96 protein-coding genes and 7 pseudogenes (2 of these 103 running past the window's edge) are annotated in these 114,408 nt (G+C 69.3%); 58 read left to right on the top strand and 45 right to left on the bottom strand.

Annotation, left to right across the window (positions count from 1 at the left end):
- A protein-coding gene (locus ACWD04_RS06060) for a tetratricopeptide repeat protein (protein ID WP_451128589.1) crosses the window boundary here: on the top strand, positions 1–1,761 show its 3' portion. It extends 483 nt beyond the left edge of the window; the window shows 1,761 of its 2,244 coding nt (coding positions 484–2,244); the start codon falls outside the window, past its left edge; the stop codon is at positions 1,759–1,761.
- 378 nt (positions 1,762–2,139) lie between these two features.
- Complete coding sequence (locus tag ACWD04_RS06055) at positions 2,140–3,714, top strand: phytoene desaturase family protein (protein ID WP_451128587.1); 1,575 nt, start codon at positions 2,140–2,142, stop codon at positions 3,712–3,714.
- Between the two features lie 198 nt (positions 3,715–3,912).
- Here ACWD04_RS06055 and ACWD04_RS06050 read toward each other — a convergent pair.
- From ACWD04_RS06050 to ACWD04_RS06040, 3 genes and pseudogenes are all read right to left on the bottom strand, one after another.
- A pseudogene (locus tag ACWD04_RS06050) lies at positions 3,913–4,107 on the bottom strand (cation transporter); the annotation flags it as partial.
- A gap of 145 nt (positions 4,108–4,252) precedes the next feature.
- Positions 4,253–4,447 (bottom strand): annotated as a pseudogene (locus tag ACWD04_RS06045) (endo-1,4-beta-xylanase); the annotation flags it as partial.
- A 232-nt stretch (positions 4,448–4,679) separates the two neighbouring features.
- Positions 4,680–6,545 carry a serine hydrolase gene (locus tag ACWD04_RS06040; protein ID WP_451128585.1) on the bottom strand — a complete coding sequence of 622 codons (1,866 nt, stop codon included), beginning with the start codon at positions 6,543–6,545 and terminating at the stop codon, positions 4,680–4,682.
- A 253-nt stretch (positions 6,546–6,798) separates the two neighbouring features.
- Here ACWD04_RS06040 and ACWD04_RS06035 point away from each other — a divergent pair, with 253 nt between their 5' ends.
- On the top strand, positions 6,799–8,298 hold the full coding sequence (locus ACWD04_RS06035; protein WP_451128583.1) for an acyl-CoA synthetase: 1,500 nt from the start codon (positions 6,799–6,801) through the stop codon (positions 8,296–8,298).
- 459 nt (positions 8,299–8,757) lie between these two features.
- On the opposite strand, the gene paaK is transcribed toward ACWD04_RS06035, so the two are convergent.
- On the bottom strand, positions 8,758–10,047 hold the full coding sequence (paaK, locus tag ACWD04_RS06030; protein WP_451128581.1) for a phenylacetate--CoA ligase PaaK: 1,290 nt from the start codon (positions 10,045–10,047) through the stop codon (positions 8,758–8,760).
- Between the two features lie 456 nt (positions 10,048–10,503).
- On the opposite strand from paaK, the gene ACWD04_RS06025 reads away from it, so the two are divergent.
- On the top strand, positions 10,504–12,027 hold the full coding sequence (locus ACWD04_RS06025; RefSeq protein WP_451129220.1) for an alpha/beta fold hydrolase: 1,524 nt from the start codon (positions 10,504–10,506) through the stop codon (positions 12,025–12,027).
- A 43-nt stretch (positions 12,028–12,070) separates the two neighbouring features.
- Here ACWD04_RS06025 and ACWD04_RS06020 read toward each other — a convergent pair whose 3' ends face one another.
- A complete protein-coding gene (locus ACWD04_RS06020) occupies positions 12,071–13,705 on the bottom strand; it encodes an FAD-dependent oxidoreductase (RefSeq protein WP_451128579.1) in 1,635 nt (544 codons plus the stop codon).
- A 273-nt stretch (positions 13,706–13,978) separates the two neighbouring features.
- Between ACWD04_RS06020 and ACWD04_RS06015 the strand changes: the two genes are divergently transcribed.
- The 7 genes from ACWD04_RS06015 (at position 13,979) to ACWD04_RS05985 (ending at position 19,231) form a co-directional block, all read left to right on the top strand.
- Positions 13,979–15,097 (top strand): TcmI family type II polyketide cyclase, encoded by a 1,119-nt coding sequence (locus tag ACWD04_RS06015; RefSeq protein ID WP_451128577.1) that lies wholly within the window; start codon positions 13,979–13,981, stop codon positions 15,095–15,097.
- 69 nt (positions 15,098–15,166) lie between these two features.
- Positions 15,167–15,610 carry a cupin domain-containing protein gene (locus tag ACWD04_RS06010; protein WP_451128575.1) on the top strand — a complete coding sequence of 148 codons (444 nt, stop codon included), beginning with the start codon at positions 15,167–15,169 and terminating at the stop codon, positions 15,608–15,610.
- Positions 15,610–16,878: a beta-ketoacyl-[acyl-carrier-protein] synthase family protein gene (locus tag ACWD04_RS06005; RefSeq protein WP_451129218.1), complete on the top strand. Its 1,269-nt coding sequence runs from the start codon at positions 15,610–15,612 to the stop codon at positions 16,876–16,878. Before ACWD04_RS06010 ends, ACWD04_RS06005 begins: the two co-directional genes overlap by 1 nt.
- Positions 16,875–18,125 carry a ketosynthase chain-length factor gene (locus tag ACWD04_RS06000; protein WP_451128573.1) on the top strand — a complete coding sequence of 417 codons (1,251 nt, stop codon included), beginning with the start codon at positions 16,875–16,877 and terminating at the stop codon, positions 18,123–18,125. Before ACWD04_RS06005 ends, ACWD04_RS06000 begins: the two co-directional genes overlap by 4 nt.
- A gap of 15 nt (positions 18,126–18,140) precedes the next feature.
- Positions 18,141–18,398, top strand: a complete 258-nt coding sequence (locus ACWD04_RS05995; RefSeq protein ID WP_451128571.1) for an acyl carrier protein — start codon at positions 18,141–18,143, stop codon at positions 18,396–18,398.
- Position 18,399: 1 nt separating this feature from the next.
- Complete coding sequence (locus ACWD04_RS05990) at positions 18,400–18,879, top strand: SRPBCC family protein (RefSeq protein WP_451128569.1); 480 nt, start codon at positions 18,400–18,402, stop codon at positions 18,877–18,879.
- A gap of 19 nt (positions 18,880–18,898) precedes the next feature.
- Complete coding sequence (locus ACWD04_RS05985; protein ID WP_451128567.1) at positions 18,899–19,231, top strand: TcmI family type II polyketide cyclase; 333 nt, start codon at positions 18,899–18,901, stop codon at positions 19,229–19,231.
- Between the two features lie 73 nt (positions 19,232–19,304).
- On the opposite strand, the gene ACWD04_RS05980 is transcribed toward ACWD04_RS05985, so the two are convergent.
- Entirely contained in the window at positions 19,305–20,390 is a 1,086-nt protein-coding gene (locus ACWD04_RS05980; protein ID WP_451128565.1) for a methyltransferase, read from the bottom strand.
- A 34-nt stretch (positions 20,391–20,424) separates the two neighbouring features.
- Positions 20,425–21,495, bottom strand: a complete 1,071-nt coding sequence (locus ACWD04_RS05975) for a right-handed parallel beta-helix repeat-containing protein (protein ID WP_451128563.1) — start codon at positions 21,493–21,495, stop codon at positions 20,425–20,427.
- A gap of 138 nt (positions 21,496–21,633) precedes the next feature.
- Here ACWD04_RS05975 and ACWD04_RS05970 point away from each other — a divergent pair, with 138 nt between their 5' ends.
- Positions 21,634–22,035: an ACT domain-containing protein gene (locus tag ACWD04_RS05970; RefSeq protein ID WP_451128561.1), complete on the top strand. Its 402-nt coding sequence runs from the start codon at positions 21,634–21,636 to the stop codon at positions 22,033–22,035.
- A gap of 46 nt (positions 22,036–22,081) precedes the next feature.
- A complete protein-coding gene (locus ACWD04_RS05965) occupies positions 22,082–22,582 on the top strand; it encodes a hypothetical protein (protein ID WP_031095964.1) in 501 nt (166 codons plus the stop codon).
- On the opposite strand, the gene ACWD04_RS05960 is transcribed toward ACWD04_RS05965, so the two are convergent.
- Positions 22,521–24,785 carry a terpene synthase family protein gene (locus ACWD04_RS05960; protein WP_451128559.1) on the bottom strand — a complete coding sequence of 755 codons (2,265 nt, stop codon included), beginning with the start codon at positions 24,783–24,785 and terminating at the stop codon, positions 22,521–22,523. The two genes, ACWD04_RS05965 and ACWD04_RS05960, sit on opposite strands and share 62 nt — an antisense overlap.
- Positions 24,786–25,023: 238 nt before the next feature.
- Between ACWD04_RS05960 and ACWD04_RS05955 the strand changes: the two genes are divergently transcribed.
- On the top strand, positions 25,024–26,355 hold the full coding sequence (locus ACWD04_RS05955; protein WP_451128557.1) for an N-acetylmuramoyl-L-alanine amidase: 1,332 nt from the start codon (positions 25,024–25,026) through the stop codon (positions 26,353–26,355).
- A gap of 104 nt (positions 26,356–26,459) precedes the next feature.
- On the opposite strand, the gene ACWD04_RS05950 is transcribed toward ACWD04_RS05955, so the two are convergent.
- The gene (locus ACWD04_RS05950) at positions 26,460–27,596 is read right to left on the bottom strand and encodes an aminoglycoside phosphotransferase family protein (RefSeq protein ID WP_451128555.1); all 1,137 of its coding nucleotides are present in this window, start codon (positions 27,594–27,596) and stop codon (positions 26,460–26,462) included.
- Between the two features lie 231 nt (positions 27,597–27,827).
- Between ACWD04_RS05950 and ACWD04_RS05945 the strand changes: the two genes are divergently transcribed.
- Positions 27,828–29,324 carry a DNA-binding protein NsdB gene (locus ACWD04_RS05945; protein ID WP_451128553.1) on the top strand — a complete coding sequence of 499 codons (1,497 nt, stop codon included), beginning with the start codon at positions 27,828–27,830 and terminating at the stop codon, positions 29,322–29,324.
- 102 nt (positions 29,325–29,426) lie between these two features.
- On the opposite strand, the gene ACWD04_RS05940 is transcribed toward ACWD04_RS05945, so the two are convergent.
- Positions 29,427–30,860, bottom strand: coding sequence for a PP2C family protein-serine/threonine phosphatase (locus ACWD04_RS05940; protein ID WP_451128551.1), 1,434 nt, complete (start codon positions 30,858–30,860; stop codon positions 29,427–29,429).
- Positions 30,861–31,324: 464 nt separating this feature from the next.
- Between ACWD04_RS05940 and rpmG the strand changes: the two genes are divergently transcribed.
- Positions 31,325–31,489 (top strand): 50S ribosomal protein L33, encoded by a 165-nt coding sequence (rpmG, locus tag ACWD04_RS05935; protein WP_451128549.1) that lies wholly within the window; start codon positions 31,325–31,327, stop codon positions 31,487–31,489.
- A 298-nt stretch (positions 31,490–31,787) separates the two neighbouring features.
- Here the strand turns inward: rpmG and ACWD04_RS05930 are convergent, their stop codons facing one another.
- Positions 31,788–32,288: a tetratricopeptide repeat protein gene (locus ACWD04_RS05930; protein WP_451128547.1), complete on the bottom strand. Its 501-nt coding sequence runs from the start codon at positions 32,286–32,288 to the stop codon at positions 31,788–31,790.
- A gap of 62 nt (positions 32,289–32,350) precedes the next feature.
- Here ACWD04_RS05930 and ACWD04_RS05925 point away from each other — a divergent pair, with 62 nt between their 5' ends.
- Complete coding sequence (locus tag ACWD04_RS05925; RefSeq protein WP_451128545.1) at positions 32,351–33,061, top strand: VanZ family protein; 711 nt, start codon at positions 32,351–32,353, stop codon at positions 33,059–33,061.
- Here ACWD04_RS05925 and ACWD04_RS05920 read toward each other — a convergent pair.
- Positions 33,058–34,800 (bottom strand): glycoside hydrolase family 6 protein, encoded by a 1,743-nt coding sequence (locus ACWD04_RS05920; RefSeq protein ID WP_451128543.1) that lies wholly within the window; start codon positions 34,798–34,800, stop codon positions 33,058–33,060. The genes ACWD04_RS05925 and ACWD04_RS05920 overlap by 4 nt on opposite strands.
- 759 nt (positions 34,801–35,559) lie before the next feature.
- On the opposite strand from ACWD04_RS05920, the gene ACWD04_RS05915 reads away from it, so the two are divergent.
- From ACWD04_RS05915 to ACWD04_RS05895, 5 genes are all read left to right on the top strand, one after another.
- A complete protein-coding gene (locus tag ACWD04_RS05915; protein WP_451128541.1) occupies positions 35,560–38,439 on the top strand; it encodes a glycoside hydrolase family 48 protein in 2,880 nt (959 codons plus the stop codon).
- A 194-nt stretch (positions 38,440–38,633) separates the two neighbouring features.
- The gene (locus tag ACWD04_RS05910; protein WP_451128539.1) at positions 38,634–39,149 is read left to right on the top strand and encodes a DinB family protein; all 516 of its coding nucleotides are present in this window, start codon (positions 38,634–38,636) and stop codon (positions 39,147–39,149) included.
- 80 nt (positions 39,150–39,229) lie between these two features.
- On the top strand, positions 39,230–39,946 hold the full coding sequence (locus ACWD04_RS05905; RefSeq protein WP_451128537.1) for a DUF4230 domain-containing protein: 717 nt from the start codon (positions 39,230–39,232) through the stop codon (positions 39,944–39,946).
- 564 nt (positions 39,947–40,510) lie between these two features.
- Entirely contained in the window at positions 40,511–41,512 is a 1,002-nt protein-coding gene (locus ACWD04_RS05900; RefSeq protein WP_451128535.1) for an alpha/beta fold hydrolase, read from the top strand.
- Positions 41,513–41,564: 52 nt separating this feature from the next.
- Positions 41,565–42,077, top strand: a complete 513-nt coding sequence (locus ACWD04_RS05895; RefSeq protein WP_451128533.1) for a mycothiol transferase — start codon at positions 41,565–41,567, stop codon at positions 42,075–42,077.
- Here the strand turns inward: ACWD04_RS05895 and ACWD04_RS05890 are convergent.
- A complete protein-coding gene (locus ACWD04_RS05890; RefSeq protein WP_451128531.1) occupies positions 42,071–42,874 on the bottom strand; it encodes an AraC family transcriptional regulator in 804 nt (267 codons plus the stop codon). The two genes, ACWD04_RS05895 and ACWD04_RS05890, sit on opposite strands and share 7 nt — an antisense overlap.
- Before the next feature lie 88 nt (positions 42,875–42,962).
- Between ACWD04_RS05890 and ACWD04_RS05885 the strand changes: the two genes are divergently transcribed.
- Positions 42,963–43,394, top strand: a complete 432-nt coding sequence (locus ACWD04_RS05885; protein ID WP_451128529.1) for a DUF2000 family protein — start codon at positions 42,963–42,965, stop codon at positions 43,392–43,394.
- A 123-nt stretch (positions 43,395–43,517) separates the two neighbouring features.
- Positions 43,518–43,805, top strand: coding sequence for a hypothetical protein (locus ACWD04_RS05880; RefSeq protein ID WP_451128528.1), 288 nt, complete (start codon positions 43,518–43,520; stop codon positions 43,803–43,805).
- A gap of 21 nt (positions 43,806–43,826) precedes the next feature.
- Here the strand turns inward: ACWD04_RS05880 and ACWD04_RS05875 are convergent, their stop codons facing one another.
- The 6 genes from ACWD04_RS05875 to ACWD04_RS05850 form a co-directional block, all read right to left on the bottom strand.
- A complete protein-coding gene (locus ACWD04_RS05875; protein ID WP_451128527.1) occupies positions 43,827–44,261 on the bottom strand; it encodes a phosphatase domain-containing protein in 435 nt (144 codons plus the stop codon).
- A 2-nt stretch (positions 44,262–44,263) separates the two neighbouring features.
- Complete coding sequence (locus ACWD04_RS05870) at positions 44,264–44,536, bottom strand: HPr family phosphocarrier protein (protein WP_451128525.1); 273 nt, start codon at positions 44,534–44,536, stop codon at positions 44,264–44,266.
- Between the two features lie 76 nt (positions 44,537–44,612).
- Positions 44,613–46,577, bottom strand: coding sequence for a PTS fructose transporter subunit IIABC (locus ACWD04_RS05865; RefSeq protein WP_451128523.1), 1,965 nt, complete (start codon positions 46,575–46,577; stop codon positions 44,613–44,615).
- 82 nt (positions 46,578–46,659) lie between these two features.
- Positions 46,660–47,607, bottom strand: coding sequence for a 1-phosphofructokinase (gene pfkB / locus ACWD04_RS05860; protein WP_451128521.1), 948 nt, complete (start codon positions 47,605–47,607; stop codon positions 46,660–46,662).
- Positions 47,604–48,365 (bottom strand): DeoR/GlpR family DNA-binding transcription regulator, encoded by a 762-nt coding sequence (locus ACWD04_RS05855; RefSeq protein ID WP_451128519.1) that lies wholly within the window; start codon positions 48,363–48,365, stop codon positions 47,604–47,606. Before ACWD04_RS05855 ends, pfkB begins: the two co-directional genes overlap by 4 nt.
- Before the next feature lie 140 nt (positions 48,366–48,505).
- Positions 48,506–48,760 carry a DUF6296 family protein gene (locus ACWD04_RS05850; RefSeq protein WP_451128517.1) on the bottom strand — a complete coding sequence of 85 codons (255 nt, stop codon included), beginning with the start codon at positions 48,758–48,760 and terminating at the stop codon, positions 48,506–48,508.
- Positions 48,761–48,899: 139 nt separating this feature from the next.
- On the opposite strand from ACWD04_RS05850, the gene ACWD04_RS05845 reads away from it, so the two are divergent.
- Positions 48,900–49,349, top strand: coding sequence for a DUF5133 domain-containing protein (locus ACWD04_RS05845; RefSeq protein ID WP_451129216.1), 450 nt, complete (start codon positions 48,900–48,902; stop codon positions 49,347–49,349).
- Between the two features lie 53 nt (positions 49,350–49,402).
- Positions 49,403–50,242 carry a PepSY domain-containing protein gene (locus tag ACWD04_RS05840; protein WP_451128515.1) on the top strand — a complete coding sequence of 280 codons (840 nt, stop codon included), beginning with the start codon at positions 49,403–49,405 and terminating at the stop codon, positions 50,240–50,242.
- Between the two features lie 92 nt (positions 50,243–50,334).
- Here the strand turns inward: ACWD04_RS05840 and ACWD04_RS05835 are convergent, their stop codons facing one another.
- Together ACWD04_RS05835 and ACWD04_RS05830 are read right to left on the bottom strand one after the other, a co-directional pair.
- Complete coding sequence (locus ACWD04_RS05835) at positions 50,335–50,829, bottom strand: GNAT family N-acetyltransferase (protein ID WP_451128513.1); 495 nt, start codon at positions 50,827–50,829, stop codon at positions 50,335–50,337.
- A 104-nt stretch (positions 50,830–50,933) separates the two neighbouring features.
- Complete coding sequence (locus ACWD04_RS05830) at positions 50,934–52,412, bottom strand: hypothetical protein (RefSeq protein WP_451128511.1); 1,479 nt, start codon at positions 52,410–52,412, stop codon at positions 50,934–50,936.
- A gap of 136 nt (positions 52,413–52,548) precedes the next feature.
- Here ACWD04_RS05830 and ACWD04_RS05825 point away from each other — a divergent pair, with 136 nt between their 5' ends.
- Both ACWD04_RS05825 and ACWD04_RS05820 read left to right on the top strand, forming a co-directional pair.
- Complete coding sequence (locus ACWD04_RS05825) at positions 52,549–53,688, top strand: hypothetical protein (RefSeq protein ID WP_451128510.1); 1,140 nt, start codon at positions 52,549–52,551, stop codon at positions 53,686–53,688.
- Between the two features lie 229 nt (positions 53,689–53,917).
- Positions 53,918–54,685, top strand: a complete 768-nt coding sequence (locus ACWD04_RS05820) for an NPP1 family protein (RefSeq protein ID WP_451128508.1) — start codon at positions 53,918–53,920, stop codon at positions 54,683–54,685.
- Between the two features lie 50 nt (positions 54,686–54,735).
- Here the strand turns inward: ACWD04_RS05820 and ACWD04_RS05815 are convergent, their stop codons facing one another.
- Both ACWD04_RS05815 and ACWD04_RS05810 read right to left on the bottom strand, forming a co-directional pair.
- Positions 54,736–55,167 (bottom strand): VOC family protein, encoded by a 432-nt coding sequence (locus ACWD04_RS05815; protein WP_451128506.1) that lies wholly within the window; start codon positions 55,165–55,167, stop codon positions 54,736–54,738.
- Between the two features lie 121 nt (positions 55,168–55,288).
- A complete protein-coding gene (locus ACWD04_RS05810; RefSeq protein ID WP_451128504.1) occupies positions 55,289–55,711 on the bottom strand; it encodes a PPOX class F420-dependent oxidoreductase in 423 nt (140 codons plus the stop codon).
- Positions 55,712–55,897: 186 nt separating this feature from the next.
- Here ACWD04_RS05810 and ACWD04_RS05805 point away from each other — a divergent pair, with 186 nt between their 5' ends.
- From ACWD04_RS05805 to ACWD04_RS05790, 4 genes and pseudogenes are all read left to right on the top strand, one after another.
- Positions 55,898–56,164 carry a hypothetical protein gene (locus ACWD04_RS05805; protein WP_451128502.1) on the top strand — a complete coding sequence of 89 codons (267 nt, stop codon included), beginning with the start codon at positions 55,898–55,900 and terminating at the stop codon, positions 56,162–56,164.
- Positions 56,165–56,288: 124 nt separating this feature from the next.
- A pseudogene (locus tag ACWD04_RS05800) lies at positions 56,289–56,836 on the top strand (oxidoreductase); the annotation flags it as partial.
- Between the two features lie 226 nt (positions 56,837–57,062).
- Complete coding sequence (locus ACWD04_RS05795) at positions 57,063–57,914, top strand: poly(ethylene terephthalate) hydrolase family protein (RefSeq protein WP_451128500.1); 852 nt, start codon at positions 57,063–57,065, stop codon at positions 57,912–57,914.
- The gene (locus ACWD04_RS05790; RefSeq protein WP_451128498.1) at positions 57,884–58,006 is read left to right on the top strand and encodes a hypothetical protein; all 123 of its coding nucleotides are present in this window, start codon (positions 57,884–57,886) and stop codon (positions 58,004–58,006) included. The genes ACWD04_RS05795 and ACWD04_RS05790 overlap by 31 nt, the downstream gene beginning before the upstream one ends.
- Before the next feature lie 439 nt (positions 58,007–58,445).
- Here the strand turns inward: ACWD04_RS05790 and ACWD04_RS05785 are convergent, their stop codons facing one another.
- A complete protein-coding gene (locus ACWD04_RS05785; protein ID WP_451128496.1) occupies positions 58,446–59,336 on the bottom strand; it encodes a TIGR03620 family F420-dependent LLM class oxidoreductase in 891 nt (296 codons plus the stop codon).
- 272 nt (positions 59,337–59,608) lie between these two features.
- Between ACWD04_RS05785 and ACWD04_RS05780 the strand changes: the two genes are divergently transcribed.
- The gene (locus tag ACWD04_RS05780) at positions 59,609–60,682 is read left to right on the top strand and encodes a glycerophosphodiester phosphodiesterase family protein (RefSeq protein ID WP_451128494.1); all 1,074 of its coding nucleotides are present in this window, start codon (positions 59,609–59,611) and stop codon (positions 60,680–60,682) included.
- Between the two features lie 560 nt (positions 60,683–61,242).
- On the opposite strand, the gene ACWD04_RS05775 is transcribed toward ACWD04_RS05780, so the two are convergent.
- The gene (locus ACWD04_RS05775; protein ID WP_451128492.1) at positions 61,243–61,851 is read right to left on the bottom strand and encodes a hypothetical protein; all 609 of its coding nucleotides are present in this window, start codon (positions 61,849–61,851) and stop codon (positions 61,243–61,245) included.
- Between the two features lie 533 nt (positions 61,852–62,384).
- On the opposite strand from ACWD04_RS05775, the gene ACWD04_RS05770 reads away from it, so the two are divergent.
- Together ACWD04_RS05770 and ACWD04_RS05765 are read left to right on the top strand one after the other, a co-directional pair.
- Complete coding sequence (locus ACWD04_RS05770; RefSeq protein ID WP_014158060.1) at positions 62,385–62,588, top strand: cold-shock protein; 204 nt, start codon at positions 62,385–62,387, stop codon at positions 62,586–62,588.
- A gap of 287 nt (positions 62,589–62,875) precedes the next feature.
- Entirely contained in the window at positions 62,876–64,198 is a 1,323-nt protein-coding gene (locus ACWD04_RS05765; protein ID WP_451128490.1) for a geranylgeranyl reductase family protein, read from the top strand.
- A 435-nt stretch (positions 64,199–64,633) separates the two neighbouring features.
- Here the strand turns inward: ACWD04_RS05765 and ACWD04_RS05760 are convergent.
- Positions 64,634–65,024 (bottom strand): annotated as a pseudogene (locus tag ACWD04_RS05760) (hypothetical protein); the annotation flags it as partial.
- A 128-nt stretch (positions 65,025–65,152) separates the two neighbouring features.
- On the opposite strand from ACWD04_RS05760, the gene ACWD04_RS05755 reads away from it, so the two are divergent.
- Both ACWD04_RS05755 and ACWD04_RS05750 read left to right on the top strand, forming a co-directional pair.
- Positions 65,153–66,139 carry an ornithine cyclodeaminase family protein gene (locus tag ACWD04_RS05755; protein ID WP_451128488.1) on the top strand — a complete coding sequence of 329 codons (987 nt, stop codon included), beginning with the start codon at positions 65,153–65,155 and terminating at the stop codon, positions 66,137–66,139.
- A gap of 490 nt (positions 66,140–66,629) precedes the next feature.
- A complete protein-coding gene (locus ACWD04_RS05750; RefSeq protein WP_451128486.1) occupies positions 66,630–66,767 on the top strand; it encodes a hypothetical protein in 138 nt (45 codons plus the stop codon).
- 28 nt (positions 66,768–66,795) lie between these two features.
- Here the strand turns inward: ACWD04_RS05750 and ACWD04_RS05745 are convergent, their stop codons facing one another.
- The 4 genes from ACWD04_RS05745 to ACWD04_RS05730 form a co-directional block, all read right to left on the bottom strand.
- Positions 66,796–67,005 (bottom strand): hypothetical protein, encoded by a 210-nt coding sequence (locus tag ACWD04_RS05745; RefSeq protein ID WP_451128484.1) that lies wholly within the window; start codon positions 67,003–67,005, stop codon positions 66,796–66,798.
- A 65-nt stretch (positions 67,006–67,070) separates the two neighbouring features.
- Complete coding sequence (locus ACWD04_RS05740) at positions 67,071–67,382, bottom strand: hypothetical protein (protein ID WP_451128482.1); 312 nt, start codon at positions 67,380–67,382, stop codon at positions 67,071–67,073.
- Positions 67,383–67,449: 67 nt separating this feature from the next.
- Positions 67,450–67,656 carry a hypothetical protein gene (locus tag ACWD04_RS05735; RefSeq protein ID WP_451128480.1) on the bottom strand — a complete coding sequence of 69 codons (207 nt, stop codon included), beginning with the start codon at positions 67,654–67,656 and terminating at the stop codon, positions 67,450–67,452.
- Between the two features lie 61 nt (positions 67,657–67,717).
- Positions 67,718–68,560: a putative RNA methyltransferase gene (locus ACWD04_RS05730; RefSeq protein ID WP_451128478.1), complete on the bottom strand. Its 843-nt coding sequence runs from the start codon at positions 68,558–68,560 to the stop codon at positions 67,718–67,720.
- A gap of 116 nt (positions 68,561–68,676) precedes the next feature.
- On the opposite strand from ACWD04_RS05730, the gene ACWD04_RS05725 reads away from it, so the two are divergent.
- The 4 genes and pseudogenes from ACWD04_RS05725 (at position 68,677) to ACWD04_RS05710 (ending at position 70,536) form a co-directional block, all read left to right on the top strand.
- Positions 68,677–68,907 (top strand): erythromycin esterase family protein, encoded by a 231-nt coding sequence (locus ACWD04_RS05725; protein WP_451128476.1) that lies wholly within the window; start codon positions 68,677–68,679, stop codon positions 68,905–68,907.
- Entirely contained in the window at positions 68,904–69,320 is a 417-nt protein-coding gene (locus ACWD04_RS05720) for a hypothetical protein (RefSeq protein ID WP_451128474.1), read from the top strand. Before ACWD04_RS05725 ends, ACWD04_RS05720 begins: the two co-directional genes overlap by 4 nt.
- A 96-nt stretch (positions 69,321–69,416) precedes the next feature.
- Positions 69,417–70,023 (top strand): annotated as a pseudogene (locus tag ACWD04_RS05715) (hypothetical protein); the annotation flags it as partial.
- 216 nt (positions 70,024–70,239) lie between these two features.
- On the top strand, positions 70,240–70,536 hold the full coding sequence (locus tag ACWD04_RS05710) for a transposase (RefSeq protein WP_451129214.1): 297 nt from the start codon (positions 70,240–70,242) through the stop codon (positions 70,534–70,536).
- A 34-nt stretch (positions 70,537–70,570) separates the two neighbouring features.
- Here the strand turns inward: ACWD04_RS05710 and ACWD04_RS05705 are convergent, their stop codons facing one another.
- The 7 genes and pseudogenes from ACWD04_RS05705 to ACWD04_RS05675 form a co-directional block, all read right to left on the bottom strand.
- A complete protein-coding gene (locus tag ACWD04_RS05705; protein WP_451128472.1) occupies positions 70,571–71,179 on the bottom strand; it encodes a TMEM175 family protein in 609 nt (202 codons plus the stop codon).
- Between the two features lie 690 nt (positions 71,180–71,869).
- Positions 71,870–71,971: pseudogene (locus ACWD04_RS05700) on the bottom strand (hypothetical protein); the annotation flags it as partial.
- A 192-nt stretch (positions 71,972–72,163) separates the two neighbouring features.
- Positions 72,164–72,760, bottom strand: a complete 597-nt coding sequence (locus tag ACWD04_RS05695) for an exonuclease domain-containing protein (protein ID WP_451128470.1) — start codon at positions 72,758–72,760, stop codon at positions 72,164–72,166.
- Between the two features lie 144 nt (positions 72,761–72,904).
- Entirely contained in the window at positions 72,905–76,165 is a 3,261-nt protein-coding gene (locus tag ACWD04_RS05690) for a type I restriction endonuclease subunit R (protein ID WP_451128468.1), read from the bottom strand.
- Positions 76,162–77,298, bottom strand: a complete 1,137-nt coding sequence (locus ACWD04_RS05685; protein ID WP_451128466.1) for a restriction endonuclease subunit S — start codon at positions 77,296–77,298, stop codon at positions 76,162–76,164. Before ACWD04_RS05685 ends, ACWD04_RS05690 begins: the two co-directional genes overlap by 4 nt.
- Positions 77,291–78,913, bottom strand: coding sequence for a class I SAM-dependent DNA methyltransferase (locus ACWD04_RS05680; protein ID WP_451128464.1), 1,623 nt, complete (start codon positions 78,911–78,913; stop codon positions 77,291–77,293). Before ACWD04_RS05680 ends, ACWD04_RS05685 begins: the two co-directional genes overlap by 8 nt.
- A gap of 17 nt (positions 78,914–78,930) precedes the next feature.
- The gene (locus ACWD04_RS05675) at positions 78,931–81,084 is read right to left on the bottom strand and encodes a hypothetical protein (RefSeq protein ID WP_451128462.1); all 2,154 of its coding nucleotides are present in this window, start codon (positions 81,082–81,084) and stop codon (positions 78,931–78,933) included.
- 1,247 nt (positions 81,085–82,331) lie between these two features.
- On the opposite strand from ACWD04_RS05675, the gene ACWD04_RS05670 reads away from it, so the two are divergent.
- The 16 genes and pseudogenes from ACWD04_RS05670 (at position 82,332) to ACWD04_RS05595 (ending at position 102,314) form a co-directional block, all read left to right on the top strand.
- Positions 82,332–82,730, top strand: a complete 399-nt coding sequence (locus ACWD04_RS05670; RefSeq protein WP_451128460.1) for an STAS domain-containing protein — start codon at positions 82,332–82,334, stop codon at positions 82,728–82,730.
- A 32-nt stretch (positions 82,731–82,762) separates the two neighbouring features.
- Complete coding sequence (locus ACWD04_RS05665) at positions 82,763–83,419, top strand: response regulator transcription factor (protein WP_451128458.1); 657 nt, start codon at positions 82,763–82,765, stop codon at positions 83,417–83,419.
- Positions 83,420–83,466: 47 nt separating this feature from the next.
- The gene (locus ACWD04_RS05660; protein WP_451128456.1) at positions 83,467–84,525 is read left to right on the top strand and encodes a PAS domain-containing sensor histidine kinase; all 1,059 of its coding nucleotides are present in this window, start codon (positions 83,467–83,469) and stop codon (positions 84,523–84,525) included.
- Entirely contained in the window at positions 84,522–84,923 is a 402-nt protein-coding gene (locus tag ACWD04_RS05655) for a response regulator (RefSeq protein ID WP_451128454.1), read from the top strand. Before ACWD04_RS05660 ends, ACWD04_RS05655 begins: the two co-directional genes overlap by 4 nt.
- Before the next feature lie 121 nt (positions 84,924–85,044).
- The gene (locus ACWD04_RS05650) at positions 85,045–85,281 is read left to right on the top strand and encodes a LuxR C-terminal-related transcriptional regulator (RefSeq protein WP_451128452.1); all 237 of its coding nucleotides are present in this window, start codon (positions 85,045–85,047) and stop codon (positions 85,279–85,281) included.
- A gap of 558 nt (positions 85,282–85,839) precedes the next feature.
- A complete protein-coding gene (locus ACWD04_RS05645) occupies positions 85,840–86,673 on the top strand; it encodes a PIG-L family deacetylase (protein ID WP_451128450.1) in 834 nt (277 codons plus the stop codon).
- Positions 86,674–87,385: 712 nt separating this feature from the next.
- Positions 87,386–87,682 (top strand): annotated as a pseudogene (locus ACWD04_RS05640) (ISAzo13 family transposase); the annotation flags it as partial.
- 1,043 nt (positions 87,683–88,725) lie between these two features.
- Positions 88,726–89,517 carry a hypothetical protein gene (locus ACWD04_RS05635; RefSeq protein ID WP_451128448.1) on the top strand — a complete coding sequence of 264 codons (792 nt, stop codon included), beginning with the start codon at positions 88,726–88,728 and terminating at the stop codon, positions 89,515–89,517.
- Complete coding sequence (locus tag ACWD04_RS05630; protein ID WP_451128446.1) at positions 89,514–92,636, top strand: non-ribosomal peptide synthetase; 3,123 nt, start codon at positions 89,514–89,516, stop codon at positions 92,634–92,636. Before ACWD04_RS05635 ends, ACWD04_RS05630 begins: the two co-directional genes overlap by 4 nt.
- A 21-nt stretch (positions 92,637–92,657) precedes the next feature.
- Entirely contained in the window at positions 92,658–93,659 is a 1,002-nt protein-coding gene (locus ACWD04_RS05625) for a methyltransferase (protein WP_451128444.1), read from the top strand.
- The gene (fabD, locus tag ACWD04_RS05620; RefSeq protein WP_451128442.1) at positions 93,659–96,949 is read left to right on the top strand and encodes an ACP S-malonyltransferase; all 3,291 of its coding nucleotides are present in this window, start codon (positions 93,659–93,661) and stop codon (positions 96,947–96,949) included. Before ACWD04_RS05625 ends, fabD begins: the two co-directional genes overlap by 1 nt.
- 42 nt (positions 96,950–96,991) lie before the next feature.
- On the top strand, positions 96,992–98,254 hold the full coding sequence (locus ACWD04_RS05615) for a cytochrome P450 family protein (protein WP_451128440.1): 1,263 nt from the start codon (positions 96,992–96,994) through the stop codon (positions 98,252–98,254).
- Positions 98,251–99,456, top strand: coding sequence for a cytochrome P450 (locus tag ACWD04_RS05610; protein ID WP_451128438.1), 1,206 nt, complete (start codon positions 98,251–98,253; stop codon positions 99,454–99,456). Before ACWD04_RS05615 ends, ACWD04_RS05610 begins: the two co-directional genes overlap by 4 nt.
- A gap of 14 nt (positions 99,457–99,470) precedes the next feature.
- Positions 99,471–99,887 (top strand): aspartate 1-decarboxylase, encoded by a 417-nt coding sequence (gene panD / locus ACWD04_RS05605; RefSeq protein WP_451129212.1) that lies wholly within the window; start codon positions 99,471–99,473, stop codon positions 99,885–99,887.
- Between the two features lie 29 nt (positions 99,888–99,916).
- A complete protein-coding gene (locus ACWD04_RS05600; protein ID WP_451128436.1) occupies positions 99,917–100,876 on the top strand; it encodes a class I SAM-dependent methyltransferase in 960 nt (319 codons plus the stop codon).
- Positions 100,877–100,910: 34 nt separating this feature from the next.
- Positions 100,911–102,314 carry an acyltransferase domain-containing protein gene (locus ACWD04_RS05595; RefSeq protein ID WP_451128434.1) on the top strand — a complete coding sequence of 468 codons (1,404 nt, stop codon included), beginning with the start codon at positions 100,911–100,913 and terminating at the stop codon, positions 102,312–102,314.
- Here ACWD04_RS05595 and ACWD04_RS05590 read toward each other — a convergent pair.
- From ACWD04_RS05590 to ACWD04_RS05555, 8 genes are all read right to left on the bottom strand, one after another.
- Positions 102,301–102,855, bottom strand: a complete 555-nt coding sequence (locus tag ACWD04_RS05590) for a DUF2087 domain-containing protein (protein WP_451128432.1) — start codon at positions 102,853–102,855, stop codon at positions 102,301–102,303. The genes ACWD04_RS05595 and ACWD04_RS05590 overlap by 14 nt on opposite strands.
- A 72-nt stretch (positions 102,856–102,927) precedes the next feature.
- Positions 102,928–103,263, bottom strand: coding sequence for a DUF6204 family protein (locus ACWD04_RS05585; RefSeq protein ID WP_451128430.1), 336 nt, complete (start codon positions 103,261–103,263; stop codon positions 102,928–102,930).
- A 63-nt stretch (positions 103,264–103,326) separates the two neighbouring features.
- A complete protein-coding gene (locus ACWD04_RS05580; protein ID WP_451128428.1) occupies positions 103,327–105,003 on the bottom strand; it encodes an MFS transporter in 1,677 nt (558 codons plus the stop codon).
- Entirely contained in the window at positions 105,000–105,683 is a 684-nt protein-coding gene (locus ACWD04_RS05575) for a TetR/AcrR family transcriptional regulator (RefSeq protein ID WP_451129210.1), read from the bottom strand. Before ACWD04_RS05575 ends, ACWD04_RS05580 begins: the two co-directional genes overlap by 4 nt.
- A gap of 165 nt (positions 105,684–105,848) precedes the next feature.
- On the bottom strand, positions 105,849–107,201 hold the full coding sequence (ccrA, locus tag ACWD04_RS05570; protein ID WP_451128426.1) for a crotonyl-CoA carboxylase/reductase: 1,353 nt from the start codon (positions 107,199–107,201) through the stop codon (positions 105,849–105,851).
- A gap of 47 nt (positions 107,202–107,248) precedes the next feature.
- Positions 107,249–107,644, bottom strand: coding sequence for a DUF3037 domain-containing protein (locus ACWD04_RS05565; protein WP_451128424.1), 396 nt, complete (start codon positions 107,642–107,644; stop codon positions 107,249–107,251).
- Positions 107,641–108,390 (bottom strand): HipA family kinase, encoded by a 750-nt coding sequence (locus tag ACWD04_RS05560; RefSeq protein WP_451128422.1) that lies wholly within the window; start codon positions 108,388–108,390, stop codon positions 107,641–107,643. Before ACWD04_RS05560 ends, ACWD04_RS05565 begins: the two co-directional genes overlap by 4 nt.
- 225 nt (positions 108,391–108,615) lie before the next feature.
- Entirely contained in the window at positions 108,616–109,401 is a 786-nt protein-coding gene (locus ACWD04_RS05555; RefSeq protein ID WP_451128420.1) for a 4'-phosphopantetheinyl transferase family protein, read from the bottom strand.
- Positions 109,402–109,658: 257 nt separating this feature from the next.
- Here ACWD04_RS05555 and ACWD04_RS05550 point away from each other — a divergent pair, with 257 nt between their 5' ends.
- A protein-coding gene (locus ACWD04_RS05550; RefSeq protein WP_451128418.1) for a beta-ketoacyl synthase N-terminal-like domain-containing protein crosses the window boundary here: on the top strand, positions 109,659–114,408 show its 5' portion. It continues 1,244 nt past the right edge of the window; 4,750 of the gene's 5,994 nt are visible here — the first part of the coding sequence; the start codon lies at positions 109,659–109,661; its stop codon lies beyond the right edge, outside the window.

Raw genomic sequence — 114,408 nt, 5'->3', positions numbered from 1 at the left:
ATAGCCAGGCTCGGCCACGACATCGGCTTCACCTCCCGCCTCACCGGCACCGGCATCGCGATGGGCACCCCGCACTACATGTCGCCCGAGCAGATCAGCGGCGGGGAGGTCGACCACCGCAGCGATCTCTACTCCCTGGGCTGTGTGCTGTACGAAATCGCCACGGGCGTGCCGCCGTTCGACATGGACGACGCCTGGGCCGTGCTCGTCGGACATCGCGACACCGCTCCCGAGCCGCCGCGCACCCACCGCGCCGAACTCCCGAGGTTCTTCGACAAGGTCGTCCTGGACCTGCTGGCCAAGACGCCGGGCGAGCGGCCGGCCGACGCCGGTGCTCTGCGACAGCGCATCGCACTCGGCCGTACCGGTGAGCAGCAGGCGGCAGGGCATATCCGGCTCGCTCCGCCCGTCCCGGTCCCCCATCCGGCCGGCCCGGCGCAACTGCCCTCCTGGACCCGCAACATGACCACCGGTCACAAGGCGAGCGGCGCGACGTACCCCCGTACGGCCGCCATCGACCACGCCGCCGCGCTGACCGGGGCATGGACCACGGGGGCCGGTCACGTCCTCACCGGTGGCTTCCTGCCCGCGGGCCCGGCCCGTCCCACCCCGTCACCCGAACTGCTCGCGACTCTGGCCGGCCGGCACAGCGCCGGACTCAACCTGGGACGCCTGGGCCACTGGGAGGAGGCCGGCGACGTACACCGCGCGGTCGCCGCCGAGCGCGAACAGGCGCTCGGCCCCGATCACCCCGACACCCTCTCCAGCAGGTACGAGGTCGGATGCACCCTCAGCCGAACCGGACGCACCGCGGAGGCGCTGCGCGAGTTCGGCCGGGCCGCCGACGGCCGGGAACGGACTCTGGGTCCCGACCACCCCGAGACCCTCACGGCGCGGCAGGAGACGGCGTACGTCCTCGGGCAGCTGGGCCGCCACTTCGAGGCCCACCAGGTCTACGCCGCGGTGCTCGCCTCGCGGGAGCGCTCCATGGGGCCGGACCACCCCGACACCCTGCGCTGCCGCCACAACCTCGCTTTCAACCTCAGCAGACTGGGCCGTCCGGAGGACTCCTACCGCATGGCCCGCGAGGTGGCGGACGCGCGTGGCCGCCTGCTCGGCGCCACGCACCCGGACACCCTGGTCACGCTGTACGAAGTGGCGTACACACTCGGCCGACTGGACCGCTGGTCCGAAGCCCTGCAGACCTACGGCGACGTGGCGCTGGCACGCGCCGCCGTGCTCGGCGCCGACCACCCCGACACGCTGTCCGCGCGCTACGAGGTGGGCATCAGCCTCGGCAGGCTGGGCCGCAGCGCCGAGGCCCTGGAGCTCTACCGCACCCTGGTCGAGGACCGTACCCGTGTCGGCGGGCCCGCCGACGCCGAGACGCTGCGCGCCCGGCACGGCCTCGGCGTCAACCTGGGGCGGATGGCCCGCTGGGAGGAGGCGCTCGCCGAGTCACGCGAGGTCTGCGCGATCCGGGATCGCACCCTGGGGCCCGACCACCCCGACACGCTCGTGAGCCGCCGCGAGATGGCCGTCGGGCTGGGCTGGCTCGGCCGCTGGGCCGAAGCGCTCACCGACTACCGTACGGTCGCCGAGACCCGCGAACGGGTCCTGGGCGCCGACCACCCCGACACCCTCGCGAGCCGCAACGACGAGGCGCACTGCCTGGAACAGCTCGGCCGAAGCGCGGAGGCGGTGGACCTCTACCGGCGGGTTGCCGACCTGCGCCGGCAGGGCGGGACGCCGACGCACTGACCGTCAGACCACGGTGCACTCCGCGCGGTGGGAGTCACGCACAGTGCGATCTCGCTGCTGCACCACGGGGCTGTCAGGGTCGCTGCCGTGCGGATACGTGCTGTGTATCCGACCGTGTCGAGCGCGAAGTCGCCGACGGACGGGCCCAGGGGCCCGGTCGGCGAGCCGCTCGCGTGCCCAGCCGAACCGTCCGGGCAACGGGCTGAGGCGGTACAGGTGTGTCCCTGGACTCTGCTCGGACGTGCGGGCAGGGAAGCGGTCGGAGCGAGCGACCTGCCACAGCCGGCCGGCCTCCCACCTGTTTTCGGCGTGGCCGGACACCGTCCGCCACGGCCCGCGCCTCTGTCCAGGGACGATCAGCGCGTGCTACGAAGGAACATGGCCGCAGACGAGACGTCCTCACCCGGCACCCCCGCGCACGCCGCCTATGACGCGGTGATCGTCGGCGGCGGCCACAATGGTCTGGTGGCCGCCGCCTACCTAGCCCGCGCCGGACAGGCCGTACTCGTCCTGGAACGTCTCGGCAGCACCGGAGGAGCGGCGGTGTCCACCCGTCCCTTCGAGGGGATCGACGCCCGGCTCTCCCGCTACTCCTACCTCGTCTCCCTCCTCCCGCGGAAGATCGTGCGCGATCTCGGCCTCGACTTCGCGGTACGCAAGCGCACCGTCTCCTCGTACACGCCTGCCGTGCGCGGCGGCCGGCCCACCGGGCTGCTCGTCGGCGGTGACGGCACCCGGGAGTCCTTCGCCGCACTCACCGGCGACGACCGGGAGTTCCAGGCCTGGCAGCGCTTCTACGGGATGACGGGCCGGGTCGCCGAGCGGGTGTTCCCGACCCTCACCGAACCCTTGCCGGCCCGCGACGACCTGCGGGCGCGCGTCGACGACGCGGACGCCTGGCGCATGCTGTTCGAGGAGCCCATCGGCGTCGCCGTGGAGGATAACTTCGCCGACGACCTCGTACGCGGAGTCGTGCTGACCGACGCGCTGATCGGTACCTTCGCCGACGCCCACGACCCGTCCCTGCTCCAGAACCGCTGCTTCCTCTACCACGTGATCGGCAACTCCACGGGAGACTGGGACGTCCCGGTCGGCGGCATGGGCGCGCTCACCGATGCCCTGGCGGACGCCGCCCGGGCGGCGGGAGCCGAGATCCGTGTGCTGCACGAGGCGACCCGAATCGAGACCGACGGCACCCGCGCCGAGGTGACGGTCCGCTCGCCCGACGGGGAACGTGTCGTCGGCGCGCGCCGGGTTCTGGTCAACGCGTCGCCGCAGGCGCTGGCCGCGCTCCTCGGCGAGGACCCGCCCGCACCGGCCGAGGGAGCCCAATTGAAGGTGAACATGCTGCTCACCCGGCTGCCGAGGCTCCGTGACCGCTCCGTCGACCCGCGCCGGGCGTTCGCGGGAACGTTCCATATCGCCGAGGGGTACGAGCAACTGGCCGCCGCCTACCGCGAGGCGGCGGCCGGACGCCTGCCCGGCGCTCCGCCGTCCGAGATCTACTGCCACTCGCTGACCGACCCGTCGATCCTCGGTCCCGATCTCGCTGCCCGGGGCTATCAGACCCTCACCGTGTTCGGCCTGCACACCCCCGCCCGGCTGTTCACGGAGGACAACGAGGCAACGCGCAACGCCCTGCTCGAAGCCACTCTGGCCGAACTCGACGCCCATCTCGAGGAGCCGATCGCCGGATGCCTCGCCCTCGAAGCCGCCGGCAGGCCGTGCATCGAGGCGAAGACTCCCCTCGACCTGGAGCGCGATCTGAGGCTTCCCGGCGGCCATATCTTCCACCGGGACCTCTCCTTTCCGTACGCCACAGGGGGGGCGGGCCGCTGGGGCGTGGAGACCAGCCGTGCCAACGTCCTGCTGTGCGGGGCGGGTGCGGTGCGCGGCGGCGGGGTCAGCGGGGTGCCCGGCCACAACGCCGCCATGGCGGCGCTGGGCCGGTGACCGTGCCTGCACGGGGCCTCGCCGACGTGGAGATGCTTGTGGAGGCGGATCGGCAAGTCCAGCCAGCCCGGCAGTGCCGGCCCGGGGCCGCAGGATCTCCGCCCCTGCTCCTGAACCGGCGTGTCGCAGGGCGCGATCCCGACGAAACGGTGTTGTTCTCCGAGCGGCCGGCCGCTGTGTTTTCGTGTTGCTTCGGACTCAGGCGCAGCAGTCGCATCCGGTGCGGCAGCCGCACGCGTCAGCTTCGGCGCCGGCGGGTGGCCTCGCCGCAGTTGTCGGTGTGCAGCAGCCCTTGCCCTGCCAGGCGTCGCGGCCTGCCTTGATCGCGAGGGCTGCGATGACGAGGGCGGCGATCGGGTCGGCCCAGGGCAAGCCGAAGGTGGCGTTGAGGACCCGTGACATCGGTGGTGGCCACCCTCAGGAGGTGGTCGGGTTCGCCGAACGGGCGCTGGACCTGGAGCGCGGTGGCCGCCTCTTCGGAGGCGGTGACGGGGGACGGGGTTCTCCCAGCGCGGGGCGGGCACGGGTGAGGGAAAGTTCCCGCCCCGGCCGGGAGCCCTCCTCGTGGGCCTCCGCTCGACCCGCCGAGCGCGGCGAGCACCGCGTCGTAGGCCGGCTTCCTGTTGTAGTCGCCGTCAAAGAGCGGCGGAGTGCCGCTGCCGCGTCACGACTACTTGTCCGTGACACCCCACACGGTGATGCCGGTACACCGCGTGACGGCGAGGCAGGCGTCACCACCTTGGTGGCCGAACGAACGAAGGAGCGCGGCCCCCTCCGGGGAGTCCGCCCTCCTTCGTCGCGCCGTGGCGCGCTGGGCGGCCTTCTCCCGCGCTACGGCCACGGCCGTGGTGCGCACACAGAAGCAACAGTTCGCGGTATCCACGCTCGCCGCTCCCGACACTCCCCACGGGGCGTCTATGGACTGGGGTTCCATTCATGCTGATCATCCGACCAGCGGGCCCCTCTCAGTCGGAGGAAACGGCCCACCCCGTCGCCTCGATGCGCCCGGCGTCGCCGGACCTGTTCCCGTCGAAGAGCGTACGGTCGCTGTCCTCGACCCGAACCTCGTCCACGTAGACACCGCGCCCGACGTACATCTGATCGGTGACGTACTGCCAGCGGAGCTGCAGTTCCGTGCCTTGCCAGGCTGTCAGGTCTGCCTCCAGCCGGTTCCAGACGCGCCCCGACCAGCCGGAGACCGAACCGTCCGGGTGCGGCCGGGGCTCCCGGGGCCGATTCTCCTGAGCCGGCACGGTGGTGAACGGCACCGGATGCCATGTCGCCCCGGAGTCCGACGAGGCTTCCAGGCGGAGGACGTCCGAAGCCGGCTCGGTGTCCCACCACAAGGCGCACGACAGCACCGGACGCGAGGAGACCGGGCGCAGCACGGGCAGCGCCAGCGTCGCGATGGAGGCGCTCGCCATCCCGGAGAACCAGGCGGTACGGCCTCGGGCCGGGTGTACGGGCACCGCGCGCGCCATCCGGTTGGCCGCAGCGACCCGCGGGGCGCTGCCCGAGCGCCAGGTGCGCACCGGATGGACGGAGTTGCCCAGGACGATCAGGAACGAGTCCGTCGTCGGATCGAGGACCAGACTCGTGCCGGTGAAACCCGTGTGTCCAGCCGTGCGCGGAGTGGCCATCGCCCCCATGTACCAGTGCTGGTAGAGCTCGAAACCGAGGCCGTGCTCATCGCCGGGGAACGCGGTGTTGAAGTCGGTGAACAGCAGGTCCACGGACCGCTCGGACAGGATACGGGATCGGCCGTAGATCCCACCGTTGAGCAGGGTGCGGGCCAGCACGGCCAGATCCCAGGCACACGAGAAGACGCCCGCATGGCCGGCGATCCCGCCCAGGCTGTACGCGTTCTCGTCGTGGACCTCGCCCCAGACCAGCCCGCGATCAAGCCCCGACCAGGGCAGCCGGGCGTCCTCGGTGGCCGCGATCTTCGGCCTCCAGGAGGCAGGCGGGTTGTACCGGGTGCGGTGCATGCCGAGCGGAGCGGTGATCTCCTCACGGAGCAGCACGTCCTGGGTGCGGCCGGTGATCTTCTCCAGGATCAGCTGCAGCGAGATCAGATTGAGGTCGGAGTAGAGATACTTCGTACCGGGAGCCGAGGCCGGAACCTCCTCCCAGAGCAGGCGCATCTTTCCCTCGTAGGTCGGCTCCTTGTAGAGCGGGACCCAGGCCCGGAAGCCGGACGTGTGCGTCAGCAGCTGACGGACCGTGATGTCCTGCTTGCCGCCGCGGGCGAAATCGGGGAGGTAGGACGCGGCCGTCGCCTCGAGTTCCAGCGCACCCCGTTCGATCTGCTGCACGGCGAGGATCGAGGTGAACAGTTTGGACACCGATGCCAGGTCGAAGACCGTGTCCTCTGCCATCGCGATCTGCTGGTCCGGCGGAAACTCCACCCCGGTGTCGGTCGTCTCGTCGTACGCCGCATAGCGCACCGCGCGGCCGATCGGCCGGTGCAGGGCCACGGTGCCGCCCCGGCCGGCGAGCAGGACGGCCCCCGCGTACCAGGGGTGCGCGGGGGAGCCGGTGAGGTACTTCTCGGCGTCGGTGACGAGCAGGTCGAGCTGGTCCGGCAGCAGCCCGGCACGCGCGGCCGACCCGCGGCGCAGTGTCCTACCGCCCCGCCCTGATCCCATACCCGTCCCGTTTCCCGACGCTGCGCCCGGAGCCTCGCCGCCCAGCGGTCCCGTGCCCCGCTCGGCACCGGCAGCCGACCCGGCGAAGGGAATCGGAGCGAGGGCGAACGCTCCGCCCAGCGCCAGTATCCCGCCGCCCACCCTCCGGCGGCTCATTCCCCGTCCCGACACGTTTCCGGCCATCCGGAACCCCTTCCCTTCATGTCGAAGGCACCCGCGCGAAAGTAACTTTCGAAAAGTCATGCGATGATGAAACTTCCTGGCGGAGCAGAGATTACTGTCACTGTCGCCACCCGTGGGGCCTCTCGGAGGCAAAGAATCTGACGTACCGTCCGGCGGTCGGCCTGTCCTTTCGGCGCGGCCGCGGGGGCGGGGCAGTCCGACACGGGAGCCCCGGACTCTTGACCCCCGGCGACCCGCCGCTCAGGATCACGCCATGACAGGTGTACGCAGCAACACGGTGGACGGCGTCCTTACGCGCAGCGCTCGGCGCACCCCCGGGCGCACCGCCGTACGGTACGCCGAGAGGTCCTGGACCTACGCCGCCCTGGACGAGGCGGTGAGCACGGCGGCCGCCGTACTGACCGCCGCATACGGGCTGCGCCCCGGTGACCGCGTGGCGTCCTACGCCCACAATTCGGACGCGTACCTGATTGCCTATCTGGCTTGCGCCAGGGCTGGGCTGGTCCATGTGCCGGTCAATCAGAACCTCACCGGCGAGGACCTGGCGTACATCCTCCGCCAGTCCGGCAGCGCACTCGTCCTCACCGACCCGGGCCTCGATCCGCGCGTCCCGGCCGGCTTCGACGTACGGCCGCTGCGCGACTCGCCGGACTCCCTCCTCGATGAGCTGGACACCCCGCGCCCCTTCACCCCCGTACGCGAGCCCGACGCCGACGATCTGGTCCAGCTGCTCTACACCTCCGGCACGACCGCCCAGCCCAAGGGCGCGATGATGACGCACGGTGCGCTGGTCCACGAGTACGTCAGCGCCGTCACAGCACTGGATCTGCGCGCCACCGACCGTCCGGTGCACTCGCTGCCCCTGTACCACTCCGCGCAGATGCACGTGTTCCTGCTGCCGTACCTCGCTGTGGGCGCCGAGAACACCATCCTGGACGTCCCCGACGCCGACCGGATCTTCGACCTGGTCGAGGCCGGCCAGGCGGACAGCCTCTTCGCGCCGCCGACCGTCTGGATCGGACTCGCCAACCATCCGGAGTTCGCCACCCGCGAGCTCGGGTTGCTGCGCAAGGCGTACTACGGCGCTTCGATCATGCCTGTGCCCGTCCTGGAACGTCTGCGCGAGCACTTGCCGGAGCTGGCGTTCTACAACTGTTTCGGCCAGAGCGAGATCGGCCCCCTCGCCACCGTCCTCGGCCCCGACGAGCACGAAGGGCGGATGGACTCCTGCGGGCGGCCCGTGCTCTTCGTCGAGGCGAAGGTGGTCGACGAGCACGGCAAGGAGGTGCCCGACGGCACAGCGGGCGAAGTGGTATACCGCTCCCCTCAGCTGTGCCAGGGCTACTGGGACAAGCCGGAGGAGAGCGCGGAGGCCTTCCGCGACGGCTGGTTCCACTCCGGTGACCTCGCCGTGCGCGACTCCGAGGGCTATTTCACGGTCGTCGACCGGGTGAAGGACGTCATCAACTCGGGAGGTGTACTCGTCGCCTCCCGGCAGGTCGAGGACGCCCTCTACACCCACCCGGCGGTGGCCGAGGCAGCAGTGGTGGGGCTGCCCGACGAACGTTGGATCGAGGCCGTCACCGCGATCGTGGTGCTCCGCGGGAAGGCGACGGAGGCTGAACTGATCGCGCACGTCCGAGATGTACTCGCCCACTTCAAGGCGCCGAAGAAGGTCCTGTTCGTCGGTGAACTGCCACGCAACGCAAGCGGGAAGATTCTCAAGAGGGAACTGCGGGGCACGCTTTCCTGAACACCCCCGCGCTCCGGCCGGCCGCCTGCTCGACGACGGCTACTGCGACCAGAACCTGCAACGTGAGAAGAATGACGGACACCCGAAATCCGGCGTATGGCCCTACGGCTCCATCGATCTCTTACCAGGATGGCGTCCTCGTCAGTCTCTCCTGTGACAACCTCGCATGCCTCGGGCAGGAGCTACCACATGTCGACCGCATCGCGGTCGGCCCCTCCTTCCTGTGCCCAGCGATGACCGGCGCGCCACCTCGTGCGCGCCCTCCACGCCGAAGGCATCGCTTACTCGATGCAGCCGGGGGCTGTCCCCCGGCTCACTGACGGAATCCGGACGGAACCGCACGGTCTCGAATGTCTCCTCCGAGGCGGATTCAAGAGAACGCCGCAGTCCGGACGGGATGATTCTCGGCGGATTCGATCACCACGTCACGACGTAGCGCCCCGGCTGATGGCTCGCGTCTCAGGTGGCCTCCCTGAGGTCGACGATCCGCTTGATCTTGCCGACCGATCGCTCAAGTGTCTCCGGGGCGACGATCTCGACTCCCACGCTCACGCCCACCCCCTCCTTGACGGCTGCCGCAATAGAGAGGGCGGCAGTCTCCCGCTCAGCATTCGTCGCGCCGGCCCGAGCCTCCGCCCGCACGGTCAGGGCGTCCAGCCGCCCCTGGCGGGTCAGCCGCAGCTGGAAGTGCGGGGCCACCCCCGGGGTCCGCAGCACGATCTCCTCGATCTGTGTGGGGAAGAGATTCACCCCGCGCAGAATCACCATGTCGTCACAGCGCCCGGTCACCCTCTCCATCCGGCGGAAGACGCGCGCTGTCCCAGGCAGCAGCCGCGTCAGATCCCGGGTCCGGTAGCGGATCACCGGCATGGCCTCCTTGGTGAGCGAGGTGAAGACCAATTCGCCCACCTCCCCGTCCGGCACGACCTCACCGGTGAAGGGGTCGACGACCTCCGGATAGAAGTGGTCCTCCCAGATGTGCAGCCCATCCTTCGTCTCGACGCACTCCTGCGCCACACCCGGGCCCATCACCTCCGACAGCCCGTATATGTCGACGGCGTCGATGGCGAACCGTTCCTCGATCTCGCCGCGCATCTGCTCGGTCCACGGCTCGGCGCCGAAGATGCCGACCTTCAGCGACGTCGAACGGGGATCGACTCCCTGGCGCTCGAATTCGTCCAGCAGGGTCAGCATGTACGAAGGCGTGATCATGATGATCTCGGGCCGGAAGTCCTGGATCAGCTGCACCTGGCGCGCCGTCATGCCACCGGACGCCGGAATGACGGTGCAGCCGAGGCGCTCAGCCCCGTAATGGGCTCCGAGCCCCCCGGTGAACAGCCCGTACCCGTAGGCCACATGGACCTTGTGGCCCGGGTGCCCGCCCGCCGCCCTGATCGACCGGGCGACCACGTCGGCCCAGGTGTCCAGGTCGCACTCGGAGTACCCGACCACCGTGGGCCGGCCGGTCGTGCCGCTGGACGCGTGGATCCGCCGTACCCGGTCCTCGGGAACGGCGAACATCCCGAACGGATAGTTGTCGCGCAGGTCGGCCTTCGCGGTGAACGGGAAGCGGGAGAGATCGGCGAGCGTACGGCAGTCCTCGGGGCGCAGCCCCGCCTTGTCGAAGGCCGCACGGTAGAACCCGACGTTCTCGTAGGCGTGCCGCAGCGTGGCCCGGAGGCGCCCCAGCTGCAGGGCCTCGAGCTCCTCGCGGCCGAGCCGCTCACCGGCGTCAAGCAGCGCGGTCATACGGATCACCCCTCGCCGACCGGCGACCGACCATTCGGTCGCCTCCTGGGAGCAGTAATTCAGGAGGCGGGGGGTTCTGGCAAGGGCCGAGGCTTTGTCTGTGGACAACTCCTGGTCAAAGGCCCAGCTCGGTGGGTCCGGGGTGGTGATCCGGCCGCCGCCCGGGCAGCCAGTGGCCCCGGCGGTCGGACCCATCGATCGATACGTCGTTGATCGACGCGTCGACGGACGCCGCCGTCGCCGACACCGCACGCCTCCACAGAGCTGCCTTCCGCGCCTGTGTCACCGGCCTGGTCGTGGCCGCGGGAGGCCCACCGCGGCCGTCCCCGGAACGCCCGAGCCCGCACACCAGGCCCGACGGGCCGTCGCCCGGCTCCTGGCAGACGCACCCGTCGCCTGATTCGCTGTGGGCGTAGGCACCCGCATGGGGCCACCCACCCTGTTTGGATGGCAGCTATGCCGATCTTCAGCACGTACGACGGAACCGAACTCGCCTACCGTCTGGTGGGTGAGGGCGAACCGCTGATCTGCCTGCCCGGCGGCCCCATGCGGGCGGCCCGCTATCTCGGCGACCTCGGCGGTCTGTCCCGAGTGCGGCAGCTGGTGCTGTTCGACCTGCGGGGCACCGGGGACTCCGCCGCCCCGCAGGACCCGTCGACGTACCGCATCGACCGGCTCGTCGACGACGTCGAGGCGCTCCGCGCACACCTCGGCCTCGAACGGGCCGATGTGCTGGGCCACTCCGCCTCCGGGGAACTCGCGGCGCTGTACGCGGCGAAGTACCCGCAGCGACTGCGCTCTCTCACTCTCGTCACATCCGGGACGGGCACACTGGGTCTGCCCGCCACCGGGCAGGACCGGCGCGACGCCGCCGAGCTGCGCGCCCACGAACCCTGGCACGCCCAGGCCAGGGCCGCACTGGAGGAGATCCAGGCGGGACGTGCCACGCCCGAGGCCTGGGCCGGGATCCGGCCGTTCACCTACGGGCGCTGGGACGCGGCGGCCCAGGCGCATGCCGCCGAATCCCCCGCGCAGCGGAACGCCGTGGCCGGGTCGCTCTACTATCCGGAGAGCGGCCTCGACACCGACGCCACGGTCGCCGCACTGCGGGAACTTCCGGTACCCGTGCTCGTCCTCGCGGGGGAGTACGACGGCGGCCCCAGCCCCGACCGCGCCGCGGAACTCGCCGCGCTCTTCCCCCATGCGGAGTTCGTCGTCCAGCGGGGCGCCGGCCACTTCCCGTGGCTGGACGATCCCGGCGCCTTCGTCCGCACCGTCGCCGCCTTCCTCGACCCCGACGTCAGCAGCGTGCAGGCGGGCGGGATCCGGCTCGCCTACCGCACCTGGGGTGACTCTGCCGCCGCCCCACCCGTCGTCCTCGCCCACGGGCGGGGCGGGAGCAGCCTGGACTGGACAGCCGTGGCCGAACAGCTCGCGACCCGCCACCGGGTGTACGCACTCGACTTCCGGGGTCATGGCCTCAGCGACTGGCCAGGCCGTTACTCCTTCGAATTCTTCCGCGACGACCTGCACGCCTTCCTGGAGGCCCGCAATCTCTCAGGCGCCACGGTGATCGGGCACTCCATGGGCGGCGCCGCAGCCCTGCTGCTCGCCGAGCGGCACCCGGCACTGGTCGGGGCACTGGTCGTCGAGGACGCTCCGACCCTGCTCCCGCTCGATCCGCCCCGCCCGTCGGCCGAACGGCCATCGGGAGAGCTCGGCTACGACTGGCAGGTCGTCCCGTCCATCGACACCCAGCTGAACGTTCCGGACCCCGCCGCGAGGGAGTGCCTGGGCGAGATCACCTGCCCGGTACTCGTCGTCGGAGGCTCCCGCAGTCACGTCGACCAGGACCAACTGGCCTGGATGGCACGGCAGATGCCCGAAGGGCAGTTCGCCTCCGTCGACACAGGCCACCTCGTGCACACCGACAGCCCCCGGGCGTTCCTCGCTGCCCTCAGGTCGTTCGGCGTCGGCTGAGGGGCCCCGAAGCCTGTGGGGCCCGCCGGCCGTGCCTGACGCGTCAGCCGCGGTCGAGCAGCGTCACCATGACCTCGTACAGCGTCGCCTCCGGGTCCGCAGCCGCACCCTCGGAACGCCAGGCCACGAATCCGTCAGGGCGCACCAGCACGGCGCCTTCGGTGGACGTGCCGTGGGAGGCGGCCCAGTCGGCCCCGTCCTCGGGCGCCAGGTCCGCGCCCGGCGCGGAACCGATCCCGAACGCGTCCAGGGGGACCGCCAAGCGCTTCGCCACCTGCTCCGCCGCCGCACGCCAGTCCGGATATCGGGCATCGCACAGCAGCACGAACGACTTCTCGTAGAGATCCAGCGTCGACACGCGCCCGCCCTCCCGGCCGAGCCACATGTGCGGTGCCCGCGTGCCGGGTTCGCCCGTCAGGCTCATGCCCTCGGGCACCACCGGAAGGCCGGGATCGACATCCAGGACTGCGCCCCGCACATAACGGTAACCGAGAGCGACCGTGAGCATGCCGCCCTTGCGGCCGCCGCCGGGGCCGGGCGAACCGGCGTACCCCGGGTGGCTGTGCTCTCCCGAACGCGCCGACGCACGTGCGCTCGTAGCCTTCGCCACCGGCAGCCGTTCCTCCTCGTACGTCCGGAGAAGCCCCGGCCCCGCCGCCTCGCCGATCACCGCAGCCAGCTTCCACGCCAGGTTGTGCGCGTCCTGGATACCGGTGTTGGAACCGAACGCCCCGGTGGGGGACATCTCGTGTGCCGAGTCACCGGCGAGGAAGACCCGGCCCGAACCGTACCGTTCGGCGACCCGCTCGGCTGCGTGCCACGGGGCCTTGCCTGTGATCTCGACGTCCAGGTCGGGCGCTCCGACCGCCCTGCGAATGTGCTTCGCGCACCGCTCGTCGGTGAAGTCCTCCAGCGTCTCGCCCCGGTCGGGCTGCCAGGGTGCGTGGAAGACCCAACGCTCCTCGTTGTCCACGGGCAGCAGCGCCCCGTCCGCTTCCGGATCGGTCAGATAGCAGACGATGAAGCGTCGCTCACCTACCACGGAGGCGAGCCGCCGGGAGCGGAACGTGATGCTCACGTTGTGGAAGAGGTCACCCGCACCCGTCCGGCCGATGCCCAGTTGCTCGCGGACGGGACTGCGGGGTCCGTCGGCTGCGACGAGATAGTCGGCGCGCACGGTGGTGTGCTCCCCGGTCTCCCGGTCCTTCATCACGGCGGTGACCCCGTCCGCGTCCTGCTCGAACGTGAGCAGCTCGGTGGAGAACCGCAGCTCGCTGCCCTGCGCCCGGGCATGCGCGACCAGCACGGGTTCCAGGTCGTTCTGGCTGCACAGGCACCAGCCGCTCGGGCTGAACCTGGCGAGCCCGCCGCCCGGGTCGATCTCCTTGAACAGCCACTCCTGGTCGTCGCCGGTGAGCGACCCGGCCTGGAGGATGCCGTGGTTGCCCGCCAGTACGGATGCGGCGTCCCGGATCAGCTGCTCCGCACCCGCGGTCCGGAACAGCTCCATCGTGCGGACGTTGTTCCCGCGCCCCCGCGGGTGGGTCGAGGTGCTGCTGTGTTTCTCCACCAGCAGGTGGCGGACGCCGAGCCGGCTCAGGAAGAGGGAGGCGGACAGGCCCACCAGGGAGCCGCCCACGATGAGGACCGGTACGCGGAGGTCGACGTTCTCGTTCATCAGTTGCTCCAGCTCGGACGCGTGACGGATGCAGTGTCCATGCCCTCGTAGGAGGGCTTCGGCCGGGCTTCGGCCGTCGCCTCACCTGAACGGTTCATAAATCTCGCGCCGCCCGTACCGCCGTTCCACGATCAGTCGCGGGAGCGATGCTCATGATGCGGGGGCGGACTTCACACGCCGGTGGGCAGGGACCTGTGCCGCTTCCACCGAAACCGACGGATGACGAGGGGCCACGGGACGTGGCCGCCGCACCGTCTCGAAGGAGAGCGAAAGATGACAACCCTCTCGGAACGTATATCTCAGTCCGCCTTCGACGGTTCGAGGCTCCGGGTCATACTGCTGCTGGACCTGCACGACGGCGCCCAGAACCAGTTTCTCGAGGCGTACGAGCACATGCGCAATCAGGTGGCCTCCATCCCCGGCCACATCAGTGACCAGCTGTGCCAGTCCATCGAGAACCCCTCGCAGTGGCTGATCACCAGTGAGTGGGAGAGCGCGCCGCCCTTCCTCGCCTGGGTGAACAGCGAGGAGCACGTGGCGACGGTGCAGCCGCTGCACAGCTGTGTACGCGACACGCGCTCCCTTCGCTTCAGCGTTCTGCGGGAGACCGGGGCCGCGTTCGAGAACACCCCTGAGCCTGCCAAGGGTCGCCTTCAGTCCGCCCCTCGACTGGGCGACGGCGTCGTACGTCACGCACTCACCTTCACGGTGAAACCGGGGACGGAGGAAAGGGTCGCGAAGATCCTCGCCGACTACGACTCCCCGCAGGCGCGCGTCGACGAGAACACCCGGCTGCGCCGCACCTCGCTCTTCATGCACGGGAACCGTGTCGTGCGAGCGGTCGAGGTCGAGGGCGACCTCATGGCAGCCCTGCGCCACGTCTCCCGTCAGCCCGAGGTCAGGGCCGTCGAGGAGGCCATCAACCCGTACCTGGAGCAGGACCGCGACCTCGGCGACCCCGACTCCGCCCGGATGTTCTTCACCCGGGCCGCGCTCCCGACCGTCCACCATGTGACGGCCGGCCGTCACGCCCCCGCGGACGTCCAGCGGCACTCGCTGTTCTACCAGGCCAAGGAAGGCTGCGGCATGGCACTGGCCCGGCTGCTCGCCGGCCAGGACGAGGAAGCGGCGAACGACGCATCCAGCCCCATCGAGAGCAGCACGATCTTCCAGCGTGACGACATCGTGGTGCGGCTCCTCGAAGTGAGCGGCCCACTCAACGCACAACCCGCCCAGGCACTCGGCATAGGTGGCCACCGCAAGGCGGCCACGCTCGGCCGGCTGCTCGACGGCGGTGCGAACGGCATACCGACGACCGACCAGGAGGCCGCGCGCTTCCTCGCGCAGGCCGAAATGAACCTGATCACCGACCGTCGGGCCGCCGGGTCCTGATGCGTCACCGGCAGCGCGGCCACCCCGTGCTGCCGCCACACCGCACAACGTGCCTGGAGGAGAAAAGCCATGACCACCCACCGGCCTCGCATCGTGGACCTCAGCGAGACTCAGCCCAACCGCAGGCGCGGAGGCGACCTGCGCGCCATGCTCACACCCACGGCGGTGGGCGCCACCAGCGGCTTCATGGGGCTGGCCCTCGTCGCCCCCGGTGACCGTATCGGCGAGCATTACCACCCGTACTCCGAGGAGTTCGTGTACGTCGTGGACGGACTCCTCGAAGTGGACCTGGACGGCGAATCGCACCCGATGCGACCTGACCAGGGCCTGCTGATCCCGCCGCACGTCCGCCACCGCTTCCGCAACGTGGGTGACGTGGAAGCACGCATGGTCTTTCACCTCGGCCCGCTCGCCCCCCGCCCCGAGCTCGGGCACGTGGACACCGAGGTCACGGAAACCGCGGACCCCAGTGACGGCTACGCGCCGCCAGAACGAACGGGGGCGGCCTCATGATCCGCCGGCGCGTGGCCGTCACCGGGGTCGGTGTCGTCGCACCCGGTGGCATCGGAGCTCCGGCGTTCTGGGACCTGCTCGCCAACGGCCGTACGGCGACACGCGGCATCACACTGTTCGACCCGGCGCAGTTCCGTTCGCGTATCGCCGCCGAGTGCGACTTCGATCCCGTCGCCCGCGGCCTGGACGCGGACCTGATCGCCCGCTCGGACCGGTACATCCAGTTCGCCCTGGTGGCGGCGAGGGAGGCGCTGGGCGACGCCGGACTCGACCTCGAGAAGGAGGACCCCTGGCGTATGGGGGTGTCCCTCGGAACCGCGGTCGGCGGCACCACCCGCCTGGAGCACGACTACGTCGCCGTCAGCGGCAGCGGTGCGCGCTGGGACGTCGACCACCGGCCGGCGGGCGCCCACCTGGAGCGGGCGTTCGCGCCCAGCACCCTCGCCTCCGCGGTCGCGGAGGAGGTCGGCGCACACGGGCCCGTGCAGACGGTCTCGACCGGCTGCACCTCCGGCCTCGACGCGATCGGGTACGCCTTCCACTCCGTCGAGGAAGGCCGGGTCGACATCTGTGTCGCCGGAGCGTCCGACACGCCGATCACCCCCATCACGGTGGCGTGCTTCGACGCGATCAAGGCGACCTCGGCGAACAACGACGACCCGGAGCACGCCTCCAGGCCGTTCGACGCCCGCCGGGACGGATTCGTGATGGGTGAGGGCGGCGCCGTCCTCGTGCTCGAGGAGCTGGAACACGCCCGGGCCCGCGGCGCGACCGTCTACTGCGAGATATCCGGCTACGCCACCTTCGGCAACGCCTACCACATGACCGGGCTGACCACGGAGGGGCTGGAGATGGCCGAGGCCATCAACACCGCCCTCGCGCACGCCCGCCTCGACAAAACGGAGGTCGACTACGTCAACGCGCACGGCTCGGGCACCAAGCAGAACGACCGGCACGAGACGGCAGCGGTGAAACGGGCTCTGGGCGCGCACGCGTACAAGGTGCCGATGAGCTCGATCAAGTCGATGGTCGGCCACTCCCTCGGCGCCATCGGAGCGATCGAGATCGCCGCCTGCGTCCTGGCTCTCAAGCACCAGACGGTGCCGCCGACGGCCAACTACGAGACCGCGGACCCCGACTGCGATCTCGACTACGTACCCCGCACCGCGCGGCCCCTCAAGCTGCGCAGCGTGCTCTCGGTCGGCAGCGGCTTCGGCGGATTCCAGTCCGCTGTCGCGATGACCCGATCAGGCGGGAGGACCCTATGAACACCCCGGCAAACCGCAGCCCCGTCATCACGGGGATCGGTGTCGTCGCCCCCAACGGGATCGGCGCCGGTGCTTTCTGGAAGCAGACCCAGGACGGTGTCAGCGTCCTCGACCTCGTGTCCCGTGAAGGGTGCGAGAACCTCCCGCTGCGTGTCGCGGGCGAGGTCAGGGACTTCGACCCGGTCGCGTACATCGAGGAGCGCTTCCTCGTCCAGACCGACCGATTCACGCACTACGCGATGGCCGCCGCCGATCTCGCCCTGGACGACGCGCGGCTCGGACGAGCGGACTACGAGGGCGCGCCGTTCAAGGTGGGCGTGGTCACCGCCGCCGGATCAGGTGGCGGTGAATTCGGTCAGCGCGAGCTGCAGCGGCTGTGGGGTGAGGGCTCCCGTTTCGTCGGCCCCTACCAGTCCATCGCCTGGTTCTACGCGGCCAGCACCGGCCAGATCTCGATCCGGGGTGGCTTCAAGGGGCCGTGTGCTGTCGTGGCCAGCGACGAGGCCGGCGGTCTGGACGCGCTCATGCACGCCGGGCGTTCCATCCGGCGGGGCACGGACGCCGTCGTCGTCGGCGCGGCCGAAGCGCCACTCGCCCCGTACTCGGTCGTCTGCCAGCTCGGCTACGACGACCTCAGCCTCTGCGACGAACCCACTCGCGCCTACCGGCCGTTCACCGCGGACGCCTGCGGATTCGCGCCGGCCGAGGGTGGCGCCATGCTGGTGGTCGAGGAGAAGACGGCGGCCCGCGACCGCGGCGCACGCATCCGGGCCGAACTGGCCGGCCACGCCGCCACCTTCACCGGGGCGGCCCTGTGGGACGAGTCCCGCGCGGGACTCGCCCGGGCGATCGAAGGGGCACTCCGCGAGGCGGACTGCGCTCCTGAGGAAATCGACGTCGTCTTCGCGGACGCGATGGGCGTGCCCTCCGCGGACCGGGCCGAAGCCCTGGCGATCGCCGACGCCCTGGGCCCGCACGGGCGACGCGTCCCGGTGACCGCGCCCAAGACCGGAACGGGCCGCGCCTACTGCGGCGCACCCGTGCTCGACACCTCCGCCGCGGTGCTGGCCATGGAACACGGCTCGATCCCGCCGACGCCCAACGTTTTCGAGGTGTGCCACGACCTGGACGTGGTTACCGGGCGCGCGCGCCCCGCCGAACTGCGCACGGCGCTCGTACTGAGCCGCGGGCTGATGGGCTCCAACTCGGCCCTGGTACTGCGCCGCCCCACCGACACCCCGCTGTGAGAAGGAGTATCCCTCATGACCGCTCAGCTGACTTACGAAGAACTGGCCACGCTGATGAAGAACGGCGCCGGCCTCACGGTCGACCCGTCGGAGATGGAGAGCCGCCCCGGCTCGGCCTTCGACGAGTACGGCCTGGACTCGCTCGGCCTGCTCGGCATCGTGGCCGCGCTCGAGAACCGGTACGGCCACCCGCTGCCCGTCGACGCCGACCGGTGCAAGACGCCCGGCGAGTTCCTCGACCTCGTGAACGCCACCCTCGTGACAGGAGCCTGACGTGTCCGGACACACCGAGAACGAGATCACCATCGCAGCCCCCCTGGACCTCGTCTGGGACGTGACGAACGATCTCGAGAACTGGCCGACGCTGTTCAGCGAGTACGCGGCCGTCGAGGTGCTCAAGCGCGAGGGGCAGAAGACGACCTTCCGCCTCACCATGCACCCCGACGACAACGGCAAGGTCTGGAGCTGGGTCTCCGAGCGCACCACGGACCGCCAGGGACGCAACGTACGCGCCCGGCGGGTCGAGACCGGTCCCTTCCAGCGCATGGACATCCGGTGGGAGTACTCGGAGGTCCCGGGCGGCACGCGCATGCACTGGCGCCAGGACTTCGCGATGCGCCCCGACGCACCGGTCGACGACGCGTGGATGACCGACAACATCAACCGCAACTCGCGCGTCCAGCTGGAACTCATCCGCGACAAGATCGAGCAGCGAGACCGGGAACGCCGCACTGCCTCGGTCCCCGCCAACTGATGCCCGGAAAGGCAGCCGGATGCACCACGCACTGATCGTCGCCCGGATGGCGCCCGGATCCGCACCGGACATCGCGAAGCTTTTCGAGGCTTCCGACAACACCGAACTGCCCCACCTCGTCGGCGTCAACAGGCGCACCCTGTTCCAGTTCGGCGATGTGTATCTGCACCTGATCGAATCCGACCGGCCCCCGGGCCCGGAGATCGCCAAGGTGACGGAGCACCCGGAGTTCAAGGCCGTCAGCGAGCAGCTGACCGCCTTCGTGAGCCCTTACGACCCGCAGACCTGGCGCGGTCCGAAGGACGCGATGGCGCAGCAGTTCTACCGCTGGCAGCGCGACGGCTCCGCCTGACACACAGACGACCGCCCCGGGCCCGGCACCTGAGTGCCGGACCCGGGGCGACTCGGTGCGCCGGGGCCGCGCGCTACGGCACGACGCACTCGAACGCGTGCAGGTACGCGTTGACGGGGTGGATCTCACCGACCCGCAGGCCCGCGTCGGACATGCGCCCGACCAGGCTTTCCCGGGTGTGCTTCGCGCCACCGACGTTGAGCAGGAGCAGCAGGTCCATGGCGGTGGTGAACCGCATCGACGGGGTGTCGTCGACGAGGTTCTCGATGATCACCACACGGGCGCCCGGACGGGCCGCGGCGACCACGTTGGCGAGGGTCCTGCGGGTGCTTTCGTCGTCCCATTCGAGGATGTTCTTGATGATGTACAGATCCGCCTCGAACGGGATGTCCTCACGGCAGTCCCCGGGGACGATCCGGACCCGGCCGGCGAGCCGCCCGCCGTCCCGAAGCCGCGCGTCCGCACGCGCCACGACACCCGGCAGGTCCAGAAGGGTTCCGTGGACCGAGGGGTGCTTCTCCAGCAGGCTCGCGAGCACGTGCCCCTGACCGCCGCCGATGTCGGCGACCGAGGACACCCCGGTGAGGTCCAGACGGTCGGCGACATCCTGCGCGGACTGCACGCTGGAGGTGGTCATGGCCCGGTTGAACACCTGGGCGGACTCGCCCGCGTCCTGGTGGAGATATTCGAAGAAGCCCTTGCCGAACGTCTCCGGGAAGACGCTCTTGCCGGAGCGCACCGCGTCTTCGAGCCGCGGCCAGACCTCCCAGGTCCACGGTTCCGTGCACCACAGGGAGATGTACCGCAAGCTGTTCGGGTCGTCCTCGCGCAGCAGCCGCGACATCTCCGTGTGGACGAACTTCCCCTCCGCCGTCTCGCTGAAGATCCCGTAGCAGCACAGCGCGCGCAGAAGCCGCCGCAGAGGTACGGGCTCGGCGTCCACGACCAGTGCGAGCTCCGGGGCCGATGCCGGCTTCTCACCCAACGCGTCGGCGACGCCCAGCCTGGCCGCGGCGCGCACGGCCGCAGCGCAGGCCGCTCCGAACGCGAGCTCCCGCAGCCGCATCGACGGCGGCGGGGTATGGGCGGCGTCAACGTGCGGCGCGGTGGGTGGAGTTGCGCTGGGGATGGTGTCGGGGGTGGGACTCACGGTGGTCATACCGTCTCTTTTCTCCTGGTGCGGTGGTGTGCCGTCATCCGGCACACATCCCGGCCGGGACGGATGTCCCGCACGTGTTGCTGACGAAGCTGTTGCCGGTGCCCGCGGTGTCGCGGTTGGCGAGGTCGGCCGGCTTGTTGCCGCGTACGAGGTTCTCGCTGATGGTGTTGTCCGTGTTCAGCGCGCCCACGAAGCTCTTGAACAGCAGGATGCCGCCGGAGAGCGGGGTGGAGCCGACGTTGTCCCGGATGATGTTGGAACGTACGGTCGTGGCCTCGCTGCCGGTGAGGACGATGCCGGATCCCTGGATCGCGGACAGGCGGGGGGTCGCCGCGCAGAACTTGTTGTTCTTGAGGATCCGGTTGCCGCTGATCGTCATCGCGCCGGCCGCGGGCTTGGACTCGTCACCCACGACGAACACGCCGCTGCAGTTACCGGTCAGGGTGTTGCCGTCGATCACCAGGTTCCGGACCCGGCGGGCGGTGACGCCGATGCGGTTCCCGCTGACCATGTTGTCGGCGATCAGGGTCCCGCCGGTATCGGTCGCTCCGCCCTCCTCGCTGACCGAGTTGGCGACGAAGATGCCCGCGTCGCCGTTGCCGGTGGCGGTGTTGTGCCGGAAGTCGCCGCGCGTGGACCGCTCCTGCGCGATGCCCCAGGTGCCGTTCTTACGGGCGGCCACCCTGAGGACGGAGAGCCCGTCGGTCCAGGACGCCCAGACGCCGCTCTTGTCGAAACCGGAGACGGTCAGCGAGCGGATGTGGACATCGTCGACCGTTCGGCCCTTCGTCCCGATGACGCAGATGCCGTTTCCGCCCGTGGCGCAGGCGTTGACGGCTTTGGCCCCCTTCGCGGCCGCCGGCGTGATCACCGTCCTCTTACCCGTCCCGCGCAGGGTCAGGCCGGGCGTGGTGATCAGGACGCTCTGACGGTACGTGCCCGGCAGGACGACGACGGTGTCCCCGGGCTTCGCGGCGTCCACCGCGCTCTGGATCGATTCGCCCGGGCGCACCACAAGGTCGCTGTCACCGGACGCGACGGACGGAACGGCCGCGAGGCCCAGGGTCGTGGCCGTCGCGACGGTGATGCCCGCCAGGCATTTCATGTGTCTTTTCCTCATGAGCCGAAGCTATGGGCGATCAACCGCCGGTGCCACACAAGGTGAGCGTATGGATACAAGGCGTGCCTGAATGGCTTACCCCCCGCAGCCCCCATGACCTCGGGCGGCCGTAACGTGGGCCCCATGACGGGCGAGCGAGATCTTCGAACACTGCTGCACGGCCTGCGACCGGGGCTGATGCCCGGCCGCTACGTCTACACGACCGTACCTGGCGGTGAGGTGCCCGCCGGTGTCGCTCCGGTGGTCACCGTCTCCGAGGAGGAAGGGCTGACCCTCGTCGTCACCGAGGCGCAAGCCGTGGCATCAGGACTGGCGTACCACTTCGTAGCCGGATGGATCACCCTCCGTGTGCATTCTGCACTGGACTCCGTCGGACTGACCGCGGCGGTCTCCCTGGCCCTCACGGACGCCGGGATCAGCTGCAACGTGGTCGCCGGATTCCACCACGACCATCTGTTCGTGCCGTACGCGCGTGCGACCGAGGCGGTCCAGGTGCTCGAAGCGCTGGCGGTGGAGTCCGCGTAGGAGTGCCCGGCTCCGCAACGTGAGCCGGGACACGTAACATGGCAGCATGTCCTTCCTCCGCCGCCGTAGCGCCGCCACACCCGCGGGCCCGGACTTCGATGTCCTGGCCATGGATCCGGGGGACTGGCCCGGCAATCTCGGCGCCGGTCTGCTCCCCGCTCCCGACGGGAGCTGTCAGGGCGTGTTCCTGCGCTACGACCTGTTCGGCGGCCGCGGCCCCGCGATGATCATCGGGAATCTCCCGGAGGGCTCACCGGCCCGCGAGACCGAAGAGGGCCAGGTGCCCTTCGAGGTCGCCCAGCTGCTCCTCGCCCTCGAGAACGACGAGCCGGTCGAAGTGACCGGCACCGAGGACGTGCCCGTCATGCAGGGCGACAGCCTGCTGATCGTGCGCCGTATCAAGCTTTCCGAGAGCCGGATCTCCTGCGTCCAGTTCGACCGGAGCGACGGCGTACTCGTCACCATCGCCAGCTGGGACCGGCCGATCACGGACGATCTGTACGCCCTGCTGAAGCCACTTCCCGCGGAGCTGTTCCAGCAGGGCTGAAACGTCCCTGCGTCGTCAGCAGCCGCGTCACCCGCGCCGCCGACGTGCCGAACCCCGTGGGCCCGCTGACGTGCCACGGGGTTCCGGTGCCCCGCCGGAGATCCTCCTCGCGATAGCGTCTGCAGTCCCGGTGCCAGATCAGGATGCCCGCCAGCCAGTGCTGGAGCTCCACCACATACCCGGCCAGGACCTCTCGCGCCTCCGTGCTCAGATCGAAGTCGTCGTACAGCACCGGCAGGTCCTGCTCGGCGACATGCTGGAACTGGCGCATCCGTGAATTCATCAGGTCGTGGACGATCGCGACCCCCGTCGGATAGTCCACCCCGAAGAAGTTCTGCACGACCAGGACGCCGTTGTGCACCTCGCCCTCGTACTCGATTTCCTTCTGGTACGAGAACAGGTCGTTGAGCAGGCACGCGTAGTCCGCCGCCGCGTTCTCCAGGGACCGCATCGGCCCGTTGCGGTAGACCGCGTCCGGCACCTTCCTGCCGTGTCCCAGCCGGCACAGACTCATCGTCAGGTCCGAACCGAACGTGGCCCGGCGCATCTCCATGTAGTCGACCGGGTCGGGAATCCGGTTCTGTGCCTGGTTCGCCAGTTCCCAGAGCCAGCTCGCCGTCATCGACTCCACCGCCTCCCGGAAGGTCCGCCGCGCGTCCTCGTCCATCGGCTCCGCCGTCCGGCGCCAGAGGTCGGCCAGCGCCCGCTCCAGGGCGTTGACGGGCTCAGGGACAGACGATCCGTCCAGTGGCATGAACAGCGACAACCGCTCGTTGGCCAGCCGCGCCCCGGCCAGATCACGGGTCCGGCCGTGCACCACCGGGAACCAGTCGTCGCCGTACGTCCCCCAGGTCAGCCACCCCGAGGACAGATCGAGCTCGTCCGGAGTCGCATCGGGATGCAGCCCCGCCGCGCAGAGCGGCAGATCGGTCGCGACGAGGCGCTCCTCGTCCCAGATGTGTGAACCCGGCACGCCCGGTTGCGCTTCCAGGAGCCCCATCCGGTGTGACCACTCCACGATCCGGACGCGCGCCCCGTCCAGATGCGGGCTCAGCGTCGTGCCGAACGGCATGTCGAAGTCGGGCAGCAGGGAGGGGCCGACGTGCTGGAACGGCACATGGGTGTGGCTGCGCCTGCGGAACGATTCCGAGCGCGGGGTGAAGCGGAGTGATGCGGCGGCCATGCCGAAACCGGGCACGCTTTCTCCCGCGCCGCCGCCGTTCATATAGCGGCTGGAGCGCATGTGCCACTCGTGACCGCCGGACTGCCAGTCCTGGAGCCCCTTCACGTATGCCAGGACGGCGACCGTCTCGTCGGCGGTCAGCCCCTTCTCCGCGCACAGCGGGCCGATTTCGGTGAGGGCGGTGTTCTCGAACTGCTGCAGGCGGGACGTCAGTAGATCGTTGACCGCCTCCGCCGCCTCCTGGGTAGAGCAGCTGAGGAACTTCTCCAGGACCAGCACGCCGTTGCTGTTCTCGCCCTCGTCCTCGACCTCGCGCTGGTACGAGAACAGATCGTTACGCAGATGCACGCCGTCGGAGAAGGCGTCCCTCAGCACCCGCAGCGGGCGTGAACCGGACACCGCGTCGGGCACCTCCGCGTTCGCCGCGTACTCCACCAGCCCCGCCGACCACGGCGCTCCGCCCACCTTGCGGCGCATCTCGATGTACTCGACGGGGTTGGCGATCCGTCCCTCGTTGATGTTCGAGAGCTCCCACAGGGACTCGTTGAGCAGATTCTCCGTCGCCTCGGCGAACCGAGCCCGCCAGGCATCGGACATGCCCGGCACGGTCCTGGCCCAGAGATCGGCCAGCCCCGCTTCCACCGGATTGGACGGCTCCGGCGTCGCCGCGCCCCGTTCCATGGGCATGAAAGCCGGCAGCCGGTCCAGATACCGCTTCCCGCCCTCACGGTCCGGAGTGCGTTTGAACAGCTCGAGGAAATGGTCGTCGAAGAAGAAGACCCACACATACCAGTCGGTGACCAAGGACAAGGTCTCTGCCGAGCAGTCGGGGTGGGTGCAGGAGCAGAGCAGCGCGTAGTCGTGGGATTCGAGGTCCTTCTCCTCCCAGATTCCGGAGCCTTCCAGCATCCCCATTCCGCGCGCCCACGTCCGTGTGTGGCTCCGGGCCGCCTCCAGATGAGGATTGAGACGTGCCGGGTACGGCACGTAGAAGTCCGGCAGTGAGAAGGGCTGCGCCATGTGCATCCGGCCTTTCCGAGAACTCCGCGCGGTCCACGCGGGCTGGTCCTGTCGGCGCCAGCACTACCCCTCGGCCATCCGGGGTACGCACAGCGTCGAATAGTCACACAAGCTCTGGTCTGGCGGCAGACTGCACTCTTGACTCGCCAACACCTCCCGCCACAGAGTGTGCGCCGACCGAAGTACGTGGGAAACACCCATAGGAACCGCTCTGCCGCCCAGCCCATGAAGGGTTGTCATGACGTCGAAGCAGAGAGTCAGACTCGCGCTCGCACTGACCACGGCGGGAGGCTTGAGCATGGCGCTTCTCTCCCCGGCGGCGGCCGGCGCGGACACCGCACGACCGGAATGCCCGCGCAATCTCGACTGCGACTGGATCCCCGCGGCCTACCAGCGGACCGGTGACCCGGCGGACGAAGACACCTACGGAAACTACGACACGGCGAATCGGCCGGACAGCGACGCCATCAAGTTCATCGTCCTGCACGACACCGAGGCCGACTACGACACCACCCTGAAGATCTTCAAGAACCCGGCCGACCAGACCTCCGCCCACTACGTGGTGCGTTCGTCCGACGGTCATGTCACCCAGATGGTGAAGAACAAGGACGTCGCCTGGCAGGCGGGCAACTGGTACCTCAACACCCACTCCATCGGTATCGAACAGGAGGGCGTCGCAGCCGAGGGCGCCAAGTGGTACACCCCTGAGATGTACCGCTCGACCGCCCGACTGGTGCGCCACCTGGCGGCGAAGTACGACATTCCGCTCGACCGGCAGCACATCCTCGGCCACGACGGTGTCCCGCCCACCAGTGCGGCCGGCACCCACAACCTGCATTGGGATCCGGGCCCTTACTGGGACTGGAACCGCTTCATGGCACTGCTCGGCGCACCCACCGTGCCGAGCGCTCCCAGAAGCAGCGAACTGGTCACGGTCAGCGCGGACTTCACCGAGAACCAGCAGGAATTCCGCGACTGCGAGAAGGGCGTCGACCTGCCCCGCCAGGGCAGCAGTGCGGTCCAACTGCGCATCGGGCCGTCCGCGGACTCGCCGCTCTTCTCCGACCCGGGGCTGCATTCGGACGGTGCGCCGGGGACGAACTGCGCTGCGGACTGGGGCAGCAAAATCAGCGCCGCCCAGCAGGCGGTTGTCGCCGACAAAGCACCCGGCTGGACGGCGATCTGGTGGTACGGGGAGAAGGCGTGGTTCCGCACCCCGGCAGGGACCCGGGTCGTCAGCCCCACGTCCGGCCATGTGGTGCGGCCGAAGGAAGGTAAGGCGGAAGTGCCGGTGTACGGCGTCGCCTACCCGGAGAAGGCGGAGTACCCCCTGGACTTCGTCAAGCCGAGCATGGGCAGCCCACTCGTCTACACCATCAAGGCGGGGCAGGCTTTCCCCGGCGGTGGCGAGGCGCCCACCGGTTACTACTACGCACCGACGATCAACGCTTCGAAGCCGTACGACCACACATACTTCCGCGGAACTCAGAAGTATGTGACGGTGCAGATCGGCCACCGGATCGGCTTCGTGCAGGCCTCCGACGTCGATGTGGTGCGATCCGGATCATGAGCAGCGGCTGAGACCTTGAACGCTGCGCTGCGGGACCCGTGTGTCGGCACCGGTCCCGCAGCGCGCTTCCCCCCTCGTCGGTCGGGCCGGTCGAACCGGCGTGGTCAGCGTGTCCCCACCGCTGCGCGCACGGCCCGCCGGGCCATCGCGCAGTCGTCGTGCAGCCTGCGCAGCAGCAGTCGTTGCTCCTCGCTCGAGGACAGCACACCCTGCCGCGCCTGGCCGCCCCCGGCCGTAGCACCCTCACGCATGGCACGCTGGACAGCCGTCTCGTACGTTCGGATCTCCCGGGTCAGCACGATCATGAGGTTGACCAGGAAAGCGTCACGGGCAGCGGCGCCCTTCGTCTGCGCCAGCTGGCTGATCTGGCGCCGTGACGCCGGTGCGTCACCGAGCACTGCCCAGAGCGTCGCCAGGTCGTATCCCGGTAGATACCAGCCGGCGTGCTCCCAGTCGACCAGCACGGGACCGGTGGGCGGCAGCAGGATGTTCGAGAGCAGAGCGTCGCCATGGCAGAACTGGCCCATGCCCTGCCGGCCGCCCGCATGAGCCAGACCGTGCAACAGCTTCTGCAGGTCACCCAGATCACGATCGGTGAACAGTCCCAATTCGTGATAGCGGGCGATGCGTGAGGCGTAGTCCAGGGGCGCGTCGAACAGACCGGCCGGCGGCCTCCAGGCATTGACCTGGCTGACCGCGCCGAGAACAGCCCGCAGGTCCGCACGGGGTGGCGCTTCCGCAGGATGCCTCGTCAGCGCGGCGACACGGCCGGGCATCCGCTCGATCACCAGGGTGCAGTTCTCCGGGTCGGCGGCGATGAGCCGCGGGACCCGGACCGGCGGGCGGTGCCTGACGAACGCGCGGTATGCCGCTATTTCGTGGCGGAACCGCTCCGTCCAAGCGGGGGAGTGATCCAGTAAACACTTGGCCACCGCGGTAGCGCGGCCGGTGGTGCCCACGATGAGCACCGAGCGGCCGCTGCGGCGCAGCACCTGCACCGGATTGAACTCGGGGCAGATGCGGTGCACCGAGGCGATGACCATGCGTAGCTGGGCGCCCTGGGCGCCGGACAGGTCCAGTCTTCCGCTGAGCGGTTGGGAGCCCGGCCCCGCCGCCCGCCGGGTCCGACCCGGGCCGGACGCCGGTGACGCGGCGCGGGGGTCGAGATACGGCCCGCCGCCCGTCCCCAAGGGGCGAAGCGGCCGGGGCGGGGCGGACACGGAGGACGATGCTGTGTACATGGGCGAGACAGATCCCTTCGTGCGCCGACAAGTTGCGTGCGCCGCCCCGGCCGGCGGCCGTTCGGCACCCTGGGGAGTACCTAGGGCTGCCGGGCGGGGTGGCGCTTTCCTACCTGACACCGGACGGCGGGTGGCACAACATCTAGCGCCCCCTGGCGAACCCTGGCGAATATTCGCCGGGCATTCGCGGGGGAGCTAGGGTCAAGTCAGCCGAGAACCTGGGGGCTTGACGTGACCGGAGAACCCAACACCCGCCTATCTGACCTGTTCGGCCTGGCCGGCTGGTCCAAGGGCGAACTCGCGAGAATGGTGAACAGGCAGGCGGCGGCCATGGGCCACCTCCAACTGGCCACCGACACCTCGCGGGTGCGGCGCTGGATCGACATGGGGGAGTCCCCTCGCGATCCCGTGCCCGAGGTGCTGGCAGCTCTGTTCACCGAGCGGCTCGGCCGTGTCGTGACCATCGAGGACCTAGGGTTCGGCCGGCGCGGGCGTGTGGGGAAGCGGCGAAAAGCCGGGACAGAAGACAATCCCGACGGTTTGCCGTGGGCGCCCGAACGGACGGCAGCGGTCCTCACCGAATTCACGGGAATGGACCTCATGCTCAACCGACGCGGCTTGGTGGGCGCGGGCGCCGCGCTCGCCGCTGGCTCAGCTCTCACCGGCGCCCTGCACGACTGGCTGCACTCCGATCCGGCTCCGGCGGCCCGGGGCTCCCGACTCAACGATCCGCTGTACGCCGAAAATGCCGGCTTCGACCTGTACGAGGCCGCCCCCATCGGTTCCGAGGAGATCGAGGCTCTCGAGCGCTCGGTCGAGGTGTTCCGGGCCTGGGACGCTTCCAGAGGAGGCGGTCTCCAGCGCAAGGCCGTCGTGGGCCAGCTCAACGAAGTGGGCGGCATGCTCGCCTACCACCACCCCGAGCATCTGCAGCGCCGTCTCTGGGGCGTCGCCGCCAACCTCGCGGTCCTCGCCGGCTGGATGTCTCACGATGTCGGCCTCGAGCCCACCGCACAGAAGTACTTCGTGATCGCCACCCACGCGGCGCGGGAGGGCGGCGACCGTCCGCGCGCGGGCGAGGCGCTCTCCCGCGCCGCACGCCAGATGGTGCACCTGGGACGGCCGGACGACGCCCTGGACCTGATGAAGCTCGCCAAGACCGGTTGCGGGGAGGAGACCCTGCCGCGCACCCGCGCGATGCTGCACACCATCGAGGCCTGGGCGCAGGCGTCGATGGGACACGGGCAGGCCATGCGGCGCACCCTAGGGGAAGCCGAGGAGCTATTCGTCTCGGACAAGGGAGATGTGCCGCCGCCGAGCTGGATGCAGATGTTCGACGAGGCGGACTTGCACGGGATGCAGGCCCTGGCCTTCCGTACCCTGGCCGAGCACGACCCGGGTGTGGCCTCCACTGCTCAGCGACACGCCAAGCAGGCACTTGGCCTGCGGATAAACGGCCGTCAGCGGTCCAAAATCTTCGACTACATTTCGCTCGCCTCGGCGTGCTTCATCGCTGACGACCCCGAACAGGCCGACCGTTACGCACGACTCGCCCTGGTGTCGATGGGGGAGACGTCCTCGCACCGGACGTGGGACCGGCTGCGGGAGATGTACCGGCTCACCGGTCAGTTCGCGGGTTACGCCAAGATCGAGGATCTGCGTGAGGAGATCGAACTTGCCCTGCCTCCACGCTCGTCCACCAAGAAGGTGAGAGGTTCCCAGATCTGACCCGGCATCGCCGGCGACGCGCTCGGGACGATATCTGTTCTGAGGCCGGACAGCTCTGCCGTGGCGGAGGTCTCCTACGGTACGGGGTGACCCAAAAGTCTCTCACCCCTCCACGCGGGCCACCAATACGCAGGCATCGTCGAGACGTTCGGCCGATCCGAGCTCCTCGACCACGGTCCGTACGCAGTCCTGTGCCGTGCGGGCCTGCGCGAACCGAGGCGCCAGTCCCAGAAGCATGTCCGGGCAGGCGCCCCGGTCGCTCTGTCGTGTGAGTCCGTCGGTGTGCAGTACGAGCACGTCGCCCGGCAGCAGGTCCACCTGGTCCTGCTCGTAGGTGACTCCTGATGCCGCCCCGAGCAGTGCCCCGTCCGGCGCGGGCAGAGGACGCCCCACTCCGTCGCGGAACAGCAGCGGCGCGGGGTGCCCTGCCTGTGCCCAGACGAGAACGCCGCTCGCAGAGTCGAAGCGGCAGCACACGGCGCTGCCCAGGGCAGGCTGTGCCGAGCATTCGGTCAGCACGTTCAGATGGCCCATGATCGCACCGGGGTCGACACCTGCAAGGGCCATGCCTCGCAGCGCGCCCAGCAGCATCGCCATGGCCGAGGTGGCCGGGATCCCATGGCCGGTGAGGTCACCGACGGTGAGCAGAGTCTTGCCGTGCGGGAGCGGCAGCGCGTCATACCAGTCGCCACCGATCAGATCGCTCGACCCCGACGGCAGATAACGGCCGGCGAGGTCCAGGCCGTGCGTTCTCCGGCCGGATATCGGCAGTGAGCCGCGCCACGGTGGAAGAACAGCTTCGTGGAGTTCTACCGCCATCCGGTGCTCGGCCCTGGCCATCTGCTCCTGGCGCCGCAACGCATTCCGAGTGCTGCACACGATGTGATGGCTGCGCCGTAGCCTGCTGACATCGCGCACGACCGCCCACATGGAAGCGGTGCAGCCGTCCGCGTCGAGAACGGGTTCGCCCATCATGTGCAGCGTGCGCATACCGCCGTCGGGCAGCAGGATCCGGAATTCGCCGTCTATCGGCCTGCCGTCCACCAGGCAGTCGGTCACCATCGACGTCAGGAGGGGCTGGTCCTCCGTGAGGAGCAGGGACGGCAGTTCGTCCAGAGGCAGCGCCCCTGTCCCCGGGGCCCTGCCGAAGATCTGATACAGCTCGTCGGACCAATGGACCTCGTCGGTGAGCAGATTCCACTCCGCGCTGCCCACTCTGCTGAGGAGCGAGCCCATCGGCGGCGCGGTCGGCTTTTCCTCGGAGGGCTCTTCCGCGAGCCCGGCGGCCATGGTGTAGGGGATGCCGTCCCGCAGCTGTCCCAGATGCTCGCCGAGATCGTCGAGCTGATGGACGGCGAGCTCGCAGAGCGCCCGCTGCCAGCGCAGCTGGGGATCGTCGTCGTCGATCACGGAACTGTCGCGCCGCACGGCGTCCACGTCGCCGCGCAGCAGTCGGGTCCGGTCGATCAGGGCATCGACGACGTCCCTCTCGGGCGGCTGTGGGGTGGGGCGGTCCGCAAACAGATGGGACGGCATCTGGTACTCCGATACGGGCGGTACGGCCGGTTCGTGGGGTGGACCGAACACGACTGTGGCACAGGCTCGGGGGCCCCGTAAGGGGTTTGGCGACACTTGGTACGTTCTTGCTTCCGGCATATGCCGACGGCTGAGCGAGGTGACAGTCCGACGAACACCTCTGCCTTCGGCGGGAAGTTGACCCAAGTCACCCGGAGTGAACTGGGCAGCGTACGCCCGCGCTTGCGGCCATGCGCGGCTCGCGCATGCCGGGATCGGAGCATATGCGGAGCCGTGATCCATTGGCTGCCGCAGTCGGTCAAGCCGTTGATCGAAGAAGCATTCGACGACGCGGTCAGGTGCGTGTCACACCTTCGTTCGAGTGTGGGAATGATGGTGTACCCGTAGGTGTTGTCGAAGCCGGTAATGAAAACGACGCCCCTTCCCATCCTGGGGGCGGGGTCGGCACTCTCTCTGGAGGTCCCATGGCGCGCAGTGAGACCAGGCCCGTCGTCCTGCTTCGGTCCACGGCTGGAACCGGCCATACCTATGTGACGCGGAAGAGCCGGCGCAACGACCCTGACCGGTTGGAACTGCGGAAGTTCGACCCGGCCGCAGGGCGTCACGTCATGTTCCGCGAGGCCCGCTGACGACCGACGGCATCACCTTGCCGCCGCCGGGGGTGTCCTGGCCTGCGTGGTCGTGGTGTGGATCACACCGAGGGGCGGACGCGCGGGAACGACGAGTGGTGGTTTGCCGTTCATCTCTATGTAGGGGCGAGGGCCTGAGCCCGCGGTGCAGCGGTCTGCTTTGCCTCCGCACACAAGCCGCCCCGGCTGGATTCCCCCGATCCGGCCGGGGCTTCCCTTTTTCCGGGCAACCGCGTGGCGCGCCGCCCGGGCTGTCGGCTGTCAGCGCTCACCCGCGCCGCGCCCCTGCGGCCCGCGCTCACATGGTCTGAGTGAGGTCTGTCGCGTAATGCTCGATGGCAGGCCGGTACCGCTGCACATACGGGCTGTCACTCGTCGTCGCCACCAGGCGCAGCAGAAGCTGCATGGCCTCGTGATGCTCACCGGTGTTGAACAGGGCCATGGACAGGAAGGTCCGCAAGGCCCCGTCGTCCGGGAATTCCGACACCCCCCGCCGGAGCGTCTCCACGGCCTGCCCGAACCTGCCGAGGACGCGGTAGGTGCTGCCGAGTCCCAGCAGTGCTCCGCGGCGTTCCTCCTCGATCAGGCCGTCGCCCTGCAGACACCGCTCGTAGTACGGCACGGCCTCGGCCTCCAAGCCGAGCACATCGTGGACCCAGGCCGTCTGATAGGCGACGTCCTCCGCGTCGGGGAACGTGGCGGTGAGGGTGAGGAGGCGTTCCCTGGCCTGTTCGGGATGCCCCTGCTCGCGCAGCCGTACGGCTTCCGCCAGCAGTTCGTCCTTCTTCTGTGGGCTCATGCGCACATGGTCGCACCAGGCCCTGGGTGTGGGCTGCCGGGGTTCGGGGCATCCGTTCCGCCATGACAGCAGAGGCGGATCGTAGTGCACGGCGCAGGAATGTCGGACGTCTGCTGCTGCGCGCGGCAGCGCTGGTGGCGGCGTTCCTGGCGCTCGTCGCGTTCTCCGTGGTCCTGGCGAAGGTGACGCTCACACCGTCACCGGCGTCGGAGGACATCGTGACGTCCAATCTGAGGCCTGGGCGGTCCTTGAGGCAGTACGCGGAGGACTACACCTTCTTTGCCGCATGCAAGCAGGCCGGCGGAAATCTTCTGCTCGGCGCACCGTTCGGTGTGCTGCTGCCGATTCTGATGCCACGCCGACTGCGGATGCTCCGGATGACAGTGCTGACCGTCCTGGTGATGGCGGTCGTCGAGCTCGCCCAGGGAGCGCTCGTGGCGGGGCGGGCCTTCGACATCGATGACGTCATTCTCAATACGACCGGCGCGCTGCTGGGATACGCGGTGATGGGTCGCCGCATCAGCCACCGCTACCACGCTCTTTCGGGCGGACAGGCCGCCGCGGAGACAGCGGACGTGGCTGAGCCCGCACCGCGGACCCCGGCCAGGGCCGAGCCTGCTGCCAGGAGCAAGGCGAAGCGCGGTGGAGGACCCGCGGCGCGCCGGGGCGCGTCCGCGCCGGTGGCTCGCGGACGCGCCCTGTTCGACAGGTGGCGCAACCGTCGGGGGGGCCCGGGCGGGGGAGCGCCCGGAACCCGCCGACGCGGGGCCTAGAGCGCCGGGTAGGCGTTCTTCATGAGCTCCCGGAACTGTGCGGAGAACCACTTCCCGGAGACCGGAGCGTCGCCGAGAGCCCCGGACATGTTGTTGTTGTTGCGGGGGTTACCGGTGTACGTCGGGTCGCACATCCGGTCGAACCCCTTGCCCTCGTCGTTCGGAATCTCCTTGCTGGATCCGTCCGACTCCCCCGGGGGCTTCATCCAGACGTACGCGTCGATGCCGGCTTCCGGCGCCGCCTGCGGCCGCTCGCCGAGGCCGGCTCCGGACTGGTTGCACCAGTTGCCCAGGTGGATGCGCCGGTCGTAGCGCCCGCCGTCCACATAGGTGTTGACATTGGTGGAGGCACCCGGGCCGCTCGGCCGGTTCGCACCGCCCCAGCCGTTGCGCGAGGTGTCGATCAGCATGCCGATGTCGGACCTGAAGCCGACCGAGACCAGCTCGGTGCGGAACGCCTGGGCGAAGGACAGCTCGTCCGTGTAGCGGTTCCAGTCGACCCACTTGGACTGCCGCACAGAGGTCCCGTTCACGGCGTCGTCGATGGAGAAGTTCTCCTCCTTGAGGGCGCTGTAGTTGGCCGTGTTGGTGATGAAGCCTTGCACGTCGTTGACGGTCGCGCCCTCGGCGGTCGCGGCCTCGTGGAAGATGTCGGCGGAGGCGCCGAAGTTGTCGTCCCATCCGATCCAGCCGTGGTGTCCCGCGTCGATGTAGTTGTAGACGTTCGGCGCGTCGCCGAGCTTGTTGAGTGCGTAGCCGACGCCCTTGACGTAGTTGCCGTTGGCCTTCATGACGTCACAGGCGGGCGTGGCGGTGGGCCGGCCGCCCGCGTTGGTCACGAGGTTCGGCAGGGAGTCGATCTCGACGGTGGTGACGATGCGCAGATCCGCGTACTTCTCATCAGCGAGGATGGCCGCGATCGGGTCGATGTACTCGGTCTTGTACCGGCCGATCTCGGTGGGTCCGAGCTCGCCGTTGGAGGCGAGTGCCGCACAGTCGCGCCCGGGCAGGTTGTAGATGACGACCTGGACGACGAGTTCGCCGGAACCCTTCTGGGTCAGGGCCTCGTCCAGGTGGTCACGTAGGCCCATCGAGCCGTTGGAGCCCTCGATGGCGGCGATGCGGTCGAGCCACACACCCGTCGGCTGGTCGGCGATCCGGCTACCGCCCGGTTCGGCCGCTGCGTTGGCCGACCACTCCGGGTTCACATAGACCTCGGCGCCCGCGTAGGGGTTGTCGGCCCGGGTGCCCGCCGGCGGATCCGTCGGGTCCGGCGGGTCGGTCGGGCCCGACGAGTCGGTACCGCACGTGACGCCGTTCAGTTTGAAGGTCGCCGGGACGACGCTGTTGCCGCTGCCCGTCGCATTGAAGCCGAAGGACGCGGAAGCACCGGTGGCGAGAGCGCCGTTGTACGCGAGGTTCTTCGCGGTGACGGCGACGCCGCTCTGCGAGACCGTGGCGTTCCAGCCCTGGCTGATCTTCTCGCCGCCGGCGAACGACCACTCGAGCTGCCAGCTCGATACGGCGTCACCCGTGTTCGTGACGCTCACCGCGGCGGTGAGCCCACCGTTCCACTGGTTCTGGATCTTGTAATCGACGGTGCAGCCTGCTGCCGCGGCGGCGGAGGCTCCGAAGGGGGCCACCGCCGCGGCGGAGCCCGCCGCGGCGGCGACCAGAGTTCCTGCGGCTATGAGCGCCGTTCGGGACCGGCGCAGGGTGGTGCGGCTCGTGCGGCTCATACGAATTCCGTTTCCTCAGCTGTCGAGGGTGCGCAGGTGATCGCGCAGCCCGATTCCGTACGGGGTGGGGGTACCGTCGTAGTCGCTGATCAAGGACGGGGACGTGGTGCGGTCCCAGGTGACGCAGTCCCGTCCGGGAGGGGAGTTCCTGGTCGTCGAACCCCTGCACAGGTGTGTGCTGGTCGAGCTCGTTGCCGGACGTCCGTTGCGGGCGGTCCCGTCGACGGGGACGGGGATCCGCCGAACCGAGGGCCGTTGCCGTCTCGAAACCGTCGTCACACTGGTGCGCGGTGCTGATCTCCACCGTGCGTGCGAAGGCGGATCCGGAAGGCGTGACCATGACCGCGAAAGTGCTGCCGGCCAGGTCGGGCACTGATCCGAGGAACAGCCTGAACGGGTGCGGCAAGTGCGGGGGTGGTGCATGAGCGACTCCTCGCAGACCGGGCGTGCCCCCTACGGCACGTCGACTGGTGGAACCGCTCCCACTGGTGTGGCTTGACGTTAGAGCGTCAAGTGGTGTCGGTCAACACACCAGTTCCCATCTCTTGCTATCGAAATTATTCGACTCTTCAAGTCTCTTGACTCTCTTTTTCCTCATCCCCATGCTGGGAGCGCTCCCACTGCTTCAAGGCTTGTGCTCAACCCGGCATACCCCCCATGTTGCCGAGCCGCGAGGAGGTACTGCGCATGCCATCAGGACGCGCACGAAGAACCTGGTTAGCGAGGAGACCCGGCAGAACCGGAGCCGGAAGACGACGGATGTGGACCGCACTCGTGGCGGCATCGGCCCTCCCCGTGGGCATGACTGCCGCAGCCGGCGCACCGGCCCAGGCGGCAGCCGTGCAATGCAGCGTGGACTACAAGACCAATGACTGGGGCTCGGGCTTCAGTGCCGAACTCACCGTCACCAACAGGAGTGCCGCCGCGATCGATGGCTGGACCCTGACCTACGACTACGCGGGCAGTCAGAAACTCACCAACGGCTGGAGCGGGACCTGGGCCCAGTCCGGCAAGACCGTCACCGTCAAGAACGCGAGCTGGAACGGCTCCATCGCCGCCGGGGCCGCTGTCACGACGGGCGCGCAGTTCACCTACAGCGGTACCAACACCGCACCGTCCGCCTTCGCCGTCAACGGCACGGCGTGCGTAGGCGCCCACCAGCCGCCGATCGCCGTCCTCACCAGTCCGGCGGCGGGCGCCGTCTTCTCCGCCGGAGACACTGTCCCACTGGCCGCCACCGCGGTTGCCGCCGACGGGGCGGGCATCAACAAGGTCGAGTTCTACGACGACACGAAGCTGCTCGGCACGGACTCCACGTCCCCCTACACGTACAGCGCCGAAGGGCTGTCCGCCGGCGGTCACTCGCTCTACGCCAGGGCGTATGACGGCCACGGTGCTTCGGCGGAGTCGACCCCGGCCGGCATCACCGTCGTCGCGGGCCCGGCCGTCGTGGCCACTCCCGCCCAACTGGGCGTACAGCAGGGCACGTCGCGGACCTTCGACGTCTCGCTGTCCACCGCGCCCAGTTCGTCGGTCATCGTCACGGTGGCGCGGAGCTCCGGTAACACCGGTCTGCGTGTCACCGGCGGAGCGAGTCTCACCTTCACTCCGTCGAACTGGTCCACAGCCCAGAAGGTGACCGTCTCGGCCGACGAATCCGGCACAGGAACCGCGACTTTCACCGTCACGGCTCCCGGCCACAGCAAGTCCGAGGTCACCGTCACCCAGATCGCCGAGGCGAAGGACTACGACGCCCGCTTCCTCGACCTGTACGGGAAGATCACGGACCCGGCGAACGGTTACTTCTCGTCGGAGGGCATCCCCTACCACTCCGTCGAGACTCTGATCGTCGAAGCCCCCGACCACGGACACGAGACGACGTCGGAGGCGTACAGCTACCTGATCTGGCTCCAGGCGATGTACGGGAAGATCACCGGGGACTGGACGAAGTTCAACGGTGCGTGGGAAACCATGGAGAGGTACATGATCCCCACCCACGCGGATCAGCCCACGAACGGCTTCTACAACGCCTCGAAGCCCGCCACCTACGCGCCCGAACACGACACACCGAACGAGTACCCGGCCGTCCTCGACGGATCGGCCGCCTCCGGATCGGACCCGATCGCCTCCGAGCTGAAGAGCGCGTACGGCACCGACGACATCTACGGGATGCACTGGATCCAGGACGTCGACAACGTCTACGGATACGGCAACTCTCCCGGAAAGTGCTCGGCCGGGCCCACCGAGACCGGCCCCTCGTACATCAACACCTTCCAGCGCGGTTCGCAGGAGTCGGTCTGGGAGACCGTCACCCACCCCACTTGTGACAACTTCACCTACGGCGGTGACAACGGCTACCTGGACCTGTTCACCGGGGATGCCTCGTACGCCAAGCAGTGGAAGTTCACCAACGCTCCGGACGCGGACGCCCGTGCCGTACAGGCCGCCTACTGGGCGGACGTCTGGGCTGAGGAGCAGGGCAAGTCGAGTGAGGTCTCGGCGACGGTCGCCAAGGCGGCGAAGATGGGCGACTACCTCCGCTACTCCATGTTCGACAAGTACTTCAAGAAGGTCGGCAACTGTGTCGGCCCGACCACCTGCCCGGCCGGCAGCGGCAAGGACAGCGCGCACTACCTGATGTCCTGGTACTACGCCTGGGGCGGTGCCACCGACACCTCGGCCGGCTGGTCCTGGCGCATCGGATCCAGCCACGCCCACGGCGGCTACCAGAACCCGATGGCGGCCTACGCGCTGAGCTCCGTGGCCGACCTCAAGCCCAAGTCGGCCACGGGACAGCAGGACTGGGCCAAGAGCCTTGACCGGCAGATGGACTTCTACCAGTGGCTCCAGTCCGACGAGGGAGCCATCGCGGGCGGTGCGACCAACAGCTGGAAGGGCAGCTACGCCCAGCCTCCGGCCGGTACGCCGACCTTCCACGGCATGTACTACGACGAGAAGCCCGTGTACCACGACCCGCCGTCCAACCAGTGGTTCGGCTTCCAGGCGTGGTCCATGGAGCGCGTCGCGGAGTATTACCACGAGTCGGGCGACGCCCAGGCCAAGGCCGTACTCGACAAGTGGGTCGACTGGGCCCTGTCCGAGACGACCATCAACCCGGACGGCACCTACCTCATGCCGTCCACCCTCAAGTGGTCGGGCGCGCCCGACACCTGGAACGCGTCGAGTCCGGGTGCGAACTCCGGGCTCCACGTCACGGTCGCCGACTACACCAACGACGTCGGGGTGGCCGGCGCCTACGCCAGGACGCTGACCTACTACGCCGCCAAGTCCGGTGACGCCGAGGCGAAGGCCACGGCCGAAGGGCTGCTCGACGGTATGTGGAGCCACTACCGGGACGACGCCGGGGTCGCGGTCCCAGAGACACGTGCCGACTACAACCGGTTCGACGACCCGGTGTACGTCCCTGACGGCTGGACTGGCGCGATGCCCAACGGCGACACCGTCGACAACGACTCCACGTTCCTCTCCATCCGGTCGTTCTACGAGGACGACCCGAACTGGCCGAAGGTGCAGGCCTACCTGGACGGCGGTGCCGCTCCGGTCTTCACCTACCACCGGTTCTGGGCACAGGCCGACATCGCACTGGCTCTGGGGGCGTACGCAGATCTCCTGGAGTGAGTGAACGCGTCCGAGTCGCCGCTCCACCTGGGGTTCCGGCCGCCGGCCAGCAGCCGGCGACCGGAACCCCGCTCGTACGGCGAAGGCCCGGGTGCGAGTGCTCGGCGGCCGCATGGCGCGAGTCCGCGAGCCGGTGCGGCTGTGTGCCGACAAAAGCATCGCGCGAACCGGCGGTCGGCAGGCATGATCACGCGATGATATGGAGAGCTCCCGAAGCAACCCGCCCCACCGGTCCTCTCGCCGGCGGCGAGCGTGAAACCCTGGTCGCGTTCCTCGCCTTCTACCGCGTCACACTCCTGCAGAAATGCGCGGGCCTGACCGGTGAGCGCCTCGCCGAAGTGACGGTTCAGCCGTCCAATCTCACCCTGCTCGGCCTGATCCGGCACATGGCGAAGGTCGAACGCACCTGGTTCCGAGAGCGGTTCGCGGGCCACGCGCTGCCCCCGATGTACGACCCGGAGAAGGGCAAGGACGCCGACTTCGAGGACCTGTCGCCCGCTCGCGCCGCCGACGACTACGCCCGGCTCCTCGAGGAGATCCGCCTCGCGGACGAAGCGGTGGCCGACGCGTCGCTCGACGACACCTTCACCCACCAGGACTCGGTCTACTCCCTGCGGCTGGTGCACGTCCACATGATCGCCGAATACGCGCGGCACATCGGTCACGCCGACCTGCTGAGGGAACGACTGGACGGTGCGACAGGGGCGTAGGGCCACAGCCCCGTACAGGATCCGGCGTAATCGGGATGCCGGACGGACTGAAACCGCCCGGCGGGGTCACACGGGTAGGTATGACGTCCACTGAAGTAAGGACAGACGGCGCGGGAGATCCCGGCCACGGCAACGCGCCGAGCCGCCGGGCCCGCCGCACGCGAGGATGCCTGCCGTTCGCCGGCGTGTGCGCCGCGGCACTGGTCCTGCTGCTCCTGAGCAGCCGACTCAGTCTGCTACCGGGGTTCGGCGGCTTTTTCGGTGAGGAGCCCACCGACCGCTCAGGCCCCGCGGTCCTCAAGTCCATCCAGGACATGAGCGCGTACGAGGCCGCATCCGGCAACTTCCAGGTCGTCGTCGACCTGGAGAAGGACGCCAAGTTCCTACCCGACGCCATTCGGGGCACTCGCACGCTGTACGTCGGCGCGGGCGCGGTCGGAGCCTCCGTCGACCTCGGCAAGGTCGGGGCCGACGGGGTGAGCGTCAACGAGGACCGCACCACGGCCGAACTCGTACTGCCGCCCGCGGTGCTGGGCAAGCCCGCCCTGGATCCGGACCACTCCTACGCCGTGTCCAAGCAGCGCGGCCTTCTCGACCGGCTCGGCGACTTCTTCTCCGACAACCCGGGCAGCGAGCAGGCCGTCAACAAGCTGGCGGCGCAGCACATCGGAAAGGCTGCTGAGGAGAGCGGCCTCACGAAGCGGGCCGAGAAGAACACCACCTCCATGCTCCAGGGCCTGCTCGGATCGCTCGGTTTCGAGAAGGTCACCGTCCGCTACAGCGATTCGCCCGGCTGACGCCTCCACCGATCCGCCCGCCTCGAGCAGCCGGCGGCTCTGCGCACACTTACCGGAGCGAGCGGTCGTCCCATTGACCGTCAGGAGCCAGGAAGTGACGGCCATGACCGCCGGAACCACAGAACGCTTGAGGGCCGCCGTCGAGAAGGGTGATCCTGCAGAGGGCAGCATCGCCTAGTGGTTCGAGCAGCCCGGGGGAGGCCACCAGATCAAGTTCGACGCCGTCTTCCTCGACCGGGGGCGGGCCGGCGGCGCAACGTCAAGTGGCTGCTGGATCACGCCTGTCTCACCGTCGTTTGCACGAACCGGCCCCCACACCTGCGGACCTCCTGTTCGTGAGGCGGGCGTCCGGCGGGGGTCTGGGAGACCGCGCGTACCAGCGCGGCACGTACGAGGTGATCGCCCGTCACCCCGGACGAGGCGTCGGCCTGCGCGCACCTCCTGGGTCTGCTCGCCTGACGGGTCGCGGCAGTTTTGCCGTAACGGCAATTTCTCTTGGTCAGTGGCATCGAGGCGCCGAATGATGGTCACGCAGACCGGCCCCGCAAATCCGAGGAGCACACCATGCCGCAGCCCGCCGCCGAGCCCTCCACCACCGTCCCCGGGGCGGTCCACCGGCTGGTGGACGTCCCCGGCGGCCGAATCCATCTCCTGGAACAGGGGACCGGCCCTCTCGTCCTCATGATCCACGGCTTCCCCGAGACCTCGTACTCCTGGCGCCACCAGCTCGCTGCCGTCGCCGCGGCCGGCTTCCGCGCGGTAGCCGTCGACGTACGCGGCTACGGGCGCTCCTCGGCCCCCGGCCCCGTGGACGCCTACCGGATGACGGCCCTCGTCGCCGACACCGTCGGGGTTGTGCACGCCCTGGGCGAGGAGTCCGCGACGGTCGTCGGCCACGACTGGGGCTCGTCCATCGCAGCCGACAGCGCACTGCTGCGGCCCGACATGTTCATGGCCGCGGCCATGCTCAGCGTCCCCTACGCTCCCTGGCACGCGGTCCGGCCCACCGACGGCTTCGCCCGTATCGGCGGGAGCGAAGAGTTCTACGTCAGCTACTTCCAGCAGTCCGGCCGCGCCGAGGCGGAGATCGAACCCGACGTACGCGGATGGCTGGCAGGGTTCTACACCTCCCTCTCCGGTGACACGATGCCCCCGCAGGGAACGGACAGCCCCTTCTTCGTGCCCGCCGGAGCGGCCATGCGCGACCGCTTCACCGGTGGTGCCCTGCCGGCTTGGCTCACGGAGAGAGAACTGGACGTCTACAGCGCCGACTTCGAGCGGACCGGCCTGACCGGGGGGCTGAACCGATACCGGAACGTCGACCGCGACTGGGAGGACCTGGCCGCCTGGGACGGAGCCCGCCTCACCTGCCCCACCCTCTTCATCGGCGGTGCGCTCGACTCCTCCACCACCTGGATGGCCGACGCCATCGCAGACTTCCCCACGACGCTTCCGGGCCTGGTCTCCTCGCACATCCTGGACGGATGCGGACACTGGATCCAGCAGGAGCGCCCCGCAGAGGTCAATGCGTTGCTGACCAAGTGGCTCCACACCGTGCACGCGTGACGGCCGCGTGTCGAAGTCGGGGCCCCGTGCGCGGACCGGCCATGGTGGTCGTATGAACAGTGCAGGCATTTTCGCCGAAGCGTTCGGACGTATCCATGAAGCGGTGCACGCCGCCGTCGAGGGGCTCCCTCCCGAGGATCTCAACGCCAGGCTCGACGACGAGGCGAATTCCATCGCCTGGCTCGTGTGGCACCTCACGCGCGTCCAGGACGATCACGTCGCCGACGCGGCGGGGACCGAGCAGATCTGGTTCGCGAAGGACTGGGCGTCCCGCTTCGAGCTTCCCCTCGAGAAGGAGTCGACCGGCTACGGCCACAGCAGCGCGGAGGCGGGTTGCGTGAAGGTGGGGTCGAGTGACCTCCTCCTCGGCTACTTCGACGCGGTGCACGAGCAGACCCTCGGGTTCGTCCGCGGACTCGACGGCCGGTCCCTGGACCGCGTCGTGGACGAGGCGTGGTCGCCGCCGGTGACCCTCGGCGTGCGGCTGATCAGCGTCATCGCGGACGACCTGCAGCACGCCGGGCAGGCGGCGTTCGTCCGCGGCACGCTGGAGCGCCGTCAGTAAGCCGCGGATCCAGTGCGCGCGTAGTGTCCCGGACTGGTGCCGACCACACGCTTGAAGTGCCGGGAGAAGTGGGGCTGGTCGTAGAAGCCGGCCGACGCCGCGACGTCCGTCGCGCGCATCCCGCCCAGCAGCAGGCGCCGGGCCAGATCGATGCGGCGCCCTGTCAGGTACTGGTGCGGGGCCATGCCGAACTCCCGGCTGAAGGCCCGCACCAGATGCGTGTGATGAGTATGCAGCCGTTCCGCCGCCTCGCGGAGTGTCAGCCCTTCGACGAAGCGCTCGTCGAGCAGATCCCGGAGCGCGTGCGCGACCCGGCGGTCGGGCACCTGTGGCGCGGCCGGCTCGTCGCGCAGGTGCCCGGAGAGACGTTCGGAAACGAGCGCGAGACGGCTTTGTGCCTCCAGCTCGTTCCCGGGGTTCTCGAGCGTCCGGTGAAGCTGGTGGACCCGATGGCGCAGCCGCGGATCCCGCAGTACGGGCCGGCCGACCGCGCGCCCGACGAGATCCGCGTCGATCTGCGAGGTGTTCAGATACAGCACACGCTTGCGGAACCCTCCGGGAGTCGCCGCATCGCCGTTGTGCGGAACGTGCGGAGGCAACAGTGTCACCACCGAGCTCGGCGCCCCGTGCTCATGGCGGTCCAGGTCGTAGCGGACCATCCCCTCGTCGACGATGAGTAGCGTCCACGCGTCGTGTGTGTGCATGGGGTACGCGTGGTCGGCGAAGTGCGCGTGGAAGACCTCGTCGATTCCCTCGACGCGCGGACGCCACGCGGTGATGTCCGGACGTGCACCCATGAACGAAGAGTACAAGAGCGTCACGGCCCGCAGCGGCCTGCAAACTACGTACAAGACGGCTGACGGCCGGGCTCGGCAGACTTCTCGCATGACCGACGACAACGCACCCGTCCGCTTCGACACCAAGATCGCTGTGCTGCTCCGCGACGACCTCGAGAACTGGCAGCGCCTCAACGTCACCGCCTTCCTGGTGAGCGGCCTCGGTACACAGGTGCCCGAGGTGATCGGCGAACCGTATGCCGACGCGGACGACACCCTGTACCTGCCCATGTTCCGGCAGCCCGTCCTCGTGTTCGCCGGGTCCAAGGAGCTCCTGACCACCGCGCACACCAGGGCGGTCGGCAGGGGCGCGACCTTGGCCGTGTTCACTTCCGACCTCTTCGGGACCGGCCACGACGAGGCCAACAGGGCGGCCGTCCGTGCGGTGCGCAGGGAGGGGATGGACCTGGTGGGCCTGGCCGTGTACGGGCCGCGCAATGCCGTGGACAAGATCCTCAAGGGTGCGTCGATGCACCCCTGACCGGAGCCCCGGCGTCACCGTACGGATACGCACGGGCGCACCTGTGCGAGTGATGGTCCCCGGTGCCATACTCGAGGCAAGTCCGCTTGACAGGCTTGTCATTGTCCCGAGAGGCGACGCGTCATGAACTGGGCATCGTGGACCACCCTCGGTGTCTTCGCGGGAACCGGCGGAGTGCGCACCGAAGAGGTAGGTGTCGTGAGCGGCGATCTGACCGTACACACGACCTGGACCGAGGAGCAGGCCGAGGTGGCTGTTCAGTACAGCGGCGCCTCGGACTGGTTCACACTGGCCGGCAGTCCGGTGCCGTGCCCGACCGAGGAAGCGAGCAGGGCCCTCCATCAGAACGTCGTCGAGGCGGTACGCGCCGGCGGCGGAGCCACGGTTCCGGCTCCGCACACCGTGGAATGATCCTCACGGTCAGGGAGCCGTTCACCATTCAGCGAAGCGCACCACATACCGTCGCTGCCAGGATGTCTCCACTGCCTTGGGGTGGTAGTTCCGGCGGACGAAGGCGACAGCGTCCGCCGCCGGGACTCCGTCCAGCACGGCCAGGCAGGCCAGAGCCGTACCGGTCCGCCCCCGGCCCCCTCCACACGCGATCTCGAGCCGCTCATCCGGAGCCCGGCTCCACGCCTCCTTGAGCGTGGAGCGTGCCGCCTCCTTGTCGGCGGGCAGACGGAAGTCGGGCCAGCGCAGCCACCGTGATTCCCAGGCCACCGGGGGTGGGGGACCGCCCAGCAGATACACGGCAAGGGTGGGCCTGGGCCCTGCGGGGAGAGGGTGCCTCAGACCGCGGCCACGGACCAGCCGCGCCGACGGCAGCCGTAAGACGCCTTCACCCGCCGGATCCCATGTTTCCGTCACACTCAGTCCTTGCCGTCGAGGTTCTGGGACAACAGGTCAGCCAGCTCCTCGACCGCGTCCGGCGCGCTTTCGCCTACAGCGGACAGCACCAGCAGATCGCCGTGCTCAGCTGCCAGGGCGAGCACCGAGAGCATGCTCCGGGCGTCGACCGGATCGCTGCCCTCGCGTGCGACGGTGACGGCGACCGGCTGGCGCATGGCGGCCTGGACGAAGAGTGAGGCGGGACGGGCGTGCAGGCCGCTACGGGAGCCGACGGAGACGGTGCGCTGGTACACGGATTAACTCCTGGGATCAAGATGGAGAGGGGAACTGCGGTCCGCGGGTGGGGGCAAGGGGGGCGGGGGACAGGGATCAGACGGCCACGGCGACGTCGGACGGGGACGCACGTTTCGGGTCCCGACGCATGCCCTTGAGAGCGACGACCAGAGCGGTGGACACCGCGGTACCAGCAGCGATCGCCAGCAGGTAGAGGAACGGCTCGCCGATGAGCGGGACGACGAACACGCCGCCGTGCGGGGCACGGAGCGTACAGCCGAAGGCCATGGACAACGCGCCGGTGACCGCACCGCCGGCCATCACGGACGGGATCACCCGCAGGGGATCCGCCGCGGCGAACGGAATCGCGCCCTCGGTGATGAACGAGGCGCCCAGCACCCACGCCGCCCTGCCGTTCTCCTGCTCGGCCCGGGTGAACAGTCCGCGTCGCACGGTCGTGGCGAGGGCCATCGCCAGCGGAGGCACCATGCCGGCCGCCATCACCGCGGCCATGACCTTGAGACTGCCGGGCGTCGGATCGGCCAGACCGCCGACGGCGAAGGCGTATGCCACCTTGTTCAGCGGGCCGCCCATGTCGAAGCACATCATCAGGCCGAGGACGATGCCGAGGATGACGGCGTTGGAGCCCGACAGCCCGTTCAGCCAGTCGGTGAGGGCGTTCTGGAGAGAGGCGATCGGCTTGCCGACCACGATGAACATCAGGAAGCCGACCGCGATCGACGCGAGGAGGGGTATCACCAGCACCGGCATGATGCCGCGCAGCGTGGGATGCACCTTCACCCGCTGGATCGCCATCACCGCCGCACCGGCCAGCAGACCCGCGACCAGACCGCCGAGGAAGCCCGCGTCGATGGTGAGCGCGATGGCACCGCCGACGAACCCGGGGACGAGTGCCGGCCGGTCCGCCATCCCGTAGGCGATGTATCCCGCCAGCACCGGGACGAGGAAACCGAAGGCGGCTGAACCGGTCTGGTTGAGCAGGGCAGCCCAGCTGGCCGCCTCACCCCAGGCGAAGTGGTCGGCCACCGACTTCGCGCTCGAGATCTCGTAGCCGCCGATGGCGAAGGAGAGAGCGATGAGCAGGCCACCGGCTGCGACGAACGGCACCATGTAACTGACGCCGGACATCAGATAGGTCCGCAGCCGGACGCCGAAGTGCCCTGACGTTCCCGCAGAACCGCCCCCACCGGCGTCCGGGTCGTCGTGTTCGTCGGACAACCTGCTGGATTCCCCCCGTTCGGCCTTCCGCCGGGCCTCGGCGATGAGCTCGGCGGGGCGGTTGATCCCTGCCTTGACCCCGGTGTCGACCACCGGCTTGCCGCCGAACCGTGCCTTCTCCCGCACGTCGACGTCGTGCGCCCAGATGACCGCGTCCGCTGCGGCGATCACCGCCGGATCCAGCCGCTCGAACCCGGCCGAACCCTGAGTCTCCACGTCCAGCACGACACCCTGGTCGCGCGCGGCGGCCTCCAGCGACTCGGCAGCCATATAGGTGTGTGCGATGCCGGTCGGACAGGACGTGACGGCGACGATGCGGAACGGTTCCACCATCTCCGCCGCATCCGCTTCTTCCGGGTCCGGCACCACCGTTGCGGGAACCTCCCCGCCGCGGATCAGGGCCGCCGCGGCGGCGGGATCGCCCTCCACCCGCAGCGCGCCCGTGAAGCCGGGGTCCATGAGCCGCCGTGCCAGGCCCGACAGAATCGTGAGGTGGTCGTCGTCCGCACCCGCGGGCGCGGCTATCAGGAAGACAAGATCCGCGGGCCCGTCCGGGGCACCGAAGTCGATGCCCCTCGAACTGCGGCCGAAGGCCAGCGTCGGCGCCGCGACATGCTCACTGCGGCAGTGCGGAATGCCGATGCCGCCGTCCAGACCGGTCGGCATCTGGGCCTCGCGGGCTGCCACATCGGCGAGGAAGCCGTCGAGGTCGGTGACGCGGCCGGCCGCGACCATCCGTCCGGCAAGTGAACGGGCGGCCTCGCTCTTCGTGTCGGCGGACAGGTCGAGGTCGACCAGTTCCGCGGTGATCAGCTCACTCATCGCGGGGCTCCTTGCTCGTGGACCGCCCTGGGGACGGTGCGGGGGACGGGGGAGTCGTCAGGCTGGACAGGGATGACAGCAGTCATCGGGTCTGCTCCGTGAGAGCCAGGTCCATGGGAATGTCCCCGGTGGTGAACACCGAGGACGGATCGAGGTCGGCGGGTGCCGGCATGGCGCTGCCCGGCAGCTGTACGGCCGCGGCGCCGTGCGCCACTGCGGCGGACAAGGCCGCCCGGCCCGTTCCGCCCGCGGACAGGAACCCCGCGAGCGAGGCGTCCCCCGCACCGACGTCACTGCGGACGGCATTCACCCGCGCGCGGGCGAAATACGCTCCGGACGGTTCCACCAGCAGCTGGCCGACTGCACCCAGGCTGGCGAGCACCGAGCCCGCCCCGAGCTCGCACAGCTCCTGCGCCGCCTTGAGCGCGTCAGCGACCGTCGCGAGCGGACGGCCTACGGCCTCGGCAAGCTCCTGGGTGTTGGGCTTGATCACGTCAGGCCGCTCACGCAACGCTGCGACGAGCGCCGCACCGGAGGTGTCGAGGGCGATACGGACGCCGGCCCGGTGGCTGCGGGCGACCAGTTCGGCGTACCACTGCGGTGGCAGTCCGCGCGGCAGGCTCCCGCAGCAGGCGATCCAGTCCGCGCCCGCCGACCGTGCTCGGACGGTGTCCAGCAGGCGCTCGGCCTCGGCAGGCGCGATTTCGGGCCCCGCGGCGTTCACCTTCGTCAGCGTGCCGTCGGGTTCGACGAGGGTGATGTTGACGCGGGTGCTGCCGGCGATCGGTACACCGGCGGCCTCGATGCCGTGTTCGCCGAGCAGCCTGGCCAGCAACGCACCCTCGGGCCCGCCCAACGGGGCGACGGCCACCGTGCGGTGCCCCGCGGCGGCGACCGCCCGGGAGACGTTGACGCCCTTGCCCCCGGGATCCACGCGGTCCGCGGTGGCCCGCAGGACGGCGCCACGGGTGAGCCCCGGAAGTTCGTACGTGCGGTCCAGGCTCGGGTTGGGGGTGATGGTCAGGATCATGCGCGTACCACTTCCGTGCCCTGGCTCTCGATGGCCCGGGCGTCCTCGGGGCTCAGCCCCGTATCGGTGATCAGCAGGTCGACATGGGAGAGATCACCGAAGCGCGCGAAGTGCTCCTGACCGGACTTTCCCGAATCGGCGAGGAGCACCACCCTGCGGGCCGCCGCGATCACGGCACGCTTCACGGCGGCCTCGGCGAGATCCGGGGTGGTCAGGCCGCCAGCGGGGGAGAAGCCGTTCGTGGCGAGGAAGACGACATCCGCGTTGATCTCGGCGTATGCGCTCAGGGCCCAGGCATCGACCGCCGCGCGGGTGCGGTGCCGAACCCTGCCGCCGACCAGATGCAACGCGATCCCCGGATGGTCGGAGAGGCGGGCGGCCACCGGTAGAGCATGGGTGACCACGGTGAGGCGCGAATCGATCGGGACGACGGCCGCCAGCCTGACGGTCGTCGTCCCGGCATCGATGATGATGTTGCCCTCGGCCGGAAGTTCACCTAGGGCGGCGGCGGCGATGCGGTCCTTCTCGTCGGCCGCCACGGTGTCGCGTTCGGCGAGGTCCGGCTCGAAACCGAGCCGTCCGGCCGGAATCGCACCGCCGTGCACCCGGCGGAGGAGACCCGCCCGGTCGAGGGCCTTGAGGTCACGCCGGACCGTCTCCGCGGTCACCTGGAACTGCTCCGCCAGAGACAGCACGTCGACGCGTCCGCTTTCGCCGGCGATGCGGAGAATTTCTTGCTGCCGCTCCGGTGCGTACATGTGGTTACGTATCCGTTTCGTGCCCGAGTCTGTGGTTTCACCGGCAGACTACGGTTGCACCTCGGAAAAGTAAACACATTCGGGCGAGGGGCGGACGTGAGTGGACTTCGGATGCGGTGACTGGGTGGTACCAGAGCCCCTCAGCCGGTGCCGTGAGTGGCCGTGCTCGGGCCGAGCGGTCGGGCCAGCAGCGGTGCCCCCAGGACTTGATGACCGCCGCTCGCCAGCATCCGCACCTCGCTGCGCTCGCTGATCTCGGCGCGCACGATTCCGGTTTCGTCCTCGTAGACCGGGTAACCACCCGCGCCGGAGCGTGCCGTCAGACGGACGACGACGACGTCGTCCTCGGCGCCGCCTGCCCGGAATATCAGTTCGTAACTCTCCGGATAGTCCATGATCCACCTCCCGACCGGGCCGACGGAAGCCGCTAGCCCGTCTCCTCCATTGTTTCCCACTGAAGCGCATGGCGCTTCGGGAGCGCGACCGGATGACCGTCCGTGATCGCGGATGAGGATCGGGTGAGTCGGGGCGACCATCATCTGCAAGGGAGCGGAATCGGACGCGTGCTGTCAGCTTCGCACGGCCGCCCGTGACGCCCAGGCGGTTACCGCCGCCGCAATCGGATTTCGTCGGCGCGGGGCCCAGAGTTCCGGGCCGCCCTGTGGCACTCATGCACGGCTGGGGGCTTCCGAGAGCAGCCGCCGGCTCGACGACGTCTCCTGCACCCGCTGCGTCACGACCGGAACCAGGACCGTGCCTGACGCCCTGGCCGCCGAGGCGGCGCGGTTGCGCGCCGTCACGTCCGTGGGATCGCTCGGCCCGGCATCCGGGTCCGCCGACGGTGCAGCTGGCTGCCTGACGCCGCACAACGCCCAAGGGGTGGCGCCGGTTCTTTTGGGCCGGCGCCATTCCCCCGTGCGGACGGCCTTGGGCCCCCGGCGGCACGACACGCCGAATGGGCGGACGGCGCCGTCGAACGGGTGACACCCGCCGGTCGAACAACATGACTGTTCGCGAGGGCGGCTAGGCATGCAAGCATGAGATTTGAGCCCCGCCGAACTAAACACCCTTCCCCGCGTACCAGCCGGCTCCGCCTTGCCGGAGGCGCCCTGTGCGCCGCCGCTCTCGCCGCCACTCTTGTGACCGGTTGCGGTCAGGACAGTGGTGACGAGACAGCCGCGGAGACCTCGGAGGCTGCGAAGATCCTTCCGAACCAGACGACCAGCCCTTCCGGGAGCGTTTCAAGCAGCCCCTCCGAGACGGCGCAGCTGACCGAGGCCCAGAGGAAGCGCAAGGAACTGCTGTCGACCGTCAAGGTCACCTTCGACAAGGCCGCTACGACGGCCGTAGGGGAGGTGTCCGGAGGCAAGCTGACCGATCTGGACCTCGAGGGCCTCGACGACGACGCCACCGGCAGTCCCAGCCCGACAGGCAGCCCCAGTCCGGAGGGCAGCGCCAGCCTGAGTCCCGAGGCCAGCGGGAGCCCGAGCGGGACCGGCAGTCCGAGCCCGAGCGGCAGCTCCGGCAGCCCCAAGTGGGTCGCGGAGGTCGTCGAGGCGGACGGCACCGCACACAACGTGACCATTGACGCGGTGTCCGGCGACGTCATCGATTCCGCGCCGGACGCCGACCAGAGCGACGCCGACAAGCAGGAGCTCGCGGACCAGATCTCCAAGGCGACGCAGACCCCCGAGCAGGCCGCCAAGGTCGCAACGGAAAAGACCATGGGCTGGGTCACCTCGATCGGCCTCGACGAGAACGACAGCCGGACCCTGGTCTGGCAGGTCGATGTGGTCTCCAAGGACTGGACGAAGACCACCTTCGACGTGGACGCGGCCAAGGGCACGATCACGGACGAGCAGGTCGACGACGACTGATCACAGTACGAACGGGTGCACCGGTGGCGGCCGCATCGCGGTGCGCCACCGATGTGCGTTCCCTGCGCACACCGGCCGGCACGGCCCCGGGCTCAGCAGCCGGCATCCGCCAGGTCGAGGGTGAAGCGCAGCCCGGGCTTCCTCATCAGCGTGATCGCGCCTGCTGTCACGAATCCCGCACGGGTCAGCACCGACCTCGAAGCCGCGTTGTCCACCGTCGTCTCGGCCCGGAGGGTGGTCAGGCCGTATTCCGCGAAGGCCAGCGCGCATACCCTGCGGACTCCCGACGTGGCCAGTCCCTGCCCGGCGGCCCGCTCGGCGATGCGGTACCCGAGTTCGGCCGAGCGGTCCGCGACACCGACCAGGTTGACCCGTCCCAGGACCGCCCCCTCGCCGTCCGCCAGAACGTGGAAGTGGTGCATTCCGGCCGCCTGTTCGGCGAGCAGTTCGGCGTGCCGCGCCTCGAATTCGTCGAAGAAGCCGTCGCCCCGGTCCGGGACCGACGCAGCGAAGTAGGCGCGATTCTCCTGCTCGAAAGCGAGCAGAGCATGAGAGTGATCAGAGCGAAGGCGCTCAAGGACGGTCATGTGGCGACGGTATCCTCGGCGGCCGTCGAAGCCGTCGGGGATTGTCACCTTCCAGCCGCAGGGGTCTGGTTCCGGTCACCGTGACCCCTGCCCGCACGCACGGCTCAGGGCGCGATTCCCACGTTCTCGAGGCGGCTCCACTTCCTTTCCTGGGTGCGGGTCATAGCGGGCCACTGCGTGGCTCCCGCACGGGGGTTCACCCGCGAGGCATAGGAGGAGGGATGATGGTCCGGCCGGAAGAAGCAGCCGGTCCCGTACCCGGCGTCGAAGCCCGGGCAGGAGGAGGCCACGGCAGCCGGTGTGGGTTTGCGCCCCGTCCGCACCCAGCCGGACAGAGCCGAGACCGCAGTGGCGTACTCCGCGGTGCTGAGACCGCTGTGTTCGCGTTCCTGGGTGAAGGTCTGTACGAGGTGACGGTCGCGGTGAGCGCCTTTCAGGCTGTCGAGGTACGCCGCTTCGTGTTCGACGAAGGCGGTGGGGTCGTCGATGGCATGCATAGTCAGCACGGGAACGGTCACCGCGCCGGTCACGTCGCTGTCGTAGGACAGGTCACGCCGCGCGGTGAGGTCGGCGGAGAAACGTTCGACTCCGGCGTTGAGAGCGGCGTCGTCGTGCGACCCGTGGTAGTGCACGTGCCGGTTGCTGAAAGGGTTGCGCGCACCGAGCCGTTGCACGATGTCGCGGAATGTGAAGGTCGCGAAGGTGAGGTGCGACTCGAGTGTCCGCTCGGGGATCTTGGTGACCGCGAGGATGTCGTCCAGGTTCCGCTGCTGGAGGGGAGTCCGGTCCGCAGGCTGCGAGGCGTAGCCCGTGCACTCCTGGAGCCTGGCGCGCAGCCCCGCGCCGGTCATCGCCGAATCCTGACGGATCCCCATCCACAGGGGGTACGACGGCTCGGACGGGCGTGGGTGGTTGCGGCAGTAGTACTGATAGACGACACGGAGGTCCACCCGGTAGTCGTAACCACGGGAGCCCCCCGCCAGGACACCGTTGGTGAGCAGGGCGCCGTCGTAGGGTGAGTTGGCGCCGGCCCCGTACATCTCGATGGTTTTCGCGGCCACGTTCCCGCCCCAGGACTGCCCGTGAATCAGTGTGGTCTCCGGGCGCCCGAATTTTTCCGTGAACAGCCGGCGCAGATTCTCCGTGTCCGAGGCTGCCATCCTCGTGCCGTAACCACCGCGGCGGTAGGCCGAGCCCGCCCAGGCGTAGCCCTCTTCGACCATGACCGACCAGCGCTCCAAGTCGTCGGTGCTGCGCTGCGGGTCCGACTCCGCGCCCAGGCCGGGGCCGCCGTGGGCGTGCATGACCAGCGTTCCGTTCCATGCGAGGGGGATGGCGACGGAGTAGTGGGCGCCGTGGGAATCCTGGCCCGTGTAGCACGTCGCCTTCGTCGCCAGGTCTTCCGGGCAGGGCGCCGTAGCCGGTGCAACGGCCGCCGCCGAGGGCTGGGCAGGGCCGACGAGACCGACGGCGAGGACCCCTGCGACGCAGCCCGCCGTCACGGTGGAGAGCCTCCCGCGTGAACGCTGCCTCTTGAGAAAAGCGGTCACGGTATTGCCTCCTGGCTTTTCACTCCGGTGCATGCCGACCGATGCTAGCCACGTCCGGGGCATTGACCAGGGGCCTCGTCATTGCGTTCATATCGTTCGCCGATGAACACCCGGCTTCGTATGTCAGCACGAGCGGTGACCTCGGTCCCTCGCGCGCGTTGTAAAGGGCGTGCCTCCTTCCTTTTCCACCTCGCCCCTCGCTCCGGCCGCACCAGCGGTGGAGCCGAAGCCCTTTCTGCTGACGCCCCGCCAGGGAGAAGCCGCTCGAACGCTCCTGGCCTACGTGGGATCGCTGCCCCTGAAGGGGCCCGATGCGCTGCTCCTAGCGGTGGTCGTCGCCATCCGCGCCGCCCGGAGCGGGATCGGTAATCTCACCGGCCAGGACGTGCGTTCCCTCCGCCTGGCCGACCCGGAAGGAGCCGTCACCGCATTCGGCGCGCTGGGCTGGCAGGGGCAGGAGGCGCTGCTCGGTGAAGACCTCGTCACCCCTGTGGGGGTCACAGTGCCGGACCTTGCCGACCGGCCGGACGCCCGGCTGCCGTTCGGCAAGGTGATGCGTTCCAGGGTGTCGGGTTGGACGGTCCGGACCCTCTCCGCCAAGCCGGTCAAGAAGACCTCGACCGCCGCACGGTTGGCCGCGCTGTTTCTGGCCGCCCATGGACCGGCCGACGAGTACGGCACGCTGCCCGCTCACCTGCCCGAGGGCTGCGGGGCCGCCCTGCCCGAACTGCTCGCCAAGGGATTTCTGCGGGAGTTGGACGGTGACCGTTATCTGCTGGCCGAAGCCGTGCGGCATCTGTCGGGAACGCGTCCCTTGGCCGACACCTCACCCGTCACGCGTGAGGAGCCGGAGGAGGAGCGGTTGAGCTGGGACGAGTGGAAGGACCGGGCGAGCGTGGCACTGCGGCGGCACGTCGAGGCGGTTGAGCGCTGTCCCGCGTGTGCCCTGTCCACGGCCAGGGTGTCGGAGGCCTTCATGCGCAAGGCGGTTCCCACCCAGTTCAAGGAGAAGGTGCGTACGGCCTTCAGTTCCTGGGAGGCCAGGTACCCCGACCAGGGGCCTGTCGCCGCCGAGTTCGCCGCGATGTTCCGCGCGGCGCACGGTCATGGGCCCTCTGTCAAGCAGCTCTGCGAGGCGCTGGGCTGGGGGAAGATGTCACGGGAGCTGCGGATCTTCGTCATCCGCCGGCTGATCGCCGACGGTTGGCTGATGAACACCGATCCGGTGCCGTGGACCCTGCGCCCGGGCAAGGCTGTCCAGGCCGGCGCGTCCGGCGTTGCGGCCCCCGGAGCCGTCCGCCCGCGCTGAGGTGTGGCGGGGTGCTCTCGTGCGCAGGGCTTCTGACGCCACGTATACCGATCCGACAGAAAGTGTTGGTCCGACGGGAAGTGTCCGTTCAGCAGGGGTGCACCGGCCTCGTCGATGTCGGCTTGCCGTGCTGAACACGGCGCGCTGGCAGGGTTCAAGACGATCGCGGTGGGCATGTCAGGCGTAGCGCGCGTGCCCCCACAGCCACGCGCCCGACCCGGAGGACGCAGTGAAAAGCAGCGCACCGATCCGCAAGGCCGCCCTCGTCGTGACCAGTGCCGTCGCACTGGTCATCGCCTCCGCAAGCAGCGCGCTCGCCGCCCCGCCGGCCGCGCTGCCCGCGAACGCGGACGCAATGGAGCAGGCCTTCCAGCCGGCATACGACTACGACACGGACGGCTGCTATCCCACGCCGGCGATCGGTACGGACGGAACCATCGCCCCCGGCCTCAACACCACCGGTGCGGTCAACGGCAGTTGCCGTGATGCCGTGGATCTGGACAACACCAACGGCTATGCCCGTTCCACGTGCAACAACGGGTGGTGCGCGGTCATGTACGGGCTCTACTTCGAGAAGGACCAGGCAGTGGCCGGCAGTGGGCTAGGCGGGCACCGGCACGACTGGGAGCACGTAGTGGTGTGGGTCCAGAACAACGAGGCCCGCTATGTGTCCACCTCTGCCCACGGAAACTTCGACATCTACGCCAGCGACCAGATCCGATGGGACGGAACCCATCCCAAGATCGTTTATCACAAGGACGGGGCCAGCACGCACTGCTTCCGTCCCGCGAATTCCAACGACGAGCCGCCGGAGAACCACTACCACGAGTGGCGGTTCCCCAGCCTTGTCGGCTGGAACGGATACCCGGCCGGCCTGAGGGACAAGCTGGTCCAGGCGAACTTCGGCAGCGCGACCTTCGGCCTCAAGGACGGCAATTTCGCCGCCCATCTGAAGAAGGCACTCCCGGCCGGAATCCCCTTCGATCCCAACGCCTGACGTTCGGGGACGGGGCGGGCGGGTGGAAGTCCTCGCCCGTCCCGTCGACATCAGCGGGCGGACAGCTCCGAAGGCGCCTCCTGGACCATCCATCCGTTGCCGTCGGGATCGGTGAAGGACATGAACGAATTCCAGGTGTCGCCCTTGCCCTCCTCCCAGCCCGTCGCTCCCACATGGCGGATCGGGGAAACACCGGCGCCCCGGCCCACCAACTCCTCGCGTGCCGCCTCGATGTCCGTCACACAGATCTGGAGGCCCTGCAGTGTGCCGGGCGCCATCGGCTTCTCTCCGGGAAAGGCCGGCATACCCTGGAGCAGGGCGATCGAACACCGCGAGCCCGGCGGCGTCATTTGGATGATGCGTACACCGGGTGCGACCTCATCGTCCAGATCCAGCTTGAAGCCCGCCTTCTCGGTGTAGAACGCCTTGGCCCGGTCCACGTCGGTGACGGGGACCGGGATGACCTCGAGTGTCCAGTTCATGGAGCCTCCTCAGCAGAGCCAGTGCGCCTGGCCGAGCGGATCGTTTTCGGCGGAGCCGGGACAGGGGGGCGCCGCGGCGGACGGAGAGCGCACCCGCAGGGGCCTTCGGACGACCCGTCTCCTACGTCGCTGCCTGGGAGCTGTCCCGGAAGCCACCCCAGCCGTGCCAGCGGTCGATCTCCATCCAGGCGTTGACCCGGGCGCGGTCACGGTCCGCGTACGGCTGGCCGAGGTACTGCTGGGACAGCCGGTCGATACCGACCAGACCCTCGTCGTCGCTCACCTCGACGACACGTCCGATCAAGGTCACATGGGTGTACCAGTCGGAGTCGTCGATCACGGTCAGGGTGACACGGGGGTCCCGGCGGACGTGGTCGAGGCGTTTGCGGCCCTCGTCCATGTTGACCAGTACCCGTCCGTCGTCCCAGAGGTACCAGGTGGCCGTCGATACCGGCTGGCCGTCCGAACGAAGGGTCGCGATCACAGCCGGGTTGGGCTTGCCCAGCATGGCTACCGCGGCGTCGGGAAGCGGCGGCTTCGACATGTTTTCTCCTCTGTCTCGTGCTGCACCCTCCCTGTGACGGTGAACCACACCGGATGATTCAGCGGGCGCGTCTCCACGCTGCCATACGCCGGGTGCGGTTTCCGGTACCGCCCCACGGCTGCGCGTCCGCGGCGATAAGCCGTGCAGGTGCGGGGGATTGTCGGTGGTGACTGTGATGCTGGGGGCATGGATGAACTGATGAGGCGCCGCGTTTATGGCGCCGACCACGACGACCCCGATCCGGGGCCCCGGCCCGGGCATGTCTACGTGGAGCTGGTGGGCGGCCCGCTGGACGGGCTGCTGCTGGACGTGACCGGCTGGCCCGAGGATCGCCTCGCCGTAGGCGCCGCACTAGGCACGGAGCTCGGGAAATTCGGTGCGGGAGGACGCGCCGTGTACGGGCCCGTAGCAGCCGACCCGAAGCGCTGGGCCTGGGAGGCGGACAGCCCCTGAGCTGTCCACCTCCCCGCTCGGAGGTGGGTCACCGGGGTGCCGTACCCCGCCGACTCCGTACGCAGCGCGGCGATGACGTGATGATCGGTGCCAACCCAGGTGGCACCGGCCATCCGTTGACCGCGCCCGCGGCTACTTGACCTCGCAGTGCCTCTCGTCGACGCCAACCCGCGTGCGGACTTCTGGGTGGTTCGGTGGCCAGTCGCATTCGGTTCGCCATGGAGGCGGTCTCCGCGACGGTGCAGGCTATCGGAGGGGCAAGGACCGGTATACGCCTGTCCCGGGCGGCGGGTTCCGGGGCGTCGAGGAGACCGATGCCCCTGAGCTCCACGGTGCGCTGCTGACCGAGCCGGCGCGGCTGGAGGCGGCCGACGTACATCTCGAGGCCACGGCCGACGAGGACGTGATGCTGGGTCTGCGGCAAGCGTGGCCCCCCTGATCATGAGTCCGGTGTTCCCCATGGGGCCCGAGCAGACCGGCCGGGCCGATGCGGACCACTGGCTAGGCCCCGGAGTGAACCTGGTCGGATTCGGCCGCGCGTTCACCGCCAACCCCGATCTCGTGAAGCGGCTGCGTTCGCAGCTGCCGATCGCCCGGTCGACGAAGCCACGGATCTACCAGGGAGGTGACGCCGGGTACCAGACCTACCCGGCCTACCAGTACTCGGCCTGATGTCGTTCACCGGACCGGTCCCGAGACGGGCGGGTGATGTGGCGGTACGAATCGACGTGTGGGCGCCACGAGCCGTCGGGCACCTCGGCGGAGTGCGGAAAGGTGGCGGCCTCCCCGGCTCTGTATCGGTACTTTCGCCGGTGTTCCGGCCTGCATGGTGACGCCCCGGAAGACCGGACCTAGCGTGCTCGACCGAGAGTATTCCGAATCCGGGAGGTGCACAGTGATGAGCCACTTGATGCGTCGTGCCGTCGGCGCCGCAACGGGCCTGCTCGCGCTTGCGTTACTCGCTCCGACCACAGCAGCGGGTGCGGATACGAGGACCAGGGCGGCGGGCGGGACAGGGCCTTACCCCGCAGGCTACGAAACCGTCGCCGGACTGCCGGACCACACTGTCTACCGGCCCGACACCCTTCCATCCGACGAGAAGCTGCCCATTGTGGCCTGGGGCAACGGGGCGTGCCGTGCGGACGGCACCTGGTTCGAGAACATTCTGACCGAGTTCGCCTCGCACGGTTTCCTCGTCATCGCCAGCGGCGTTCCCGGGGGGTCCGGCCAGACGTCGTCGGAGATGCTCATCGAAGCGGTCGACTGGGCCACAGAGGAGAACAGCGACCCGAACAGCGCATTCAGGGGCAGGATCGACACGTCCGAGATCGCGGTCATGGGCCAGTCGTGCGGCGGACTGGAAACCATGGAGGTGGCCGACGACCCGCGCATCGACACGACGGTGATGTGGAACAGCGGCCTGCTGAGCAGGCTCGACAAATGGATCAAATTACCCCGTCTCCACGCACCGGTGGCGTACTTCATCGGTGGGCCGGACGACATCGCGTACGAGAACGCCGCGGATGACTGGGACCGGCTCCCCGCCGGGCTGCCGGCCTTCTCCGGCAACCTGGACGTCGGGCACTACGGCACCTACGCCGAGCCGGACGGTGGCGAGTTCGGGCGGGTCGGAGTGAACTGGCTGAAGTGGCAGCTCAAGGGCGACGCCGCTGCCCGGACCGAGTTCGTGGGACAGGACTGCGGGATGTGCTCCAGCGAATGGGACGTTCTGCAGAAGAACCTGTCCTGATCCACTACTCCGGTACGGCGACGGCCGCAGCAGGAGCCCTGGCCCTGCTGCGGCTGACGAGTGTGCGCAACGGCACTGAGCCCTGGCTCTGATGGACCGGGCGTGCGAGGCGGGCCGCTGACGGGTGGATGCGCCCGTTGGAACACGGCTACACCAACCCGCACCGTCGGCGACGGGTCGATCGTGGAGAAGACGCACGAAGGACCCGATGCGGAACTCAGACGCACGCACGAGCCCACCGTTCTGGCTCGGCTGCACTGCTTCTCAACCGGTAAGTGGTCGGGTACACCAAGCGTCCGCAGAGGGTGTCGATCCGAGTCATCTCCCAGTCGGTCCGCTCCGCCCCGGCACGCAGATGTCGCAGGTGACACCATGCTGGAGGCCGCTGACAGGCCCCGCCCTGCTGCGGGTTCGTGGGGGAGTTGTCCGCAGAGCACGACGATGCTGATCCTGAAGGTGCGGGCCGGGCCCGCTGCGGGACCGAGGCCGAGCGGCCGCACAGTGGGCACCGGTCCGGCATGAGCGCGACTCCTACAGTTCGTCGGCGAATGCCCCGGCCAGCGCACGCCATTCGGCCCGCGGCAGGCCGCCACCGCCCTCGTCGGCGGTGAGGATCTGGAGCGCCACGTGGTCGGCGCCGGCGTCGAAGTACTCCCGGGTCCGGGCCTTCACCCGCTCCGCGTCTCCCAGGGCGAAGAGAGCGTCGAGAAGCCGGATGCTGCCGCCGCCGTCGAAGTCGCTCTCCACGAACCCGAGACGCAGCAGATTGGCCGTGTAGTTGGGGAGTTGGAGGTACATCGACAACATGTTCCGTGCGGTGGTGCGGGCCCGGTCGGCGTCGGTGTCGAGGACCACCGACAGTTCTGGGGCGAGCAGCGCGTGGGGGCCGAGCGCCGTACGCGCCTCCGCGGTGTGTTCTGCGGTGACAAGGTAGGGGTGTGCGCCCAGCGCCCGGCAGGTGGCGAGTTTCAGCATCTTCGGGCCGAGCGCGGCGAGGACACGGCTTCCGGAGCCTACCGACGGGGTCGCGGCGTCGAGGGCGTCGAGATAGGTGACCATCGCGCTGTACGGCTTTGCGTACTGCGGCACCATCGGGCCGTGGCTGACGCCCAGGCCGAGCACGAACCGCCCGCGCTCGCCTGCGTCGATCGTTGCGATCCGCGCCGCCACCTCCTCGGCGGTGTGGTCCCAGATGCTCAGGATGCCGGTGGCCACGGTGACCGTGCGGGTGGCGGTGACGACCGCCGCTGCGTCCTCGACCGAGGGATTGCCCCCGATCCAGAGCGTGCCGTACCCCAGCTCTTCGAGCTCTGCGGCCGCTTCCGCGATCGCTTTTCTGCCGGCGTCGTCCGTTCGCGACCCGTGCAGGGCGCTGCTCCAGATGCCGACCCGTCCGAATGTCTTGCGCGTCTCAGAAGTCATGGTGAGATCAACATCGATCCCCCGTACCCGCTATTCCCGGCTGGACGCAGGTTCATTCGAATGGAGCCGGAGGCGTCGTCATCCTGGAACCGGGCCCGAAGCGGGAGAGGTCGTGGCGCCACCGGAAGGCAGCGTCGAGGTTGTGCCCGGCGCGCCACGACAAGCTCTGTTTCGCATACGTTCATGAGGTCCTTACTGTGGGTCTTCGTGCGAGCCGAATCCTCAGGATTGGCTTCGCTGGGTCCAGTCCGACGCGAACAGACGAGGCACTCATGTCCCTGAGGCACGCAGTCGCAGGCCTGGCCCTTCTCCCCGCACTCGCTGTTCCGGCGACTGCGCAGGCGGCTGTGGCCCCCCACGAGCACGAGCTGGTTCACAGGCCGGCGTTCGACCTGCAGGCCCACCGCGGGGGCCTCGGCCTGACCACGGAGGGGTCACTCGAGGGCTTCGGCAAGGCGATACGCCTGGGTGTCAGCACTCTGGAGCTGGATACCCAGGTCACCAAGGACCGGAAAGTAGTCGTGACACACGACCGGCAGGTCAGTGCCCAGAAGTGCGAGGACACCGGTCCGCTGACGTCGGGGGACCCGATGTACCCGTACGTCGGCAAGTACGTCAAGGACCTGACACTCGCCCAGATCAAGAGTATGAACTGCGGACATCAGCAGCTGCCCGGATTCCCTGAACAGGAGCAGATCAAGGGCTTCCGCGTGGTTGAACTGAGGGACGTGCTCGACCTGGTGAAGAGCTACAAAGCCAAGCGCGTTCGGCTGAACATCGAAACGAAGGTGGAGGCCGGAGCGCCCGAGCAGACCGCGCCGCGCAAGCTGTTCGTCCGTCGAGTCTTTGAGGAGATCCGCCGTTCCGGCATTCAGGAGCAGGTGTCCGTCCAGTCCTTCGACTGGGGGGCGCTGAAGGAGATGCACAAGCTCGCACCTGCCTATCCTCTGGTGGCTCTCACGAACTACGACTTCCTCCAGGTGGGGAAGCCCGGAGCCTCTCCCTGGCTCGGCGGGATCGACGCCGATGACTACGACGGAGACTTCGTGCAGGCTGCGACCTCCGTCCCCGGGGTGACCGCGCTTTCCCCGAACTACGGATTCCCGCAGAACGGCACGATCGAGGATCCCGCCTTCCGGTTCTACCCCGACAGGAAGATGATCCACGATGCCCACCGGCGCGGGCTGAAGGTCATTCCCTGGACCTGCGACGACCCGGCCACCATCGAGGCGCTCGTGGACATGGGCGTCGACGGGATCATCACCGATTACCCCGACCGCGTGCGGGACATCATGGCCGCCCGTGGAATGCGGCTGCCCACGGCGTACCCGGCGCCACGTCACTGACGAACGGGGCGCCGTCGCCACGAGGAAGATCCTTCGGCTGAGTCCCCAAGGAGTACTTCGCTGAGAGGCGACCCGTCCGCCGTACCCGCGCCCCTCACAGCCCTGGCCGGCGGCGCGTCGGCAGCACTCCGGCGAGCGGCACCATTAGGAGGCCTTGAGGGGCAGCCGGCACGTAAGACGGTGCACCGGCCCGCCGCAGGACCCGCCGCGCGCCACGAGGCCGTCGCCGTCCGATTCCGGGGTCGGCTCGCTCCCGGGGCCTGACAAGCAGAACCGCATGGCGACGGACGCTGCGAAGTGCGATCGCCGCCGCGGCCATGAATCCCCTGCCGACGGCGCCGATGCATCAGATGGCATGGACGGAACTGATGATGGAGCGTTGGTAGCGACGCGGCACGCGCAGCCCATGCGCGTTCTGCGAGACATCGGCCGCAGCCGACGAGGGCGGCGGTGACCGCCCGCGCGGCCGCGAGTCCGGCAGCCTTGCTGGGCGGCGGCCGCAACGAGACGGAAATCAGCCGGGCTGTGCCCAGGTGGGCCTGCAGTTTTGCAGCTTTCAGCTACTCGGCCGGGGTGTCAACTCCGTCGCCCTTCACGGCCGAGACGGGGCTGTAGTAGACGGAGCGACCCTGCTTGGAACGCTCCAGCAGTCCATGCGCGACCCCTTGCTCAAGGGTGTTACGCACCACGGTGACCTGGGTCGTGCGCTGAGGGTGGGCCTCGGTCAGGGCGGCGGCCACCTCGGCGGCGGACTTCGGTTCCCTCTGGTCCGCGAGATACCCGGTGACCAGCTCACGCCACGTCGGCTCGCCGGCCTCCTTGGGTGCCGCGGTTCCGGCAGTTGTGGTGCGCTGCTCGGCGCGAACCCGAGCCTTCGGCCCGTCGCCTCCCTTCTGGGATGCCGTCTTCCCCTTGGCGCGGCGTGCGGCGGGCACGGACGCCGCCTTACGGCCCTTGCCCTTGCCCGTAGCCGGCTTTCCGTCACCGCCCAGCACCTCTTGCATCTTGACCAGGATCTGCTCACCCTCCTCCAGGCGGATGAGCTCGTCCTGCAGTCGGGTCAGCTCGGTACGCGCCCGGTCCTGCTCGCTTCGATTTGCCGCAAGATCATCTGTGATGCGCTGGGCATAGTCCGCGCTGATGGTGGAAGTGAGAGTGTTTTCGGACATCAGTCCTCGTCTTTCGTTGTGTCTCAAAACGTGTATGGCGGCTGATGCTACCGACATCAACGAAGGTATCGCTCCAGTGGTTACCGATGCGCCATGGGCGCGAGCATCGTCCTGTGCCCGGTTCCTGAGGGCCCGGGGGCGTCGTTTCCGGGTGCGCAAGGTCCAACAGCGCAGTGATCCGGCGCTGTTGGCGCGAAGTAGTGCATACGAGACCATGACCAGAAGGCGGGGGAGCGAGTCGTTCCTCTGCTGAACACGCGGCCGTAAAGGCTTTCCGCCGTCAGTAATCCGGCGCCCGGCATCCGCAGTTCACGCTCAGGACGTGCCGTCGGAGTGAGCCGAGACCATCGGACGCACACATAGCGTCGTTGCTCTCTGGTGGGGGGCGGTTTCGCCATGTAGCGTCACTGCCAGATGTCGTGGTTCGCGTACCAGCCCGCGCTTCGGTGCGGGCGTTTTGCTGTGCCGGTACGGACCATGGCGTCTCCGGGGCCGCGCGGTGCGGATCCGGATATCAACGGGAAGGCACGAGCATGGCCAGCGGAACCGTCAAGTGGTTCAACGCCGAAAAGGGTTTCGGCTTCATCCAGCAGGACGGCGGCGGGCCGGATGTCTTCGCGCATTACTCCGCCATCAACGCCACCGGCTTCCGGGAGCTCCAGGAAGGCCAGGCCGTCACCTTCGACGTGACGCAGGGTCAGAAGGGCCCGCAGGCGGAGAACATCACGACCGCCTGATCCTGTAGGTCGAGATCGCCCAGGCCCTCGGGGAGCACGTGTCCGAGGGCCTGGAGACCGGCATCAACCGGTGCACATCGTGTGCGTGAGCCTGCCAGGCCGACGGCGGCGCGCGCTCGGGCCGATCACAACCGTGTACCACTTCGCCACCTGCCCGAGAGGGTGCTCCGCGCTCAGGCCGGGTATGTGCTCGGTGCGTAGGTCCGGAGCCGGGTCCGTTCGGCCGAACGCCAATGCGGCGACCTGCCGGACTTCCGGACCAGCCCTGCCCATCGAGGAGGCAGCAAGTGGAACCAGACGAGGAAGTGGGTACCGGAGACCACCAGGCGCAGGTGATCGTGGTGGGCGCGGGGCCGGCAGGTTCGGCTGCGGCGCTGCACCTGGCCAGGGCCGGCGTGGACGTACTGCTGCTCGAGAAGGGCACCTTCCCCCGGGACAAAGTGTGCGGGGACGGCCTCACCCCGAGGGGAGTGCAGCAGTTGGTGCGTATGGGTGTCGACATCGACGCTCCGGGCTGGATGCGCACCAAGGGCATGAGGTGGGTGTGCGGAGGCCGGCAGGTACACATCGACTGGCCCAGCTCGGGCAGCCATCCGGACTTCGGCCTCACTCGCTCCCGGCACGACTTCGACGACATCCTGGCTCGGCACGCAGTGGCCGCGGGAGCGCGATTGTGCCTGGAGACGAAGGCGACGGGCCCCCTGACCGACCGCGCCGGTCGCATCATCGGCGTGAGCACCGTCGCGGGAGCCGACAAGCGGCCGAGGAACTATCACGCCCCTGTGGTCATTGCCGCCGACGGTGCCTCCGCCCGAACCGCCCTGGCCATGGGGCTTGAGCGGGATCCGGGCAAGCCGATGGCCACAGCGGCTCGCCGTTACTACCGGAGCGAGACCCGCACCCACGATCCCTACCTGGAGCTCTGGGCCGACCTGCGCTGTTCCCGAACCGGCCGTGATCTGCCTGGGTACGGATGGATCTTTCCGCTCGGTGACGGCCGAGTGAATGTCGGTCTGGGCGCCCTGCCGCACCGCGGTCACGGCACGGTCGATCTGCGCGCCACCATGGACCGGTGGCTGACGCGGATGCCTCCGCACTGGGGTCTGCGGGAGGAGAACGCGGACTCGCCGCTGCGCAGCGCCGCGCTGCCCATGGGTTTCAACCGCACACCGCAGTACCGTCGAGGTCTGCTTCTGGTCGGCGACAGCGCCGGCATGGTCAGTCCATGGAGTGGTGAAGGCATCGTCCAGGCCATGGAGGCGGGTGAGGTCGCCGCCGAGACCGTCGCTCTCGCTCTGCACCGTCCGAGCGGCCCCGGGCGCGAGCAGGCTCTGCATCAGTACGTGAGCGCAGTGAGCCTCCGCTGGGGGCGGTACTACCGGCTAGGCAACACCATCGCCGAGCTGGTGTTCGCCCGTTACGGTTATCGCCCGCTCCTCAACCGCCGTGTCATGGCCTCGCCCACCTTGGTGCGCACCCTCGCCCGGCTGCTGACGCACGGAACCGACGCGCCCTCCGACGACCTGATCGACAGCGTCGTCCGCGGCGTCGTACGGATGGTTCCCGCACCGAGCCGGCGCGCGCGAGCCCTCAATGCGCTGCGTAGGTAATCCTGCAGCACGTAACCCTTACGGCAACCTGATCCGGTCTGTCTCACAGGCGCACAGCCACTCGGCTCCACCCCGGCCGCGGTGCGCCCCGAGCGGAGGAGAGTTCGGTGGCGGGCCTGATGTGGCCGGTCGACGAACCGTGGCCGGTGTGCACGACACCACACCGCCAGGGCAAGGGGCACCTCCTCTCCGATGTGTGGCTGCGCTGGCGGATCGGAGAGGACGCCCGTGCGCAGGGGCACACCGAGGACGAACAGAGCGGGGGCAGCATCGCCGCGAGGACGGAACCCGGCAAACTGCGGGCCTTCTGGGAGAGATGGGGCGACGGGACCAGAGCGACTCGCGCCGGCTACACATCTGCCGCCGAATTAGCGGACGGCCTCGGAGCACGCCCGACCGGATGGTGGCGGACAAGACATCGCACGCGGATAAGCGTCAAGCCGCCGCTGTAGTCAGATGCCGTCCATCCCGGCGCGCCGCGACCAGATCGCCAACCGTGTTGCCGCGGCGAGAAGGGTGGTCGGCCTCCGGTGTTCGATGCGCGGGCCTACTGGAGCCGTTAGGCCTTGCCTGATCGGCTGATGTGCCGCGAGCAGAGCCCCGGCGCGCGGACGAGCAGCCGCACCGGTGTGCCACGGTGGTCACCGAGGTGTTCTCGGCCAGAAGAACCAGAGCCTTGTACAGGCGCAGGCTGGAGGCGCGTATCGGTGGGGGCCGGCAGGTGTATCGGCTGCTGTGGCGACGCCGCAAGCTGGTCCAGCAGCAGGGCCCGCAGGCGCTGACGCTCCGGTCTGTCGCCATCATCGGGTGTGCCGGTGTGGGCGAGGAACGTGCTCGGGTGGATACGGATGAACGTGCGTGCAAGGCGGCGCGTCGTGGCTGAGGCGAGGTGGGTCTTGGGTAACGCTCCAAGCAGCCCTTCACGAGTGGGCTGGCATCGGGAGGTAGAGGCACGTGCTTGTCCTTGGACGCTCACAGGTCGAGGCGCTCCTCGACATCGACGATCTGATCGAAGCCTTGGCGCAGGCGATGGCGGACCTCAGCGCGGGTCTTGCCTCCGCGCCGAATCGTATCGCCGCACTGGTACCCGAGCGGGAGGCCTTCCTCGCGGCCATGCCGGGCTATGCGCCGTCGGCCGGGGCGTTGATGAGTAAACTGGTCTCTCTCTTCCCGCGCAACGCCGGGACATCGCTGCCGACCCACCAGGCCCTCATCGTCGTGTTCGATCCCCACAGTGGCGAGCCGACGGCGTTGCTTGACGGTACGGCCATCACGGCGATGCGTACCGCAGCTTGTTCGGCGCTGTCCGCGCGGTTGCTGGCCCGCGAGGACGCGACAGTGCTGGCGGTCCTGGGCACCGGTGTGCAGGCCCGCTCCCACGCCCACACGATGTGCAGGGTCCGCCCGATCCGGCAGATTCGGGTGGCCGGTCGGGATCCGGCGAAGGCCGCCGTCCTGGCCGGAGAACTGTCGGGCGAGGTGAAGGCCGAGGTCCGGGCAGTGTCCACCTACGCCGAGGCACTGAACGGCGCGGACCTCGTCGCCGCGGCCACCCACGCGCTCGAACCCGTCGTCCGCCGCCCCTGGCTGACACCCGGGGTGCACGTCACCTCGGTCGGGCTCAACCCCGTCGGTCGTGAGATCGACGACGCCACAGTCGCCGAGGCGCTGGTATGCGTCGAATCGCGACAGGCCGCACTGTCGGCCTTCCCTGCGAGCAATGATCTGTTGACGCCTATCCAACACGGCCTCATCACTGCCGACCACATCCACGCCGAACTGGGCGAAATCATCGCGGGCAACAGACCTGGCCGTACCTCGCCGGACCAGATCACCCTCTACAAATCAGTCGGCGTGGCAGTACAGGACGCCATCGCCGCAGCGCTGGTCGTCACCGCCGCCCGCGAACACTCCATCGGCGAAGACATCACGCTGCGATGACTCAGGCGCCCCGGCACGGACAACCTCATATTCAGGGATCCCTGCGCCAATCCTCAGCGCAGCAAGCAGCCGGTTGAGGTCGGGTAGGTTCTCCAGGAGACCTACGGTGCGACGACAAGCTGTCGGTGGCCCACGCTTCTGGCTGCGTGGGCGGGCCCAGTACAGGTCGTCCGCCGACATGCTCGACTGGGCTCAGAAGAACCTTCCCGGGGCACTGGGGGCTGAAAAACTCGGGGCAACCGCTGCACCGGCTCCAGAGCGCCGAGGATCAGGAGGAAATCGTCGGGCAATCTGCGGAACAAGTAAGTTCACCGAAGACCCGGCCATCACCGACGACAGCTGCGACGAATTCCCCTTCACCGGCACCTACGAAAGCGGACGCATAACGGCGTCACTCACGGCAACCAATGCGCACAGGTGACGTCCGTCCGTAAGAGCAACACCGGAGACCCTGCCCCTCGATTGGCAGACCGTCACACCCACCCGCACCGTGACCGGCACCGAGAAATGCGTACGAGGCCTTATCCCCGGGCCGCTCAACTCTGACGTGGGCAGCGGTTACGGAGCCTTCGTCGAGGTGGCGCGGCTGGCCGACAGTGACGGCTTCTGGCTGAGGGTCACGTCCTGACGCGCAGGTAAGGTCCGCTGCCCGCCGTTCAGATCAGCTGCACCGGAACGATCACGGTCGGCAGCGGCCCAGCGACCGGCCCCGGCTCCACCCCGAGGCCGAACTCGTCCTCCACCGCGTCCAGGGCTGCGAGCGCGTCGTCGAAATCCTCCTCCGTCTCGTCCTCCTGAAAGAACCCAGCCCGCTCCAGAGCCCCGTTGAGACGGTCGGGGCCCGAGCCGCTCGCCGGCTCGAACATCCACGTGCTGCAGGTCGCGACAACTTCGCCGTCACGGACCTGGGTCACATGTGTGGTCGAACCGATCAGTGACCACACACTGACCGCTCAGTCCCTGCGGACAGACGCTTGAGCACCGGCCGCTCGTAAGATACGCCGGTCTGCCCGTTCACATCGAACAGATACACCCACTCGGCCGGGCTGGAGTAGAGGCGCACTGCCCAGGCATCCAGCCCCAAATATTCAACCGTGTTGTCCATCCGGTACTCGGGCAGGCTCTCCTCGTGATCGACGCCAAGCCGACTGTGTACATCCTCCCCCGTCAGCCCGTGGACCGCTGTCACATAGAATTCCTCACTGTTCAACACCTTCGACAAGCTGCCCACAGAAGAATTCATTTCCTTGCGCGTCTTCTGACCGAGTCGGCTACGACACTCGCACTAACCATCGCCGACATGAGACCGACTACATAGGTGCGGGTGACAGGATGTACAGGGCGCGAACGTCCGCGCCCTGCTCACACTCCTGGGCCACCGCGATCAGTTTCGACGAGCTCCAGTGCAGCTGCATGTTTCTGTGGGTGAAGTAGCCGTGACGGACCCGGCGGCCGCCGTCGGGGCGATCAGCGGCCTCAGGACCGAGCACGGCGTCCCGCACCGCGTCGCCTGTCACGGCTTGGGTGTGAGCGAGTCCGCACCCACGGCCGGCGGTGGGCACGCCCTTGCCAGGGCCTTCACACCATCGGCCGGTAGGCGGTCAGTGTGACGGAGAGCGTGACCTCGCACGGCGCCGACAGTTGCTGGATCTTCTCGTCGTCCTCCCGCACTGTGCGGTGCCAGGCGTTGGGCCCCATGCTGACCAGCTGGGCCAGCGCCTGATGGTCGAGCGCCATGGTCCGCGTCAGCTGCTCGGTCGCGACGGGCGAGAAGTGCGGGGCGAGTTGCTCGGCGATGCGGCACTCCTTGCGCTCGTCCACCTTCAGCAGGCCGAGCGCACCGATCAGCTCCCGCAGGTGGTCGGGCAGGGGCGTGACGACCAGCAGGACACCGCCGGGCTGGAGAATGCGATGCAATTCAGGACCGTTACGGGGAGCGAACGCGTTTATCGCCACGGCGGCCGCACCGTCCAGCAGCGGCAAGGTCTGCCAGGCATCGGCGACAGCGGCACCGATCCGCGGATGCGCCTTTGCGGCACGCCGCGCGGCGAACTTGGAAATGTCCAGCGACACACCATCGGCGTCGGGGAGAGCATCCATGACCTGCGCTTGATAATGGCCGGTACCGCCACCAATTTCCAGCACGCAGCCGGGTACGGAAGGACCGACTGTCCGCCGTGCCAGTTCGGCCAGCGCCTTCATGGTCGGCGTGTAGTGCCCCGCCGACAGGAATGCGTCCCGGGCATCCACCATTTCTTTTGTATCGGCACTGAGCTTCGTCGCCCCCGGAAGCAGGTTTACGTAACCTTGCTTCGCGATATCGAAGCTGTGCCCGACAGAACAGAGCAGTACGCGGTCGCCATGGGTCAGCGGCCCACCGCAGTGGGGGCAACCGAGGTATCGCACGACTCTGTTCAGCATGGGGCACCGTTCTCTCGGAGGGCGTCGGTGGGCCGGCCAACCCTATCGCGGGGGATCCGGCGGCCACGTATGCGCCGGTGCGCCGCCATAGGTAAATATAAATCGCGGTAACGGAAATGCATTCTGCGGAGTTCCTCCCGTCAGGCCGCCGCCCGGCGGCCATGGCCTACCGCGACACCGTCATGGCGGAGAACACTCTGTGGTGGCACCGCCGCATCGGCCACCGGCTGGTGATCGGCGGGCACAACAGCCACCTGTACACCAGCAGTTCCACCCCCGACCTCCCCCTTACTCAGGGCGGGGTGCTGCGGGAACGACTGGGCGAGGGCACTCTCTGGACCGGGTGAGTCACCGCAACTGGTACCTCGACCCGCGCAGCACACCACCCGCCGCACGCACGTGGCTGGACACCCCCCGGCCCAAACGGGAGATCGGCACGGACTTCCCTCCGCCCGGCGACCAGGTCAACCTGCTGAGATCGGCGGACCTGGTGGTGCACCTGCATCAGATCCGGCCGAGCCGAAGGCTCGACCGGGACGCAGCCGGACAGAGGCCCCACTCGCCCGGCATGTCCGCCGACCCACTGCCCACCCTGGAAAAGGCCGCCCGCCCCCTGCGCACCGTGGAGCCCACCAGCCCGTTCGACGACCTGCGCCCCTGGGAAGGACGGTGGGCGACGCCCAACTGGTCGGCATCGGACAGGCCGCCCACGGCGGCCACGACTTCCTCGCCCTCCGGCATCGGGCGTTCCAGTACCTGACAGCGGAGGAGGGTTTCCGCTCCTTCGTCCTCGCAGCACCCTGGAGTGCCGGCTCCGCCTGGACGACTACTTGTTCACCGGTCGCGGGGTCGCCGCCCGCCTGGGGTGGCGGACAGTTGCCGACACTGGACGGGGCCGGCCGAGAGCTGGCCACTGGCGGCTACGGAGGAACCTCGCCGGGTCATGATCACCGAGCCGACCTGCACGGCCGGCTGCTGCGGTGCCCTGTACGTCGCCATGCGCCGGGAGGGCGATTGGGTGATCTGGGACGACTGGGAAAACACCAGCAACATTACTGCCGTGCCGCCGGGCTTCCGCTTCGATGTCGCCCAGTACGAGGCTGAACTCGCACGGGCCGCAGCGGACCGCAGCTGGGAAGAGCCGGTGGACACCATTGCCCGGCTTCTCATACAAACCCTTTCGGACAGCGGCTGGTTCGAACGCTGGGGCTGCGTCCTCAGGAACGTCTCGCCGCGACGCGAGGAGCCTGATCTTCCCAAGGAGATCACAAGCCCCCGAGGGCGTTGATGTCGAGTTCTACCAGGTCTGGGGCCCGGGCGAGCGTACAGTTTTTTGCGGGAATGAGTTGTTCGTCGAGCGTGGCCCATCCGTAGAAGTACAGGTACGGCGACTCGCGACCCACATCCTGGCGGGCGATCCGCGGAAGACTGCTGAGGGCCGTGTGCAGGAGCGCGCGTCATGAGCATTGTGATCCTTGAGTGGGTTTTTGTTGCCTGATGGGTGGGCTGCCTGCGGAATTTACTGGTGCGCGGCCTCTGGTCTGCCGCTCTGGTGAAGTGTGTGCACGTAACCCGTACCCGAGCGACTTATCGGACGAGCAGTGATCGTTGACCACGCGGTGATCACCGCGTGGAAGGGCCTGCGCCGCTCTGTCAGCGGCCATCAGAGCGCCTACGAGATGCGGGAGATCGTAAACTCGATCCTCTATCAGGGGCGGACCGGCTGTCAGTGGGCCCATCTCCCGCATGACTTCGGCAGAAGTGCGCGACGTACCACTACTTCGTGGCCTGGCGGACGACGGGACCGACCAGGTCATCCACGAATCACTGCGCTGCCAGGTGAGGGAGGGGGCCCGCCGGTTAGAGAACCCGACCCTGGTGGTGCGGGACTCTGGCGATGTGCCTGTTCTCGAGGCAGAGCTACGAGGAGGTCGCCCGGGCGCCGGCCGTGGCCGGCCGAGCCGATGCCGTCCTGACCGGGAGAGCCTGAGAGCGGCTGGGGCCAGGCGGTCAGCGGCTTCGTGCCGCGATCCGGGTGGCCACCATGGAAAGAGGCACGGCGCCGGCCCAGCTGTACATCGCCGCGGTGGGCGAGACGCGCGCGATCCCCACAGAGAGCAGGAACACGACAGCCTGAGCAGGCAGCGGGACGCGGCGCCAGGGCGCGCCGGCGGAGCGGCCGGTGCGCAGCTCCATCGCGTACAGCACCAGGGCGGTCGTGCCGATGACGGCCCCATACAGAGCGGGACCGATGAACTGGTCGCCGTAGTCCACCAGAACCTTGGTGGGAAACGGAATCGACGACATAAGCAACAGGAACGTCACGTTGAGCCAGAACAGGTACGTGTCGATCGGCCCCGCGTGCCGCAGCGCCGCGTGGTGGGCTCGCCAGAACAACGCGATGACCACCGCACTCAGGAGGAAGGCGCCCGCCCGGGACTGAACTCCATCCAGTGCCCGATACAGCTCCGCCCCGCGCAGCCCCTCGGGCAGCTTGATGTCCAGCACGAGCAACGTCATGGCGATGGCCACCACGCCGTCAGTCAGAGCGAGCATCCTGTCTTTCGATACAAGATCCAGCTCAGGTTGGACGAAAGGCCGCCCCTCAAGCTTGCTCATGGGAACCTTTCGTAGCACCCGCCCTCCGCAGGCGGAGCCAATCAGGCACGTGTCGTCCACTCTTCGTCCGATGGCTGAGGCATCCTCCTCCGGTGGCAGCAAACGCGCAGCGCCTAGGATCGACCAGTCCAAGAGCGTGCAAGGGCGTGGGGCCTTGACTCGCTGTCCAGGCAGGCGTCGCGACCAGGGGGCAGGGAGCGGGGCGCGGGCATGGTCGAGGAGCAGTCCAGCTCCTTTTCGGATGAGGGCGCAGTTCCGTTCTTGACTCCGCCCGATGGGTGGAGTGGTCCAGATCAAAAAAGTCCTGGACCCAGAGCCACGTGCCTCTCCAGTAGCCGCAGCGACCACCGGGCATGGCCCTGGGGCGGCTGTGAGCACGCCATCGCGATCAGCCGGGCTTCGACCTCACCGGTCACCGGTGAGGGCACCGGCGGCAGGTCGCGCTTCTTCCGCGCAATCGTGGCGTGAACATCGCCACCGCTCCCGGCGAAACGCTTGGGAACCAGCCGAAATGTCTCCCCGTGCACGCTGAGCCGAGCCGCGATCACCTCCTGGGATCCACCTCACCCGCCGAGGTGTCCAGCGCAAGCAGCACCCGCGCACACATGATCACCGAGACCCCGCGAACACCCGTCGCGGTCACCCGGACCAGCTCCTCGCGATCCTGCGCGGTCAACGTGACCGACCGCTTCAGTCGGGTCTGGAAGACCCGTCACGCGCCCACATCCGGAACTGGTCGTAGATCGTCGACCAGAAGCCGCAGCTTGCCGGCACGTCTCGTCGGGGGCAGCCTGTCCTGAACCTTCCACATCACGGCTGCGTTGGAGTGATTGCGCAGGTCAGGGATCGGCCCGGACACCCCCAGCGGAAGGTGCGGCTCGATCAACTCCCATGCACCATCGGTCAGGTCACCACGCGTCGTACGACCGTGCGACCAGCCGAAGCACCCGAGCAAAGGATGAACGCCCTGATCATGAAGTTGACTTAGAACAGGCCGGGACGACTGGCCGTGGCCGGCCATGCCCCGCGGCCCAACAGATCGAGAACGAGTGCGGCGATATTCCACGCGTCGTCCATGCCGCTGTGATGGCGTCCCTCGAGCGGCAGTCCGGCGATCTGCAGGGCATGGTCCATGCCGGGTTTCTTGCGCAACCCGTAGGCCGCGGTGAATACGGCCTTGGCGTTGGAGTGGGTGCGCTCCGTGGGATGACCGAAGGGGTAGGCCACCCCGTCGGCCTGACTCTGCCGAACGAATTGCCGACGGTCGTACTCGCCCCAGCTCGCCCAGGGGCGCTTCCCGGCCTCGTACTCGGCAACGAGGATCCGGCATGCCTCGGCAAAGGTGACGCCCCGTTGCACCTCAACCTGCGTCAGTCCGGTCAGTTCGGTGCAGAAGTCGCTCACCTCCGACCGGGCAGGACGGACCACGACACGATGCCGGGATACGCGGCGCCGTGCCGACACGTCCACCACAGTGAGACCAATCTCGATGATCTCGTTCACAGAGCCGGGCGGCGGCTGTCCATCCCAGCAGGTCGCTTCCACATCGATGACGTTCAGCAGGGCGGATTCGTGGCGCATGGGCCCAGGGTAGGAATGCGCGCCCGGTTCCGGCACCCCAATGTCTGTATGTCCACGCCGTCGACAGCCGTCACCGCCAACAGCAAAGTTACGGCAGACGAGAGCTGTGCCGGGATCCGGTGGGAGCGAAACGGGGATGACTGCTCAGCTGTCCGGGGCTCCGCCCGTGGACCACTCGTGGGCGAAATGTTCCATCTGCTTGAGGACCAGGTCGATGGCCTCCGGGGCCTGGTCCGGCGGATAGTTGCGGCGGGCAAGGAGGCGCTTGATGGCGCTGCGCAGGCGGGCGCGTACCGGCTCGCGGGCAATCCAGTCAGGCTTGAGCTTGCTGCGGACCTCCGCGACCAGCTCACGGGCAACTCCGGCCAGCACGTCGTCGCCCATCACCGACTGCGCCGTGCCGTGGTCGGCCAAAGCGTCGTAGAAGGCGAGCTCCCGCCAGTCCAGCGGCGGCTCGAATTTCTCGCCGCGGCGGGCGTCGTCCATGACCTCCTTCGCCATCTCGACGAGCTTGGCGATGAGCTCGGCACTCGTGTACTGCTGCCGCATATACCGGACCATCAGGTCCTGCAGCCGCTCGGAGAACGTGGTGCGCCGGACGATGTTGTGCCGGGTCACCTCCCGCATCTTCCGCTCGATGAGCCGCCGCAGCGCCTCCGCCGCCAGATGCGGCGTCTCGCTGTTCTGCAGCTGCGCGACGAGAGCGTCGTTCAAGTGCGTCAGGTCTGCGGTCTCGAGGCCGGCCTCGGCGAACAGGTCCGTCACGCCGCCGGTCTCGACGACCGAGGACGTCAGCTGCGAGAGGTACAGCTCGATGTCGCGGGCGACGGGCAGGCCGCGGGCCTCGCGGTCCATCGCGTCGTACTTCGCCATGTAGGCCCGGACCTCGACGAAGAGCTGGACGTCCCGCCGCCAGGCCGGGTGATCCGGGAATCGCTCACCGATGTTCTTGGCGCTGGCGGACAACGCGTAAAAGCGTTCCAGGCGGTGGGCGTGCTCGCGGAAGCGACGGCCGAGCGTCTGGCGGGGGTCGTCGAGCTTGTCCGGGTCGTTGCCTGCCGTGCGAGGGTCCCGCAGATAGTTCGCGGCCTTGATCGCGGTGTCGATGAACGCCGTCCTCGACGGCATCTCCAGCCGCTTGCGCCAGTCGAAGCCGCGCAGGATGTCCGTGAGGATGTCGTACTCGTTGCGCAGCTCGTCCAGCGCCCGGTCGAGGTCCTGGCCGAGAGTGCGGTCCTGCTGATCGGCCTCGGTGTACTCGGCGATGGCCCGCTGGAGGTTCTCGGTCAGCGGCGCGTACCCGACGAGGAGACCGTCCTCCTTGGCGCGGAAACGGCGGTTGACGCGGGCCAGGGCCTGCATCAGGTTGGCGCCCTTGAGCGGACGGTCCAGGTACATGGTGTGGACCGGCGGGGCGTCGAAGCCGGTCAGCAGCATGTTGTTGACGATGAGCAGCTCGAGCTCGTCGTCGGGGTCCTTGGCCCGGTTGATGACCGTCTTGCGCCGGCTGTCGCTCAGGGCATGGGCCAGGAGGTGGTCCGGGTCCTTGCGTGTGTTCGAGGAGAAGACGATCTTCATGGCGCCCTTGTCGACCTCGTCGTTGTGCCACTCGGGCCGAAGCTCGCGCAGGGCGTCATAGACACGTACACAGATCTCCCGGGTCGCACACACGACCATCGCCTTGCCGGCCGCGCCGTCCGTCCTGGAGACGCCGACGAACGGCTGCATCCGCGCGCGCCGCCCCTCCCAGTGCTCGACGAGGTCGTCGGCCAGGTCCCTTACGCGGGCGGGCGCGCCGTACATCGCGTTCATCGTCGCGACCGCCTGCTCGACCCGCTGGCGCTCGGTGTCGTCGAGGCCCTCGGTGATGCGGTCGGCCGCCTCGTCGATCGTCGTCGGGTCGACGTCCTCGTCCAGCACGAGCTGGATGACGCGGCTCTCGTGGAAGACCTTGACGGTCGCGCCGTCGTCGGCGGCCCGCTTGAGGTCGTAGACGTCGATGTAGTCGCCGAACACCTCGCGGGTGTTGCGGTCGGCCTCGGAGATCGGGGTGCCGGTGAAGGCGAGCAGCGTGGCGTGCGGGAGCGCGTCGCGCAGGTGGCGGGCGTAGCCGTCGAGAGAGTCGTAGTGGCTGCGGTGCGCCTCGTCGACGACGACCACGATGTTGCGGCGGTCGGAGAGCAGCGGGTGGTCCGCGCCGGCGTCCTTCTCCTCCTTGGTACGGCCGAACTTCTGCAGCGTGGTGAAGAGGATGCCGCCGACGCGCTTGGCAGCGAGCTTCTCGCGCAGCTCCGCCCGAGTGTGCACCTGCTTGGGCGCTTCCGGGAGGATCTCGCTCTCGAGGAACGTCGAGTACAACTGGTCGTCGAGGTCCGTGCGGTCGGTGATGACGACGACGGTCGGGTTCAGCAGCGCCGGGTCTTTCATCACCATGGTGGTGGTCAGGACCATCTCCTCGGACTTGCCCGAGCCCTGGGTGTGCCAGACGACGCCGGCCTTGCCGTCGCTCGTCGAGGCCTCACGGACGGCTTGCCCGGCGCGAGTCACCGCGTGGAACTGGTGGGGCTTGGCGATGCGCTTCATCCGCTTCAAGGGGACGAAGTTGACGAAGGACCGGATGAGAGAGAGGAAGCGCGGCTGGGTGAAGAGGCCGTGTACAGCCAGGTTCTGGCCCGAGTCCCCTATCCCTTCGGCGTCGAGCGGGTCGACGCGGGCGCCGAACTCGTCCGTGTTCCACGGCGCGAAGTGCTCGTACGGGGTGAAGGGCGTGCCGTACTTCGCCGTGATCCCGTCCGAGAGCAGGACGACCGAGTTGTAACGGAAGGCTGTGGGAAACTCCTCGACGTACCGGGTGATCTGCGAGTGTGCGGTCTGGAGGGTGGCGTCCTCGTCGCCGGCGCGCTTCAGCTCCAGGACGGCGAGGGGCAGGCCGTTGACGTAGAGAATGACGTCGAAGCGGCGGTTCTTCTCGCCGTCGATGACGGTGACCTGGTTGGCGGCGCGGTAGACGTTCGCGTCGGGGTCTTCCAGGTCGACGAGGCGGATGGTCGGGTTGTGCTCTGCACCGAAGGCGTCTGTGTAGGTGACGGAGCGGATGCCGGTGGTGAGGTGGCCGTGGGCGGTGCGGTTCTCCTCGTAGGTGTCCTGCGACGCCGGGGTCGCGGCGGCGGCCACGGCATGGCGGACGGCGTCCGGGGGCAGGGCGGGGTTGAGCCGCTCCACCGCTTCGGTGAGGTCCGGGTACAGGATGAGATCGTCCCACGACTTGCGGTGGCCGGAGCCGGGGGCGAACTCGTTGCCAGGGGTGTGCTGCCAGGCGAGCTCGCCGAGCTCGTCGAGGGCGAGGACCTCCCAGTCGGACTCGTGGGGGCGGTGGTTCTGTCTGTCGTCGTCGGGGTGCGTCATGTGTTGTCCTCGACGATCTTCTCGGCGTCCTTGACGCGGAGGCGTCCGGACATGAGCTGGGGGAGGAGGGTGTCGCGGAGGACGGTGAGGGCCTCGGATTCCCGCAAGGAGGCGGTGAGCCGCCGGCGCAGGGGCATGACCGTGCCGAGGTACTTTTTCATCAGCTCGGTCGGCGGGATGAGGAGCTCGGCGCCGACGATCACCTTGGCGTTCATGTTCGCCTGCACCGAGCCGCTGCGTACGCTTTCTGCGTACTTCCCATAGGCGTCGGACTTGAGGAAACCCCAGATGAAATAGGAGTGGGCGAGCGAAGCCGTCTTCAGGCGGACAAGATAGGAAGCGAACACGGCATCCATTGACTCTTCCACGATCGCCGATTTCCCGGGATCCGCCATGCGCGCGACAAGGAGGTCGCCGACCGACAGTCGGTATCTGTCCAGGCTGCGGTCATCGATTTCACAGTAGGGAACGTCGGGCCACGTGATCCAGTTGTTCTTGTTGATGTCCTTGACGCGCAGAAACCTCGGGCCCACCGGGGTTGCCGTGCTGGTCGCCGTATAGCCGTATTGGGTCGAGCAGATGTCCGACAGTAGACCGGGGGTCCAGCCGGAGCGGTCCGGCCCGGCCGGTGTACCGAACTGCTGGGAATACAAGGAGTGTGACAGCGCGTCGGCAGTCGCCGCGATGCGCGCGTTCACCGCGACTTTGTCGTCCAGCGCCCCGAGCAGGGCCGCGATCGCGTCCTGCCCCGACCGATCCGGCACTCTGATTGGAAAAGCCTTGATGTAGTTCCTGTTCAGCATGGGCTGAACGCTTCCCGAATTGAAGCCGGCGAGATCGAGAACCTGGAACAAGTGATAGGTGAAACGTACGTTGTTGCCCCGGAAGTCGGTTACGTACAGCGTCGTATTGAGTGGCCAGAAATCACGCTCCGTCAGGGTCGGTACGCCGAGATTCGCTGCCCGGCCGATGGTGATACCCGGTCCGGACACCTTGGACTCGTTGTGCCAGCCCGCGATGCCACCGCTTCCCACAACGGGGACGGAGCCCGAAATGCGCTGACCGGCAGGGAGATCGTGTCCTCGCTGCAGGCCGACGAATTCCCCGAGGGTGGTGTTGATCCACTCAGCCATCGATCTTCCCCAACTGCTCATACACCGCTTCGTTCAGCTCCGCGGACTGCTGGAACAGCCCGTACAGCTCCTCCATCTGCGCCGCGATCCTCGCCGCCATCGCGTCCGCGTCCTCCTCCTCCGCATCCACGGCTCCCACGTACCGACCCGGCGCCAGCGCGTAACCGTTCTGCCGCACCTTCTCCAGGTCTGCCGAAAAGGAGAATCCCGCTTCGTCGTTGTACGTCAGCCCCTCGCCCCGTGCCGATGCCGTGCCCCGCCACGCGTGGTACGTTCCGGCGATCTTGGCGAGATCGGCCTCCGTCAGGATGCGCTCGGTGCGGTCGGCCATCTCACCCATGTTGCGGGCATCGATGAAGAGGATCTCGCCGCGCCGGTCCTCCAGCCCCTTCGCTCCCTGCGGGGACTTGTCCTTTGCCAGGAACCACAGGCACGCCGGGATCTGCGTCGTACGGAACAGCTGGGACGGCAGCGCAACCATGCACGCCACCAGGTCCGCCTCCACCATCGCCTGGCGGATGTCACCTTCACCGCTCGACTGGGAGCTCATCGAACCGTTCGCCAGGACGATGCCGGCCGTGCCCCGCTCACCCAGTTTGGAGACCATGTGCTGTAGCCAGGCGTAGTTGGCGTTGTTCTTCGGTGGGACACCGAACTTCCAACGTGCGTCACTTTCGTCCCGCGCCCAGTCCTTGATGTTGAACGGCGGGTTGGCCACCACGAAGTCGGCCTTGAGGTCCGGGTGCTTGTCCTCGGCGAAGGTGTCGCCCCAGCGGGTGGCTAGGTTGGCGTCGATGCCGTGGATGGCAAGGTTCATCTTGGCCAGGCGCCAGGTGCGCTCGTTGAGTTCCTGACCGTAGACCGAGAGGTCGGCCTTATGGCCGCGCCCCCGATGGGCCTCGATGAACTTTGCCGCCTGGACGAACATGCCGCCCGAGCCGCATGCCGGGTCGTACACCCGCCCCTCGTACGGCTCCAGGATCTCCACGATCAGCTGGACGACGGACCGGGGCGTGTAGAACTCGCCGCCCCGCTTGCCCTCTGCACGCGCGAAGTTGCCGAGGAAGTACTCGTACACCTCGCCCAGCACGTCCTGCGCCGGCTTGCCCTCGCTACCGCCGAAACGCGCGTCGCTGATGAGGTCGACCAGCTCGGCCAGGCGCTTCTGGTCGATGCGGTCCTGGTTGAAGATTTTTGGGAGGACGCCCTTCAGTGAGACGTTCTCCGCCATCACCGCGTCCATCGCCTCGTCGAGAAGCCTGCCGACGCCCTGGCTCTTGGCGTTCGCCGCGATCCACGACCAGCGGGCGGTCTCCGGGACCCAGAAGACGTGCGCGCCGGTGTATTCGTCGCGGTCCTCCAGGAAGTCATCCATCCTTTGCTCGGTGATGCCGTCGTCGGCCAGCTCCGTGGCCAGTTCACTCCGGCGCTCGTCGAAGGCGTCGGAGACGTACTTCAGGAAGATCAGGCCGAGAACGAACTCCTTGTACTGCGCGGCGTCGATGGAGCCGCGCAGCTTGTCCGCGGCCTTCCACAGGATCGCCTGGATCTCCTTGGCGGTGGAGGCGCTGAACAGCTCCGCCTGGGCGGTGGGCTTTTTCGCAGCGGTAGCCATCGGGCAGACCGTCTCCTTCAGTCGTCGGTTCCCGGAAGACCGGGCAGGTTCTGGATGGTCAGAGTGCCGTCGGCGAGCCCGGCAGCCGTGATGCGGGTCAGGTCGTCGAGGGCGGCGGACTGCTCCCGCAGCAGCGCCGTCCGGCTCTCGATTTCGGTGAGCGCGGCGTCGTACCGCTCAGCCTCCTCGCGCGCGAGGTCCGGGATACTCAGGTCCTCGATGCTGCGGGAGGCCCGTACGGCGCCGCTGGTACGCGCGTACTCGGCGGCCGCCGCCTGTAGCAGCGCCGCCAGCACCCGCGGCCGAACCGGCGGGTCGGCGTCCGGGCGGACGCGCAGTATGCGGGCCGGGGCCGCGACCACCGACAGGCCGCCGGTGTCGACGTGGACGCCGAAGCGCGGGCTGGTGGTGACGACGACGTCGCCGGGCTCGGTGAACTGGGCGTGCTCGTACGCCGTGAGGAGTAAACCGCGGTCGATCCGACGGCTGCCGAGCCGGGCGGTGCCGAGGACCTCGTCCGGGCCGAGCACCGCGTAGTGCCCGTCGGCCGTGAGGTGCTCGGGTGCGATGCGGTGGCCGGGACGGCGGCGCAGGCGGCGCTCCTCGAGGAGGTGGCGGACCGTGGTGCGCCGCATCGGCTGGTCCTCGGGGCGCAGCACGGCCTGGATACGCATCGCGGCGCGCAGGTCGGCGTGGAGGCGGGACTGCTCCTGGAGGTCCGCCAGGCGCTGCTCGAGGTCGCCGATGAGGGCAGGGCGTTCGAGGACGGCGCGGGCGTAGCGGGCCTCGGCGGGGCGCCGGCTCGCGGTGAAGGCGGTGCCCGGCCGGTCGTCGAGTTCCTTCGCGGGGACGATCACGCCGTGGCGGGGCTCGTGCCGCCGGTCGCCGCGCCAGCCGGACGCGCGCCAGATGGCGATGTCTCCGGCGAGCGTGTCGAGCACCGTCTCGGTGAGCGGCCGCGCGGACAGGTCGGCGAGCAGGACTCGGCCGGCGCGCTTCTCCTGCGGGGTGCGGGACAGGACCCACACCGCGGTGCGGTAGCCGGGGCGGTACGGCATGGCGCCGTCGGGCAGACTGATCACGGCCTTCAGCAGGCCCGTGTCGAGAAAGGAGCGACGCAGCCGGTCGGCTTCGCCGTGCCGGGGCAGCGGACGTACGAGGACGTCGGCCGGTCCGAGGACGACGGCGGTGGAGCCGGATTCGAGGTAGTCGGTGAGCGCCTGTACCTGCTCGAGGACGGCCTCCGGCCGGCGGGTTTCCGCAGCCTCGTACGGGATGGCGCAGAGCAGTAGGTCCGGGTACCCCCACTCGTCGACGGAGGCCGACAGGTCCGCGCCCTCAATGACGTCGAGGTGGAACTCGTACACCCCGCGTACGAGCATGCGGCGGCGCACGAGCCGGACGCGGGCCGGGTCGGGGTCGGCGGCGAGGTAGGTGTGGCCGGATTCTTCGGAGGCCCGGTCGTGCAGGGCGGCGAGGAGGTCGCCGGCACGGGCGTGCGGGGTGGCGACGACGGACTCCTCGCGGAGGGAGTCGATGCCGGACACAGCGGCGAGGGCCCGGACGACCGAAGGGGCGGGTTCGTCGACAGCCAGATCGTGGGAGCCGAGGCGCCGCCGTGCTTCCAGGACCCAGTCGAAGGCCTCGGCCGGTGTGTAGGCGGCCTCGGTCAGTTCGTCTGCGAGCGCGGCGAGGGCCGGACCGGTGGGGTTCGGGGCGGGTACGGCGCGCAGCTCGGTAAGGAGGAACTGGTCCTCGGGGTCCAGTTCGGCTGCCTTGGCTACCAGAGATTCCCAACCCTGGCCGGCGACCGGAGCGTCGTACTGCTGACGCAGGCAGATCAGGGCTGTCAGTGCGCCCACGAGGACGAACGCAGGAAGGGCGGGAGTCCGCCAGGCGGCGAGGGTGTGCAGGGCGAGCTCGGCGCGCAGGTGGCGGGGGTCCGCGTTGCCGCGGCCCGTCTCCGCCAGCCAGTCGACGACGGAGCGGGCGTCGAACAGGGGGCGGCCGTCCTCGTGGGCGATCGGCGCCGGGAAGTCCGGGTGCCGACGGCTCCAGGTGGTGGGAACGGGCCGCTTTACCTGTGCGAGGGAGGCAATCTCGGCGTATGTGATCCGCCAGGCCGGCTCCTCGGGCACGATGAGCGATGTCGCTTCACGCGCATTGGTCATGAGCCCCGCCCCCTTTTTTATGCAGACCTTCTTCTCGTCTCGTGCGTGCGGGCCGGTCGGGTCCCTTGGGCTTCGGTCGGCGGGCAGGTGTCAGAACTTTACAGCGGTGGCTTGAGCCGCCTTCGAGTTGGTCTGATAACCGGGGTTATCACTGTTCTCGAGCTCCCCAGGAATCACGAGAGCTCAGCCTGGTTCAGCACGGCCGGGCAAGGGCTCAGCGCACCAGCTCCGGAGGACGGACTCGACCAGCGCCCGCTCGCGCCGCCCTCGGCCGGCGCCTGGAGCGGCCGAAAGCTGGGTTGATCCGGCGCCCAGGATCAGTGCCGCACCCGTATCCCCTGGGCCTGTAGCAGCGCTACCACTCGTCGCTCTTCCGTCCGTCGACTCCCCGAACCGGGAGAACCCGTCGTGGGCCGCCGCTCCCCGCTCGCACATGCGCCCCCGCCCCTGCGGCACCCACACGCACCGCGGCGTGCAGGTCAGTGACAAGGTCAAGGCCGCGGCCGGACCGATCGTCCTCGCCACCGACGCGTCCGTCGGCCGGGATCGCGGCGCCACCGGCTTCGTCGCCACCACCGGGCACACCGGGCTGCGCGCCACCTGTACCCCGTACGCATTTCACGCCCGCTCATCCGCACCGTCGTCACCGAACTGCGCGCCGCCTGCTGGGGCTGAAGCCGATCCGCGTCGCCTCCCGGGGGATGCCCGTCGAGGTGCGCATCGAGAGCCTCGACGCGCACGGCCACCTGCACGACCGGCAGCGCGGCAGCGTGCGGATGCCGGAGGGCTACGAGGCCATCCGGACTGACGGCTGCGGGCGGCGTGGCCCCAGCAGGCCGCAATCACCGCGGGCGTCATGGGTAACTGGCCAACTGAGGCGGCAGGGGCGAAGCCGAGTTTCCCGAGTGGGGCGTTCGCCGGGTGGGCGGCGTCGACCGGCTGTCGAACGCGTCTACTGTCCGCGCCGGTGTATAGGCGGGCCTGAAGGGCACTGGAAGGAACCTCCGGTCTTGCCTGAGCCGGCCCTGCGGTCAGCATCCGTCGGCGCATGTTGACTTTCGCATCTAGTGCAGATTCACTAGATAAGCACTGATGCGTTCGCACTATGAGGTAGTGATGCGGCAGCTGACAACAGGGAGGCTCTTCGCTGGAAGGGCCCGCGGGACGGCGCTGCGCGGATACGCGCCGCACGTGAGCACGGAGAGGTGCGGGACGCTGTGACCGTTTACCCGTTCACATCGCATGCCGTGGTTGATGAGGGTGTCGCGCGGGTGACGCTCGCCGGCGAACTCGACCTGGACACCGGCCCGAACGTCCTGGAGGCGGTTACGGCTTGCCTGGCGAAGCAGCCGACGAGTCTCTGCCTCGACCTGACGGGTATCTCCTTCTGTGACTGCGCCGGACTCGGCGCCCTGCTCAGGGCACGGACGTCCGTCCTTCGGGCAGGCGTGGATCTCGTCGTGGAAGGGGTCGGAACGCAGTTGGCGCGACTGCTCGCCCTGATCGGGGCGGACGACATGTTCACCGAGAGGGACACGCACACGAACGCGCAGCCGGCTCGCTGTGCTTCGGACACGGTGACACCTCGCCGTGGCAAAGAGGCAGCGGCAACTGCTGAGTCACCGCTCCCGGGCCTTCTGGCATGATCGTGCGGTCCGCCACCTGCAAGGATGCGCCAATGCCTTCCTCTTCCCCACCCAGTCGACCGGTCAGAATTCTGTTGGTCGAGGACCACGACATGGTGGCCGAGGCGATTTGCCTCGCACTGGAGCGCTCGCCCGATCTGCAGATCGTGGGGCGCGCGGCGTCGGTGGCCTCGGCCCTGGCCGCCACTCGGCGTCATGCGCCGGATGTCGTACTGATGGACCGCCGTCTGCCGGACGGTGACGCAGTCAGCGCCATTGCCGATCTGCTGGTACTCGTGCCGGACGTGCGCGTACTCATCCTGGCGGGCGAGGGCAGCGGGTCGGTGGCTGCGCGCGTCGCGGATACGGGCGGAGCCGGGCTGATCCTCAAGGCCCGCGGGCTGCGCGAACTGGAGGACGCCGTCCGTCGGGTGGCAGCGGGCGAGGTGGTGTTCAGCGAGGATTTCCTGGGCGACGTGCTGGCGCGGCTGACCAGCAGGGCACCGGGGCTGGGGGCGAACCTGACTCCGCGCGAACGGGAAGCTCTTCATCTACTGGGGGAAGGTCGCACCACCGCGGAGATCAGCGATCAGTTGGGGGTCGCTCTCAACACCGGGCGCAATCATGTCCAGCGGGTGCTGGAAAAACTGGGAGCGCGTTCCCAGCTGGAAGCCGTGACGATCGCGCGACGTGAAGGGCTCCTCACGTGACGCGGGAGCCGCAACAGAATATGGGCGTACGGAAGCAGGCGGCTCCGTTGTCGGAAGCAGCCTTCACCCTGCTGGTCCAGGGGGTGCTGGACTACGGCATCTTCATGCTCGACCCGCAGGGCTACATCATCAGTTGGAACGCGGGGGCGGAGCGGATCAAGGGGTACAGCGCCGAAGACATCCTTGGACAGCACTTCTCGGTTTTCTACCCGCCTGAGGACCAGTCGTCGGGCAAGCCGCAGTGGGAGCTGGAGACCGCCGTGGCCGATGGCAGACTGGAGGACGAGGGCTGGCGCGTCCGCAAGGACGGCTCCCGGTTCTGGGCGAACGTGGTCATCACCGCCTTGTGGGACGCCAAAGGCGTACTGCAGGGATTCGGCAAGGTCACCCGCGACATGTCCGAACGACGGGCCGCCCAGCACGCCCTCAGCGAGCGGCGGCGGTTGTTCGATCACCTGGTCCAGGCGCAGGAGACGGAACGACGCCGCATCGCGTGGGACGTCCACGACGACTCCATCCAGGCGATGGTCGCTGTCGGAATGCGGCTGGAACTGCTGGCGGACCGGGTGCCGGAGCCGCACGCCGCTGAACTTCAGCGTCTCGACGCATCGGTGCGCGAAGCGATCGGTCGCCTCCGCAGCCTGACCTTCCGGCTGCATCCGCCCGGTATCGACAGGCATGGCCTGGCCGACGGGCTTTCCAGCCACTTGGACGACGTCGTGGGCTCCTCCTGGGGGATGGCCTACTCGTTCGAACATGAGTTGGATTATGAGCCCACGCGTGAGACGGCCATCACCATCTTCCGTATCGTCCAAGAAGCATTGCTGAACGTGCACAAGCACGCACGTGGGAGCAGAGTCGACGTCAGTGTCAGGTCGGCTGACGTGGGCATTGTGACGCGAGTGGTGGACGACGGGACCGGTGCACCGATGCCTCGGAACGGCACCCGCGATCACTTCGGGGTCATCGAGATGCGGGAGAGAGCCGAGACGGCAGGAGGATGGTGGTCCATGCACAGCCGCCCCGGAACGGGGACGACAGTTGAGTTCTGGGTGCCGAACCCACTCCCGCTTCCGGCCTCCGCACCGACGGAGGATGCGCCATGACCGCGGCAACACCGGACGGCTCCCACGGCTCACCGTTCAGCGTGGTCCTGTGTGACGACAACGTAATGCTCCTGGAGTCTCTGTGCGAGGTCGTTCAAGCACAGCCCGATCTGGAGGTTGTGGGCACCGCGTGCAACGGCGAGCAGGCGCTTCAACTCGTATCCCGGCATCGGCCGGACCTGGTGGTCCTGGATGTCCGTTTCCCCGGCAGCGGCCACTCCGTTGCCAGAGATATCGCATCGTGTTCACCGGCCAGCCGCGTCGTGGCATTCTCCGCTTATGATGACAAAGCCTCCGTCGAGCAGATGATGAGCGCCGGTGTTTCCGAGTACGTACTCAAAGGAGTGAGCAATCGGGAACTACTTGCGGCTCTGCGACGGGCGGCAAGACCTCGCTGAAGGTCGGCCGGCGTACGTGCGGTCCGCCACGGGACGACTCTCCCGGCTCGTACCAGTCGCATTGAGGGCGCAGGATACGACCCTGCGCCGCCACCCAGATGTCGACCAGATCGCACGACTGATGGTTGATCCACCCGCCCCGGTCGCCCGGTGCCACCCCGCACGACATCCCGCTGCCCCCCGAGATCTGGAGGTCCTCCGCCTCATCACGAACGGCTTTTCCGCGAGGTCGCCGCAGCCCCTCGTGATCAGCCCGGAGACCGTCAAGACCTTCGTGTCACGCATCCTCGCCGAACTCGGCCTCCGCGACCGCGTCCAAGCAGTCGCCTACGCCTACCGCCAGGGCCTGGTGACCTGAGTGGGCGTGTGAAGTAGCGTCATTCCCTTCAAGTCCTAGTGGATTTCCCCGGGTTGATGTGGTCCCGCCCGTAATCCGCTGGGCGAGGTTGTCGGTGCCGTGGTTCGGGAAGTCATGCGGAAGTTATTCCCAGGGGGTTTTTGTGCGGTTGACGTAGGGATTTGCACTGAACACGTCGCGCAGTTCGACTTTGGCCGGCTACCCGGTCGGCCTGCGGTCGAGCCGGGGCCTTCCGCCAGGCCGTCGGCGTCGGACAGGCAGACGAACTTCGACATACGGAAGCGGATGAGACGGACACCCGGGCCTCCGGTCGGTTCATCTGCTACCGGATCAAGGCTCTCGAAGTGTGACATAGGAATGAGCCGCGTACCGGAAAAAGTATGGGCAAACGCTCACCAAGCGGCCGCGGTGGGAACAGTCGGTCCGGCCGGCACGGTTACATCGGGCGGGGAACACGGAGACCACAAGGTCCTCCGCCCCACCAGGATCCGGGCCCCGCATCGCGGTACGCCCGCCGCGCACTCGGACCAAGACGTATTTCTGCAGGAGGACTGCTTCATGAATGACCGGCCCTTGACGCTCATGGCGGTACACGCCCACCCCGACGACGAGGCCACCGGAACCGGAGGGGTCCTCGCGCGGTACGCGGCGGAAGGCATTCGCACGGTTCTCGTGACGTGTACCGACGGCGGTTGCGGTGACGGGACGGGGGGTGTCAAGCCGGGCGATCCCGGGCACGATCCGGCGGCCGTCGCTTTCATGCGTCGTCAAGAACTCAAGGCGAGTTGTGACGTCTTGAAGGTCAGCGATCTGGAGATGCTGGACTATGCCGACTCCGGGATGATGGGCTGGCCGAGCAACGACGCCCCTGGATCCTTCTGGCATACCCCCGTGGAGGAAGGCGCCGCCCGACTTGCGCAGCTCATGCGGCACTACCGACCCGATGTGGTCGTCACCTACGACGAGAACGGCTTCTACGGCCACCCCGACCACATCCAGGCCCACCGCATCACGATGGCGGCGCTGGAGATGACCGCGCTGACACCGAAGGTGTACTGGACGACGATGCCCCGCTCGATGATGCGGCGGTTCGGGGAGACCCTGCGCGAGTTTCAGGAGGACATGCCGGAACCGAATCCTGCTGAGGCCGCCGCGATGGCGGAGATCGGCCTCCCCGACGATGAGGTCACCACATGGGTGGACACCACCGCATTCAGCGGTCAGAAGTTCGATGCGCTGGCCGCGCACGCCAGTCAGGGCGAGAACATCTTCTTCCTCAAGATGGGCGAAGAGAGGTTCGGCGAGTTGATGGGCATGGAGACCTTCGTACGTGTCAAGGACGCCACCGGCGCGGCCGTACCTGAGAACGATCTCTTCGCCGGACTGCGCTGACCCGCCCGCCTGACCGGGGGCCGGTGCAGCTCATCGGCAGCACAGCGCGATCGAGCGGGTCACACACCCGAAGGCTTGTCCACGCGAGTTCCGCTCCGGCAGCCCGCATCCAGACCCTCGCCGACGGCGTAGACGCGCGCCGGCACTGCCGACCCGACATCGTGCTCGTCCCCTGACCATCTGGCAACCGCACAGGTGGAAGATTTGCGGACTGCTGACTCGGAAGGTGAGCGGAAGCCCAGATCACAAGCCCGGCGGTCTGCTCCGATCAGGACAGACCGCCGAGGAAGTGACACGAGGATCCGATGTCCGACACGCCCTGAGGCAGCGCAAGAAGCGGCAGATCACGGCGGCGGTTCCCGACACCGACCGCGGGATCCTGCAGCCTCCTGCGGGATCTCAGATCCTGTGGCCAAATCTCGCGACCGAGATTCCTCAACGGCCGACTGGCCACGAATCCGAGACCGGCTGATGTCCTGTCGCCTTGAACCCGTCGGATTCTCACTCTTTACTCGTTCCCTGCCTGCAGATTCTCATTGCAGTGCGTTCTGAGCGGCGGCGTTTTGCTTCGTCAAGGCTTACTGCCACGCGTACGGGCAGGAGTTGGGCGCCAGGCTGGACGACCGCACCCGGGTCGGCTCGCAAGCTGCTCTTCGTCAGCACCTCCTTCACCACACGTATCGTGGGCATGGAACGCGAGGACAGCGACCGACTGCCCCTTGACGGTGATGCCCGGCGCGGCCGCCCGCCCCGGCTCACCGTCTCCGAGCAGGTCCTGGCCACCGTGCTTCATCTGCGGGTTGCCCTAGCCGCGGAGCCCTTGGCCGTACTGTTCGGCAGCAGCCGCACCGCGATGCACCGCACGCTCCTGAAGAACAGGAAACTATTCGAGGCGCACGGCATCGGCATCCCACCCGCAACGACGCCACCCGTCGCCCTCGCAGACCTCCAAGCCCGGGTCCTCACCCAAACCGGCGAGCCCCACAACAAGATCAAGACGACGTGTTAATGATCTGCAAGCCCTTATGGAGTGCCCGACAGGTCCGCTCACTGTGACCGCGGGGCGGATTCCCCCCGTACGCGGTGACGGCGATCAGCTTATTGGTTCGCTCCACAGGACGCGACGGTGCCTCCATCGCCGCCTCCGCGAGCGGGACGACTCCGCAACGGTCATCTCGGCGGGACCTCCGCGAAAGCCGAGCTGTGTGAGGACGCCGACCGCCAGGACTCTCAAATCACCTCTGCTGGGGTGCATCGTGCTGGAGTGGGTTGTCGCCTCCTCCTCATACCGATGTGATGCGGAGGAGCCCAGCGGTTTTTGGATCAGGTGAGCGACTACATCGTTTCGCTCGATGTGGTCCTGGTTTCGTCGAACGTGGCCGTCTCCTGACGGCGGGCCCTGGTTGCCCCGGCGGCAGCTCCCGGGTGACCGGCTTGGCCGTGTCCGCGAAGTGCCGCCACGCCCTCCGGTGTACGGGGGCCTTCTGGGCACGGCCCCGGCGTTTTTCCCCCGCTCGGTCCGGCGGCTCGGCGGTGCCGCGGCCGTAGGAGTCGGCAGGCTCGCGACTGCCTGTGTCGGTGGCAGGCGCTCCCGCACCTCCGGTCCCTGCGGTTCGCGGTGCAAGTGGAAGCAGGTGGATCGTATGGGGGCCGTCACACGGCATACCGGGACATTCCGGAGTTTCTCTCCAAAGCTTTGGAAGGCTTTCAGGAGAAGCTCCCGCCGACGCGAGGGGGCGTTTCCCCCGGGAAACTTCCTGCAAATGCGGTCGGCCGGACGATGGCTGGTGGCGGAAATTTTGTCTTCGGTGTCCGAAATCTTTTGGTGTGAATGCCGCTTCGCCCGGGGTTTCTCCGGCCCGGCGGGACGCGAGCCATGATCCTTCCTTTGTAGACAGCGCCGATTGGCTGACCCTAGTATCTGGCCTGGTCTGGCCGGAGATGGTCGCGAAATAAATCGATTAACTTTTGACTTTCGGGGGATCCTTAATGCCCAGTCCCGCCGTATGGAATATCGTTTCGGACGCAGGATCGGACACCGGTACGGATATCGTGCTCGCCGCAGATTTCCCGGTCACGGGGCGGAACGAGGGCGGATTCGCCGATCTGGCTCCGGCGCTGAATCTGGACTGCGCCCTGTGGCAGACGGTCGCCCCGGTCCGCGACCCGCAGACCGACGCCCTGGACGACACCTATCTGGAGCCCTGGCTCCTGGAGGTGGCGGCCTCCGGGCGCAACGTCCGTGCCGTGCTCGGCTACTGCGCCGGCTCCGTCTTCGCCGGCGCGCTCGCCGAGAGGGTCGGCGCCCGGCAGGACGCCGTCCCCCGAGTAGTGCTGTTCGATCCCGAGCTGGTCGACGTGCCCACCGTGCACCTTCAGTTCGGCCGGGTCATCGGCAACATGACCACCGTCCTGACGACCGAGGAGATAGCCGAGCTGTCCGGCGCCGCGGAGAAGCTCGCCGCGCGGTCCGACATCGTTCCGGGCGACTTCGCCGCAGGGCTGTACGCGGCCTTCCGCCCGATCGGCGCGGAGGCCCTGCGGAGGGCAGGGCTCGACGAGGACTACGCCGGCGAACTCGTCCAGCTTGTCGGCTCGTTCATGTCCTACCTCGCCACGGCCGCCGGTCTCGATCCGCGACCCGGCTGGCAGGGCGCCCTGGTCGTCACCTCCGCCAGCGAGAGCAGCGGACTGAACAGGATGCGCACCACACCCGGCGTCGCCCCCATCGAGGTCGCCGATGAGCGGCGCTTCGAGGTCGAGCACAGAGACCTGCTGCGTACCCCCGCCATCGCCGAGATGGTGGCCGGCGTCCTGGCCGCCCGGCCCGGGGAGAGCGCGTGAGCCCGGAACTCCCCGCCACCACGGCCCAGGACGGACCGGCTCTGCCCACAGGGCACGTACGGCCCAGCCGCAAGGAGACCACCTTGTGGCTCCTCGACGAGCTGGTCCCCGGCAGCGGTGCCAACAACCTGTCGCTGGCGGTGCGCGTGCGGGGCCGCCTCGACACCGCCGCCGCCGCGCACGCCGTGAGACTCCTGACAGAACGCTTCGAGGTGCTGCGCACGGTCTACCACCGCGAGGGCGCCGAGCTGACCAGGACCGTCGCACCGTCCGTGGCCGTCGATCTGGAGGAGGCGGAACACCACGGCGGCGAGCAGGACGAACAGGCCCTGCTGACGGCCTTCGTGGCCAGGCCGTTCACCCCCGACGGCAGTCCCCTGGTACGGGCCCTGCTGCTGCACGGCCGGGACACCGACGTCCTGTGCCTGGCGCTCCACCACGCCGTGTCGGACGTGCAGTCGACAGTGATCCTGCGCGTCGAGTTCGTCACGCTCTACGAGGCGGTGCTTCAGGGCGGGCGGCCCCGACCCGTCGAGGTGCCCGCCCTGCGCGAGCCCGCACCGTCCACCGAGAGCCGCGGCTACTGGCAAGAGCGCATGGCCGGCTTCCGCTCCTCAGGACTGGAACTCCTCTGCGAACAGCGCGAGCAGCCCGTCACCACCCTGCGGGGCGACGACGTCACCCACGTCCTGTCGCCCGAGGCCCACGCGGTCGTCCGGCGCCTCCAGCGCGAGCTCCGGGCACCTGAGTCCGTCGTCCTCCTCACCGCCTACGCGGTCCTGCTCGCCGCACACGGCGCCGGACCCGACCTCACCATCGGCTCGCCGGTCAACACCCGCCCCCGCGAGGCGGTGGACGCGGTCGGCTACCACAGCAACCTGGTCGTCCTGCGCCTGCTCCTGGACCGTGACGCGACCTTCCGCGACCTCACAGCCCTGACCCGGCGGACGTTCATGGAGGCGATGGCGCACAAGGACGTACCGACGGACGACGTCCTCGACATGGTCGAACGCGGTGGCTCCGGCTGGCGCAGCGCGCTGTTCAAGCATGTGTTCAACTACGTTCCCTTCACCGAGGACCAGCGGACCTTCGACCTGGCTGGCGCCGAGGCGGAGCTCCTCGTCGTCGAAAACGGCTTCAGCCAGTTCGACCTCGAGTTCTTCGTCTCGGCAAGCCGGGACACCGCCACCGTCCGCGCCGCGTTCTACACCGGGGTGCTGGACCGCCCGGACGTCGAGCTGATGGTCCGGCGCTACGACGCCCTCCTGGTGGCCCTGGGCGCCGGGGTGGACACTCCGATCGCCTCCCTGCCGTCCTGGTCGGCCCGGGACCACGAGGTCATCGACGCGGCGAACGCCACGGCCCGTGCGATCGAACTGCCGTCGGTGCTCACCGGTTTCGCCCGCCGCGCCGCTGCGGACCCTGCGGCTGTGGCCGTACGCGAGGGGGACCGCACGGCCACGTACGGCGCCCTGTGGTCCGCCGCCGTCGACACCGCCGCCCGGCTGACCGACGCCGGCGTGCGACCCGGAGACGTCGTCGCACTCCTCCTGCCGCGCGGCGCCGCGCTGGCCGCCTCGGTGTTCGGCACCTGGCTCGCGGGCGCGGCCTACCTGCCGCTGGACCCCAACCACCCCGAGGAGCGGCTTACCTACCAGCTCGACGACACCCGAGCCCGGGTCGTCGTCGTGGGCGCGGGGATCACCGCACCGGACGGCCACGTCGCCCTGCCCGCCACCGCCTGGGACGACGTGCCCCAGGTCCCGGTGGACGAGGACGAGGCGGTGAAAACTGACCCGGACGCGCTCGCGTACGTGATTCACACCTCCGGCTCGACCGGCAGGCCCAAAGGCATCCCGATCCGGCACGGCAGCCTCGTCAATCACATCGTCGACTACGCCGAACGGTTCGGCGTGGCCGAATCCACGCGCCCCACGGGCTGGCTCAGCACCTACAGCTTCGACACCTCCGCACTCGAACTGATGATGCCGCTGCTGCACGGCGGCCACACGGTGGTGCTCCCGGACGAGGCACGTACGGACGGTGCCCTGCTGGCGGCCGCCGTCACCGCCCACGACATCGGCCTGCTCCAGGCGACTCCCACCACGTGGCGGCTCGTTGCCCGAGAGGCGGCCGACGCCACTGCCGGACGCGTCATCCTCACCGGAGGTGAACCCCTGCCCGCCGAACTGGCCACCCGGCTGCTCGACGCGGGCGCCGAACTGTGGAACGTCTACGGCCCCACCGAGAGCACGATCTGGGCGACCGCCGGAGCCGTGCCGTTCGGCCACGGCGGGCGGGTGGACATCGGCGCACCCGTCGCCAACACCCGGATCTTCATCGCCGACCGGCACGGCAGGCCGCTGCCGGTCGGCCTCCGCGGAGAACTGTGCGTCGCGGGCGTCGGCGTCGCCTCCGGCTACCATGAGCGGCCCGAACTGACCGCGGAGCGGTTCGGGGAGAACGCGGAGTACGGGCGCTTCCACCGTTCCGGAGATGTGGCCCGCTGGCGGCCGGACGGCAGGATCGACCTGTTCGGCCGGATGGACCGGCAGGTCAAGCTGCGCGGCAACCGGATCGAACCGGCCGAGATCGAAGCGGTGCTGCTCGGCCATCCCGACGTCGAGGCGGCGGCCGTCGTGGTCGTCGGGGACCCCGGAGCGGACGGCTACCTGGCCGCCTTCGTCCGGGTCCCCGGCCGCCCCGAGGCCGTGGACGAACTGTGGGACCACGCTCACGGGCAGCTCCCGCGCTCCGTCGTCCCGCACCGCTTCATCGCCGTGGACGCGTTCCCCCGTACCGGCAGCGACAAGGTCGACCACCTGGCTCTCGCAGAACAGGCCGCCGGATTCTCCGGCCCCGCCGTCGGCCGCCGGGAAGCCGGTGACACGGCGGGTGACGATCTGACGGCCACCGTCATCGGCCTGTTCGCCGAACTGCTGGACCGCTCCGACCTCGACGCCGGCGCGCACTTCTTCGCCAACGGCGGGCACTCGCTGCTGGCCGTCTCCCTCGCCCAGCGGATCAAGGACATCACCGGAGTCCGGCTCGCGCTGACCGACGTGTTCGAGACCCCCACCCCTGCCGCCCTTGCCGACCGGCTGCGCCGGCTCGTCTGACGGAACCGAAAGAGGCCTCCCATGGAAATCCTCAAGCTCGCAGTCAGCGGATGGTTCGCCCGGGCCCTCGCGGTCGCCACCCGCCTGGAGATAGCCGACATCCTCGACGGCGGCTCGATGTCCTCGGCGGAACTCGCCGAACGTACCGGGACCGACCCCGAGATCCTCCACCGCCTGCTCCAGATGCTCACAGTGCCGGGAGTCCTGGAGCGGGACGGGGAGAAGTTCCGGCTGGCCGAGGCCTACGCGCCGCTGCGCGCGGATCATCCCTTCACCCAGCGCCACTTCGCCATCCTGGCCGCCGAGCTGTACGACGACGCCTTCGCCGGCCTGATGCACACCGTCAAGACCGGCAAGTCGGGCTTCAAGGAGGTGTTCGGGGAATCCCTGTACGATTACCTCGGAAACCACCCCGACGCGGCGGACCTGTTCGACAAGGGCATGGTCGACCTGGCCACGCCGGTGGCCCAGTGCCTGCTGGGCGTGCACGACTTCGGCGAAGTAAAGTCCGTCGTCGACGTCGGCGGCGGCAGCGGGGGCCTGCTGCCCGGGCTGCTGGCCGCCCACCCGGGCCTGCGAGGCACCGTGGCCGACCGGGCCGACGTGTGTGCCAGAGGGCGCACGGCCATGGAGCGGATCGCGCAGAAGAGCGTCCTGGACCGCATCGACTTCACCCCGAGCGACTTCTTCGTCGAGGTACCCGCCGGCGCCGACCGCTACCTGCTGAAGAACGTGCTGCACGACTGGACGTACGAGAACTGTGTGCGGATCCTGCGCACCGTCGCCACCGCCATGGCCGACAGCTCCGCGGACGCTCGGCTGCTCGTCGTGGAGCCGCTGGTCGAGAACGACATCGACGGCTGGCGGGCCATGTTCCAGGCTCTGGCCTGCGACGAGGGCACCACCGGCCTGGACGAGCCCGCCATGCGGCGCGCCATCGAGGAGGCGGGCTTCACGGTGGAGTCCGTGAGCCAGCTTCCCACGCAGCACAAGGTGTTCGTGACCTGGCTGCGTGCCTCCTGATGCTCACGCCCGTCTTCCTGTTCGCGGGGCAGGGCTCGCAGTACCACGGCATGGGCAAGTGGCTCTACGGCGCCGACGCCGCCTTCCGGGAGGCCCTCGACTCCCTGGACGCGACCGTCCGCGAGGTGCGCGGCGACTCGGTGATCGACGCGATCCACGGAGCCGGCCGCGGCCCCGAGCACCCGATGACACGGTTCGCCCTGACCCAGCCGGCCATCTTCATGGTCGAGTACGCGTTGGCGCGGATGCTCCGGGCCCATGGGTTCGAACCCGGCGCGGTGCTTGGAGCCAGCCTGGGCGAGGTCGCGGCGGCGGCGGTCGCGGGGGCGGTCGACCCCGACGCGTGCCTGCGCTCCCTGCTGCGCCAGGTGGAGGTGTTCGAGGCCGAGTGCCCCCGCGGGGGGATGCTCGCGGTCCTGGCCGACGCGGGACTCGCCGACCGCGACCCCGTCCTCACCGAGGCGCACGTCGCCGCCGTCAACTCGCCGGAGAACTTCGTCCTGGCCGGCACCGCCGGGGTCCTGGACCGGATCGAGCGCCACCTCGAGGCCACCGGGACGCTCTGTCAGCGGCTGCCGGTCGAGTTTCCCTTCCACTCGCCCCTGATCGACCCGGTCGAGGGCGTGTTCAAGGAACTGATCGGCAACCTGACCATGAGACCGGCGACGATGCCGCTGATCTCCGGCACCACCGGCGCGGCCGTGCGGATTCCGGACCCGGCGCACCTGTGGCAGGTGCTCCGCGAACCCTTCGACCTGACCCGGGCCACGGGGCCGCTGCTGGAGCGGGACGACCTGCTCTTCCTCGACCTCGGCCCCTCCGGGTCCATGGCCAACCTGGTGCGGGCCGCACTGCCGGAGGGCAGCCGGTCCCGAGTGCTGCCCCTGCTGTCCCCGTACGCCCGGGACGAGGTGCTGTACCGGGCCGTCCTCGACGCGCGCCCCCGCCTCGCCGCCACCCCCGCAAGAATCGAGGTGAACCCCGTGAGCGCTCCCGCAGTGGCGCCGACCCGCCCGCCCGCCGCCCTACCCACGCTCGACGTCCACGTCTTCCCCGGGCAGGGTGCGCAGGCCAAGGGCATGGGCCGGGAGGTCTTCGACCGCTTCCCCGGCCTTGTCGACCGCGCCGACTCCGTCCTCGGCTACTCGGTCCGTGAACTGTGCCTCCTGGACCCCGGCCGCAACCTGCGGGACACCCGCTACACCCAGCCGGCCCTCTACGTGGTCAACTCCCTCAACTGGCTGGCGGCCATGGGCGAGGGCGGGCGGCTGCCGGACTTCGTCCTCGGGCACAGCCTCGGCGAGTTCTCCGCGCTGTTCGCCGCCGGGGTGTTCGACTTCGAGACAGGACTGCGCCTGGTCGCCGAGCGCGGCCGGCTCATGGGGCAGGTCACGGGCGGCACGATGGCCGCTGTCTCCTCCGTCGACGCGGAGCTCGTGGAGCAGGTCCTGCGGGACAACGGCCTCAGCGACCTCGACATCGCCAACTACAACGCGCCGACCCAGACCGTGATCGCCGGTCCCGCGAAATCGGTCGAACGGGCACTGCCCGAGCTGAAGAAGGCCGGCGCGCGGTGCGCGCCGCTCAACGTCAGCGCGCCCTTCCACAGCCGGTACATGGCCTCGGCGGCGGAGGAGTTCGGCCGGCTGCTGGATGCCACCCCCTTTGCCGCGCCGAAGATCCCGGTGATCTCCAATGTGGACGCCCGGCCCTACGAGGCGGGGGAAGTGGCCACCACCCTGCGCCGCCAGATCGCCTCCCCGGTGCGGTGGACCGACAGCGTCCGGCTCCTGATGGGGCACGGCGACCTCCGGGTGCGCGAGCTCGGCCCGGGGCAGGTACTCACCAAGCTCGTCGACCGGATCCGCCGGGAGACGACCCCCCTGCCCGCCCCCGGCACCGCCCGGACCACGGCCGTACACCCCGCACCCGCCCGTGCGGGGGCCGGGCCGGCCGCGCCCGTACGCCCCGCCAGCGCCTCCGCCGGGTCACTCGGGTCGAAGGCCTTCCGACAGGACTACGGCGTCCGCCTCGCCTACGCCGCCGGCGGGATGCGACAGGGGGTCGCCTCCGTCGACCTGGTGACCCGGATGGCCGGAGCCGGGCTCCTGTCCTACTTCGGCGCCTCGGGACTCGCCGCCCGGGACGTGGCCCCGGCACTCGCCGCGATCCGCGCACGCGTCCCGGCCGGGGCGCCCTTCGGAGTCAATGTCACACACGACCCCTTCGATCCGCGTGCCGAATCAGAACTGGTCGACGTACTGATCCGCGAGGACGTCCGGTTCGTCGAGGCATCCACCCATGTCGAGGCGACACCCGCCCTCGTACGCCATCGGCTGACGGGTGCCCGGGTGCTGCCGGGCGGCACCGTGCACGTGCCCCGCAGGATCCTGGCCAAGGTGACCCGGCCGGACGTCGCCCGGGTGTTCCTGGAGCCGCCGCCCGCCGCGCTGGTGAGCGGGTTGGTGGCGCAGGGGCTTCTCACCACCGAGGAGGCCGAGGCCGGCGCCCGCGTCGCGCTGGCCGACGACGTCTGCGCGGTGGGCGACGCGGGGGACCACACCGACATGGCGGCCCTGTGGGCGCTGCTGCCCGCGCTGCGCGGGCTGCGCGCGGAGCTCGGAGGTGTCGCCCAGGCGGTGCGCATCGGGGCCGGGGGCGGTATCGGCGCCCCCGAGTCGGCCGCGGCCTCCTTCGTGCTGGGGGCGGACTTCGTGGTCACCGGGTCCATCAACGTATGCACCGCAGAGAGCGGGACCAGTGCCGCAGCCAAGGACCTGCTCCAGGCGGCGGACATCCACGACACCGCCATCGCGCCCTACGGCGGCCTGTTCGAACTGGGCGGAAGGGCAAGGGTGCTGCGCAAGGGCGTGCTCTTCCACGCCCGCGCGGGCAAGCTCCACGACCTGTGGCGCAACCACGACTCCTGGGAGGCGGTCCCTGCCGCGGTGCGCGGCAAGGTGGAGCGCGACTACCTGGGAGCCCCCTTCGAGGAGATCCTCGCCCGTCCCGGCGTCTCCTGCGAGGGGGGCCTCGACCCCAAACGGCGCATGGCGCTCGTCTTCCGCTGGTACTGCGCCCAGGCCGCGACCTGGGCAATCGAAGGCACGCCGGGCCGTGTCGCCGACTACCAGATCCCCTGTGGACCCGCCCTCGGCGCCTGCAACCGTTGGCTGGCCGGCACCCCGCTGCACGCCTGGGAGAACCGGCACGCCGACGAACTGGCCGGGCGTCTGATGGCCGGGGCCGCCGAGGTCGTGAGCGGTGGACTCCCGGGCCGCAGCTCCTGACGCGCACGATCGAGATTCTCAGCAAGAAACGAGGCAGACCGAATGCCCGAGATTCCCGCACCGCATCTCAACACCGAATCCGACGACTTGGCGAGTGAGTTCGATCTGTCCGACCCGGCGTTCATCACCGACCCGAAGGCGGGGGAGCGCTGGCTCGGCGGCCCCCGGCCCGTCTGCCGCGGGAAGTTCGCCGACGGCAGCGACATCTGGGTGGTCACCGGACACGACGACGTCAGGGCGGTGCTCGGCGAACCGACCCTGCGCAGCCGCCCGCCGGGCGACTCCCACCGGGAGAGCATGCTCGGACGGGGCATCCCCGAGGACATCGTCGACATGTTCGACTCCACCCTGCTGACCATGGACGGCGGGGACCACATGCGGGTCCGCCGCCTCGTCACCCGGGCGCTGTCCGCCCGCCGGATGCTCGCCCTGACACCCGCCGTCGAACGCGTCGCCGCACACCTGCTGGACGGCCTCGCGGACACGGCCGAACCCGACCTGATCGCGGACTACGCGCACCCCCTCGCCATCATCGTCATCTGCGAACTCCTCGGCGTCGACGAGGAGTACCGCGAGCAGTGGCGTGAGTGGAGCGAGACCCTCGCCCAGGCCCTGCGCCCGAACGCCGAGCAGTTCGCCCCGGCCGTACGGGGCATGGCCCGGGTGACGAAAGATCTGATCGCCGCCCGCCGGGCCGAGCCGCGAGACGACCTGATCTCCGAACTCGTGCAGATCCACGAGGAGGACAGCGACCGGCTGACCGACGACGAGCTGACGGCCCTGGCGATGGTCCTCGTCCAGGCCGGTCATGAAACCGTCCGCAACCTCGTCGCGCTCGGCGCGTTCACCCTGCTCCAGCACCCCGACCAGCTGGAACTGCTGAAGAACGACCGCTTACTCGGCAGTCGCGCCGCCGCCGAACTCGTACGCCACACGGCGCCCGTGAAGCACACCTTCCGCCGCTTCGCCACCGAAACCTGCGAGATCGGCGGTGTGAAGGTGCAACCCGGGGAAGCCATCCAGGTGGTGCTTGCCGCCGCCAACCGCGACCCCGAGGTCTTCGACGAGCCGGAACGCCTCGACATCACCCGTGAGCACAACCCGCACCTGGGCTTCGGCCGCGGCGCGCACTACTGCCTGGGCGCGAGCCTCGCCCTGATCGAGGGAGAGGTCGCCCTGACCGCCCTGTTCGAGAGGTTCCCCGGTCTGGCCCTGGCAGTGGACCCGCGAGAGATCGAACCCCGCTACCTGCTCTCGATGCAGCGCCTTCCCGTCCGCCTGTCTCCGCAGAACGAGGAGCTATGACCGACAGCCTTCCCATGGTCAAGGGTCTGCCGATGACCCGTGGCCGGTGTCCTTTCGACCCGGCACCCGAACTGGGCGCGCTCCGCGCCGGTCACCCTGTCGCCCGTATGGAGTTCCCGGACGGCCACGTGGGCTGGCTGGTGACCGGATACTCCCAGGCCCGCCGGCTGCTGGCCGACCCCCGGATGAGTTCCCGGGGGGAGGCGCTGCGCTCGCCCATCGCGCTGCCCATGGCAGCGGACCGCACCGCCGTGCCCCCGGGCATGTTCACGGCGATGGATCCGCCGGAACACACCCGCTACCGGCGGGCGGTGGGCGCCTGGTTCTCAGCCCGTCGCACCCGCACCCTCGAACCCCGGCTGACGGAGCTCGCCGCGCTGCATCTGGACGCCATGGCGGAGGGCAGAGGAGAGGGCCCGGCCGATCTGGTGACGGAGTTCGCGGAGCCCATGGCGGCCTCGGCCATCTGCGAACTGCTGGGCGTGCCCGTGGCGGAACGCCCGGAGTTCGCCCGGGCCATAAAAGCGCTCTTCGCCGTGCACTCCAGCGCCGAGGAGGCCATCGCCGGCTGGCACGCCATCGGCGGGCTGCTGCGCGGACTGGTCGAGTCGAAGCGGGCCGAACCGGCGGACGACCTGCTCGGCACCCTCGTCACCGACGGCCGGCTCAGCGACGAGGAACTCACCACGGTCGGCAGCGTCCTGCTGACCGCCGGGTACGACACCAGCGCCAACATGATCGCCCTAGGCACCTTCGCCCTGCTGGAGCACCCCGAGCAGTTGGCCGCACTGGCCGCCGACCTCACCCTGACCGAGGGCGCGGTGGAGGAACTGCTGCGCCACCTGACGGTCGTCCACGCGGGCGGTATCCGTGCGGTGGGCGAGGACCTGGAGTTCGAGGGACACCGGATGGCGGCCGGGGACGCGGTCTCGTTCTCCTTCGCCGCCGCCAACCGGGACCCCTCGCTCTGCACCCTGCCGGACGAGCTCGACGTGACCCGCGAGCCCGTACCCCACCTCGCGTTCGGTCACGGCATCCACCAGTGCGTGGGCCAGCAACTCGCCCGGCTGGAACTGCGGGTCGCCTTCGCCGCCCTGCTCGGCCGTTTCCCGGGGCTGCGCCTCGCCGTGCCCGCCGCGGAGGTGCGCACCCGCCCGGACTCGATCATCTACGGCGTTCACGAGCTACCGGTGACCTGGTGAAGGGAGTCCACGTGCTGTTCCGCGAGATGTTCAAGTCCAAGATCCACCGCGCCACCGTGACCCAGGCGGATCTGCACTACGTCGGCTCCGTCACGATCGACTCCACCCTGATGGCCGCCGCGAACCTGTGGCCGGGGGAGAAGGTCGACATCGTCGACGTCGACAACGGCGCCCGGCTCAGCACCTACGTCATCGAGGGCGAGGCCGACAGCGGGACCATCGGCATCAACGGCGCCGCGGCCCACCTCATCAACCCCGGCGACCTCGTCATCATCATCTCCTACGCATCCATGAGCGAGGAGCACGCCCGCTCGTACGAACCCGCCGTGGTGTTCGTCGACGCGGACAACCGCCCCGTCACGACCGGCACCGACCCCGCCGCCGTACCCGAAGGATTCGGCCTGGTACGCGGCGACGGCGTCAGCGCCTGACCGCCCACCCCCGCTCATCGGAGACCCCCATGACAGACACCCCTGACGTCATGACCGCGTTCACCAGCGGCCTCGCGGACATCAACCTCGACGAGTCCGGTGCCGCGCGCCGCGGCGAGAACGCCGCCGGCATGAAATCGGCCAGTGCCACCATCTACGACATGGCCGCCACGCTCTCCGGCCACGGCGCCCTGTGGAACTGGGGCATGTACGACCCCGCCCTCGCCGAGGAGATCCGTGCCCGCGTCCCCGGCTTCGGCGAGCCGTGGACGGACGGCTTCAGCGAGCAGCTCTACTTCCTCGCCCTGCGTGACCTCCCTCTCGATCTCGACGACTACGCCGGACGCCATGTCCTGGAGGTCGGCTGCGGGACGGGGGAGGGCCTCAACCTCCTCTCCAGGATCGCCCCCGGCGCCCGTATGACCGGTCTGGACCTCTCGCCCAAGGCGGTCGCCCGCGCCACCGCCACGCTCTCCCGGGGCGACGCGCTCACCTATGTCCACGGCGATGCGGAGGACCTGCCCTTCGAGGACGGCTCCGTGGACGTGCTCGTCAACATCGAGAGCTCGCACACCTACCCCGACCTCGGCACGTTCCTCCGGGAGGCCGCACGGGTGCTGCGCCCCGGCGGCTTCCTCAGCCACATCGACGTCTACACCCGCCAGCGCACGGAGACCATGCGGCGCACGGCCGAGGAGACCGAGGGCCTGGACTGGACGGCCGACCACGACATCTCGGACCAGGTCCGCGCGGCCGTCCGCCTGCGCATGGCACCCGGCAGTCACTTCCGCACCACGCTGGCCAAGCAGCGCATGAACCCGTTGGTGCGCCAGATCGCCGCGCACAGCCAGATCCTCATGTTCGGCGGTATGTTCGCCGGCTACCAGCCGTCCCCCGCGATCAAGGCGCTCAGCAAGGTGGGCATCGTGCCCTGGATGAGTGGACTGCCGATGGAGAGCTACCGTCACCGAATCGCCGTCCGCCGGTGACCCGCCGCCCGGGTCGAAACCGAAGGGGGGAACCATGACCGTACGGCTGTTCGCCATAGCCGCCGCCACCGAGGACCTGCTCCAGGCCCTGCTGTACGCGCACCTCGACAGGATCCGCGCCGCACGTGCCCTGCCGCCACTCGCCCGCTACTGCCACGAAGCCGCGACGGGCACGAGCGGCGACCACCGGTTGTCCTTCGCCGTCGAGTCGTACGACGAACTGCGCGCCCAGCTCGAAGAGGCCTGCGCCGGCGAGGTGGAGAGGGTCCCGGATGACGTCACCGCCCGGCGCCCCGGCCTGGTGTTCGTCTTCGCCGGACAGGGGGCCCAGTGGTACGGAATGGGCCGTGAACTCCTCGCACAGCAAACGGTGTTCCGTGACGCCGTGCACCAGTGCGACCGCCTGGTACGGGAGTTCGCAGGCATCTCCGTCCTCGAACAGCTGAACCTGCCGGCCGAGGCCACCCGGCTGGACGAACTGGACGTCCTCCAGCCGACGATGGTGTCCCTGCAGATCGGCCTGACCGCGCTGTGGCACAGCTGGGGAATCACGCCCGACGCGGTCGTCGGCCACAGCATGGGGGAGATCGCGGCCGCCCACGCGGCCGGCGGGCTGACCCTGCGTGACGCCATGATGGTCGCGTGCCGCCGCAGCGCGCTTCTGCGCCGGATCTCCGGCAAGGGAGCGCTGGCCACGACGGAACTCTCACCCACCGAGGCGCACGAGCTGGCCGCGGCCGGCGGCGGCGCGATCAGCGTGGCGGGGGAGAACAGCCCCCGTTCCACCGTCCTGGCGGGCGACTCGGACTCCCTGGACGCGCTGCTCGGGGAACTGGAGGCGCGGGACGTCTACTGCCGGGTGATCAAGGGGACGGTCGCCTCGCACAGCCATTACGTGGAGGAGCTGCGCGAGGACCTCCATACCGCCCTGCGCACCCTGGAACCGGCTCCCACTCGCGTGCCGATGTACTCGACGGTGACGGCCGAGCCGGTCGTGGGCGCCGGGCTCGGGTCCGCCTACTGGATGCGCAACCTGCGGGAGCCGGTACGGTTCGCGGCCGCGGTGGAGAATCTCGCAGCCGCGGGTCATGAGGTGTTCGTCGAGGTCAGTGCCCACCCGGTACTGCTGAGCCCCGTGCGCCAGACCCTCGAACACGGCGAGCGGCAGGGCTGGCTGCTGTCCTCCGGCAGGCGGCAGGCCGAGATCCGCTCGATGCTCACCTCGCTCGGGACCCTCTACGCCTGCGGGCGGGAACCGAACTGGGCGAAGCTGTTCCCGCAGGAGCGGGCAGGTTCCCTGACCCCGTACCAGGCCGCCGTGCTGGAGGCCGTACGCCGCCCCCGGCCGGTACCCGTGGGCGCGGTCCGGGGCCTGTCCGAGGCCGACGGGGCCCCGCGTCCGGCCGGACGCGGGGCCCCTGGGGTCAGTCAGCGGTGACCGGGTCGGCGGTCAGGCCGTACAGCCCCGACTGCCGCCGCAGCACCCCGAGATCGACGAGGGCCCGGCGCAGCGAGACCGCGTCCAGGACTCCGCTCTCGCACCACGGCTCGAGCCGCCCTGTCACGGTGCGCTCGTCGTACTCCTCGCCCGGGGTGAAGGTGGCCTCAGCCACGTGCCGCAGGACCGCCTGCCGCGCCTCGTGGTGGTCCTCCTCGGGCAGGCCCACCAGCGTCCGGTCGCGTACGAAGCCGCGCAGCCGTGCGTCGGGCTGCTCGGCAGCGGCGGCCTCCTCCTCGCGACGTGCGGCCGTCTGCGCCACCGCCGCCAGGGCACTTTCGTCGATGACGAGCCGGCCGCGCCCCTCGGGCACGAGCAGTCCGTTGCGCGTCAGCTGCCCGATCGCCTTGGCCGCCACCGGTGTGTCCAGCCCCGCCGCTGCGAGGATCTCGGACGAGGTGGACGAGCCGAGAGCGACCGCGGAGAACACGCGGCGCAGGGTCGGGTCGGACATCACGAGGGTGAATTCGTCAGGTGTCATCAGATTGTTCCGCATCCCTGCCGGTACGGGCCGACGCGGTGCGCGGGCACCGCGCCGGCCGGGACCTTCGGGTCAGCGCCCCTTCCGCTTGATCTTGATGCTGGCCAGGTCCGTGGACACCGACTTGAGTTCCGCGCACTCGGCGCCGAGCTTGCGGACGGCCACCTCGGCGAGCTCCTCGGCCTGCGAGAGCACGAGTTCTTCGGTGTCGTCGTCGGTCGCGGGGATCAGTACACGGAAGGTGAAGCCGTGCAGTCCGCGCTCGTAGGACACGGTGCCCTCCGCGGTGAACCGGGCGCTCAGCACACCGTGGTCGTCCGCCTGGGCCAGCAGCGACGCGCGCTGCTCCTCGTCGAGGGGCGCGAACTTGCCCCGGGTGAGAATCTGATAGGTCGTACCGCTGCTCATGATCGGGGGTCTCCAGATGTGGTTCTCGGGATGGGATGGACTGGTCGCCGGCGCGGCGGCGTCCTAGGCCATTTCCTCCCGCCGGACCCGGTGGTGCGGCAGGAGCAGCACGAGGGCGGTGACCGGGATCAGGCCACCGGCCGCCCAGTACAGCGTCTCGCTGTAGGTGGACACGAACGTCTTCGCTCGGATCTCACCGAGCGCGCCATCGATCGTATCCCGGGTGCGGGCGTCGGCGCCCTGGACGAGCGTGGAACAGCTGTCCGGAACCTTGGCCAGATCGTCCTGGCCGAGTGCGTCGGTCGCGCAGACCTGGAGGCCCGCGGCCTGCTGGGGTGACGCCGACTGGACGGTGGGCGCGACCCGTTCGGCATGCGGACCCGCGTTGCTCGCGAGCGCCGAGAAGAAGAGGCTTCCGATGACCGCCACGCCGAGCGCGGCGCCGAGCTGACCGGTCGCGTTGATGATGCCGGAGGCGGCACCGGCCTCGTGGGGCTTGACTTCCCGGAGGACCAGAGCCGTCAGCGGAGGCATGAGCAGACCCATGCCGGAGCCGATCAGGAGCATGGAGGGGATCGTGTGCCAGGACGTGATGTCCGTACCGAAGTGTTCGGCGGCCCAGGCGAAGGAGACGATGCCCGCGAGCATCAGGAACGAGCCCGCGAGCAGGCAGTAACGCCCGTAGAGCGGGGAGAGCTTGCGCACCGCGAGGCCACCGACGACGGGTACGCACAGGGAGAACGGGATCGCGGTCAGGCCCGTGTGCAGGGCCGACCAACCGAGACCGGCCTGGAGGTAAAGCGTCCAGCTGAGGAAGAACCCGGCGGGGATGGCGCTGAAGAGGAGCTGAACACCGGTGCCGGCACCGAACGCGCGGGCCTTGAACAGGGACAGGGTCACCAGGGGCGAGCCGTCCTTGCGGGTCTTGTGGCGTTCGTAGACCACGAACAGCACGAGCACGGGCGCCGCGGCGACGAGTGAGACGATGCTCCACGCCGGCCAGTCGAGTTCGCGGCCGAGGGTCAGCGGCAGCATGAGCAGCAGCAGTCCGAGGATCACCAGCAGCATGCCGATCATGTCCAGGCGCTTGGCGTGTGGGGAGCTCGACTCCCGCATCCACTTCGCCGCACCGATCAGGGCCACCAGACCGACCGGCAGGTTCACCACGAAGATGCTGCGCCAGCCGAGGTCCAGGGGGCTCCAGCTGATGAGGGCGCCGCCGATGAGGGGGCCGGAGACGATGGCCAGGCCGACCATGCTCGCGTAGAGGCTGACGACTCGGCCGATCTCCTGGGGTGCGAAGGAGACGTGGATCAGTGCGAGTACCTGGGGCACCATGATGGCTGCGGTGAGCCCCTGGAGAACGCGGGCGATGACGAGTAATTCGGTGCTGGGCGCGGCGGCGCACAGCGCGGACGCGAGGACGAAGCCGCTGACGCCGATCAGGAACATCCGCTTGCGGCCGAAGATGTCACCGAGCCGGCCGCCGGTGATCAGCAGCACCGCGAAGCTCAGGGTGTAGCCGGCCGTCATCGCCTGGATGGCGACGGACGAGGCGCCGAGGTCGCGTTGGATGCTCGGGATCGCCACGGTGATGATGTTGGCGTCGAGCAGGTCCATGAAGGTGGCGACCAGCAGGACGGTCAGCGCGAGCCACCGCTTGGGGTCGGGCTCGGGCACGTCGGGTGTGGCAGGTGGGCCGGCGGTCGCCGGCTTAACTGCCTGCCCTGCCTCGTTCATGTTTTCTTCTCCAGGTTGTCGATCGGGGGCTCGGCCCCGGGGGTGGCGGCCGGTTCGGTGGTGGTGCTGCGGGCGAGGGCGGTCCAGGACTTCATCAGGAGTTCCACCACGTCCACGACGGAGTCGGTACCGCTCTCGGCGGGGGAGAGCACGCGCTGGATGGACAGGCCGTCGTCCAGGGCGTGCACGATCAGCGCCAGCAGCTCGACGGGAGCCGGAGTGCTCACACCGCGCGCGGTGAAGCCCTGCTCCAGTGCCTGGGCGATCGCCTCCCGGGAGCGGCGCTCGCGGTCCGCCAGCACCGGCAGGAGTTCCGGGTCGCGCAGGCCGTAGAGCCAGAGTTCGGTGCGCAGGGCGAGCCAGCTGGCGAGGTTCCGGTCGCGTCGGCGGTGCCAGGAGCGGAGATGGTCGAGCATCTCCTCGAAGGTGGCCGCGTCGCGGCTCATCGCCTGGATCTCCTCCAGCTCGCGCTGGGTCCGTTGTTCGAGGAGGGCGAGGACGAGCTCGTGCTTGCCCTCGAAGTTGCCGTAGAAGGCGCCCCGGGTGTAGCCGGCGGCCTCGACGATGTGTTCCACCGAGGTTCCGCTGACGCCCTGGTCGGCGAACAGTGATGCTGCCGACTGGAGGAGCTGCTCGCGTGTGACCTGTCGGCTCTGCGCTCGGGTGAGTCGCTTGGTGATGGTGATCGCCTCCTTGGCGCGCGCCCAGGTACAAGACTGTATCCCAATGCAGTTCTGTATCTGAAATTGTTTCGGGCGGCGCCCGGGCCCGGTGGCCGCGCACGGCGAACGGGCTGCCGCCGACGCCATGAGACGTGGTGGCAGCCCGTTGGCCGAGCCGGATCGTCAGGCGTGCGTGAGCGTCGGCGTCCGGAACCGGTTGATGGCGTCCAGGTGTCGGGCCCGCAGCTCGTGGTCGCGCACGCCCAGGCCCTCCCCGGGGGCCAGTGCGAGGATGCCCACCTTGCCGTGGTGCCGGTTGCGGTGTACCTCGTACAGAGCCTGCCCGGTCTCCTCCAGCGCGTAGACCTTGGAGAGTGTGGGGTGGATCTTCGCCTTGGAGATCAGCCGGTTGGCCTCCCAGGCCTCGCGGTAGTTGGCGAAGTGGGAGCCGACGATCTTCTTGAGCGACATCCACAGGTAGCGGTTGTCGTACTCGTGGTTGTAGCCCGAGGTAGAGGCACAGGTGACGATCGTGCCGCCCTTGCGGGTCACGTAGACACTCGCGCCGAAGGTCTCGCGGCCCGGGTGTTCGAAGACGATGTCCACGTCCTCGCCGCCGGTCAGCTCGCGGATGCGCTTGCCGAAGCGCTTCCACTCGCGCGGGTCCTGGTGGTGTTCGTCCTTCCAGAACCTGTAGTCCTCGGCGTTGCGGTCGATGACGGCCTCGGCGCCCATCCTCCGGCAGATGTCCGCCTTCTGGTCGCTGGAGACGACACAGATCGGGTTGGCGCCCCCGGCCAGCGCGAACTGCGTCGCGTAGGACCCGAGACCGCCGCCGGCGCCCCAGATCAGCACGTTGTCGCCCTGCTTCATGCCCGCGCCGTTGCGCGAGACGAGCTGGCGGTACGCGGTGGAGGCGACCAGGCCCGGGGAGGCGGCCTCCTCCCACGTCAGGTGCCGGGGTTTGGGCATCAGCTGGTTGGACTTCACCAGCGCGATCTCCGCCAGGCCGCCGAAGTTGGTCTCGTAGCCCCATATGCGCTGCTCGGGGTCGAGCATCGTGTCGTTGTGGCCGTCGGAGGACTCCAGTTCGACCGAGAGACAGTGCGCGACGACCTCGTCGCCCGGATGCCAGGCGTTGACACCCGGGCCGGTGCGCAGGACGACGCCCGCGAGGTCGGATCCGATGACGTGATACGGGCGGTCGTGCCGCCGGGCGAGCGGCGACCGGGTCGCGTACCGCTCGAGGAATCCGAAGGTCGGCAGTGGCTCGAAGAGGGCGGACCAGACGGTGTTGTAGTTGACCGACGAGGCCATGACGGCGACCAGCGCCTCGCCGGAACCCAGTTCTGGGACCGGGACCTCGTCCAGGTGCACCGATTCGCGGGGGTCCTTGTCCCGGGTGGCGAGCCCGGAGAACAGGCCGGTCTCGTTCTTGTGCAGGGTGATGGCCCGATAGGTCTCGGGGACGGCGAGCGCGGCGAAGTCCTCCCGCCCCGCTTCCCCGCTCACGACGGCATTGACGATGTCTCGCATGTGGTGTCCTCGGGAAGGGGGCGGGCGGTATGCGGGAGGAGGCGGGGTCAGCGCACCAGTCGGTTCATCAGCCGGTCCAGTTCGGCAGCCGGGTCGGCCGTCAGGCCGCCGTGCACCGCTCCGGTCTGGACGACCGCGCTACGCGGGGCCGTGAGCCAGCCGAACCGCGAGCGCAGTGTGCCCGCGCCGGCCTGACCGGCCTTCGTGTCGCCCGCGCAGATGGCGCGGATCGCCTCCAGGGCGTCGGTGACACCGACCAGGTCGACCTCGGAGTCCAGGGCGCGCAGGCGGGCGGCGTCGATGTGCACGTCGGCCGCGAGGAAGTCGGCCTCCTTGCAGTAGAGCACCGCGCCGACGTTGATCCGTTCGCCGCGGTCGACGCGGGGAACAGCTTGCAGAAGGGCGTAGTCGAAGCCGAGGGGCGGTGAGGAAGGATTGCTCATGCCGCCGCCTCCGGCCACCAGGCGCGCTCGCCGGCGAGACGGGCCAGCAGATATTCGCGGTAGCGTCCGCGAAGGGTCCGCGGGTCCGCGCCGTTGGCCGAGTTCATGGTCACCAGGAAGTCGTCAGGCACCAGCCCGAGGATCCGGTCCAGCGCCTCGGACGTCACGAGGGCGGCCAGTTCGGCATCGAGGGCGTCCAGGACCGGGGCCGCGAGCGTGGAAACGCGCTCGGACAGGACGTGCGAGCCCATCCCGTAGTCCCGGTTGGCCCAGCCCTCCACCGAGGGCCACGAGTGCTGGAAGATCAACGCCGCGCCATGGTCGATCGCCCACAGCCGGCGTTGCCAGATGAGGAGGTTGGGGTTGGACCAGGTGCGGTCCACATTGGCCGTCAGGGCGTCGAGCCAGTAGACGCGGGCGGCCTCCTCGGCCGGCGCCCGCCAGGCGATGCCGTCATATCCCACCGATCCGGGGAGGAAGTCCATGGCCAGGTTGGAGCCGGTACTGGCCTGGAGGAGCTGTTGCACCTCCTGGTCCGGTTCGCGGCGTGCCAGCTCGATGTCCACGTCGAGGAGTACCAGGTCGGGTACCCGGATACCGAGGTGGCGGCCGAGTTCGCCGACCACGATCTCGGCGACGAGGGCCGCGCTGCCCTGTCCGGCTCCCCGGAACTTGACGACATAGGTGCTGTCGTTGTCCGCCTCGACAATACCGGGAAGGGAACCGCCTTCCCGTAGAGCCGTCAAATATTGCGTTCCTTTTACTTTTTGCAGCATGTAGATCACCCTACTGGCGTCCGATGGGCCCTCCAAGGGCGTTATCGAGTTCCGGCCATCCGTCCGGGAAGGTGTGCATCGGGGGTTTTCGCGGGGTGGCATCAGATTCTTTGGCTTGTTTCAAACGGAGAGCCCCGGGGGAAATGCCTCACCTTATGAATTTCGGCCGATACATCATGTGTGGCTGAAATCGAGTCACAGGTTGCCGGTCGGCGGATGTGGCGGGTGCGGGCCGGCCGGTAGGACGATCCCCGTCGCCACGTACTCGATGTCCTGGTGGACGGCGGTTCGCCAGTGCCCGGTGAAGGTGTTGACGCGGCGTCCGCCGACCACCGGTCCGGGTACGTGGAGCGAACTGCTGAAGGTGCCGCGCTCCGGATCGGGGGTGATGGTGCAGTCGCTGAAATCCAGCCATCGGCCCATGAGCGGAAACCACGTCTTGTAGGTGCTTTCCTTCGCGCTGAACAGCAGCCGGTCCCAGGCGACGGCCGGGTGGGACAGGGTGAGCCGGTCCAGCGTCCGGCGCTCCCCGGCCGAGGTCACCATTTTCTCTATGCCTCTGGGCAGTGCGGAGTTGGGTTCGGCGTCGATTCCGACCGAGGCCACCGCGGCGGTCCTGGCGACCGCCGCCGCCCGGTAGCCGGGGCAGTGCGTCATGCTGCCCGCGACGCCTTCGGGCCAGGTGGGGGATCCCGAGCGGCCGTGCGGGATCGGCCCGGGCGGGCATCCGATAGAGGCGAGTGCCGTGCGGGCGCAGAGCCGGACGGTGGCGAACTCGCGCCGGCGCCGGTCGACCGCGTGCTCCACGATGTCCGCCTCCTCCGGGTAGAGATGGATGTCCGGCGGGTCGGCGAACAGCTCCGCGACCATGACGCCGGGCAGCGTGCCGACGAGCAGGCCGGACGCGGGGAAAGCGGTTTCCGGCCGGGGTTCCCATGCCGGACGGTGGGCGCGCGGATCCTGCTCATGGGTAACCGGCACGACTGCCCACTCCCTTGCGTAAAGCGGCGTTGATCGTCCACGATGCTTTCTTGTCGGCCCAATTCCGGTCAAGCGGAAAGAGGTCGAGCGCGCATTGGTTTCAATGGTCAACTTTTCGGCGGCCGCTGTGCTGGACAGGGGCTTCAGTGAATGCGTCGGGGGATGTGCATGATTCAGCACTGTCATCAGCCATGGCCGCATCCAGGCCGGGAGGCACGCGGATTTGCAGTGTTCGGCGGGGCCGGACGGATACCCGTATGCTGACCCGCGCGATCGTCCTCGGCCTGCCCGCGCTCTCCGTGGGCGGCCTCTCCGAGAACTGGCTGTTGCGCGAGGCCGGCGACCTGCACTGGTCGCTGATCGGAGGGCACTTCGGCCTCCCGGTCGCGGAGCTCGCGGACGGCGACGGTGCACGGCTGCTGCCCGCCTTTACCCGCGCCCGGCTCGCCGCCGCCGACTCCCTCCGCTTCTTCACGGAGCACGACGAGGGCGAACTCACCGGAACCCTGGCCAAGCTCGACGAGCACACCTTCGTCAGCGACATCCGCTTCGCGACACCCGCGACCTCCGTGGAGGTCCGCCTCCTCACCTCCTTCGTCCGCAAGGGCTCCGGCAACTGGCTCGTCCCCGGCACCCCGCGCCACGAGGGCCGCACCCCGGTGGCGGACGCCGACGAGGAACACCAGGCCTTCCGGAACGAGTTCCGCGCCCTGGCCCAGCCGGAACCGGACAGCGCCACCGGCCTGTACACCGACACTTATGAGGTGAACCCCTTCGCAGACGCGAACGCGGCGGGTCTCCTCTACTTCGCCTCGTACCCGCACATCAATGACCGCGGTGAGCGCAAGTACGTACAGTCGCTGGACCCCGAGGGCGAGTGGTCCGTCGACGCCGTCACCATCAGCCGGGACATCGTCTACCTCGGCAACTGCGACCTCGCCGACGCCGTGCGTTACCGCCTGGACGCCTGCCGGCGCGAGCCGGAGGACCGGGTGGTCCTCACCTCCTCCCTGCTGCGGGAACGCGACGGCCGGCCGCTCGCGCGCCTGGAGACCGTCAAGCGGCTCGTCCGGCCCGAGGCCTTCACGGCCCTGCGCGCCGACGGCGCGGCACCGGTCGTGGCCGACACCGCCTCCCCTGCCACGGCTTCCTCCTCCTCCGCGTCGCCGAAGGCTCCCCTGCCCGACGACCTCGAAGTCCGGGTCCTGTCCCTGCTGGAGAACGTGCTCGGCGAGCCCGCGGGCTCGCTCACCGCCGACGACGACCTGCGCCTGCGCGGACTGGACAGCCTGGCGCTGTCGGAGGCCGCCGTACGGGCCGAGGAAGAGATCGGCTGCGAGTTCGACCCCAGCACGCTGTTCCAGACCTTCACGGCCACCGCCATCGCGCGGGTGCTGCGCGGTGAACGCCCGGGACCGGCCGCCGCCGTACCGGTCCAGGCACCCGCGTCCGCCGCGGCCGGCCCCGCGCCTGTCGCCGTGATCGGCATGGCGGGCCGCTTCCCCGGCGCGCGGGACGTGCCAGGGCTGTGGGACCTGCTGGGCCGCGACGAGGACGCCGTCCGCGACATCCCCCCGGACCGCTGGGCCGCGGCGGACCATCCCGGTCTGATCGGCAGGGCGGCCCTGCTCGACGACATACGCGGCTTCGACCACGAGTTCTTCTCCATCAGCCCCCGTGAGGCCGCGCTGATGGACCCTCAGCAGCGACTGATGCTGGAGACCGTGTGGGCCACGGCCGAGGACGCCGGATGCGATCCGGCCTCGCTGGCCGGAAGCCGCACCGGTGTCTACGCGGGCGTGTGCCACTCCGACTACGCCGCGCTGATCGCCCGGTACGCCGGACGGGACGAACCGCACCTGAGCGTCGCGGTCTCGCCCTCTCTGGTGGCCAACCGGGTCTCCTACGCCCTGGGCCTGCGCGGGCCCAGTGTCGCCGTGGACACCCTCTGCTCCTCGTCCCTGGTCGCCGTCGCGCAGGCCGTCGCAGCGCTGCGGGCCGGCGAGTGCGAGCAGGCATTCGCGGGCGGCGTCAACGTCCTGTGCGACCCGGACCGGCACCACGCCTACCAACGCACCGGAGTGCTGAGTCCGCGCGGCCGGTGTCACACCTTCGACGAGGAGGCGGACGGATACGTCCGGGGCGAGGGTGTCGCCGCCCTGCTGCTCAAGCCGCTGGACAGGGCGCTGGCCGACGGCGACCGCGTGCACGCGGTGATCCGCGGTGCGGCCGTCAACCACGGCGGGCGGGCCCAGTCCTTCACCGCCCCAAACCCGGACGCCCACGCCGACCTGCTCGTCACCGCGTACAACGAGGCGGGGGTGGACCCGCGCACCGTCGGCTACATCGAGGCGCACGGCACCGGAACACGCCTGGGCGACCCGATCGAGGTCTCCGGCATCGTCGAGGCGTTCGAGCGGCTCTACCGGCAGTGGGGCCACGCGCGTCCCGCCGAGCCGCACTGTGCGGTCGGTTCGGTCAAGAGCAGCATCGGCCACCTGGAGGCGGCAGCCGGAATCGCCGGAATGGTCAAGGTGATCCTGGCTATGCGGTACCGGACCCTGCCGGCCGTGCGCAACCTCAGCCGGCCGAACCGGATGATCAAGATCGAGGGTACGCCGCTGCGGCTCCAACTCCGGCGCGCCGCATGGGAACCGCCCGTCGTCGGCGGGCCGCGCCGGGCCGGCGTCAGCTCCTTCGGAATGGGCGGCACCAACGCGCACGTGGTCCTGGAAGAAGCTCCCCGGACGACGGCCGCCCCCGAAACGGCCGCCGCCCCCCTCGTCGTGCCGGTGTCGGCGCGGACCCCGCAGGCCCTGCGGGAGGCCGTGGCCGGTCTGCTGGAGGCCGTACGTTCGCCGGACGCCCCGCCGCTCGCGTCGATCGCGCGGACGCTGCGGACCGGGCGCGCGGCACTGCCGTACCGGGTGGCCGTCGAGGCGGCCGACCTCGCCGAACTCGGCGCGCGGCTCGCCTCGGTGCTCGCCACCCCGACGGACGTGCCCGGGGACGGACCGTTTGGCGGACCGTCCGGCGGGCCGGAAGCGGCCTGGCCGCCGCCCCCCGACGCCCCGCCCGTGTCGCTGCCCACCTACCCCTTCAGCCGCGATCCGCACTGGGTGGCACCCCTCGCCGGCGCCGGACTCCTCACCACCGCGTGGGCGGACGCATCCGCGCCGGAGACCGGCGACGCCGGACGCGGCGGCCGGCTGCTGGTGGTCACCACCGACCCCGAACTGGGCCGTACGGTGCTCGGGGAGAGGACCGTGGCACACGTCCCCGGAGACCCCGTGCCCGATCTGGGCGGCCTGGCCGGGATCGTCGACCTGGTCGACTGGACCGCCCCCGGCACTTTGGTCGCCGAACGCGTCGCCCTGCTCCAGCGGACACTGACCTCGAACCCCCGAACCGGGCTGCGCTGCGTGCATGTCAGCGGTGTCGAACGCTCGGCCGTCGCGGGTTTCTACCGCTCCCTGTCGGGGGAGTTCCCGATGCTTCACGGGAGGACCGTCCGCGTCGACGGCGGACCCGCCGGACTCGCGGCCGCAGTCCGGGCCGAGACCTCGGCCACGGACCGGGAGACGGAGATCCGCTACGAGGGGACGCGCCGCCGCCGGCCCGTGGCCGCCTTCGCCCCGGCGCGGGCCACCGAGGACCTCCTCGCGGGCATCGACCGCGGCGCGGTACTCATCACCGGCGGCCTCGGCGGTATCGGCCTGCGTCTCGCGGTCCATCTGGCCGACCGGGGAGCCCGGCACATCGCGCTCGTCGGCCGCTCACGGGTACCGGTGCGCAATCAGTGGGCCGCCCTTGTCGCCGCACCCGACACGGACCCGGCACTGCGTGCCCGTCTCACGGCGCTGCTCGCCCTCGCCGAGCGCGGGGTCACGCTGACCGTACGGACCGACGCGCTGGACGACGTCGCCTCCCTGCGCCGGCTGATCGGCCGGGTCCGGAAGCAGGCCGGCGGCATCGCGGCGGCCTTCCACTGCGCGGGGGTGATGGACCCGCCCACATCCTTCCTGTCCCGCACGCCCGAGGCCATCTCCCGGGTGCTGCGGCCCAAGACCGAGGGACTGCGGGTGCTGTGGTCGGCCTTCGGGGCCACCCCGCCCGGCCTCCTGGTGCTGTTCTCCTCCGTGGCCGGAGCGCTGCCGCGCCTCGCCGCGGGCCACCTGGACTACGCGGCGGCGAACGGTGCCCTCGACGACTTCGCAGCCGCCCACGACGTCGCGGCCTCCGGCTGTGTGGTGCGGGCTCTGCGCTGGCCGCTGTGGCGGGGCGTGGGCATGGGCATGGAGCGAACGAGCGCGAGCGGTGCGCTCGGCATCGGCGACCTCGAGGCCGGCGACGCCCTGGAACTCCTCGACCTCGCCCTGCGGGTGCCCGGCGATGCCGTGGCCCTGCCCTGCCGCGCGGAGCGCGCCGGAGTACCCGCCGACGAGCTGTTCCTGGCGCCGGAGCACACCGCCGCACTCCGCCCCGGGCCGTCTGCCGCCGGGCCCGGCGAAATCCCGGGCCCCGCCGTACCGCGGGACGAGCCCGCCGCGACCGCTCCGGACTGGCTGTACGCCCTCGTCGCCCGCACCACCAAGGTCGACGGCGGTCTGCTGGGTCCCGACACCCTGCTCGGCGACATCGGCGTGGACTCCCTGCTGATGGCCGAGCTGGTGCGCGAACTCGAAGGAGAGCTCGGCCACTGGGTGGATCCGAGCCTCTTCCAGGAGCACCCGACGCTCGGCGGGCTCGCCGCCGCGCTCGGAGAGCCCGCCGCAGGCCCGGGCCCCGCCGACCAGCCCGCACGCGCGGCGGTGACGGAACCGGTCCCGGCGTACGAACGGTCCCCGCTCCCGGACGGGCGGCCGACCCCCATCGCCGTGATCGGGATGGGCTGCCGGCTGCCCGGCGCCGCCGACCCCGGGCAGTTCTGGGAGGCCCTGCTGGCCGGACGTGACCTCGTCACCGAGGTGGCCTCCGACCGATGGGACGTCTCCGCCCTGTACAGCC

The organism is Streptomyces sp. NPDC002911 (assembly GCF_053591835.1).
This window is presented reverse-complemented; position numbering and strand designations above follow the sequence as displayed.

Coding starts and splice junctions, on each gene's coding strand:
- ACWD04_RS05775 (WP_451128492.1), bottom strand. CDS start 61,851: ATGTCCGAAAACACTCTCACTTCCACCATCAGCGCGGACTATGCCCAG.
- ccrA (WP_451128426.1), bottom strand. CDS start 107,201: ATGCGAGACATCGTCAATGCCGTCGTGAGCGGGGAAGCGGGGCGGGAG.
- ACWD04_RS05695 (WP_451128470.1), bottom strand. CDS start 72,760: ATGCGCCACGAATCCGCCCTGCTGAACGTCATCGATGTGGAAGCGACC.
- ACWD04_RS05885 (WP_451128529.1), top strand. CDS start 42,963: ATGACCGACGACAACGCACCCGTCCGCTTCGACACCAAGATCGCTGTG.
- ACWD04_RS05730 (WP_451128478.1), bottom strand. CDS start 68,560: ATGCTGAACAGAGTCGTGCGATACCTCGGTTGCCCCCACTGCGGTGGG.
- ACWD04_RS05615 (WP_451128440.1), top strand. CDS start 96,992: ATGCCCGAGATTCCCGCACCGCATCTCAACACCGAATCCGACGACTTG.
- ACWD04_RS05685 (WP_451128466.1), bottom strand. CDS start 77,298: ATGGCTGAGTGGATCAACACCACCCTCGGGGAATTCGTCGGCCTGCAG.
- ACWD04_RS05950 (WP_451128555.1), bottom strand. CDS start 27,596: ATGTACACAGCATCGTCCTCCGTGTCCGCCCCGCCCCGGCCGCTTCGC.
- ACWD04_RS05790 (WP_451128498.1), top strand. CDS start 57,884: ATGGGACGTTCTGCAGAAGAACCTGTCCTGATCCACTACTCCGGTACG.
- ACWD04_RS05565 (WP_451128424.1), bottom strand. CDS start 107,644: ATGAGCAATCCTTCCTCACCGCCCCTCGGCTTCGACTACGCCCTTCTG.
- pfkB (WP_451128521.1), bottom strand. CDS start 47,607: ATGATCCTGACCATCACCCCCAACCCGAGCCTGGACCGCACGTACGAA.
- ACWD04_RS05675 (WP_451128462.1), bottom strand. CDS start 81,084: ATGACCAATGCGCGTGAAGCGACATCGCTCATCGTGCCCGAGGAGCCG.
- ACWD04_RS05985 (WP_451128567.1), top strand. CDS start 18,899: ATGCACCACGCACTGATCGTCGCCCGGATGGCGCCCGGATCCGCACCG.
- ACWD04_RS05905 (WP_451128537.1), top strand. CDS start 39,230: ATGACGTCCACTGAAGTAAGGACAGACGGCGCGGGAGATCCCGGCCAC.
- ACWD04_RS05795 (WP_451128500.1), top strand. CDS start 57,063: ATGAGCCACTTGATGCGTCGTGCCGTCGGCGCCGCAACGGGCCTGCTC.
- ACWD04_RS05995 (WP_451128571.1), top strand. CDS start 18,141: ATGACCGCTCAGCTGACTTACGAAGAACTGGCCACGCTGATGAAGAAC.
- ACWD04_RS05595 (WP_451128434.1), top strand. CDS start 100,911: ATGACCGTACGGCTGTTCGCCATAGCCGCCGCCACCGAGGACCTGCTC.
- ACWD04_RS06000 (WP_451128573.1), top strand. CDS start 16,875: ATGAACACCCCGGCAAACCGCAGCCCCGTCATCACGGGGATCGGTGTC.
- ACWD04_RS05910 (WP_451128539.1), top strand. CDS start 38,634: ATGATATGGAGAGCTCCCGAAGCAACCCGCCCCACCGGTCCTCTCGCC.
- ACWD04_RS05665 (WP_451128458.1), top strand. CDS start 82,763: ATGCCTTCCTCTTCCCCACCCAGTCGACCGGTCAGAATTCTGTTGGTC.
- ACWD04_RS05780 (WP_451128494.1), top strand. CDS start 59,609: ATGTCCCTGAGGCACGCAGTCGCAGGCCTGGCCCTTCTCCCCGCACTC.
- ACWD04_RS05915 (WP_451128541.1), top strand. CDS start 35,560: ATGTGGACCGCACTCGTGGCGGCATCGGCCCTCCCCGTGGGCATGACT.
- fabD (WP_451128442.1), top strand. CDS start 93,659: ATGCTCACGCCCGTCTTCCTGTTCGCGGGGCAGGGCTCGCAGTACCAC.
- ACWD04_RS06015 (WP_451128577.1), top strand. CDS start 13,979: ATGACAACCCTCTCGGAACGTATATCTCAGTCCGCCTTCGACGGTTCG.
- ACWD04_RS05830 (WP_451128511.1), bottom strand. CDS start 52,412: ATGCACCGGAGTGAAAAGCCAGGAGGCAATACCGTGACCGCTTTTCTC.
- ACWD04_RS05655 (WP_451128454.1), top strand. CDS start 84,522: ATGACCGCGGCAACACCGGACGGCTCCCACGGCTCACCGTTCAGCGTG.
- ACWD04_RS05970 (WP_451128561.1), top strand. CDS start 21,634: ATGACGGGCGAGCGAGATCTTCGAACACTGCTGCACGGCCTGCGACCG.
- ACWD04_RS05600 (WP_451128436.1), top strand. CDS start 99,917: ATGACAGACACCCCTGACGTCATGACCGCGTTCACCAGCGGCCTCGCG.
- paaK (WP_451128581.1), bottom strand. CDS start 10,047: ATGACCGCGCTGCTTGACGCCGGTGAGCGGCTCGGCCGCGAGGAGCTC.
- ACWD04_RS05900 (WP_451128535.1), top strand. CDS start 40,511: ATGCCGCAGCCCGCCGCCGAGCCCTCCACCACCGTCCCCGGGGCGGTC.
- ACWD04_RS05805 (WP_451128502.1), top strand. CDS start 55,898: ATGGATGAACTGATGAGGCGCCGCGTTTATGGCGCCGACCACGACGAC.
- ACWD04_RS05610 (WP_451128438.1), top strand. CDS start 98,251: ATGACCGACAGCCTTCCCATGGTCAAGGGTCTGCCGATGACCCGTGGC.
- ACWD04_RS05785 (WP_451128496.1), bottom strand. CDS start 59,336: ATGACTTCTGAGACGCGCAAGACATTCGGACGGGTCGGCATCTGGAGC.
- ACWD04_RS05855 (WP_451128519.1), bottom strand. CDS start 48,365: ATGTACGCACCGGAGCGGCAGCAAGAAATTCTCCGCATCGCCGGCGAA.
- ACWD04_RS05980 (WP_451128565.1), bottom strand. CDS start 20,390: ATGACCACCGTGAGTCCCACCCCCGACACCATCCCCAGCGCAACTCCA.
- rpmG (WP_451128549.1), top strand. CDS start 31,325: ATGGCGCGCAGTGAGACCAGGCCCGTCGTCCTGCTTCGGTCCACGGCT.
- ACWD04_RS05965 (WP_031095964.1), top strand. CDS start 22,082: ATGTCCTTCCTCCGCCGCCGTAGCGCCGCCACACCCGCGGGCCCGGAC.
- ACWD04_RS05940 (WP_451128551.1), bottom strand. CDS start 30,860: ATGCCGTCCCATCTGTTTGCGGACCGCCCCACCCCACAGCCGCCCGAG.
- ACWD04_RS05930 (WP_451128547.1), bottom strand. CDS start 32,288: ATGAGCCCACAGAAGAAGGACGAACTGCTGGCGGAAGCCGTACGGCTG.
- ACWD04_RS05835 (WP_451128513.1), bottom strand. CDS start 50,829: ATGACCGTCCTTGAGCGCCTTCGCTCTGATCACTCTCATGCTCTGCTC.
- ACWD04_RS05770 (WP_014158060.1), top strand. CDS start 62,385: ATGGCCAGCGGAACCGTCAAGTGGTTCAACGCCGAAAAGGGTTTCGGC.
- ACWD04_RS05740 (WP_451128482.1), bottom strand. CDS start 67,382: ATGAATTCTTCTGTGGGCAGCTTGTCGAAGGTGTTGAACAGTGAGGAA.
- ACWD04_RS05955 (WP_451128557.1), top strand. CDS start 25,024: ATGACGTCGAAGCAGAGAGTCAGACTCGCGCTCGCACTGACCACGGCG.
- ACWD04_RS05710 (WP_451129214.1), top strand. CDS start 70,240: ATGCGGGAGATCGTAAACTCGATCCTCTATCAGGGGCGGACCGGCTGT.
- ACWD04_RS05705 (WP_451128472.1), bottom strand. CDS start 71,179: ATGAGCAAGCTTGAGGGGCGGCCTTTCGTCCAACCTGAGCTGGATCTT.
- ACWD04_RS05925 (WP_451128545.1), top strand. CDS start 32,351: ATGACAGCAGAGGCGGATCGTAGTGCACGGCGCAGGAATGTCGGACGT.
- ACWD04_RS05840 (WP_451128515.1), top strand. CDS start 49,403: ATGAGATTTGAGCCCCGCCGAACTAAACACCCTTCCCCGCGTACCAGC.
- ACWD04_RS05895 (WP_451128533.1), top strand. CDS start 41,565: ATGAACAGTGCAGGCATTTTCGCCGAAGCGTTCGGACGTATCCATGAA.
- ACWD04_RS06010 (WP_451128575.1), top strand. CDS start 15,167: ATGACCACCCACCGGCCTCGCATCGTGGACCTCAGCGAGACTCAGCCC.
- ACWD04_RS05725 (WP_451128476.1), top strand. CDS start 68,677: ATGCATTCTGCGGAGTTCCTCCCGTCAGGCCGCCGCCCGGCGGCCATG.
- ACWD04_RS06025 (WP_451129220.1), top strand. CDS start 10,504: ATGCCGATCTTCAGCACGTACGACGGAACCGAACTCGCCTACCGTCTG.
- ACWD04_RS05890 (WP_451128531.1), bottom strand. CDS start 42,874: ATGGGTGCACGTCCGGACATCACCGCGTGGCGTCCGCGCGTCGAGGGA.
- ACWD04_RS05625 (WP_451128444.1), top strand. CDS start 92,658: ATGGAAATCCTCAAGCTCGCAGTCAGCGGATGGTTCGCCCGGGCCCTC.
- ACWD04_RS05975 (WP_451128563.1), bottom strand. CDS start 21,495: ATGAAATGCCTGGCGGGCATCACCGTCGCGACGGCCACGACCCTGGGC.
- ACWD04_RS05960 (WP_451128559.1), bottom strand. CDS start 24,785: ATGGCGCAGCCCTTCTCACTGCCGGACTTCTACGTGCCGTACCCGGCA.
- ACWD04_RS05815 (WP_451128506.1), bottom strand. CDS start 55,167: ATGAACTGGACACTCGAGGTCATCCCGGTCCCCGTCACCGACGTGGAC.
- ACWD04_RS05865 (WP_451128523.1), bottom strand. CDS start 46,577: ATGAGTGAGCTGATCACCGCGGAACTGGTCGACCTCGACCTGTCCGCC.
- ACWD04_RS05580 (WP_451128428.1), bottom strand. CDS start 105,003: ATGAACGAGGCAGGGCAGGCAGTTAAGCCGGCGACCGCCGGCCCACCT.
- ACWD04_RS06020 (WP_451128579.1), bottom strand. CDS start 13,705: ATGAACGAGAACGTCGACCTCCGCGTACCGGTCCTCATCGTGGGCGGC.
- ACWD04_RS05585 (WP_451128430.1), bottom strand. CDS start 103,263: ATGAGCAGCGGTACGACCTATCAGATTCTCACCCGGGGCAAGTTCGCG.
- ACWD04_RS05680 (WP_451128464.1), bottom strand. CDS start 78,913: ATGGCTACCGCTGCGAAAAAGCCCACCGCCCAGGCGGAGCTGTTCAGC.
- ACWD04_RS05690 (WP_451128468.1), bottom strand. CDS start 76,165: ATGACGCACCCCGACGACGACAGACAGAACCACCGCCCCCACGAGTCC.
- ACWD04_RS06035 (WP_451128583.1), top strand. CDS start 6,799: ATGACAGGTGTACGCAGCAACACGGTGGACGGCGTCCTTACGCGCAGC.
- ACWD04_RS05745 (WP_451128484.1), bottom strand. CDS start 67,005: ATGTTCGAGCCGGCGAGCGGCTCGGGCCCCGACCGTCTCAACGGGGCT.
- ACWD04_RS05850 (WP_451128517.1), bottom strand. CDS start 48,760: ATGGACTATCCGGAGAGTTACGAACTGATATTCCGGGCAGGCGGCGCC.
- ACWD04_RS05920 (WP_451128543.1), bottom strand. CDS start 34,800: ATGAGCCGCACGAGCCGCACCACCCTGCGCCGGTCCCGAACGGCGCTC.
- ACWD04_RS05880 (WP_451128528.1), top strand. CDS start 43,518: ATGAACTGGGCATCGTGGACCACCCTCGGTGTCTTCGCGGGAACCGGC.
- ACWD04_RS05590 (WP_451128432.1), bottom strand. CDS start 102,855: ATGACACCTGACGAATTCACCCTCGTGATGTCCGACCCGACCCTGCGC.
- ACWD04_RS06040 (WP_451128585.1), bottom strand. CDS start 6,545: ATGGCCGGAAACGTGTCGGGACGGGGAATGAGCCGCCGGAGGGTGGGC.
- ACWD04_RS05810 (WP_451128504.1), bottom strand. CDS start 55,711: ATGTCGAAGCCGCCGCTTCCCGACGCCGCGGTAGCCATGCTGGGCAAG.
- ACWD04_RS05650 (WP_451128452.1), top strand. CDS start 85,045: ATGGTTGATCCACCCGCCCCGGTCGCCCGGTGCCACCCCGCACGACAT.
- ACWD04_RS06055 (WP_451128587.1), top strand. CDS start 2,140: ATGGCCGCAGACGAGACGTCCTCACCCGGCACCCCCGCGCACGCCGCC.
- ACWD04_RS05645 (WP_451128450.1), top strand. CDS start 85,840: ATGAATGACCGGCCCTTGACGCTCATGGCGGTACACGCCCACCCCGAC.